Source organism: Aliiroseovarius sp. PTFE2010, from assembly GCF_049943335.1.
Lineage (GTDB): Bacteria > Pseudomonadota > Alphaproteobacteria > Rhodobacterales > Rhodobacteraceae > JBNFVY01.
The window spans coordinates 1-113,347 of record NZ_JBNFVY010000003.1 but is presented as its reverse complement, the minus strand read 5'-3'; the positions used below and the strand labels follow the sequence as shown (position 1 = coordinate 113,347).

The 113,347-nt window shown below is 62.0% G+C and carries 106 protein-coding genes and 4 tRNA genes (1 of these 110 cut by a window edge); 46 read left to right on the top strand and 64 right to left on the bottom strand.

From position 1 onward, the window contains the following. On the bottom strand, positions 1 to 700 hold the 5' portion of the coding sequence (locus ACP2AV_RS06550) for a DUF2059 domain-containing protein (RefSeq protein WP_426371894.1). 125 nt of this gene lie to the left of the window's left edge; the window shows 700 of its 825 coding nt (coding positions 1–700); the start codon lies at positions 698 to 700; the stop codon falls past the left edge of the window. A 217-nt stretch (positions 701 to 917) separates the two neighbouring features. Between ACP2AV_RS06550 and ACP2AV_RS06545 the strand changes: the two genes are divergently transcribed. The 3 genes from ACP2AV_RS06545 (at position 918) to ACP2AV_RS06535 (ending at position 4,358) form a co-directional block, all read left to right on the top strand. Beyond that, positions 918 to 1,007, top strand: a tRNA-Ser gene (locus ACP2AV_RS06545). A gap of 288 nt (positions 1,008 to 1,295) precedes the next feature. Beyond that, complete coding sequence (locus ACP2AV_RS06540) at positions 1,296 to 2,654, top strand: tyrosine-type recombinase/integrase (protein ID WP_426371893.1); 1,359 nt, start codon at positions 1,296 to 1,298, stop codon at positions 2,652 to 2,654. A gap of 171 nt (positions 2,655 to 2,825) precedes the next feature. Next, complete coding sequence (locus tag ACP2AV_RS06535; protein WP_426371892.1) at positions 2,826 to 4,358, top strand: hypothetical protein; 1,533 nt, start codon at positions 2,826 to 2,828, stop codon at positions 4,356 to 4,358. Positions 4,359 to 5,444: 1,086 nt separating this feature from the next. On the opposite strand, the gene ACP2AV_RS06530 is transcribed toward ACP2AV_RS06535, so the two are convergent. Further along, positions 5,445 to 5,765: a hypothetical protein gene (locus tag ACP2AV_RS06530; RefSeq protein ID WP_426371891.1), complete on the bottom strand. Its 321-nt coding sequence runs from the start codon at positions 5,763 to 5,765 to the stop codon at positions 5,445 to 5,447. 367 nt (positions 5,766 to 6,132) lie between these two features. Continuing rightward, on the bottom strand, positions 6,133 to 6,291 hold the full coding sequence (gene hemP / locus ACP2AV_RS06525; RefSeq protein ID WP_426371890.1) for a hemin uptake protein HemP: 159 nt from the start codon (positions 6,289 to 6,291) through the stop codon (positions 6,133 to 6,135). A gap of 822 nt (positions 6,292 to 7,113) precedes the next feature. Here hemP and ACP2AV_RS06520 point away from each other — a divergent pair. Then, complete coding sequence (locus tag ACP2AV_RS06520) at positions 7,114 to 9,174, top strand: putative bifunctional diguanylate cyclase/phosphodiesterase (RefSeq protein ID WP_426371889.1); 2,061 nt, start codon at positions 7,114 to 7,116, stop codon at positions 9,172 to 9,174. A gap of 68 nt (positions 9,175 to 9,242) precedes the next feature. Next, the gene (locus tag ACP2AV_RS06515) at positions 9,243 to 10,235 is read left to right on the top strand and encodes an NAD(P)H-dependent flavin oxidoreductase (RefSeq protein WP_426371888.1); all 993 of its coding nucleotides are present in this window, start codon (positions 9,243 to 9,245) and stop codon (positions 10,233 to 10,235) included. Positions 10,236 to 10,314: 79 nt separating this feature from the next. On the opposite strand, the gene ACP2AV_RS06510 is transcribed toward ACP2AV_RS06515, so the two are convergent. The 3 genes from ACP2AV_RS06510 to ACP2AV_RS06500 all read right to left on the bottom strand — a co-directional run bounded on the left by ACP2AV_RS06510 (position 10,315) and on the right by ACP2AV_RS06500 (position 14,128). Continuing rightward, positions 10,315 to 12,000 carry a class I adenylate-forming enzyme family protein gene (locus tag ACP2AV_RS06510; RefSeq protein ID WP_426371887.1) on the bottom strand — a complete coding sequence of 562 codons (1,686 nt, stop codon included), beginning with the start codon at positions 11,998 to 12,000 and terminating at the stop codon, positions 10,315 to 10,317. Positions 12,001 to 12,193: 193 nt separating this feature from the next. Next, positions 12,194 to 12,895, bottom strand: a complete 702-nt coding sequence (locus ACP2AV_RS06505) for an RlmE family RNA methyltransferase (RefSeq protein ID WP_426371886.1) — start codon at positions 12,893 to 12,895, stop codon at positions 12,194 to 12,196. Positions 12,896 to 13,012: 117 nt separating this feature from the next. Further along, positions 13,013 to 14,128 (bottom strand): Ppx/GppA phosphatase family protein, encoded by a 1,116-nt coding sequence (locus ACP2AV_RS06500; protein WP_426371885.1) that lies wholly within the window; start codon positions 14,126 to 14,128, stop codon positions 13,013 to 13,015. Positions 14,129 to 14,332: 204 nt separating this feature from the next. Between ACP2AV_RS06500 and ACP2AV_RS06495 the strand changes: the two genes are divergently transcribed. From ACP2AV_RS06495 to ACP2AV_RS06485, 3 genes are all read left to right on the top strand, one after another. Then, positions 14,333 to 14,890 (top strand): pseudouridine synthase, encoded by a 558-nt coding sequence (locus ACP2AV_RS06495; protein WP_426371884.1) that lies wholly within the window; start codon positions 14,333 to 14,335, stop codon positions 14,888 to 14,890. A gap of 191 nt (positions 14,891 to 15,081) precedes the next feature. Next, complete coding sequence (locus ACP2AV_RS06490; RefSeq protein ID WP_426371883.1) at positions 15,082 to 15,375, top strand: hypothetical protein; 294 nt, start codon at positions 15,082 to 15,084, stop codon at positions 15,373 to 15,375. A 106-nt stretch (positions 15,376 to 15,481) separates the two neighbouring features. Beyond that, positions 15,482 to 15,555: transfer RNA gene (locus ACP2AV_RS06485), tRNA-Gly, on the top strand. A 190-nt stretch (positions 15,556 to 15,745) separates the two neighbouring features. Here ACP2AV_RS06485 and pgi read toward each other — a convergent pair. Genes pgi through zwf form a run of 3 tightly spaced genes read right to left on the bottom strand, consistent with a single transcriptional unit; the run spans position 15,746 to position 19,495 of the window. Beyond that, positions 15,746 to 17,362, bottom strand: coding sequence for a glucose-6-phosphate isomerase (gene pgi, locus ACP2AV_RS06480; protein ID WP_426371882.1), 1,617 nt, complete (start codon positions 17,360 to 17,362; stop codon positions 15,746 to 15,748). A gap of 10 nt (positions 17,363 to 17,372) precedes the next feature. Continuing rightward, positions 17,373 to 18,044: a 6-phosphogluconolactonase gene (pgl, locus tag ACP2AV_RS06475; protein WP_426371881.1), complete on the bottom strand. Its 672-nt coding sequence runs from the start codon at positions 18,042 to 18,044 to the stop codon at positions 17,373 to 17,375. Then, positions 18,041 to 19,495 carry a glucose-6-phosphate dehydrogenase gene (gene zwf / locus ACP2AV_RS06470; RefSeq protein ID WP_426371880.1) on the bottom strand — a complete coding sequence of 485 codons (1,455 nt, stop codon included), beginning with the start codon at positions 19,493 to 19,495 and terminating at the stop codon, positions 18,041 to 18,043. The genes pgl and zwf overlap by 4 nt, the downstream gene beginning before the upstream one ends. Before the next feature lie 170 nt (positions 19,496 to 19,665). Between zwf and ACP2AV_RS06465 the strand changes: the two genes are divergently transcribed. Next, complete coding sequence (locus ACP2AV_RS06465; protein WP_426371879.1) at positions 19,666 to 20,610, top strand: radical SAM protein; 945 nt, start codon at positions 19,666 to 19,668, stop codon at positions 20,608 to 20,610. A 6-nt stretch (positions 20,611 to 20,616) separates the two neighbouring features. Here ACP2AV_RS06465 and ACP2AV_RS06460 read toward each other — a convergent pair whose 3' ends face one another. The 3 genes from ACP2AV_RS06460 to ACP2AV_RS06450 all read right to left on the bottom strand — a co-directional run bounded on the left by ACP2AV_RS06460 (position 20,617) and on the right by ACP2AV_RS06450 (position 23,036). Beyond that, positions 20,617 to 21,201, bottom strand: a complete 585-nt coding sequence (locus ACP2AV_RS06460; protein ID WP_426371878.1) for an HNH endonuclease — start codon at positions 21,199 to 21,201, stop codon at positions 20,617 to 20,619. 510 nt (positions 21,202 to 21,711) lie between these two features. Then, positions 21,712 to 22,389: an alpha/beta hydrolase gene (locus ACP2AV_RS06455; protein ID WP_426371877.1), complete on the bottom strand. Its 678-nt coding sequence runs from the start codon at positions 22,387 to 22,389 to the stop codon at positions 21,712 to 21,714. Further along, the gene (locus tag ACP2AV_RS06450) at positions 22,386 to 23,036 is read right to left on the bottom strand and encodes a DNA-3-methyladenine glycosylase family protein (RefSeq protein WP_426371876.1); all 651 of its coding nucleotides are present in this window, start codon (positions 23,034 to 23,036) and stop codon (positions 22,386 to 22,388) included. The genes ACP2AV_RS06455 and ACP2AV_RS06450 overlap by 4 nt, the downstream gene beginning before the upstream one ends. 176 nt (positions 23,037 to 23,212) lie before the next feature. Here ACP2AV_RS06450 and cobA point away from each other — a divergent pair, with 176 nt between their 5' ends. Next, positions 23,213 to 24,055: a uroporphyrinogen-III C-methyltransferase gene (gene cobA / locus ACP2AV_RS06445; RefSeq protein WP_426371875.1), complete on the top strand. Its 843-nt coding sequence runs from the start codon at positions 23,213 to 23,215 to the stop codon at positions 24,053 to 24,055. Between the two features lie 102 nt (positions 24,056 to 24,157). Next, positions 24,158 to 25,384, top strand: coding sequence for an MFS transporter (locus ACP2AV_RS06440; protein ID WP_426371874.1), 1,227 nt, complete (start codon positions 24,158 to 24,160; stop codon positions 25,382 to 25,384). On the opposite strand, the gene ACP2AV_RS06435 is transcribed toward ACP2AV_RS06440, so the two are convergent. From ACP2AV_RS06435 to ACP2AV_RS06425, 3 genes are all read right to left on the bottom strand, one after another. Next, complete coding sequence (locus ACP2AV_RS06435; RefSeq protein WP_426371873.1) at positions 25,385 to 26,731, bottom strand: cytochrome P450; 1,347 nt, start codon at positions 26,729 to 26,731, stop codon at positions 25,385 to 25,387. After that, positions 26,728 to 28,011 carry a hypothetical protein gene (locus tag ACP2AV_RS06430; RefSeq protein WP_426371872.1) on the bottom strand — a complete coding sequence of 428 codons (1,284 nt, stop codon included), beginning with the start codon at positions 28,009 to 28,011 and terminating at the stop codon, positions 26,728 to 26,730. The genes ACP2AV_RS06435 and ACP2AV_RS06430 overlap by 4 nt, the downstream gene beginning before the upstream one ends. A gap of 93 nt (positions 28,012 to 28,104) precedes the next feature. Then, positions 28,105 to 28,854, bottom strand: a complete 750-nt coding sequence (locus tag ACP2AV_RS06425) for a cytochrome c biogenesis CcdA family protein (protein WP_426371871.1) — start codon at positions 28,852 to 28,854, stop codon at positions 28,105 to 28,107. A gap of 172 nt (positions 28,855 to 29,026) precedes the next feature. On the opposite strand from ACP2AV_RS06425, the gene ACP2AV_RS06420 reads away from it, so the two are divergent. Continuing rightward, a complete protein-coding gene (locus ACP2AV_RS06420; protein ID WP_426371870.1) occupies positions 29,027 to 29,275 on the top strand; it encodes a sulfurtransferase TusA family protein in 249 nt (82 codons plus the stop codon). Positions 29,276 to 29,349: 74 nt separating this feature from the next. On the opposite strand, the gene ACP2AV_RS06415 is transcribed toward ACP2AV_RS06420, so the two are convergent. From ACP2AV_RS06415 to purC, 6 genes are all read right to left on the bottom strand, one after another. Next, the gene (locus tag ACP2AV_RS06415) at positions 29,350 to 32,418 is read right to left on the bottom strand and encodes an Rne/Rng family ribonuclease (protein ID WP_426371869.1); all 3,069 of its coding nucleotides are present in this window, start codon (positions 32,416 to 32,418) and stop codon (positions 29,350 to 29,352) included. 500 nt (positions 32,419 to 32,918) lie between these two features. After that, entirely contained in the window at positions 32,919 to 34,253 is a 1,335-nt protein-coding gene (locus tag ACP2AV_RS06410; RefSeq protein ID WP_426371868.1) for a sigma-54-dependent transcriptional regulator, read from the bottom strand. Between the two features lie 16 nt (positions 34,254 to 34,269). Further along, positions 34,270 to 36,018: an ATP-binding protein gene (locus ACP2AV_RS06405; RefSeq protein WP_426371867.1), complete on the bottom strand. Its 1,749-nt coding sequence runs from the start codon at positions 36,016 to 36,018 to the stop codon at positions 34,270 to 34,272. Positions 36,019 to 36,107: 89 nt separating this feature from the next. Next, entirely contained in the window at positions 36,108 to 36,776 is a 669-nt protein-coding gene (gene purQ / locus ACP2AV_RS06400) for a phosphoribosylformylglycinamidine synthase subunit PurQ (protein WP_426371866.1), read from the bottom strand. A 400-nt stretch (positions 36,777 to 37,176) separates the two neighbouring features. Beyond that, complete coding sequence (purS, locus tag ACP2AV_RS06395; protein WP_426371865.1) at positions 37,177 to 37,407, bottom strand: phosphoribosylformylglycinamidine synthase subunit PurS; 231 nt, start codon at positions 37,405 to 37,407, stop codon at positions 37,177 to 37,179. Positions 37,408 to 37,428: 21 nt separating this feature from the next. After that, positions 37,429 to 38,190 carry a phosphoribosylaminoimidazolesuccinocarboxamide synthase gene (gene purC, locus ACP2AV_RS06390; protein ID WP_426372171.1) on the bottom strand — a complete coding sequence of 254 codons (762 nt, stop codon included), beginning with the start codon at positions 38,188 to 38,190 and terminating at the stop codon, positions 37,429 to 37,431. A 226-nt stretch (positions 38,191 to 38,416) separates the two neighbouring features. Between purC and ACP2AV_RS06385 the strand changes: the two genes are divergently transcribed. Together ACP2AV_RS06385 and ACP2AV_RS06380 are read left to right on the top strand one after the other, a co-directional pair. After that, on the top strand, positions 38,417 to 38,731 hold the full coding sequence (locus ACP2AV_RS06385; protein WP_426371864.1) for a DUF1476 domain-containing protein: 315 nt from the start codon (positions 38,417 to 38,419) through the stop codon (positions 38,729 to 38,731). 141 nt (positions 38,732 to 38,872) lie between these two features. Next, entirely contained in the window at positions 38,873 to 40,930 is a 2,058-nt protein-coding gene (locus tag ACP2AV_RS06380) for a phosphatidylglycerol lysyltransferase domain-containing protein (RefSeq protein WP_426371863.1), read from the top strand. Here ACP2AV_RS06380 and ACP2AV_RS06375 read toward each other — a convergent pair. Next, positions 40,914 to 42,017, bottom strand: coding sequence for a PA0069 family radical SAM protein (locus ACP2AV_RS06375; protein ID WP_426371862.1), 1,104 nt, complete (start codon positions 42,015 to 42,017; stop codon positions 40,914 to 40,916). The genes ACP2AV_RS06380 and ACP2AV_RS06375 overlap by 17 nt on opposite strands. Positions 42,018 to 42,091: 74 nt before the next feature. Between ACP2AV_RS06375 and ACP2AV_RS06370 the strand changes: the two genes are divergently transcribed. After that, positions 42,092 to 42,391: a hypothetical protein gene (locus tag ACP2AV_RS06370; RefSeq protein ID WP_426371861.1), complete on the top strand. Its 300-nt coding sequence runs from the start codon at positions 42,092 to 42,094 to the stop codon at positions 42,389 to 42,391. Further along, complete coding sequence (locus ACP2AV_RS06365; protein ID WP_426371860.1) at positions 42,388 to 42,702, top strand: YbjQ family protein; 315 nt, start codon at positions 42,388 to 42,390, stop codon at positions 42,700 to 42,702. The genes ACP2AV_RS06370 and ACP2AV_RS06365 overlap by 4 nt, the downstream gene beginning before the upstream one ends. A gap of 9 nt (positions 42,703 to 42,711) precedes the next feature. Here ACP2AV_RS06365 and ACP2AV_RS06360 read toward each other — a convergent pair whose 3' ends face one another. Further along, positions 42,712 to 43,116: a SufE family protein gene (locus tag ACP2AV_RS06360; protein ID WP_426371859.1), complete on the bottom strand. Its 405-nt coding sequence runs from the start codon at positions 43,114 to 43,116 to the stop codon at positions 42,712 to 42,714. Between the two features lie 117 nt (positions 43,117 to 43,233). On the opposite strand from ACP2AV_RS06360, the gene ACP2AV_RS06355 reads away from it, so the two are divergent. After that, positions 43,234 to 43,701: a hypothetical protein gene (locus tag ACP2AV_RS06355; RefSeq protein ID WP_426371858.1), complete on the top strand. Its 468-nt coding sequence runs from the start codon at positions 43,234 to 43,236 to the stop codon at positions 43,699 to 43,701. Here the strand turns inward: ACP2AV_RS06355 and rnd are convergent. The 3 genes from rnd to purM form a co-directional block, all read right to left on the bottom strand. Further along, the gene (gene rnd, locus ACP2AV_RS06350; protein WP_426371857.1) at positions 43,698 to 44,855 is read right to left on the bottom strand and encodes a ribonuclease D; all 1,158 of its coding nucleotides are present in this window, start codon (positions 44,853 to 44,855) and stop codon (positions 43,698 to 43,700) included. The genes ACP2AV_RS06355 and rnd overlap by 4 nt on opposite strands. Positions 44,856 to 44,956: 101 nt before the next feature. Beyond that, a complete protein-coding gene (gene purN, locus ACP2AV_RS06345; protein ID WP_426371856.1) occupies positions 44,957 to 45,550 on the bottom strand; it encodes a phosphoribosylglycinamide formyltransferase in 594 nt (197 codons plus the stop codon). Then, on the bottom strand, positions 45,547 to 46,605 hold the full coding sequence (gene purM / locus ACP2AV_RS06340) for a phosphoribosylformylglycinamidine cyclo-ligase (protein WP_426371855.1): 1,059 nt from the start codon (positions 46,603 to 46,605) through the stop codon (positions 45,547 to 45,549). Before purM ends, purN begins: the two co-directional genes overlap by 4 nt. Positions 46,606 to 47,036: 431 nt before the next feature. Between purM and ACP2AV_RS06335 the strand changes: the two genes are divergently transcribed. Beyond that, positions 47,037 to 47,113: transfer RNA gene (locus ACP2AV_RS06335), tRNA-Ile, on the top strand. Positions 47,114 to 47,118: 5 nt separating this feature from the next. On the opposite strand, the gene ACP2AV_RS06330 is transcribed toward ACP2AV_RS06335, so the two are convergent. Further along, positions 47,119 to 48,426 carry an ATP-binding protein gene (locus ACP2AV_RS06330; protein WP_426371854.1) on the bottom strand — a complete coding sequence of 436 codons (1,308 nt, stop codon included), beginning with the start codon at positions 48,424 to 48,426 and terminating at the stop codon, positions 47,119 to 47,121. Positions 48,427 to 48,469: 43 nt separating this feature from the next. On the opposite strand from ACP2AV_RS06330, the gene ACP2AV_RS06325 reads away from it, so the two are divergent. After that, positions 48,470 to 49,375 carry an MBL fold metallo-hydrolase gene (locus ACP2AV_RS06325; protein ID WP_426371853.1) on the top strand — a complete coding sequence of 302 codons (906 nt, stop codon included), beginning with the start codon at positions 48,470 to 48,472 and terminating at the stop codon, positions 49,373 to 49,375. Between the two features lie 93 nt (positions 49,376 to 49,468). Continuing rightward, positions 49,469 to 49,543: transfer RNA gene (locus ACP2AV_RS06320), tRNA-Asn, on the top strand. Positions 49,544 to 50,067: 524 nt separating this feature from the next. Here ACP2AV_RS06320 and ACP2AV_RS06315 read toward each other — a convergent pair. After that, a complete protein-coding gene (locus tag ACP2AV_RS06315; RefSeq protein WP_426371852.1) occupies positions 50,068 to 52,236 on the bottom strand; it encodes a phage major capsid protein in 2,169 nt (722 codons plus the stop codon). A 42-nt stretch (positions 52,237 to 52,278) separates the two neighbouring features. Here ACP2AV_RS06315 and ACP2AV_RS06310 point away from each other — a divergent pair, with 42 nt between their 5' ends. Together ACP2AV_RS06310 and ACP2AV_RS06305 are read left to right on the top strand one after the other, a co-directional pair. Then, positions 52,279 to 52,503 carry a hypothetical protein gene (locus ACP2AV_RS06310; RefSeq protein ID WP_426371851.1) on the top strand — a complete coding sequence of 75 codons (225 nt, stop codon included), beginning with the start codon at positions 52,279 to 52,281 and terminating at the stop codon, positions 52,501 to 52,503. Between the two features lie 190 nt (positions 52,504 to 52,693). Next, a complete protein-coding gene (locus ACP2AV_RS06305; RefSeq protein WP_426371850.1) occupies positions 52,694 to 54,928 on the top strand; it encodes a helicase-related protein in 2,235 nt (744 codons plus the stop codon). A gap of 76 nt (positions 54,929 to 55,004) precedes the next feature. Here ACP2AV_RS06305 and ACP2AV_RS06300 read toward each other — a convergent pair whose 3' ends face one another. After that, positions 55,005 to 55,232, bottom strand: a complete 228-nt coding sequence (locus ACP2AV_RS06300; RefSeq protein WP_426371849.1) for a hypothetical protein — start codon at positions 55,230 to 55,232, stop codon at positions 55,005 to 55,007. 161 nt (positions 55,233 to 55,393) lie between these two features. On the opposite strand from ACP2AV_RS06300, the gene ACP2AV_RS06295 reads away from it, so the two are divergent. The 4 genes from ACP2AV_RS06295 (at position 55,394) to ACP2AV_RS06280 (ending at position 58,981) form a co-directional block, all read left to right on the top strand. Continuing rightward, on the top strand, positions 55,394 to 57,577 hold the full coding sequence (locus tag ACP2AV_RS06295) for an NADP-dependent isocitrate dehydrogenase (RefSeq protein WP_426371848.1): 2,184 nt from the start codon (positions 55,394 to 55,396) through the stop codon (positions 57,575 to 57,577). Positions 57,578 to 57,997: 420 nt separating this feature from the next. Further along, the gene (locus tag ACP2AV_RS06290; RefSeq protein WP_426371847.1) at positions 57,998 to 58,324 is read left to right on the top strand and encodes a TfoX/Sxy family protein; all 327 of its coding nucleotides are present in this window, start codon (positions 57,998 to 58,000) and stop codon (positions 58,322 to 58,324) included. A 64-nt stretch (positions 58,325 to 58,388) separates the two neighbouring features. After that, on the top strand, positions 58,389 to 58,568 hold the full coding sequence (locus tag ACP2AV_RS06285; RefSeq protein ID WP_426371846.1) for a YqaE/Pmp3 family membrane protein: 180 nt from the start codon (positions 58,389 to 58,391) through the stop codon (positions 58,566 to 58,568). After that, complete coding sequence (locus ACP2AV_RS06280; RefSeq protein WP_426371845.1) at positions 58,568 to 58,981, top strand: DUF4112 domain-containing protein; 414 nt, start codon at positions 58,568 to 58,570, stop codon at positions 58,979 to 58,981. Before ACP2AV_RS06285 ends, ACP2AV_RS06280 begins: the two co-directional genes overlap by 1 nt. A 62-nt stretch (positions 58,982 to 59,043) precedes the next feature. Here the strand turns inward: ACP2AV_RS06280 and ndk are convergent, their stop codons facing one another. Then, positions 59,044 to 59,466, bottom strand: a complete 423-nt coding sequence (gene ndk / locus ACP2AV_RS06275; RefSeq protein ID WP_426371844.1) for a nucleoside-diphosphate kinase — start codon at positions 59,464 to 59,466, stop codon at positions 59,044 to 59,046. A gap of 166 nt (positions 59,467 to 59,632) precedes the next feature. On the opposite strand from ndk, the gene ACP2AV_RS06270 reads away from it, so the two are divergent. The 4 genes from ACP2AV_RS06270 (at position 59,633) to ACP2AV_RS06255 (ending at position 63,369) form a co-directional block, all read left to right on the top strand. Then, positions 59,633 to 60,052 carry a DUF6157 family protein gene (locus tag ACP2AV_RS06270; RefSeq protein WP_426371843.1) on the top strand — a complete coding sequence of 140 codons (420 nt, stop codon included), beginning with the start codon at positions 59,633 to 59,635 and terminating at the stop codon, positions 60,050 to 60,052. A 42-nt stretch (positions 60,053 to 60,094) separates the two neighbouring features. After that, positions 60,095 to 61,930 carry an ABC-F family ATP-binding cassette domain-containing protein gene (locus ACP2AV_RS06265; RefSeq protein WP_426371842.1) on the top strand — a complete coding sequence of 612 codons (1,836 nt, stop codon included), beginning with the start codon at positions 60,095 to 60,097 and terminating at the stop codon, positions 61,928 to 61,930. Between the two features lie 98 nt (positions 61,931 to 62,028). Beyond that, entirely contained in the window at positions 62,029 to 62,724 is a 696-nt protein-coding gene (locus tag ACP2AV_RS06260; protein WP_426371841.1) for a MarC family protein, read from the top strand. A gap of 66 nt (positions 62,725 to 62,790) precedes the next feature. Continuing rightward, complete coding sequence (locus ACP2AV_RS06255; RefSeq protein WP_426371840.1) at positions 62,791 to 63,369, top strand: retropepsin-like aspartic protease family protein; 579 nt, start codon at positions 62,791 to 62,793, stop codon at positions 63,367 to 63,369. 25 nt (positions 63,370 to 63,394) lie between these two features. On the opposite strand, the gene ACP2AV_RS06250 is transcribed toward ACP2AV_RS06255, so the two are convergent. Continuing rightward, positions 63,395 to 63,847 carry a DNA polymerase III subunit chi gene (locus ACP2AV_RS06250; RefSeq protein ID WP_426371839.1) on the bottom strand — a complete coding sequence of 151 codons (453 nt, stop codon included), beginning with the start codon at positions 63,845 to 63,847 and terminating at the stop codon, positions 63,395 to 63,397. Positions 63,848 to 63,855: 8 nt separating this feature from the next. Continuing rightward, positions 63,856 to 65,316 (bottom strand): leucyl aminopeptidase, encoded by a 1,461-nt coding sequence (locus tag ACP2AV_RS06245; RefSeq protein WP_426371838.1) that lies wholly within the window; start codon positions 65,314 to 65,316, stop codon positions 63,856 to 63,858. 125 nt (positions 65,317 to 65,441) lie between these two features. Between ACP2AV_RS06245 and lptF the strand changes: the two genes are divergently transcribed. From lptF to rsmA, 6 genes are all read left to right on the top strand, one after another. After that, positions 65,442 to 66,560, top strand: coding sequence for an LPS export ABC transporter permease LptF (gene lptF, locus ACP2AV_RS06240; RefSeq protein WP_426371837.1), 1,119 nt, complete (start codon positions 65,442 to 65,444; stop codon positions 66,558 to 66,560). Then, the gene (lptG, locus tag ACP2AV_RS06235) at positions 66,557 to 67,651 is read left to right on the top strand and encodes an LPS export ABC transporter permease LptG (RefSeq protein WP_426371836.1); all 1,095 of its coding nucleotides are present in this window, start codon (positions 66,557 to 66,559) and stop codon (positions 67,649 to 67,651) included. The genes lptF and lptG overlap by 4 nt, the downstream gene beginning before the upstream one ends. Beyond that, the gene (locus ACP2AV_RS06230; protein WP_426371835.1) at positions 67,651 to 69,768 is read left to right on the top strand and encodes an LPS-assembly protein LptD; all 2,118 of its coding nucleotides are present in this window, start codon (positions 67,651 to 67,653) and stop codon (positions 69,766 to 69,768) included. The genes lptG and ACP2AV_RS06230 overlap by 1 nt, the downstream gene beginning before the upstream one ends. Positions 69,769 to 69,827: 59 nt before the next feature. Further along, positions 69,828 to 71,171, top strand: a complete 1,344-nt coding sequence (locus tag ACP2AV_RS06225) for a peptidylprolyl isomerase (protein ID WP_426371834.1) — start codon at positions 69,828 to 69,830, stop codon at positions 71,169 to 71,171. Further along, positions 71,168 to 72,130, top strand: a complete 963-nt coding sequence (gene pdxA / locus ACP2AV_RS06220) for a 4-hydroxythreonine-4-phosphate dehydrogenase PdxA (protein ID WP_426371833.1) — start codon at positions 71,168 to 71,170, stop codon at positions 72,128 to 72,130. The genes ACP2AV_RS06225 and pdxA overlap by 4 nt, the downstream gene beginning before the upstream one ends. A gap of 142 nt (positions 72,131 to 72,272) precedes the next feature. Further along, positions 72,273 to 73,109 carry a 16S rRNA (adenine(1518)-N(6)/adenine(1519)-N(6))-dimethyltransferase RsmA gene (gene rsmA / locus ACP2AV_RS06215; RefSeq protein WP_426371832.1) on the top strand — a complete coding sequence of 279 codons (837 nt, stop codon included), beginning with the start codon at positions 72,273 to 72,275 and terminating at the stop codon, positions 73,107 to 73,109. Here rsmA and ACP2AV_RS06210 read toward each other — a convergent pair. The 4 genes from ACP2AV_RS06210 to prfA form a co-directional block, all read right to left on the bottom strand. After that, positions 73,106 to 73,261: a hypothetical protein gene (locus ACP2AV_RS06210; RefSeq protein ID WP_426371831.1), complete on the bottom strand. Its 156-nt coding sequence runs from the start codon at positions 73,259 to 73,261 to the stop codon at positions 73,106 to 73,108. The genes rsmA and ACP2AV_RS06210 overlap by 4 nt on opposite strands. A 394-nt stretch (positions 73,262 to 73,655) precedes the next feature. Next, a complete protein-coding gene (locus ACP2AV_RS06205; RefSeq protein WP_426371830.1) occupies positions 73,656 to 74,384 on the bottom strand; it encodes a DUF4167 domain-containing protein in 729 nt (242 codons plus the stop codon). A gap of 212 nt (positions 74,385 to 74,596) precedes the next feature. Beyond that, the gene (prmC, locus tag ACP2AV_RS06200) at positions 74,597 to 75,481 is read right to left on the bottom strand and encodes a peptide chain release factor N(5)-glutamine methyltransferase (protein WP_426371829.1); all 885 of its coding nucleotides are present in this window, start codon (positions 75,479 to 75,481) and stop codon (positions 74,597 to 74,599) included. Continuing rightward, positions 75,478 to 76,527 carry a peptide chain release factor 1 gene (gene prfA, locus ACP2AV_RS06195; protein ID WP_426371828.1) on the bottom strand — a complete coding sequence of 350 codons (1,050 nt, stop codon included), beginning with the start codon at positions 76,525 to 76,527 and terminating at the stop codon, positions 75,478 to 75,480. Before prfA ends, prmC begins: the two co-directional genes overlap by 4 nt. A 92-nt stretch (positions 76,528 to 76,619) precedes the next feature. Here prfA and ACP2AV_RS06190 point away from each other — a divergent pair, with 92 nt between their 5' ends. Then, positions 76,620 to 76,760, top strand: coding sequence for a hypothetical protein (locus ACP2AV_RS06190; RefSeq protein ID WP_426371827.1), 141 nt, complete (start codon positions 76,620 to 76,622; stop codon positions 76,758 to 76,760). A 74-nt stretch (positions 76,761 to 76,834) separates the two neighbouring features. On the opposite strand, the gene ACP2AV_RS06185 is transcribed toward ACP2AV_RS06190, so the two are convergent. Then, entirely contained in the window at positions 76,835 to 77,275 is a 441-nt protein-coding gene (locus tag ACP2AV_RS06185; RefSeq protein ID WP_426371826.1) for a DUF1499 domain-containing protein, read from the bottom strand. A gap of 12 nt (positions 77,276 to 77,287) precedes the next feature. Then, on the bottom strand, positions 77,288 to 78,250 hold the full coding sequence (gene speB / locus ACP2AV_RS06180) for an agmatinase (RefSeq protein ID WP_426371825.1): 963 nt from the start codon (positions 78,248 to 78,250) through the stop codon (positions 77,288 to 77,290). Between the two features lie 512 nt (positions 78,251 to 78,762). On the opposite strand from speB, the gene ACP2AV_RS06175 reads away from it, so the two are divergent. The 3 genes from ACP2AV_RS06175 to ACP2AV_RS06165 all read left to right on the top strand — a co-directional run bounded on the left by ACP2AV_RS06175 (position 78,763) and on the right by ACP2AV_RS06165 (position 81,796). After that, positions 78,763 to 79,812 (top strand): TRAP transporter substrate-binding protein, encoded by a 1,050-nt coding sequence (locus ACP2AV_RS06175; protein WP_426371824.1) that lies wholly within the window; start codon positions 78,763 to 78,765, stop codon positions 79,810 to 79,812. Between the two features lie 155 nt (positions 79,813 to 79,967). Then, positions 79,968 to 80,477 (top strand): TRAP transporter small permease, encoded by a 510-nt coding sequence (locus ACP2AV_RS06170; RefSeq protein ID WP_426371823.1) that lies wholly within the window; start codon positions 79,968 to 79,970, stop codon positions 80,475 to 80,477. Beyond that, on the top strand, positions 80,474 to 81,796 hold the full coding sequence (locus tag ACP2AV_RS06165) for a TRAP transporter large permease (RefSeq protein ID WP_426371822.1): 1,323 nt from the start codon (positions 80,474 to 80,476) through the stop codon (positions 81,794 to 81,796). The genes ACP2AV_RS06170 and ACP2AV_RS06165 overlap by 4 nt, the downstream gene beginning before the upstream one ends. A 163-nt stretch (positions 81,797 to 81,959) precedes the next feature. On the opposite strand, the gene ACP2AV_RS06160 is transcribed toward ACP2AV_RS06165, so the two are convergent. From ACP2AV_RS06160 to ACP2AV_RS06120, 9 genes are all read right to left on the bottom strand, one after another. Beyond that, a complete protein-coding gene (locus ACP2AV_RS06160) occupies positions 81,960 to 82,727 on the bottom strand; it encodes an SDR family NAD(P)-dependent oxidoreductase (protein ID WP_426371821.1) in 768 nt (255 codons plus the stop codon). A 1-nt stretch (position 82,728) separates the two neighbouring features. Continuing rightward, positions 82,729 to 83,055 carry a hypothetical protein gene (locus ACP2AV_RS06155; RefSeq protein ID WP_426371820.1) on the bottom strand — a complete coding sequence of 109 codons (327 nt, stop codon included), beginning with the start codon at positions 83,053 to 83,055 and terminating at the stop codon, positions 82,729 to 82,731. A 459-nt stretch (positions 83,056 to 83,514) separates the two neighbouring features. Then, positions 83,515 to 85,335 carry a SulP family inorganic anion transporter gene (locus ACP2AV_RS06150; RefSeq protein WP_426371819.1) on the bottom strand — a complete coding sequence of 607 codons (1,821 nt, stop codon included), beginning with the start codon at positions 85,333 to 85,335 and terminating at the stop codon, positions 83,515 to 83,517. Between the two features lie 51 nt (positions 85,336 to 85,386). After that, positions 85,387 to 87,069: a TIGR01244 family sulfur transferase gene (locus ACP2AV_RS06145; protein ID WP_426371818.1), complete on the bottom strand. Its 1,683-nt coding sequence runs from the start codon at positions 87,067 to 87,069 to the stop codon at positions 85,387 to 85,389. Positions 87,070 to 87,125: 56 nt separating this feature from the next. Next, positions 87,126 to 88,016: an MBL fold metallo-hydrolase gene (locus ACP2AV_RS06140; protein ID WP_426371817.1), complete on the bottom strand. Its 891-nt coding sequence runs from the start codon at positions 88,014 to 88,016 to the stop codon at positions 87,126 to 87,128. A 21-nt stretch (positions 88,017 to 88,037) separates the two neighbouring features. Next, positions 88,038 to 88,475, bottom strand: coding sequence for a DUF6691 family protein (locus ACP2AV_RS06135; RefSeq protein ID WP_426371816.1), 438 nt, complete (start codon positions 88,473 to 88,475; stop codon positions 88,038 to 88,040). A 4-nt stretch (positions 88,476 to 88,479) separates the two neighbouring features. After that, on the bottom strand, positions 88,480 to 88,983 hold the full coding sequence (locus ACP2AV_RS06130) for a YeeE/YedE family protein (RefSeq protein ID WP_426371815.1): 504 nt from the start codon (positions 88,981 to 88,983) through the stop codon (positions 88,480 to 88,482). Between the two features lie 354 nt (positions 88,984 to 89,337). Next, positions 89,338 to 89,886, bottom strand: coding sequence for a peptidylprolyl isomerase (locus tag ACP2AV_RS06125; protein WP_426371814.1), 549 nt, complete (start codon positions 89,884 to 89,886; stop codon positions 89,338 to 89,340). Then, a complete protein-coding gene (locus tag ACP2AV_RS06120; protein WP_426371813.1) occupies positions 89,879 to 90,385 on the bottom strand; it encodes a peptidylprolyl isomerase in 507 nt (168 codons plus the stop codon). The genes ACP2AV_RS06125 and ACP2AV_RS06120 overlap by 8 nt, the downstream gene beginning before the upstream one ends. A gap of 127 nt (positions 90,386 to 90,512) precedes the next feature. Here ACP2AV_RS06120 and ACP2AV_RS06115 point away from each other — a divergent pair, with 127 nt between their 5' ends. The 6 genes from ACP2AV_RS06115 to ACP2AV_RS06090 all read left to right on the top strand — a co-directional run bounded on the left by ACP2AV_RS06115 (position 90,513) and on the right by ACP2AV_RS06090 (position 97,597). Beyond that, complete coding sequence (locus tag ACP2AV_RS06115) at positions 90,513 to 91,700, top strand: phosphoglycerate kinase (RefSeq protein ID WP_426371812.1); 1,188 nt, start codon at positions 90,513 to 90,515, stop codon at positions 91,698 to 91,700. 339 nt (positions 91,701 to 92,039) lie between these two features. Further along, positions 92,040 to 92,969, top strand: a complete 930-nt coding sequence (locus ACP2AV_RS06110; RefSeq protein WP_426371811.1) for a class I fructose-bisphosphate aldolase — start codon at positions 92,040 to 92,042, stop codon at positions 92,967 to 92,969. Between the two features lie 237 nt (positions 92,970 to 93,206). Beyond that, positions 93,207 to 93,524, top strand: coding sequence for a septum formation initiator family protein (locus tag ACP2AV_RS06105; RefSeq protein ID WP_426371810.1), 318 nt, complete (start codon positions 93,207 to 93,209; stop codon positions 93,522 to 93,524). A 217-nt stretch (positions 93,525 to 93,741) separates the two neighbouring features. Next, positions 93,742 to 94,752 carry a pyruvate dehydrogenase (acetyl-transferring) E1 component subunit alpha gene (gene pdhA, locus ACP2AV_RS06100; protein WP_426371809.1) on the top strand — a complete coding sequence of 337 codons (1,011 nt, stop codon included), beginning with the start codon at positions 93,742 to 93,744 and terminating at the stop codon, positions 94,750 to 94,752. A 16-nt stretch (positions 94,753 to 94,768) separates the two neighbouring features. Beyond that, a complete protein-coding gene (locus ACP2AV_RS06095) occupies positions 94,769 to 96,205 on the top strand; it encodes a pyruvate dehydrogenase complex E1 component subunit beta (protein ID WP_426371808.1) in 1,437 nt (478 codons plus the stop codon). A gap of 12 nt (positions 96,206 to 96,217) precedes the next feature. Then, a complete protein-coding gene (locus ACP2AV_RS06090; RefSeq protein WP_426371807.1) occupies positions 96,218 to 97,597 on the top strand; it encodes a pyruvate dehydrogenase complex dihydrolipoamide acetyltransferase in 1,380 nt (459 codons plus the stop codon). A 212-nt stretch (positions 97,598 to 97,809) separates the two neighbouring features. Here ACP2AV_RS06090 and cysE read toward each other — a convergent pair whose 3' ends face one another. The 17 genes from cysE to ACP2AV_RS06005 all read right to left on the bottom strand — a co-directional run. Continuing rightward, a complete protein-coding gene (gene cysE, locus ACP2AV_RS06085; RefSeq protein ID WP_426371806.1) occupies positions 97,810 to 98,622 on the bottom strand; it encodes a serine O-acetyltransferase in 813 nt (270 codons plus the stop codon). Positions 98,623 to 99,166: 544 nt separating this feature from the next. Further along, on the bottom strand, positions 99,167 to 99,874 hold the full coding sequence (locus ACP2AV_RS06080; RefSeq protein ID WP_426371805.1) for a DUF2793 domain-containing protein: 708 nt from the start codon (positions 99,872 to 99,874) through the stop codon (positions 99,167 to 99,169). Further along, positions 99,867 to 103,772, bottom strand: coding sequence for a baseplate multidomain protein megatron (locus ACP2AV_RS06075; protein WP_426371804.1), 3,906 nt, complete (start codon positions 103,770 to 103,772; stop codon positions 99,867 to 99,869). The genes ACP2AV_RS06080 and ACP2AV_RS06075 overlap by 8 nt, the downstream gene beginning before the upstream one ends. A 3-nt stretch (positions 103,773 to 103,775) precedes the next feature. Beyond that, complete coding sequence (locus tag ACP2AV_RS06070) at positions 103,776 to 104,210, bottom strand: NlpC/P60 family protein (RefSeq protein WP_426371803.1); 435 nt, start codon at positions 104,208 to 104,210, stop codon at positions 103,776 to 103,778. Further along, positions 104,207 to 105,094, bottom strand: a complete 888-nt coding sequence (locus tag ACP2AV_RS06065) for a DUF2163 domain-containing protein (RefSeq protein WP_426371802.1) — start codon at positions 105,092 to 105,094, stop codon at positions 104,207 to 104,209. The genes ACP2AV_RS06070 and ACP2AV_RS06065 overlap by 4 nt, the downstream gene beginning before the upstream one ends. Then, entirely contained in the window at positions 105,094 to 105,726 is a 633-nt protein-coding gene (locus tag ACP2AV_RS06060) for a phage distal tail protein, Rcc01695 family (RefSeq protein ID WP_426371801.1), read from the bottom strand. The genes ACP2AV_RS06065 and ACP2AV_RS06060 overlap by 1 nt, the downstream gene beginning before the upstream one ends. Positions 105,727 to 105,754: 28 nt before the next feature. Continuing rightward, positions 105,755 to 106,417: a phage tail tape measure protein gene (locus tag ACP2AV_RS06055; RefSeq protein ID WP_426371800.1), complete on the bottom strand. Its 663-nt coding sequence runs from the start codon at positions 106,415 to 106,417 to the stop codon at positions 105,755 to 105,757. After that, positions 106,405 to 106,629 carry a rcc01693 family protein gene (locus tag ACP2AV_RS06050; protein ID WP_426371799.1) on the bottom strand — a complete coding sequence of 75 codons (225 nt, stop codon included), beginning with the start codon at positions 106,627 to 106,629 and terminating at the stop codon, positions 106,405 to 106,407. The genes ACP2AV_RS06055 and ACP2AV_RS06050 overlap by 13 nt, the downstream gene beginning before the upstream one ends. Next, complete coding sequence (locus ACP2AV_RS06045) at positions 106,626 to 106,940, bottom strand: gene transfer agent family protein (RefSeq protein WP_426371798.1); 315 nt, start codon at positions 106,938 to 106,940, stop codon at positions 106,626 to 106,628. The genes ACP2AV_RS06050 and ACP2AV_RS06045 overlap by 4 nt, the downstream gene beginning before the upstream one ends. Before the next feature lie 3 nt (positions 106,941 to 106,943). Next, a complete protein-coding gene (locus tag ACP2AV_RS06040) occupies positions 106,944 to 107,357 on the bottom strand; it encodes a phage major tail protein, TP901-1 family (RefSeq protein WP_426371797.1) in 414 nt (137 codons plus the stop codon). 20 nt (positions 107,358 to 107,377) lie between these two features. Next, on the bottom strand, positions 107,378 to 107,788 hold the full coding sequence (locus ACP2AV_RS06035) for a DUF3168 domain-containing protein (protein WP_426371796.1): 411 nt from the start codon (positions 107,786 to 107,788) through the stop codon (positions 107,378 to 107,380). After that, a complete protein-coding gene (locus tag ACP2AV_RS06030) occupies positions 107,785 to 108,126 on the bottom strand; it encodes a head-tail adaptor protein (RefSeq protein ID WP_426371795.1) in 342 nt (113 codons plus the stop codon). Before ACP2AV_RS06030 ends, ACP2AV_RS06035 begins: the two co-directional genes overlap by 4 nt. After that, positions 108,126 to 108,722, bottom strand: a complete 597-nt coding sequence (locus ACP2AV_RS06025) for a head-tail connector protein (RefSeq protein ID WP_426371794.1) — start codon at positions 108,720 to 108,722, stop codon at positions 108,126 to 108,128. The genes ACP2AV_RS06030 and ACP2AV_RS06025 overlap by 1 nt, the downstream gene beginning before the upstream one ends. 176 nt (positions 108,723 to 108,898) lie before the next feature. Next, entirely contained in the window at positions 108,899 to 110,104 is a 1,206-nt protein-coding gene (locus tag ACP2AV_RS06020; RefSeq protein WP_426371793.1) for a phage major capsid protein, read from the bottom strand. Between the two features lie 35 nt (positions 110,105 to 110,139). Further along, positions 110,140 to 110,718, bottom strand: coding sequence for an HK97 family phage prohead protease (locus tag ACP2AV_RS06015; protein WP_426371792.1), 579 nt, complete (start codon positions 110,716 to 110,718; stop codon positions 110,140 to 110,142). A gap of 1 nt (position 110,719) precedes the next feature. Next, positions 110,720 to 111,916, bottom strand: a complete 1,197-nt coding sequence (locus ACP2AV_RS06010) for a phage portal protein (RefSeq protein ID WP_426371791.1) — start codon at positions 111,914 to 111,916, stop codon at positions 110,720 to 110,722. Positions 111,917 to 112,192: 276 nt separating this feature from the next. Further along, on the bottom strand, positions 112,193 to 113,347 hold a 1,155-nt coding region (locus ACP2AV_RS06005; protein ID WP_426371790.1), incomplete at its 5' end, for a DNA-packaging protein.

Below are 113,347 nucleotides of genomic sequence, written 5' to 3'. Positions count from 1 at the left end.
TCAGTTCGACATATTCGGCCAGCCCGCTGCGATCCATAGGGCCATAGGCCAGCGCCAGGTAGGTCAACAACCACTCCGTGGTTTCAGAGCGGATGTCGTCTTCTTGCGACCAGACATCTGTCAGGATCTGTTCCTGCGTCAACGTTCCTTCGAATGCGTCCCCTTCGGCGAGACCTGTATAAAAAGCATAGGAGGCGTTCAGCGCGCCCACCACATTCGCCTCGACCAGATCGTTCACGGCGATGAAATCATGCAGCAGCGAATCCAGTTCGGGATCGGTTTCGTTGAGCTTGCGCGCCGCTTCGGCAGCGGCTTGCTCGACCTCGGGTTGAAGCAGCGCCCGTCGGGCCACGATTTCAAGTTCGGTGATCTCCTGCCCCTCGGGGCTGGCAAAAAACGCGGTCAGGGGGGCAACGTCCACGTTGTCCAGTTCGATTGCCAATTGCGTGCGCACCGCCTGCTCCAAGGTGTCGGCCGCATAGATCCGATCGACAAGAATGGGCCACGCGCCCCCTGCCCGGTCCGGAAACATCTCGGCGGCGATATCGGACCCGTATTCAAGCCCCTCTGCCCGCATGACCTGCACCACCTCGCCGATTCTGAGCGCATCGACCAGCGCGTCAATCGCCTGGTCCGCGCGGGACATGGCAGGCCAGATCAGGGCAGCGACGGCGACAAGAACAAGTTGAATGGAACGCATGCGAATAGATCCTTTGGCTAGCCGTTACCTTAAGCGGTGCAACAGCCCAAAGAAAGACCCGGCAGACGGTTTGCGCGTGACCTTGCGCGCGGCCTCGCCAGGAGGCGCGCGACCATGGCCCACTGGACCCAATGCAACCGCTTTTGCACATTTCGACAAATGAGGGGTTGCGCCGCGCCGCTGCCTTGGCTAATCCACCGGCCACCAAGACCCCCGCGGAGAGGTGCCGGAGTGGTCGAACGGGGCGGTCTCGAAAACCGTTGTCCCTTCAAGGGGACCCAGGGTTCGAATCCCTGTCTCTCCGCCAAGTGGTCTAAAATCAATGACTTAAGACTTCGGGCAGCAAGTGCGACACAAAGTGGAGCACACGCCCATGAAGCTGTCAGCATACCTGTCCCCATCAAGACACGGCGTCTACTATTTCCGGTGGCCATTGCCCATAACTGAGGACCAACCTCGTAGGTCCGTCAGGGTTTCCCTAAGAACCAAATGTCCTGACAGGGCTGGCGATCTGGCCCGGTATCTTGCATCCTGCGGACGATTGGTGCGGGATAACAAGACGTTGGCAAGGCTCAGGCAAGATCAGATGCGGGAAATGGTGCGTAGCTACTTTGTGGCTTCGCTGGACCGTTATGTCGAGCGCCTGAACGATACGGGAATGTCAGATCATACGATTGACCTTCTGAAACAGGAACTAGAGGTGCATGAGGACGCCATAGGTGGCCATGACGACCTTTCCGACCTATTCCTTGATACTGGAACGGTTGCTGCGTTTCGCGGCTCAGCGGGCCTCACTGACGTGGATTGGGCCGAAAATGAGCCTAAGCTGCGAAGGGAAATGCGCAAGGCACGTCGCGATCAGATCAAAGCCCTTTTAAGCGCCGCTGAGAGCCTTGAGGGCTATTCTTTCGCCAAGGCGTCTGAAAGCTCTCAAACGCCGCCAGCAAGCCCCTCTGTGACCCTGAGCGCTGCTCTTGAGGATTTCATGCAAGAGCACAGCCCGCAATGGTCCGAAGAAATGCAGAAAAAGGCTAGATCTTACCTTGCGGTGCTCTTGGAATACTTCGGGCCAGATCGGCTCATGGCCGAGATCACGCGCCAAGATGCGGCTGATCTAAAGAAGATCTTGCTCGCCCTACCCGCCAATCGCAGCACGAGACCTGAAACTCGCGACCTGTCGCTCACAGAAGCCATAGCAGTAACGGGTGTTAAGAAGATCACGGGCAAGACTGTCAGCAACTATATCGACACATACCGCCGTTTCTGGCACTGGGCAGAAGTTCACGGCCACACACCAGTGAAACTGTTTGAAGACATGAAGGTTGCAAAGGCCAAACAAGCCGCACCTGCACGCCGAAGCTACACACAAGAAGAGACCAAAGCGCTCTATGCTGAGTTGACAGAAAACCGCCGGGGTCTCGTGAAGAAAGACGACTACAAGTGGGGGGCATTGCTTGCGCTCTACACTGGCGCAAGACTGCGGGAAGTCGCGCAACTCGACAAAGCCGACATACGGTGTGAGGGCGACATCTGGTATATCGCCATCAATGGCGATGGTGAGAAGAAAAGCCTGAAGACAGCCGCCGCCAAGCGCCGTGTTCCGATCCATTCGGAGTTGATCCGTCTCGGCTTTCTGGATTGGGTTGCCGACAAACGTGACGGACAACGCCTGTTCCTATCCTTCAGCCACAACGCCAAAGAAGGCTATGGCCGCAATCTGGGCCGCTGGTTTAATACCGTGCTCTTGACGGGCATGAGCCTCAAGGAAAGCGGCCTCGTGTTCCATAGCCTGCGCCACACGATGGTAACGCGCCTTGCTCAAGCAGGTGTCCCTGAGCCGCTGTATCAGGAGATCGTGGGCCATGAGCGCCAAGGCGTCTCGCAACAGGTCTATTTCAAAGAGGGCCATACGTTGGCCCAGAAGCAAGAGGCTATTGAGAGGTTTGTGGTTTGAAGAGTAGGTTCTCCTTAGCAATCCGCTTACGGCCCAGAGGTGACCTTCGTGCAAGATGTACCTAATGGCAGCTACCAGCCCGGAGCGGACATTGACTTTTCAATCAACATGCTTGTTCATAGCCCTACAAATCGGAGCGCCGAGTTTCCGAAGTCGACTTAGGAAACTATTGTGCCAACATTTGATGACAACTTTAAATTCGATGCTAGCCCATTTGAGCAGTACGTAGCAGAAAACGAGCCCGACATTCTCGATTATGCGGTGGTTCCTCCTTACTTTGCGGTCGCCAAGAAACGTGCGCTGACACCATCTACGCATTTGCTGTTCGGTGCGAGGGGCGGGGGTAAGTCAGCTACGCGCCTTGCTACAGAACGGGAGCTCTGGAGGTTGCACGCTAAGGGCGATTCTGTCCCTCTTGCCGTACCCTACATCGATTTCACCAGAATTCTGGATGGCGCTTCAATAAGCGACGTTTCGTCCGATAGCCTGCTAAAGGAGCTTTCCTTTCGAGTGGTTGAAACGCTTTTGCTATGGATTTCCGATCAAGAAGACGCCGAGGACATAGTAGAGCTCTTAGAACCCGATGAGCTCAATTTGATGGTTGTGCTGGTACAAGCCTTTTACCTGCGAGTTCCCGATGCAAATCGCCGGATTAGCCAGCATCAAGCCATGACGATACTAAGGCAGAACTGGCAGAGTCGAACACGAAACTGGACCATGAAGAAGTGGTCTGCAATTGTCGAAATTGTGGGCACGATATCCTCTGGCCTATCAGAAAAGTATGCCAACACCGACAGCGTTAAGTCCCAAGTCGACGATCTGTTCAATGAATCTGGTGCCATTGCTTCAGGAACTGCTTTGCTCGCGAAGTTGGTTGAGGTCGCGAGAGTCTTTGGCTTCTCGGGGATTTCTGTGTTTGTTGACAAGGTTGACGAGCACCCTTTGACGCAGAATTCGCCCGAAGCCTCAGCGCGCCTCATCTTTCCATTGCTGGCACATGTTCAGCTAATGGAGGTAGAGGGCTTAGGTTGGCAGTTCTTTTTGTGGGACAGGGTTAAGGCCCTTTTTGCTGATGGAGAGCTTTCAGTACGGCTGGACAAACTCGCTCACAGCGAGGTTTCTTGGACGGGAGAATTCCTCCGCCAAATGATTGACGCCCGGGTATCCTTTTTTAGCGCAAATCGAATAACTAAATTTTTGGAATTAGGAGCCGATAGAGAAGTGACTTACGATAAAATTGGGGAGGTTGTCGAATTGTCGGTGAATTCTCCGCGAGAAACCATTCGGCTTCTGGATACAGTGGTTCGAGAGTTCGATTCCGAGTATGCTTTAGAGAAAGAGCCCCGGTTTTTAGATGCTGAAGATTTGGAAAGAGGGATGGACAAATACGTATCTGATGTCATTTGGAACGTGTACGATAAGGAAGTTCTGAGTCAGATCTTGCGACTGAATAAATCCACCTTCATCAACAAAGAAGTACAAGCCGCCTTCAAAATTAGTGCTCCCGGTGCAACTAACCGTATCGTCAAATGGCAGGACGCGGGTGCGATAACTCAAAGCGGGAAGCGGGAAGCGGAAGGTGGAGTTGGTGGCAAGCCATCCAATGAGTATTCAATAGCTGACCCCCGTATCGTACGGCTCTCGGAAAGAAAGCTGTACGATGAAAAAGTTTTGACGGAAGCGCCCATTGAGGCCACTGACTAAACCATATCATACCGTCAGTTTTCTCAAGGCTGCGGCGAGGCTTGGCAAGGTCCGCTATCTGCGCATCTCGGACCTTCGTGTCTGACGCAGAGAATGTCCGCAACCCGCCCAACTTGATAACACTCTCAGCTTATCTGTCTTCAGAGCTAAAGTGCAAAAATATGATAAACTTTTCTGCGCGGCTATCCACATACATTTGGACTTGCGACTTCCCCCATGCCTCAGGTCACTCTCCCTGTAATGGTATGACATTTGTTCGGACTTGCATGTTTCAGTTGATCCGCACACTCAGCATCAAACTCGCATCTCGCCGCGAAAGCGCTCTGGCTATTCCCTCTTTCAATAAGCGGGGCATGAAATTCGCAACCTTCCTTGTGCGGTATTTATCTTGTGCGGTATCTATCTGTTTTCATTACCAAATCTGACCTCCTCACATATAGAGGATAGATGCACCAGTATCTGTCTTGACCATATATATTAAATAATTTCAAATACTTACATAATAAGGTATCTATATCTTGTGTTCAAAAATAAAATAAATCCCATATGTTGTATTCCTCTATAAAAATCATTTATAATCAAATACTTAATCCGGAATTTGATCCCCTTATATAATCCTTGATAATCCAAACGCTACGCGGTGACTGTATTTTACGAATACAAAACAATGGGTTATGTACCACTCAACACTCCAATGTATTCCTAAAAACATAAAAAAACGCGAAGAAACGTCTGGATTGTCTCACAGTTTCACTTTGACAGCAATGCAATATGCGGGCCATAAGTGATGCACTAAGTGAGACAATAGAGTAACCTTCGCTCTTGTATGTCCTGTCTAATCAAAGACTTAGACTTTCGGTGGAGTGTCCCTGTCTCTCCGCCACAATCCTCCAAGATCGGGATATAATTCTGGAGAGTTACGGGCCTCTTGCTCTGGGCGCTTGAAGCTCTACCCATCCTTGGCACCTATCCGTCCTTGTATTGTGATGGAAAAACACCCCATCCTTCGATCACGCAAGCACGAATGCAGCCTCATTTTGCTATGCGGAGATCACGTCGGATCGTGGCCTTAAGTTCATCCTCTGCCTACGAGCGTGCTATCTGATCGTCATTCGTCTCAACAATGCGTATGATTGCTTGCCTAACAGCTATCGGCGCGACCAACTCGCACCGAAACTGCCAGTATGCAAAGTTCTTCGCAGCTTCATTCGTAGCTTCAACCTTCGCAGCTTCATCTGTCCCCACGACTGCGGCGCGACGATACGCAACCAGCAAACCGATGTAAGCCTCTTGCTTTTCACGAAAACTTCGTTCGTCCTTTTGTGACCGTTGTGCGAGCCATGCTTGAACGAGCGCGGTCACAACAGACCCCATCCCAAATGCGGTAAGAAACGACAACCAATTCATGAACGATCTCCCTACGAACAGACGCTCAGATAAAACAGGATCTTTAGAAAAAAAGTCGCGCCTAAAGTGCGGCAGTTGCCCTTCGCACCGAGGGAGAGATTGCCAAGTTCAGATAGGGCATTTTTTCCTTTACCCACAAGGCGCAAGTCTTGGTCAACTGGCTACCCTATTGCTTGCTCGGCTTCATAAAGCCGCTCTTGGCGACGTTCATTGTGTCGAACAGGCCCATATCAAACCCGTCAAATTGACTGCTGGGAAGCAACAGGAATTTGCCCCCTCACCGCCCACGACCATTGGCGTTGCGTCCACTGCTGTCGCCGCGCCGCCCCTGGTAGCGACGTTTCACGCGGCTTGACGCGGTCACGGCTCACTTGGTCAGGATAAGTTTGCCCAGGCGCGTGATGCGCAGAAAATACGTTTGTCCGTCCAGCTCGATCTGGGCCAGGCCATTCTGTCCGACCAATGTACGGGCATCATAACTGGGGACTGTTTCCGTGGCGTTTTTCGGATTGGCGCTGAGCATCATTCTAGCGCCCCCCGTTCATTTTGCTGAAACAGGGATCCGATCCAGACACTGGGGACCGACAAGCCCACTGGAGGAACGATGTTTGTGGCGGGTCGCGCGTGTGCACGCCATCCGGATTTGCGTTTGCTGAACATACTGGACCTATCAATTTCGTTGGTCATTTTGATGTGCGGTCGGCTGTCCTGCGGTGCGCAAGGTGGCTTCCCCTTACCTGACAATTTTTGTAACCTATGTCAAGCGCGCACCACATACAGGTGTTTTATTGGCAAACTGCCCAAAAACCTCGCAAACTCAGGTTGATCTGTTATTCATCCAACACGTATGAGGAGAGCGCGCATTCACGGTTGCCCGGCCCGTTCCCAACCCTCGTATCATAGGGTGTCGGGATGTAACCGGGACGGTTTGTTAACGTATCTTTGGGTGTTTTTATCCATACTCTTTCCGAGAAGTGCGGAGTGGATGTCGGGCATGACGAAAATCACGAGTTGGCTTGGGGAATGGTCTGACGGTCTGATCATCCGGTTTTTGCGCCGTCATGGTGCGGGACTGCCGCGACTCGAAGTGACAGAGACTCTTATGGGCCGAATCCGCCGGGCCCAGGTTGACTCGCTCGCCGGCATCGCGAGACCCGTGAGCATTGTTAACTTTGTCAATACGTTGGCGGTTTTTGCCATCATGTCGTCCGAAAATTCACCCAGCATCGGGTTGGTCGTATGGGCCACACTCAGTTGTTTGTTGTCAGCGTACGGGATGATCAGGGGAAGACATCGCCGCTCTTCCGAAAAGCGTTGGGCCAGCGCCAGGGCACCCGGCGCCGTTGTTTTGCAGTCCGTCCTGCTGGCCAGTGTCTGGATTTATCCGATCGCCGTTGAGTATGGCACGGCTGACCCGATACAAAAGGGATTCATCGCGGCTGTGACGGCTGTCATGATGGCCGGCGGGGCGCTGGTTCTGTATCCGGTGCCGCTTGCGGCCTTCTTTTATAGCGCGATGATCATTGTTGGCGCCGTTTCGTCTCTGGCCATTCACGGCAGTGCATTTTCGGTCCATTATCTTGTGATCTGTCTTACCTTTGGCAGCATTGTGGCCATTGCTATCACGAAACATACGGTCATGTTCCTGGGTGAGCTGATGCGCACCGAAGAAGCAGAAGCACAGCGCGATGTGATCGGCATGTTGATCGGCGACTACGAACACGCCAATTCGGCCTGGCTCTGGCGCTGCGACGCAGGCCTTTTGATGCACGAAGTCGCGCCCGGCCTTCTCAGCCACTTGGGCCTCGAAGACATCGAATACCGGCGCATGCCATTGCGCGGATTGCTCGGCCGCGCCGGCGCACAGGCCGTCGACGAAGAGGACGCGGCCCTGTTAAGACGTCTGTCCGGTCCCCCCTCCGAGCTTCCGGCGCAGTTCGACATGCGCTTGCGGATCAAGGCGCACACCACGCATGAATCGGTGTTGTCGATCTATCTGCGCAAAACCATATCGAAATCCGGCACGATCATCGGTTTCGAAGGGTTCGCGCGCGACATCACCGAAGAGCATCACGCCAAGGAAGCCGTCGAATACCTGGCTTCGCACGATATCATGACCGGCTTGCTGAACCCGGCGGCATTTCAGGCCGGCGCGGCCGAACGCATTTACAAGGCGAACGAGGGCAATCCCAATTCCGAAGTGGTGTTTGTTTTCATAGATGCAGACAACCTCAAGAGCATCAATGACACGCATGGCCACTCGGCCGGCGATGTCCTGATCAAGACCGTTGCAGAACGCCTTTCCGCAATCATCGGTGAAACCGGCCTGATTTCCCGCAAGGGCGGCGATGAATTCCTGGCCTGTATTTTCGACGTCAACCCGCGGGACACTGAAGATCTTTGTGCCGCGATACTGGCTTCGCTGTGCCGCGATTTCGAACATGACGGAACCCAACTTGAGCTGTCCTGTTCGATGGGCGTGTCACGCGCCCCCGCACGCGAGGCGAACCTGCAGGTTCTTGAAGTGGAAGCTGACCGCGCCCTTTATTTTGCGAAGAACAAAGGGCGCAGCAGGCTGGAACATTACAACGTCGAACTGGGCAACCGATTGATCGCTGAACGCCGTGTGGCGAACGATCTGCCGGCCGCAATCCGCAACCAGGAAATCCGCTGCGACTTCCAGCCAGTGGTCGATGTGAACCAGAACCGCATCATCGGCTGCGAAGCGCTTGTTCGCTGGGATCACCCGGAACTGGGCACCGTCTTGCCAGAAGACGTGGTTAACGCCGCGCGCTACACGCAATGCACCGCACAGCTGGGCGCACTGATCCTGAAGCGCGCGCTGATTGCGGTGCGCCAGTGGCCCAGCGACACGTATGTTGCGGTCAACACGATGGCCCACGAACTGACAGAGCGCAACTATCACCAACGTGTGCTTGCCGCGCTGGATCAGGCCGGTGTTGCGCCGAACAGGCTGAGCATTGAAATCACGGAATCCGAACTTCTGGAAAACTCTACCCAAGTGATCGCGAACCTGACGAAATTGCGCAAAGAGGGTGTCAAAATCGCCGTGGACGACTTCGGCGCCGGGTATTCCTCGCTGAATTATCTGCCGCAGTATCCCAATGACGTCATCAAAATCGACCGATCTCTGATCAACAACTCGTCGCAAAGTGAATCCGGCCCACTTATCTTGAATGCTGTGGCGACCATGACGAAAGCGCTGAATGTCCTTGCGATTGCTGAGGGCGTCGAAAATGAAAAGGATCTTCAGATCGTGCGCGACGCAGGGTTCAATCTTGTCCAAGGGTATTATTTCTATAAACCGATGAGACAGGAGGAACTGTTGGAGGTTTTCGCGCGCAGTAGCGAACACGGCCGTGATCGCCCCGACGCAGTCAACGCCTGACCGCAGGCTCCTCTGTAGTGACGCGACTTGCAGCATTTGCGGCTGCACATGACCTGAGGAGGACACCGTTGGCCCTGCCCCCATTACTCCAGAACTTGCGCATTCCACTTATCGGAAGCCCGCTTTTCATTATTTCAAACCCCGATCTTGTGATTGCCCAATGCAAGGCCGGCATCGTTGGCTCGTTTCCGGCGCTCAACGCCCGCGAAAACGATGGCGATGCGATCCTGCTGGATGCCTGGCTGACCCGCATCACCGAAGAGCTCGACCGCCACAATCAGGCCAACCCCGATACCCCCGCCGCGCCCTTCGCAGTAAACCAGATCGTGCATCGTTCGAACACGCGGCTCGAGCGTGACATCGAGATTTGCGTCAAGCACAAGGTGCCGGTCTGGATCACGTCGCTGGGCGCACGAGAAGAAGTGAACCAAGCGGCCCATTCGGTCGGCGGGATCGCATTGCACGACGTGATCAACAACCAGTTCGCCAAAAAGGCGATCGAAAAAGGCGCCGACGGGCTGATCGCTGTGGCGGCCGGGGCTGGTGGTCACGCCGGGGCGCAATCGCCCATGGCCCTGATCCAGGAAATCCGCGCGTGGTTCGACGGGCCGCTATTCCTGTCCGGTGCCATCGCCAAGGGCGACAGCATTCTGGCCGCATTGGCCATGGGGGCGGATGGCGGCTATGCCGGATCGGCCTTCATCGCCACCGAAGAGGCCAATGCGCAGGACGCCTACAAGCAGATGATCGTCCAGTCTAACGCCATGGACATCGTCTATTCCAACCTGTTCACGGGCGTCTGGGGCAACTATCTCAAACCTTCGATCGCCAACGCGGGCATGGACCCTGACGCATTGGAAATGTCGGACCCGTCCAAGATGAACTTTGGCAGCGAGCGCACCAAGCCCAAAAGCTGGAAAGACATCTGGGGATCGGGCCAGGGGATCGGCGCGGTCGACAAGGTCGTGCCCGCCGCTGAACTGGTCGCCCGGTTTGAGCGTGAATACCTCGCCGCGCAGGATCGGCTGGCAAAAAAGTTGGGCTGGACCCGCGCGACCTGACCCGCGCTATTTGATCTGTCGTCCCGGCATCAAGAAAGGGCGCCCATTGTGGCGCCCTTTTCCTGTCACACTCGGCCGGTCAGACCGTGACGCGCAACGCCTTTTCTTCGGCTTTCAGCGCCTTTCGGTCGGGCTTTCCGACGGACGTGCGCGGCAATTCGGTCCGGAATTCCAAATGACGCGGCACCTCGTGGCGGCCCAGTTTGTCGCCCAGAAAATCCTGCAACGCCTCAAGCGTGAAGCGCGGCGCGCCCGCATTCAGCACCACAAAGACCTTGGCGCTTTCCCCGCGATACGCATCAGGCACCCCGATCACCAGCGCCTCGGCCACATCCGGGTGCGTGTGCACCGCGTTCTCGATCACCAGCGGAAAGACGTTGAAGCCGCCCGACAGGATCATGTCCTTCTTGCGATCCACGATATAAAACCACCCGTCGTCATCCATAAAGCCGATGTCCCCGGTCAGGAACCAACCGTCCACGAAGGCCGCGGCGGTGTCGTCAGGCCGGTTCCAGTAGCGCGACGTGACGTTCGGCCCACGGATCGCCATTTCGCCCGGCGTACCCGGTGGCTGCTCGCGGTGCGGATCGTCGACATCCACGATCCGAATGTCCAGCCCCGGCAAGGGCAAGCCGATGGTGCCCAGCTTTTCGTCCGGCATGTCGCGCGGCACCGTGGTGCCCGCGGGCGACGTTTCGGTCATCCCCCATCCGCCCCGGATTTTCAGCCCCGTCAGCCCCTTGACGCGATTATAAACTTCGACCGGCAGCGGGGCCCCGCCCGAGCCGACATATTCCAGACTGGACAGGTCAGCCGTATCAATCCCCTTGGTCGCCAGCAGCGCAATCCATGTCGTGGGCACCCCGCCGAGCGCGGCTATCTTCAAGCTCTGAATCTCGCGCAACGTCACCTCGGGATCGAAACGCAGGCGCAGGCACAAGGTGCCCCCTTCGGCCACCCGCTTGAGCATGCTCGAACTCAGCCCCATGATGTGAAACAGCGGCGAATAAAGCAGCCATGGTTTGCCGGGCTTGGACACGCTGTCGGCCTTGCCCATTTCGGAATACATCTGCGATGCCGCCGCAAGGTTGTCATGGGTCAGAACGGCTGCCTTGGGCACGCCCGTTGTCCCACCGGTGAACTGCAGCAACGCCACATCCGACGGCTGGGCATGAACAGGCTGATACGGCGCGCCGTCATGATCAGCCCAAAACGTTTCAAGCGACATGGCCCCGTCGATCACGGGGCATTCGCGCCCCATGGCCGAAACCGGATCGTCGCACATCACCAGCGGTGGGCAATCGTCTTCGGCCAACAGCATTTCGAACCGCGAAGAAAACTCAGGCGTGGTCAAAGACACCACCAGTTTGGCCCCGCTGTCGTGCAACTTGTGCTGGATTTCTCGTTCTGCATCCAGCGGCGACACCTGTGTGACCACCGCGCCGATCGACAAGGTTGCGAAGAAAAAGATCGGATGCCAGGGACAGTTTGGCAAGTGCAGCGCAACCCGGTCACCCGGCCTGATCCCCTGCGCCCTTAGCGCCGCCCCGGCCCGGCCTACCAACGCGCGCATCTGCGCATAGCTATATTCCTTGCCATAATATTCGATCATGCAAAGGTCGCCATAGCGGTCAAAGGATCGTGTCAGGCGGTCCAGGATGGTACTGGGCTGGGGCACAAAATACGGATCGACCCCCTTGGGATACCATTTGAACCAGGGCCGCGTTTCCTTGCGGGGCACGGTTGGCGCCAGCCTGTCGGTCATGTCGATCCTCCCAAACCGCGCCGCAAACGCCAGAGCATGCAGCCGGTTCGCCGTCCTCCACGGCCCGGCCAGCTCTTGCTGTGACACAGGTTTTGTCAGTATGAGGTATCGTAGGAAGCCAGCCGAGCTGCGTCAATTGGTTTGCAGAACCCACTGGCCTGTCGGCAATTGACCACTCAGCCGACAGGTGGGATCAGCCGCGGAACCCCGTGGCCACCACGAATTTTTCCGAACTGTCCGACCGGCTGGCTGGCGGCTTCATGTTCGCCACCTTGGTGAACTTTTGCTTCAACAGTTTTTGCAAATCGCCCTCGGCGCCCCCTGCCAGCACCTTGGCCACAAAGGTTCCGCCCTCTTCGAGCACGTCAAAGGCGAAATAGGCTGCCGCCTCGCACAGGGCGATAATGCGCAAATGGTCCGTCTGTTTGTGCCCGGACGATGACGCGGCCATATCCGACATCACGACATCGGCCTTGCCACCCAACCATGCCTTGACCTGTGCATCCGCGCCATCGGCCATGAAATCCAGTTGATGCACCTCGGCCCCGGCGATCGGATCGACCTCTTGCAAATCGACCCCCAGCACCGTTCCGACCTTTTTGTCTGATCTTTCCCCAAGCGCATTGACCCGCTTGACCGCAACCTGGCACCAGCCGCCCGGTGCACAGCCCAGATCGACCACCCGCGCCCCGGGCACCAGAAACCGGAACTTTTCGTCCAGTTCCAAAATCTTGAACGCCGCGCGCCCGCGATACCCTTCGGCCTTGGCACGGCGCACATAGGGATCGTTCAATTGCCGCTCAAGCCACAGAGTCGACGACAGTTTGCGCCCACGTGCACTCTTGACCTTTACCCGCAAATCGCGCTGCCCGCGCCCGCTCGTTTTCTTTGTCATGACCAGACCTCCAGCCGCGCCTTAACCCAGCCCAATGGCGCAAGGCAATGCTGCGCCCTTCTTGTTTTTAAAATTGTGCCGGGGGATCGCCCGTCAGGGCCTGGGGCCAGCGCCCCGTCAGTATGGCCCATCCTCAAGCACCCCGTCGCCCGACATCTGCGCATAAAGCAGACCTTCGCGCAGCCCACGGTCCGCCACGGACAAGCGGTCCGTTGGCCAAATCCGCAAGAGCGCCTGCAAAATCGCTGCCCCCGACATGATCAGCGCCTGACGATCCCGCCCGATCCGCGGATCGGCGCGGCGCCCCGCCGGGCCCAGCGTCAGGTAACTACGGATCACCTTGTCAATCTGATCCGAAGTCATGCGCAGACCGTCGACCTTGTTCCTTTCGTAGCGGCGCAACCCCAGATGGCTGGCCGCAACCGTTGTCACCGTGCCCGACGTGCCGATAATCTGGAACCCCTCGCGCGTTTGTTCGCCCTCGTAGGGGGCAAAGGATGACATCTGTTCTTCGAAATACCAGCTCATCAACGCAAAACGCGCCCCGTCGTCGTCCACGTCGGAAAACTGATCGCGCAGGGTCGCCACCCCAAGGGGGATGGAAATCCAGTCCACCACCTTGGCGTGGGGAAACGGGCTGTCGCCCTGGGGCTTGAACCCCGAATGCAACCGCATGATCGCCCGCGGCCGATCATGGCGCGGCACGTTCGACAGGTCGATCCACACCAGTTCGGTCGACCCGCCGCCAATATCGACCACCAGCAGTTGTTCAGTCTTGACCGACACCAGCGGGGCACAGGAAATCACCGCCAGGCGCGCTTCTTCCTCGGGCTGGATGATTTCCAGCTCCAGCCCCGTTTCGCGTTTCACATAACGTATGAAATCGCGCGCGTTCTTGGCACGCCGGCACGCTTCGGTCGCGACCAGGCGCATCCGCTTGACTTCGCGCTTTTCCAGCTTTTGGCGGCACACGCGCATCGCTTGCACCGTACGCGCCATCGACGCGCGCGACAGGCGACCGGATGCTTCAAGCCCGGCCCCGAGTTGGACGGATTTAGAAAAGGAATCCACCACATGAAACTGGTTGCCCTTGGGTTGGGCAATCAGCATGCGGCACGAATTTGTACCCAGATCTAGCGCGCCGTATAGCGCTTCGGGATCGGGCTGGTACGGGGCGTCGCGCTCAACCGGAAATGGGAACGCGCCCCCCCGCTTGGGACGCTTGGGCGCCATATTTCACGCCCTCCAATATCTTGGCTTGTCCAAAGGTTACGCGTGAGCGCCCGATTTGGCAACGCTTGTCACAACGCCGCGCCCTTGCCTGGCCTGTAAACTGCCGCGCAATCCAAAATCTGACGCTGCAGCCTTCCCCGCCCCCGCACAATGGCTTAGCCATGTCTCATCGCCTGCCATAGGCCCCAAGACACGGTACGACTGATGACCAAGGTGATCCTGCTCAATAAACCGTTCGATGTGCTGTCTCAGTTCACGGACAAGGGCACCGATGGCAGCCCGCGCCAAACACTGTCGAACTTCATCGATGTACCCGGTGTGTACCCGGCTGGGCGATTGGACCGCGACAGCGAAGGGCTGATGGTGCTGACCGATGACGGGAAACTGCAAGCAAGGATTTCAAGCCCGCGGTTCAAAAAACCCAAGACCTACCTGGCCCAGATCGAAGGCGACATTTCCCCGGACGCACTGGCGGCGCTGGCGCGCGGCGTTGACTTGAAGGACGGACGCACGAAACCCGCCCGCGCGCGGCGGGTGCAAACGCCGGAATGGCTTTGGCCCCGCACCCCGCCGGTACGATATCGCAAGACGGTTCCCGATTGCTGGATCGAACTGACACTGACCGAAGGGCGCAACCGGCAGGTGCGCCGGATGACGGCCCATGTCGGGCATCCGTGCCTGCGATTGGTGCGCACCCGGATCGGCGATTGGACGCTGGATGGCCTTGCCCCGGGGGCCTGGCGAGAGGTCACGTTGACCTGAAAATACTCTGTCGCTGCGGTAACAAAAATGTGTCGAGTATTCAGGCGCAACGCGGTGTGCACAAGCGCGCAGAACTTCGCGCCCGGACCTGTTGAGCGATAAATTTCCATACCTATTTCCTATTGGACAACGGAGCGACGCTCCACCTGCGGCTCATCCCGAGACGTAGGCCAATCTGGAAGGAAAATAATATGAAACGGACCACCATTCTGGCTGTGGCACTGACAGCAGTAACCGCCCCCGCTTTTGCCGGCGATCGTAGCCTCACCATGTTGCCCGATGTGGATCTGACCCCGTCGGCCACGATGTCGCAAGCCGCCGCAGAATATTTCAGCGAAACGCAATACAGCGATGGCAAAACGATGGGGATCAGCGGCTCGAAATTCTATGAAGAAGATGTCGTGACCCGCGGCGGTTTTTCCGCTGACAGCGTTAAAACCCTTCCCAGCAGCAACCGCGACGACACGCTTGGCGTCACGTACTAAGGGCGTCTGATGCAGACAGGGTTGGCTCCCGCCACCTCCCCGCGGGGGCCGACCGAACCATTTTACACTTGAAGCGATCTTCGCCCTGAAGTACCCCGTGCGCCGTGCGGGTGTAGCTCAATGGTAGAGCAGGAGCTTCCCAAGCTTAAGACGAGGGTTCGATTCCCTTCACCCGCTCCATTTCCCCGGTATTTTTTCACATGTGACGCGACTGTGCCCGTTCAATGCCCTTCAAGGGGCAAGAGCCCGGACATTCCGCGGAAAATGCCGTTTCGCTCGATAACAGTATCACGCATCCGCTGGCCAGGCCGTCATCCTGCGCGCCTGAGACCTTGCCAATATCCGCGATAGGGATTGGCCGACTGTTTGCCTAGCTGCTGTTCTCATTGCGCAGGTAGTCGATCAACATCCGGGTCGATCCGTCCTTGTCCTGGGCGCTGGCCTCGCCCGCCAGGATAGGTTGCAGGGCGAGCGCCAGTTCCTTGCCCAGTTCAACCCCCCATTGATCGAAACTGTTGATTCCCAACAGCGCGCCTTCGACGAACACCCGGTGTTCGTGCAGCGCCACGATCTGCCCCAGCACATGGGGTGTCAACTTGGGATAGACCAACGTGGTCGACGGGCGGTTGCCCGGAAAGACACGGTGGCGCGCTTGGCGGTCCAGCTCGTCTCCCGTCAGCCCCTTGGCCGCCATGATGGCGCGCGCTTCCTGCAGGGATCGGCCGCGCATCAGCGCTTCTGATTGGGCCAGGCAGTTTGCCACCAACAGCTGATGCTGATGGGCCAAGTTCGGTTCATGGCCTTCGCGGGCGATCATGAATTCGCACGGCACGATGCGGGTTCCCTGATGGATCAGTTGGTAGAACGCATGCTGGCCATTGGTGCCAGGTTCGCCCCAGACGATCGGGCCACTGTCAACGGGCAGGTCCGCCCCATCCATCGACACGCGCTTGCCGTTGCTCTCCATCTCAAGCTGCTGAAGATAGGCCGGAAGACGCGCCAGCCGCTGATCATAGGGAAGAACCGCGCGGGTGGCATAGCCACAGCCCTGATTGTGCCACACACCGACCAGCGCCAGAAGCGCGGGCAGGTTTTCCCGCCATGGCGCGCTGCGGAAATGGTTGTCCATGGCCTCGGCGCCGCGCAGGAATTCGGCGAAACGTTTCGGCCCGATCGCGATCATCACCGACAGACCAATCGGCCCCCACATGGAATAGCGCCCGCCGACCCAGTCTTCGAATCCGAACACCAGATCAGGATCCACGCCAAATTCACTTGTCTTGTCGCGCGCGGTCGAAACGGCGGCGAAATGCTTGATCAGGTTGTCCGGCCCCACCGACGTCAACAACCAGTCCTTGGCCGTTTGCGCATTGGTCATGGTTTCGATGGTGGTGAATGTCTTGGACGCGACGATCACCAGCGTCGTCAGCGGGTTCAGCCCCGACAGCACGTCATGAATATGCGCCCCGTCCACGTTGGAAACAAAATGGCACGTCGGCCCATCGGCATAGGGCGCCAGCGCCAGCGTCGCCATCGCCGGCCCCAGGTCCGAGCCGCCAATCCCGATGTTGACCACATCGGTAAAGGCCGTCCCCGCCTCGCCCGCGATGTTGCCCCGGCGCACGCCGTTGGCAAAAGCCTCCATGCGCCGCAGGGTGGCGATCACGCCCGAGATCACGTTCTTGCCGTCGACCATTACCTGAGCATCGTCAATCCCGCGCAAAGCCGTGTGCAAGACGGCCCGATCTTCGGTTTCATTGATCCTGGCCCCGGTGAACATCGCTTCGCGCTTTTCCGCCACGCCCGCGACGTCCAGCATCGCGATCAGATGATCCAGCACCGCCTCGTCGATATTCGTTTTGGAATAGTCGAACAACATATCGCCCAGACGCGCCGAAAATCGCGCGGCGCGATCATCATCGAACAGGTCTTCGATCCGACGACCTTTGGCGTCTTGTGCGAGTGATTTCAGTGCGTTCCAGTCCATAATCCTGTCCTTATGCAGCCCAGTGCACCTGTGCGTTCGGCAACACCGCCGCCACCGGCGCTTCGGTCGGGGGCAGTCGGGCCGCGCGTTCGATGACGGCGCGTTTGTCATCGCCGGTGATCACGATATGGGTCGACATGGCGCCCTGCAACACGCGCGCCGCCAAGGTGATACGCGCTTCGGGTGCGCCTGGCGCGCGCATTGGCAACAGCACCGGCGCATCGGGCGCAAGCGCCTGTTCCAGACGATCCGCACCGGGAAACAGCGATGCGGTGTGCATATCCGCCCCCATGCCCAACAACAGCACCGACAACGGCAGCACCGCCTGCACGCCTGCGGCCAGATCGTCCAGCGCGTCTTCGGGTTCGGGCACATCGGCATAGAGCGGGACAAGCCGCGCCTCGGACGCCGTTCCGGTGATCAGGCGGCGCCGCAACAGCGCGGTATTTGACCGATCCGAGGTTTCAGGTACCCAGCGTTCGTCGTTCAGCAGCACATCGACCCGGTCCCATTCCAGATGCACCGCACTGAGTGTGTCAAAGATCGGGCCAGGTGTCGTGCCGCCCGGCACGCAAAAACTGGCCCGCTCTTGCCGGTCGAGCGCATTGCGCAGTTCGCTGACCAGGATGTCGGCCAGGTCCAGCATCAGTGCGTCGCGGTCGGGATATTCGATCAGCTTCATACTTTGATCTCGCGCCAGCGCCGGCCGTCACGATGCATCATGACGGCGGCATCTTCGGGGCCAGTCGACCCCTGTTCATAGGGTTTGGGCACGTCGTGGCGCCGCTCCCAGCTTTCGATGACCGGATCGGTCCAGGCCCAAGCGGCCTCGACTTCGTCGCCGCGCATGAACAAGGTCTGGTTTCCCCGGATCACGTCCATGATCAGCCGCTCGTAGGCGTCCGGGATATCTTCTGCCTCGTCACCCAAAGCATCGGCAAAGCTCATATCGAGCGGCACATCGATCAGGCGCATCCCGCCCGGCCCCGGTTCCTTGATCGTAACCTTCAAGGTGATGCCTTCGTTCGGTTGCAAGCGGATCGACAGCACGTTGGCATGCCGCCCCGCATCGGCACCAAAGATCGAATGGGGCGCGTCCTTGAACACCACGGCGATTTCCGATGTGCGCGCCCGCATCCGCTTGCCGGTGCGCAGATAGAATGGCGTGCCCGCCCACCGCCAGTTCGATATGTGACAACGCATGGCGATGAAACTTTCGGTGCGCGAGCGCGGATCGCCCGCCTCTTCGCGGTAGCTCGGGCTGTCGCCGTCGGCCTCGTATTGACCGCGCACCAAATGGTGCAGATCGACCGGTTCAAGCGCCCGGATCACCTTGAGCTTTTCGTCGCGCACCGCGTCAGGATCGAACCGGCTGGGCGGCTCCATCGCGATCAGGCACAAAAGCTGCATCAGATGGTTTTGCACCATGTCGCGCATGGCGCCAGACTTGTCATAATATTCGCCGCGCCCGCCAACCCCCACTGTTTCGGCCACGGTGATCTGGATATGATCGACGAACTGCGCGTTCCAAAGCGGCTCGAACAGGATGTTGCCGAACCGCACCGCCATCAGGTTCTGCACCGTTTCCTTGCCCAGATAATGATCGATCCGGTAAATCTGACTCTCGTCGAAATGTGCCGCCAGAACCGCATTGAGCTGCCGGGCCGAAGCCAGATCGCGCCCGAATGGCTTTTCCACCACGATCCGGCTGTCGTCGTCCGTGATATCATAGGCGTGAAGACGTTCGGCAATATCGCCGAACAGGCTGGGCCCGACTGAAAAGTAAAATGCGTTGATCACGTTGCGGCGCACTTTTTGTGCCAGCACCGGCCAGCCGCCGGTGCCTTTGGCGTCAATCGCCACATAGTCAAGACGATGCAGAAAAGCGTCGATCCGCTCGGGGCCGCAATCGTTCTTTTCGCTGAATTCCTCGATCGCCTCGCGGATGAACTGGCGATAGCCGTCCGTATCGTAATCCGTGCGCGCCGCCCCGATGATCCGCGCCCCGTCCGGCATCTGACCCGCGCAAAAGCGGCGGTAGAGGCCCGGAAGGATCTTGCGCCGGGCCAGGTCACCCGTACCGCCGAAAATCACCAGATCGAAATCATCAACCGGAATGACTCGAGAAACCATGCGGATGCTCCTTGGTCGTGGGCTGTTAGCGCTAACGCCTACCGTCTACCGATCACGCAGGGATAAGTCTAGCATCAAGTGCGCCCTTCACAACCGCGTCAGGAAAAAAGCTGCCCTCTTTTCGGGGCGGCGATCGATCGCTAGCGTGTCGTGAAACGGGAAGGACCGACATGAAAGACATCTGTGCGAACCACGGCAAGTTTATCGATCCAGAGGTGACGGCCGACGGATCTCAGCGGGCCACGGTTGCGCTGTCGGGGGCCACGACCTTGTGGTTCAACACCGGCACACTGTGCAATATCACCTGTGCGAATTGCTACATCGACAGCTCGCCAACCAACGACGCGCTGGTCTATCTGACCGGGGCAGACGTCAAATCTTTCCTCGACCAGATCCCCCAGCGTGACTGGCCGGTACGGGAAATCGGTCTGACCGGCGGCGAGCCGTTCATGAACCCGCAGATCATCGACATTATCGGCCTGTCGCTTGGCGCCGGATATCAGGTGTTGGTTTTGACCAATGCCATGCGCCCGATGATGCGCCCGCGCATTCAGGACGGGCTGCGAAAGCTGAACCGCCAGTACCCGGGTCAGATGACGCTGCGCGTGTCGCTTGACCACTACGACGCGCGCAACCACGACGCCGAACGCGGCAGCGGCAGTTTCGCCCGCACGATTGAGGGCATGGACTGGCTGCGCGACGAAGGCATCGCGATGGCTCTTGCGGGTCGGTCAATGTGGGGCGAAACCGATGCGGCCGCGCGCGCGGGGTATGCGGCGCTGTTCGCGGACCGGGGCTATCGAATCGATCCGCAGGACCCTGCCGTTACGGTGATATTTCCGGAAATGGACGCGTCGGTCGATGTGCCGGAAATCACGACGGACTGTTGGGGCATCCTGAACAAGGATCCCGCCGATGTCATGTGCGCCTCATCGCGCATGGTCGTGAAACGCAAAGGCGCGGACCGTCCGACCGTGATGGCCTGCACGCTGCTGGCCTATGATCGACAGTTCGAACTGGGCGAAACCCTGGCCGAGGCGGAGCGCGACGTATCCCTGAACCACCCCCATTGCGCGAAATTCTGTGTTCTTGGCGGGGCCAGCTGTTCGGCCTGACGCGCCCTACGCTTCTAGTTCGGCATCCCAGTACAGGAAATCCATCCAGCTTTCATGCAGGTGGTTGGGCGGGAATTTCCGGCCCATGTTGCGCAGTTCTTCGGCCGCGGGCTGGCGCGGCGGTTTGCGCAGGTTCAGGCCCGAGCGGCGCAGGCTGCGCGAGCCTTTGCGCAAGTTGCACGGCGCACAGGCGGCCACCACGTTTTCCCAGCTGGTTATGCCGCCGCTTGCCCGCGGGATCACGTGATCAAAGGTCAGATCACCCTTGGCACCGCAATACTGGCATTGGAATTCATCCCGTAAAAACAAATTAAAGCGCGTGAAGGCCACGCGCTTTTGGGGTCGAACATAATCTTTGAGGACAACGACAGAGGGGATGCGTATCTCGGTCGATGGACTTCGAACGATCGTATCGTATTCGGCCACGATATCGACCCGGTCCAGAACCGCGGCCTTGACCGCATCCTGCCATGGCCAAAGCGACAGTGGATAATAGGACAAGGGCCTGTAATCCGCGTTCAGCACCAAGGCCGGGTGGTGCCTGAGCGCTGATGGCTCTCGCACGAATTCTGACCTGAAATCTCCGTCCATCGGCAAATGACTCCCGTTCCGCCCGATTCCCAAGTTCTCTTGGTCCAGGGCGGAGCGCCCGCCCCTTCTTATCGCCACTATATCTCGGGGCAAAATGGTGACAAGCCCCTTGATGTGGGCCCATCTGTAACGGGGAAAAACGACAGGGAAATGACGGTCACTACGCGCGCAGAAACTGAATCCTCAACGCGTTATTGAAGGACAGAGACGGCTGCCCTTTGGCCAGCGCCTATTTGCGCGACTGATCTACCTTGACCGGGATACGTTTGGGCTGAGGGGCGAGAGCCACGCCTGCCCACAGCGACATTGCACCAAATGCAAAAGCGGTGATCAACAGATCCATGGGGTATCTCCTCAGCTCCAACTACATCTTAAGGTAGGTTGCGGCCCGGGGGCGGTCAACACCTTGTGGGTGAACTTGGCGTGAAAAATGTAAAAAACCATTAAACCGCCCCGTTTGTTTTGCCTCGCCCTGCCTGTGCTCCGTCTGTGCCCCGCCTGACGCGCCACCTATTTGTCTTTGTCGCCGTACCCAAGCTTGTCGTGCAGCATGCTCAGCGCCACCGACAGCCCATCGGGCGCGATTCCGTGGCCGGTGCCCTTCATGACATGGGCGAAAACGTCAAACCCGGCTTCGGTCAGGGCATTGCCGGCTTCGGGCAGCGATTGCGGCGGCACGACGTCGTCCGCGTCGCCATGGATCAGCAGGATCGGCGGGCGTGAAACGGTCTCGGCGGCCAAAGATTCGGGGTCAAGCAACCGCCCGGAAAATCCAACCACGCAGGCGAATGGCTCGGCCCGGCGCGGCGCCACATGCAATGCCATCATCGTGCCCTGGCTAAAGCCGACCAATGCGGTCTGTGCGGCGGTGACCCCCTCGGCGGCCATGACATCGTCGATATAGGCATTGAGATCCTCGATCGCCTGCAGTCGGCCGGCATTGGCCGCGTCTTCTGACGATCCGTCCATCCACGGGATCGCAAACCACTGGTAGCCCATCGGGTTGGCCGCGCTACGTTCGGGTGCATTTGGCGCGTGAAACACGGTGTCCGGCAAATGCTGCGACAACGGATCAGCCAGCCCCAGCAGATCCGGCCCGTCAGCGCCGTAGCCGTGCAGAAAGATCACCAGCGATTTGGTGGTGCCACTGGCCGCCGGGCGGCTCTGGTCTTGCAATTGACGTGTCATCGGATCCCTTCCCTGTTCTTTTCCACATGGTAGTAGGCCCAGAGCAGCCGGGCTGCAACCGATCGCCAGGGGCTCCAGGCTTCGGCCATTTGCCGCAGTTGCTTTTCAGTCGGCCTTGCGTCCAGGTCAAACAACAGGCGCGCGCTTTCCTGCAAAGCCAGGTCGCCCGGCGCAAAGACATCCGCCCGTCCCAGCGAAAACATCGCATAGATCTCGGCCGTCCAGACACCGATGCCAGGCACCGCGACCAGCGATTGCACCACCTCGTCCACCGGCGCATCGCGCAAGGTATCAAACCGGATCCCCGCGCCGGCCAGGGCCTTGGCATAGCGGATTTTCTGGCGGCTGAGGCCACAGGCGCGAAAATCGTCTTCGCTTGCCCAAGTGACCTTGCGCGGCCCGGTCAAACGTGCCGCTTTCAACCGGCCCCAGATGGCGTTGGCGGCTGCCACGCTGACCTGTTGGCTGACGATGGCGCTGAACAGGGCCTCGAACCCATCCTTGCGCCGGCGCAGGGGCAAGGGGCCGGTTTGCGACAGGGCGAAGGCGAAGCGCGGCTCGCAGGCGGACAGGTGCGCCGCGCCCTCGGCCACGCAATCAGGGGTCTGGATGATCCGCCCGACGTTGCGATGCCATGTGTCCGTCATTTCAGTGCAGCCAGCGAATTTTGGAGCTTTGGAAGATCATGGGCCGACTATACGGGGGCGTATGGCCAGGGAAAGAAAAATCCCCCACCCTACGCTGGCGTAGGGCACGCCCGCGTTCGCCGGGCCCGGGTCGCCAGGTCCTTCCCCCGGCGCTTAACCCGATGCATAAGGATGCCATGACCGACTCGCCCCCGCTTCCCAATGGTAACTGGCCCGAATTGAAACCGGGCTGGGTCTGGCTCTGCGGGGCTGGGCCTGGCGACCCGGGGCTGCTGACGCTCCATGCGCTCAACGGGTTGCGGCAGGCAGATGTGATTGTTTACGACGCGTTGGTCGATGCGGCCATTCTGGATTGGGCGCTACCGCGCGCTGAACGGATCTATGCGGGCAAACGCGGTGGAAAACCGTCAGCGAAACAGGCGGATATTTCGCTGCGGCTGTGTGAACTGGCCAAGGCTGGCAAGCGGGTCTTGCGCCTCAAAGGCGGCGATCCGTTCGTGTTCGGGCGGGGCGGCGAAGAGGCGCAAACGCTGGTGCAACAAGGCATACCCATCCGCATCATTCCCGGAATTTCCGCCGGGATCGGTGGGCTCGCCTATGCAGGCATCCCGGTTACGCATCGCGACGTGAACCAGGCCGTTACCTTTGTGACAGGCCACGATCAGACCGGACAAACGCCCGCATCGCTGGACTGGAAGGCCCTGGCCAAGGGCAGCCAGGTTCTGGTGATCTACATGGGGATGAAACACGCCCCCGAGATCGCTGGCGCTCTGCTGGATGCCGGCCGGCCCAAAGACGAACCCGTGGCGGTTGTCGCGCAGGCAACAACGCCCGATCAGAAGGTGCTTGAGACCACACTGGGGCGTATGGTGGATGACATCGCTGCGGCGGCGTTCAACCCACCTGCGATCATCTGTATCGGGCGATCGGTTCTGATGCGGCAGGTGCTGGACTGGCAATCCTGGGCCGCAGGGCAAGTGCCGCGTGACCTCGATCCGCTGAAACGCGCCCCCGGCTGACCTGGGCCGCCCCCATACGCCGGCGTATGGATCATGGTTTATTCCTGGCCCGATCACGAAATGGCGCTTTTCAAACCCCACGCCGCCCGCTAACCATTCACCATGACGAATGTGACCGACGCCGCAACGACCGGCCCCAGCCGAACCACTATGCGCAACGTCGTGATCCTTGTGATCGCGCAGGCCTTTCTTGGCGCGCAAATGCCAATGATCTTTACGCTGGGCGGATTGGCGGGCCAGTCACTGGCCAGCAACCCTTGCTTCGCCACCCTGCCGATTTCCTTGATCGTTCTGGGGTCCATGCTGTCGGCGACCCCCCTGTCGGCCATCATGCAACGCTTTGGCCGGCCAACAGGATTTGCCATCGGCGCGATGATGGGCGCGATCGGTGCGGCGATCGGGGCGTGGGGGCTCTATACCCAGAGCTTCGCCTTGTTCCTGATCGGATCGTTGTGCACGGGGGTCTATATGTCGGCGCAAGGGTTTTATCGGTTTGCCGCGGCCGACACGGCGTCTGAAGACTTTCGGCCCAAGGCGATTTCCTATGTCATGGCCGGGGGGCTTGCGTCGGCGATCATCGGCCCGCAGCTGGTCAAGGTGACGGCGCAGGCCTTTGTCGTGCCGTTCCTTGGGGCATACCTTGCCGTAATCGCAATCAACGTGATCGGATCGCTGCTTTTCCTGGGCCTGCGCATTCCCAAGCCGCCCGTCCCCGAAGAGGGCGCGCCCACCGGACGCACCCGTATGGAGCTGTTGCGGACCCCCCGTGTCGCCGTCGCAATCATCTGCGCCATGGTGAGCTATGCGTTGATGAACCTGGTCATGACATCGACCCCGCTGGCAGTCGTGGGGTGCGGGTTCGAACAAAACGATGCCGCCAACGTGGTCAGCGCCCACGTTCTGGCGATGTTTGTGCCGTCCTTTTTCACCGGCCACCTGATAGCGCGGTTCGGCGTGGAAAAGATCATTGCGCTTGGGCTTGCGATTTTGGCTGCCGCAGGGGTCGTCGGTCTGTCCGGCGTCGATCTGGAGCAGTTCTTTCTGGCGCTGGTGCTGCTGGGCGTTGGCTGGAACTTTGGCTTTATCGGCGCGACCACGATGCTGGCCGGCGCCCATACCGCCGAAGAACGCGGTCGCGTGCAGGGCATGAACGACATGATCGTCTTTGGATGCGTCACGATCGCATCGCTGGCTTCGGGCGGGCTTATGAACTGCTCAGGAGGAAGCGCGCAAGAAGGCTGGACTGCCGTGAACATGGCCATGACACCCTTTTTGATGCTGGCGGGCGGGGCGTTGATCTGGTTGGTGATGCAGCCGAAAGAGAAATGATCAACCGCGCGGCGTCAGGCGCAGCTGAATGCCATCCCGGGCGCGCACGGTCAGGTGCGCCACAGGAACGGGGGGCGGGCCATCGGGGCTTATGTCGAACGCGCCGGTGATCATCGCCAGCAACAACGGCCCTTCGACCATGGCGAATCCGGCCCCTGTACATACGCGCGGCCCGGCTGAAAACGGGATGTAAGCGGTCCGCAGGCAGGCTTTGCCGTTTTCGGTGCCGTAGCGATCCGGATCGAAATCGTCCGGCGCGTCCCAGATATCCGTATGACGATGCAGGTGCCATGGGCTCAGCACGATTTGCGCGCCCGTCGGCACATCGCGATTGCGGAAACGCTCGGGGCGGGATGCTTCGCGCACCATCATTGGCACCGGCGGATAGAGGCGCAGGGCTTCGCGAAAGACGTCACGGGTAAAGCGCAGTCTGGACAGGTCCGAAAACGACGGATCCGGCCCGAGTGCGGCAGCCTCGGCGGCGACGCGCGCCTGTGCCTCGGGGTGGGTTGCCAGCAGGTACAGCGCCCAGGCCAATGCCGAAGCTGACGTTTCATGCCCGGCCAGGAAAAAGATCGCCACCTGATCGACCATTTCAGCGGCATCGAAGGTCTGGCCGGTTTCGGGATCCGGGGTGGTCATGATCTTGGTCGCCAGGTCGTCGGGTGCGGAGCCGCGTGCGATCTGGTCGGCGCGTGTGGTCGTCAGTTGCGTGATCAGGGCGCGGATCTGACGGGCCGTCGCGCGCGTGCGGCGCGAATGGCCGCGCGGAAACCAGCGCGGCAACGGCAGGAACGCGGCAAGGTTCAAGATCGGTTGCTCGCGCTGATAGGCACGAAACTGGTCGAACACCTGGGTGGCCAGCGCATGATCGATCGGGATCGAAAAGAGCGTGCGAAAGATCACATCTGCGGCGGCGTGGCTGGTCTCGGCCTCGATCTCGACCGCGCCGCCCTGGCCCAGACGTGCCACTGCTGCCTGACCCGCCGCCACCATCGCCGGAAAGGTGTCACGCAGCCGCCCGCCTTCAAAGGCCGGATCGATAATGCGGCGCTGGCGTCGCCACTGCGCGCCATTGGTCAGGAACACCGAATTGCCCAGCAACGGGCGCAACCCTTCGGAAATCCGGCCCGACTTCGGAAAATCGCTGGGCCGTTGCCTGAGAACGACGTCGATCAGATCGGGTTGATTGATAAGGTAGCTGCGGAAAAATGGCGTTCGAAATTCGGCCATCTTCGCCTGGTAGAGCTTGGCAGGCTGCGCCGACAGGATGTCCCGGCGAAAGAGCCGCACATACCGCCAGAGCGACACTTTGTCGGGGCGCGCAGGGGGTTTGGGCGGCGTCATGCGCCCATGTCCGTGTACTTGCTGGCCAGCACGTCAATGCGCTGGCGCGAAGGCGCCCGCCCGGCGTAGCGTTCGGCCAGGGTCAGCGGGCCGGCGGTGATCTGGAAATAGTCGTAGTCACCGGGCCGATCAAAGGCGCAAAGATACTGGAAGTGCAGGCGAAAAAAGCGCCAACGCAACTGGGCCCACGTGTCGGGCGCAAGGGTTTGGGTAAAGGCCGCCGACACCACCAAAGGCCCGTGTTTGGTATCGGGATCGACACCACTGACCGCGACCGGATCGCACAGTGCAAAGGCACAGCCATCGCCCGGCGCCGAAACATCGACCCACATCAGTTGATCGCTGGCCGCCACGTCATGCAGGTCACGGCGCAAACGCTGCGCCTTGGGCAAAAACGACGCCATCGGAATGACCTGGCCCAGGGTCAGCAGCGCCAAATCCGGGCCCACAGCAGGGACGCGGCCCTGCCGGATCAGGTCCGCCAGGATAGAAACCGCCAGATAGGCCCCCGACGAATGCCCCACCACCAACACCTCATCCACGTCTGACGCCAGCGCCTCGGCGACCCGGTCGGCGAACTGGGCAAGGCGGGTCTCAAGCTCGGGCGGGTAAGCCCCGCCGTTTTGGGCGGTGAAGGCATAGTCGTGCATCAGATAATGGGCGAAAACCTTGCCATCGTGGGATTTGAACCAACGCAGGGCATACATCGCTGCCACCGCCCCCAAGACCCAGCCGACACCGCTGAGAAACTGGAAAAGATGTCCGGTTCTTGCTGGCAAGACCGACGCGGCGGCCACGGCCCAAAGAGCGTGCACAAGGAATAGAAGGGCGATCGCTACTGCAAGCTGCGCGATCAGTACGCCCAGCGGATAGAGCGCCGCGATTACCGGCCCCTTGCGCAGCCACATCACGCGGCGCAGCGTCCCGCTTACTGTATAGGTCCAGGCCGTGCGCACCATCTGCCAATAGGTCGCTGCGATGGATCGCCCCATAGATGCGCCGACAATGTCGGACCAGACCAGCACGTCAATCTCGGCCGTGACCGGGCCCCCGATATCGCCCTGCACGCGCCATCCGAACCCGTCCGCGTCGGGGTTGGGCGACTGGGCGATCAGATAGCCAGAGATATCCGCCTGCTTGGCCGATTCCTTGCGATAAAGCTCGCGGTAGCGGCGCGGCGGAAATGGATCAAAGCCCGGCACATAGAAAACCCGTCGGCGTGCCACGCTCTGGTCGGGCATGGCTTTGCTGTCGTCCTCAGGTGTCGGCTGTCGCTTCATGAGCGCAGGTTAGCCCGGGTTGTTGGCGAAATTAAGCCACCATAGCGCACCCGGATGAAAACCGTGGTCAACATAGGCGCAGTGGTCACGCTGTCATCCGAAAGCGGCCAGCGCGGGGAAGGTTTCGAGAAGCCAGTAGGAAAACCGCGAAAACCCGCCCGTAAGCATCATCAGACCGATGGTCCACAGCAGCAGCCCCATCACCCGTTCGATCTGTTCCATATGGCGTCTCATCCAGCCCATCAGCCCGCCCATGCGCGGAAAAAACGCCGCGACCAGCAAAAACGGCAAGCCCAACCCAAAAGCATAGAGCGCCAGCAACAGAGTCCCGCGTGCGACAGACCCTTCGGCCGCCGCCAGCGACAGCACGGCCCCCAGAACCGGACCCAAACAAGGTGTCCAGCCGAACGCAAAAGCCAGCCCCAGGATGTAAGCGCCAAAGGCCGATCCGCCGCGGTCGCCAGCGTCCAGACGTGCCTCGCGGTTCAAAAAGCCGATCCGCAGAATGCCCAGGAAATGCAGCCCGAACACCATGACGATGACCCCGGCTGCCGCCGAGAACAGTTGCTGGTTCGACAGGAACAATCGCCCGATGGCACTGGCCGTGAAACCCAACAGCAAAAACACCGTCGACAGGCCCATCACGAAGAACATCGCGGCAATCACCGGTTTGCGCCGGTTCTGGCCTTCGCCCAGATCGCTGACCGTGACCCCGGACATATAGGCAAGGTACGGCGGAACGATGGGCAGCACGCAAGGGCTGAGGAATGATATGAACCCGCCTGCCAGCGCGATCATCATGGCCGGCAGCAAGGCGGCATCAAAGAGATCAATTCCGAACATGGGTTTCCTGTCTGTCGTTTGCACCGTCATAGCGCGCGCGCGTAGCCGCGTCACCCGCACAATCCGTCACATCTGGGTGGGCGTCATCACATCCCGGTGGGTGCCAAATCCGGGCCGGGGTCATGCGCGCGGGCGTTTCACATCCCGGTGGACCTGCAGACCCGCGGCGGCTATGTCCAGCGCCATGTCCAAGCACGCCAAAGCTGCCAATCATGTCGATGCCCTGGGGTTGCTATGCCCCCTGCCCGTGCTGCGTGCGCGCAAGCTGCTGCAATCCATGGCGCCAGGCGAAGTGTTGCACGTGTCTGCCGACGACCCGATGGCCGCGATTGATCTGCCGAACTTTTGCCGTGAACAGGGCCACATATTGCTGGATGCCGACGGGACGGAATTCTTGATCCGCAAGGGCCCGACCACCTGAGCGAAAAGGCCCCGACGAACGCAAAAGGGGCAAAGCCATGCCCTGCCCCTTTCGAAAGATCTGCGCAGGCGGCGTCAGCGCCCGATCGACCACCAGCCCTTGCGTTTCGGCTTGGCATCCGCGGTGTCTTCAACCGGGCGGGCCGGCGCATCTGACGTAGCAGGTTCAGGCGCAGCGGGTTCTGCCAGAGCAGGCTCTGCTGCGGCGGGTTCTGGCGTTGCGGGTGCTGGCTCAGAAGGCTCAGGCGCAGCATTGGCGGTTTCGAAATTCACGGTTTCGACCTGGGCCTGTTCCTCGACCGTTGCAGCAACCGGCTCGGGCTTTTTGCGCGTTCGGCGCCGCTTGGGCTTTTCTTCGGCGGCCGGTTGGTCGGCCGGGGCCTCGGGCGCTGTTTCACCTGTCGGGGCGTCGGCCGCCTTTGCAGGTGTTTCCACAGGCGTTTCGGACACGTCGTCCGCCTTCGGCTCGGGTTTCTTGCGGGTCCGGCGCCGTTTGGGTTTTTCCTCGGCCGTGGGCGCATCTACCTCGTCGCCAGCCGCATCCGCCGCGTCCGCCTTGGGTTCGGCTTTTTTGCGGGTACGCCGGCGCTTGGGTTTTTCTTCTGCGTCCGGCTGGGCATCGGCATCCGTGCCTGACGCGTCAGACATAGGCTCGGCCGGTGTCACGTCACCGCTGGTGCCATCCTCAGCGACCTCAACCTTTTCGGTCGACGCGTCCTCGGTGGGTTTCTTGCGCGTGCGGCGACGGCGTTTGGGTTTGTCCTCGGCCTGCTCAGGCGCCTCTTCGCTGTCTGGTTTGGCCTCGACCGCGGTGGTCTCGGCGGCGTCTTCGGGGGCGGGCTGCTCACCCTTGTTGGCTTGTTCGTCACCGGAGCTGGCGTCCTGGCCATCCCCGGTTTCACCCTGCGCATTTTCATCTTGCGCGTTTTCACCCTGCCCGTCTTCGGCGCGGCCACGGCCCCGGCGACGGCGGCGACGGCGGCGTTTTTTCGGCGCCTGTTCGTCATCGCCCGCCGCATCGGTGGTTTCGGTACTTTCGGTGCTTTCGCCAGTTTCGGTATCGTCGTCTTCGGTCACTTCTTCGTCGATCTCATCCATCAACGAACTGTCGACCGACACCACAGGCGCGACCACTTCGGCCACCACACGCGTCGCTGTCTTGAATTTTTCGACCGTGAAATCGGGCGAGATCAGCGTCGGATCAGCTTCAATTCGCACCGCCATGCCGTAGCGCGTTTCGATCTGGGCGATATGTTCACGCTTGTTGTTGATCAGGTAATTGGCGATGGAAACCGGCGCCTTGACCAGAACTTCGCGCGACTTGCCGCGGGTGCCTTCCTCTTCCAGTTGGCGCAGGATGGCCAGTGCCAAGCTGTCGTCAGACCGGATCAGCCCGGTGCCATGACAGTGATGGCACGGCTGGGTCGTCGCTTCGAGCATGCCGGGGCGCAGGCGCTGGCGCGACATTTCCAAAAGTCCGAACCCCGAAATGCGCCCCACCTGAATGCGCGCGCGATCAGTCTTGAGCTTGTCCTTGAGACGCTTTTCCACGGCGTTGTTGTTGCGCCGTTCGTCCATGTCGATGAAATCGATGACGATCAGCCCGGCCAGATCGCGCAGGCGGGCCTGACGTGCGACCTCTTCGGCGGCTTCAATATTGGTCTTGAGCGCGGTTTCCTCGATCGACCCTTCCTTGGTGGCCCGACCCGAGTTCACATCGACCGCCACAAGCGCCTCGGTGATCCCGATCACGATATAGCCGCCCGATTTCAACTGGACGACCGGGTTGAACATGCCGTTCAGAAAGCTTTCCACCTGGTAGCGCGCGAACAGCGGCAACTGGTCGGAATAAAGCTGCACGTTCTTGGCGTGGGACGGCATGATCATCTTCATGAAGTCCTTGGCGATGCGATATCCACCTTCGCCTTCGACGAGAACCTCGTCGATGTCCTTGTTATAGAGATCGCGGATCGACCGTTTGATCAGGTCGCCCTCTTCATAGATCTTGGCCGGCGCGGTGGATTTCAGCGTCAGGTCGCGGATCTGCTCCCACATCCGCTGAAGATATTCATAGTCGCGCTTGATTTCGGCTTTGGTCCGCTTGGCCCCCGCGGTGCGCACGATCAGGCCAGCGCCCTTGGGCACGTCGATTTCCGACGCGATTTCCTTGAGCTTCTTGCGATCGACGGCATTGGTGATCTTGCGGCTGATACCGCCACCGCGCGCGGTGTTCGGCATCAACACGCAATAGCGTCCGGCCAGCGACAGGTAGGTGGTCAGCGCTGCACCCTTGTTGCCACGCTCTTCCTTGACGACCTGCACCAGCATGATCTGGCGAACCTTGACCACTTCCTGGATCTTGTAGCGGCGCGGACGCGGTTTGCGGGGCTGGCGGATTTCCTCCTGCACATCCTCGTCCGCGATGGATTCGATATCGCCGTCTTTTTCGGCTGCATCGTCGTCGGCGTCGTCTTCGCCAACTTCATCGTCGCCAGCTTCGTCGCTTGTTACGTCGTCGCCAATTTCGTCGCCAGCTTCGTCGTCACTGGCCTGTTCAACGTCGCCGGGCGCGTCTGCGGTCTGGACTGCGGCGTCGCTGTCGTCGACAGCGGCCGCGTCGTCCGCGGCGCTGTCAGTTCCGTCCTGGGGTTCTTCCACGGGGGTTTCGGCCACGCGGAACGCAGGCGACGTGCCTTCTTCGCTGTCGGCGTCAATATCAACGACATCCATGCCGGGGATCGACGCATCGGTGCTTTCCACCGCATCGTCCGACTTGACCTCTTCGGCCTTGCTACGCGACCGGCGACGCCGGCGCGACCGTTTGGGCTTTTCCTCTTCCTCGGCCATCGCCTCGGCATAGGCCAATTCCTCGGCCAGCAGAGCTTCGCGATCGGCCACGGGGATCTGGTAATAGTCGGGATGGATTTCCGAGAACGCAAGGAACCCGTGGCGATTTCCGCCGTAATCGACAAAGGCCGCCTGAAGCGACGGTTCGACACGTGTTACTTTTGCGAGATAGATGTTGCCAGCGAGCTGGCGCTTGTTTTCGGATTCAAAGTCGAATTCCTCGACCTTGTTTCCGTCCACCACCACAACGCGGGTTTCTTCCGCGTGGGTGGCGTCGATGAGCATTTTCTTAGCCATTGAGTCTCTCGGCACCGCAACGCAGGCGGACGCCCCGGGGGGCGGCTGTCGGATTTGCGGTGTTCTGTAAGGGCGAGATCACGCGCGGCGCAGAAACGGAAGGGCTGTGTGCCCCTTGCCCGTTCTACCAGTGCCTCAGCGCGTTTCATCGCGTTTCTTCTCCGACGCATGCCAGTATGGGCTGCGTCCATTAGGTATCCGGTGACCGGAAGTTTCCGGGTCGGACATTCGGTTTGCCTTTCGGCACTATCGGTCTGACGATGCACGGCGGCGGTGATTAGGCCTGCCAAGCCCGCAAACGTCAGCGAATCTTTTAGGAATTGCGCAACATGCGCATGTGTCCCGTGTCCGCTAACATAGGGGCTGGGGCATATGTAACGCAATGACGAATTGTCCAATTGGCAAAATAGCTTGCGTGCGATCCAGCCCGTCACCTGGCCCGAACCCATGTTTTACAGGACCACAAGGGTGCAACCAGAGATTGTGCGCCAAACCGCCGTTCAGACGTAATCGGCCCGTTGAAGCGAATATTTCGCCATTTTTTCGTTCAGGGTCCGGCGCGGCAGGCACAATTCGTCCATGACCTTGACGATAGACCCCTTGTGCCGCCGCATGGTGTTGTCGATCAACATCCGCTCAAATGCTTCCACATGTTCCTTGAGCGGCTTGCCTTCGGTCGTCATCACCGGCTCGCTCTCTTCGTTGTCGGCCATCAGCAGCGACGCGATCGATCCCGACCCCCGCCGGTTCTGCAACACGGCCCGTTCGGCGACGTTGATCAATTGGCGGATGTTGCCGGGCCATGGGGCCTGCAACAGCTGCGCCGCCTCTTGGGCGCTGATTTCGGGCGTGTCGCAACCGTATTCTTCGGAAAACTGCTCGGACAGGCGCGTGAACAGCGTCAGAATATCTTCGCCCCGCGCGCGCAGCGGCGGCAAGGTGATCTTGAGAGCGGCAAGTCGATAATAGAGATCGGGGCGGAGCGCGTTTTCGCAGGTCCGGCCTTGTTCCTGCAGGTTGCAAATGGCGATCATGCGCGTTTCGGGCGGCGTACCCTGGTCATTGATCCAGGTCAGCAGGCGGGCCTGCAAGGATTGGCTCAGCGCCTCGATATCCTCGAGCACCAGTGTGCCGCCGCGGGCCACTTCGACCAAGGGCAACCGGGACGATCCATCTTCGATGGGACCGAACAGCGTGCGCGTCAGGACATCTTCCTCTTGGCCCGCGCAGGAATACACGACAAAGCTCTTGCCCGCGCGACTGCCCACCGCATGCAAGGCGTGGGCGGCCAGGGTTTTGCCGGTGCCGGTTTCCCCGTCAATCAGAACATGCCCATCGGCCTGGCCCAGATCCAGGATGTCTTCGCGCAGCCGCTCCATGACCGGGGACGAACCGATCAGCTTTCGCATCATTCCGCTGCCATCCGACAATTCGCGGCGCAAGGCGCGGCTGTCCAGGGTCAGACGCCGTTTCTGCGTAGCCTTTTTGGCCAGCTTGGTCATGCTGTCCGGGTTGAACGGTTTTTCGAGAAAATCAAACGCGCCAACGCGCATCGCCTCGACCGCCATGGGCACATCGCCATGGCCCGTGATCATGATCACGGGCAGCGAGCTGTCGACGCTCATCAGTTTTTTGAGAAACTGCATCCCGTCCATGCCCGGCATCTTGATGTCACTGACCACCACGCCCGGGTAATCGGGCCCAAGCTCTTTAAGCGCGTGTTCAGCACTGGGAAAAGTTTCGGTGTCAAAGCCCGACAGGGCCAACCACTGGCTGATCGACTGTCGCATGTCTTGTTCGTCGTCAATGATCGCAATCTTCATAGCCTGTGCCATGATCATCCTCGGTGGTTCAGGCGGCCAGCTCGGCCGCGTCGTTCAAAATTGGCAGTGACACTTCGAATACCGCCCCGCCAGCGCGCCCGTTGCGCGCGGTCAGGCGGCCCCCGAAGTCGGTAACGATTCCCGACGAAATGGCCAGCCCCAGACCGACCCCGTCGCCCGGGCTCTTGGTAGTATAAAACGGTTCGAACAGGTTATCGAGATCGGCAATCCCTGCCCCGTTGTCACGCACCGACACGGTCGCGTGATCACCGCCGGCAACCAGCACTTCGATCTTGGGGTCCTTGACGGATTTCGTGGCATCCAGTGCATTGCGCAACAGATTGATCAGCACCTGTTCCAGCCGGACACTATCGACTTCGGCCATGACCGGCTGGGTCGGCATGTTCACCTCGATGTGGATTTCGCGCAGGTTCAACTGGGGCTCCATCATCGACAGGGCCGCGTTGACCGAGCGGCGCAGATCCACCGGTTGCCATACTTCGTCGCTTTTGCGCGCATAACTCTTGAGCTGGCGGGTGATCGCGCCCATCCGGTCGATCAGGTCGTCGATACGCTGGAACGATGACAGTGCCTCTTCCGCGCGTTTGCGGCTGAGCAACAGCCGCGCGCCCGCCAGATAGGTTTTCATCGCGGCCAAGGGCTGGTTCAATTCGTGGCTGACCGCCGCGGACATTTCACCGAGCGCCGCCAGTTTCGAACTCTGCGCGATGGTCTGCTCGGCCACCTCCAGACTGGCTTCGGCCTTGCGCCGTTCGGTGATCTCGCGCTCAAGCGCGGCGTTCAGCGCGCGCAGATCCGCCGATTCCTTTTTGAACAGGCCCGCCTGCGACGTGGCCCGGCGCGAGACGACATAGAACGAAAAGGCCAGAAGGATCGCAAAGGCCATGATTTCCAAGGCCAACACACCGTTCACCCGTTCACGGACCGACGAATAGGTGGTGAAGGTTGAAATGCGCCAGCCGCGAAATGGCACGCGCCCTTCCATCTTGATCACCGCTTCGCCCTGAACATAGGTGTCGGGGGGCAAGGCGGCCCAATCGGTGGTGAATTGCACCGCCCGTTCGATCGCTGTTGCCGGGGACCGCGCCGCCAGTGCTTCGGCCTCGGTCTTGCCGCGCCAGCGCGGCTCGGTTGCCAGAATGACAACACCTTCAGAATTCAGAACCACCACCGCGTCATTCGTGCCGGCCCAGGTCGTTTCGAATTTGCGCAGATCGACTTCAACCAGAATGATCCCGACCGGAATGCCGCCCACTTCGATCTTGCGCGAATAGATGAAATCAATCGCCCCGCTATCGCGTTCGACCGTCGTAAAGATCGTGTCGGGTGCACGGCGCGCTTCTACGTAATAAGGTTCGTTCTGGTGGTTCGACCCGATCAGATTGCGGTCGGTCGACGCCACGGCGCGCCCTTCCGCATCGAGCAGCAGGATCGCGGCCGACCCGATTTCTTCAACATATGAGATCAGGCGCTGCGAGGTTTGCGAATAGTCCTTGGAATTCAACGCGCCGATCAGCGAAGGATCGCGCGACAGCAGCAACGGAACGATTGAATTCTTGCGCAATTCGGACAGCAGGTTGCCCGAATAGATCTGCTGGCGGACCTCGGCGCGGTTGCGCGTCGACTCGATAAAGCGCTCAGTCAGGGCCTTGTTGGAATACCATACGATCGCCACCGCCACCCCGATGGCGACAATCAGCGCGCCGCGCCCAACCCAGTTCAGGTTGGAAGAGTTGTTGGCCGGTCCCGTAGTCATGCCCCGCAGGTTATGCGCGCGCGGCCATGGCCACAAGAACAGCGCCCCGGCAATGGGCGGAATTCAGCCTTTGGCACGGGCGCCTTGCGTCAGGCGGTGACAAGCGCATCGGCCAGCCCGGCAAAGAAGGCCGCGCCATCGGTATTGCCGTGGGCCGGTTCGGCAGCACGTTCAGGGTGGGGCATCATGCCCAGAACGCGGCGGTTGTCGCTGAGCACGCCCGCGATATCGGCCGTGGAACCGTTGGGATTGTCCAGATAACGGAACGCGATGCGGCCCTCGGCCTCCAGCATCGCGATCGTATCTTCGTCGGCGGTGTAATTGCCGTCGTGGTGCGCGATCGGGATGCCGATTTCCTGCCCCTTGGTGTAGCGGCTGGTAAAGGCGCTGTCGGTGGTTTCGACGCGCAAGGCCACGGTGCGGCAGATATACTTGATCCCGGCATTGCGCAGCAGCGCGCCCGGCAACAGGTGCGATTCCGTCAGCACCTGAAACCCATTGCAGATGCCCAATGCATAGCCGCCCCGTTCGACGTGGGCCTTGAGCGCTTTGGTGATCGGCGAATTGGCTGCGATAGCCCCGCAGCGCAGGTAGTCACCATAGGAAAACCCGCCCGGCACGCCCACGATGTCCAGCCCGCTGGGCAGATCGTGATCCTTGTGCCAGACCATCTGTACATCGAAGCCCGCGCGCTTCAGGGCGACGGCCATGTCGCGGTCACAGTTCGATCCGGGAAAGACGAGAACGGCAGCTTTCATTCGGTGCGCTCCTTGGGCCGCGCCCCAGCGGGCGCTATTGGGACTGGACGTCGGTGATCACCGCGCCGCTGCAGCGCGCGGGGCCGTGGATGGTGGCCCGGTTCCGCACCCGACTGCGACAGCGGGGTGACCCGCATGATCAAGGGTGACATATCGACAGCCCCTCTTGTGATCAAGCGCAGATGCGACGGGCAACGCCAAGCGGGCAAGGAACGCGCGCGCTCGGGCACTGGCGCACCGGATCACCCGGCGGAACCCGCCGCCGGAGCGGGCCGGCCCGGCAAGCGCAAAACCACGGCGATCAACAAAACGAAAGCTGCGGACAAAGAAAACCCCGCCACGCATAGGCGCAGCGGGGCTTTTTCAATCACGGCACGTTCAATCACGGCAGCGGGAAATCTCAGCCCATTTCAATCGAATAGCTTTCGATCACCGTGTTGGCCAAGAGCTTTTCGCACATTTCCTTGACCTCTGCCTCGGTGGTTCCGTCCGCCAGCTCAAGGTCAATCACCTTGCCCTGCCGCACCCCTTCAACCCTGTCGAACCCGAGCGCGCCAAGCGCGTGACGCACGGCCTCGCCCTGCGGGTCGAGAACGCCATTCTTCAACATGACATGGACACGGGCTTTCATGAATGAGGCTCCTTTGGGCAGTTAATTGACGAGAGTCGGCTTGCTGGGCGTCGGCCCATTGGTGGGCAGAACGCCCAAGCGGCGCGCAACTTCGGTGTAGGCATCGGCCAGGTTGCCCAGATCGCGGCGGAACACGTCCTTGTCCAGCTTCTGGCCGGTTTCGATATCCCACAGGCGGCAGCTGTCAGGGCTGATTTCGTCAGCCACGATCAGGCGCATGAAATCGCCATCCCAGATGCGCCCGATTTCAATCTTGAAGTCGACCAGCTTGATCCCGACGCCGTACATCACGCCCGACAGATAGTCGTTCACGCGCAGCGCAAGGGCCACGATATCGTCCAGATCCTGCTGCGAGGCCCAGCCGAACGCGATGATGTATTCTTCGGGCACCAGCGGATCGCCAAGCGCGTCGTCCTTGTAAGAAAATTCGACAATGGGGCGCGGCAGCGGCGTGCCTTCTTCCATTCCCAGACGTTTGGCCATGGACCCGGCGGCATAGTTGCGCACGATCACTTCCAGCGGCACGATTTCCACCTGGCGGATCAACTGTTCGCGCATGTTCAGGCGTTTGAGAAAGTGGTTCGGAACGCCGACTGCGGACAGCCCGGTCATGAAAAATTCGCTCAGACGGTTGTTCAAGACGCCCTTGCCGTCGATCGTGGCCTTTTTCTCGGCATTAAAGGCGGTGGCATCGTCCTTGAAATACTGCACAAGGGTTCCTGGCTCGGGGCCTTCATAAAGAACCTTTGCCTTGCCTTCGTAGATTTTCTTGCGGCGTGCCATACGCTCTCCGATCATGCAGGGGGACCGTCACTTTTTCGCCGTATAGGCCAAGCCCTGCCCCCCCGCAAGCCATTGCCCCGTTTCGCCCCCACTTCTGCCACCCCGCGCGGGACTTCTGGGCGCCCGTGCGGGTTCGACGCGTAATATGCACGCAATCCCCTTGCAGGCGCGGCCCCCAAACGGCATATGGAGGCCAAGCGCTGTCTGACGAGGAGCTTGAAGAGACATGACCACTTTCGATGATCGCGAAAACGCGTTCGAAAACAAGTACGCCCACGATGCCGAAATGAAGTTCAAGGCTGAAGCCCGCGGCAACAAACTGTTGGGCCTGTGGGCCGCCGAGCTTCTGGGTAAAACCGGCGCCGAAGCGGAAGCCTATGCGGCCGAAGTGGTCAAGTCGGATTTCGAGGAAGCCGGCCACGAGGATGTGTTCCGCAAGGTTTCGGGCGATCTTGGCAACAAGGCCGACGAAGCTACGGTGCGTGCCAAGATGGCTGAATGCCTGGCCGAAGCCAAAGCCCAACTGATGAAAGACGTCTGAGCCCAGACTCTTTCGCTTGTTTTTTTGACATTTGCGGCGCGGGGAAACCTGCGCCGTTTAAGTATGTTCGTGCTCTGCGCTGTGGGCGAAAATACACGCGTGTTAAGCGGTTGGTAGGACCCGGCGGCTAAACCACCGAACATGAACAAGATTTCTCCGGGCTTTGCTGATCGGCAGGTCCAGTCTCAATCGGAATCGGTGCGCGAAAGCGGGGCGCGAACGCAGTTGCGCAGCCTTCTTTGGCGCCAATTGGTGCTGGTTGGGCTGGTGATCGTCATGGGCGCGGTGATGTGGGACCACGCCAAGGATCTGGACTTTGCGTCGATCCGACAAAGCCTTGGGACGATCCCGCCCCGACAATGGGCCTTGGCGCTGATCGCGTCTGCTTGCAGTTTCTGGATCATTGGGCGCTATGACGCGGTCTTGCACCGTCAGATGGGCACTGGCGTCGCGCGCGCACCGGCGCAGCGGGCCGGCATCGTGTCGATCGCCATTGCGCAAGCGGTCGGTATGGGCGCTGTGACGGGCACGCTGGTGCGCTGGCGGATGTTGCCCGACATGACGCTGTGGCAGGTGGTCCGTCTGTCGATGGCTGTGTCGCTGTCGTTTCTGGCCGGTTGGGCAGTGGTTGCCGCAGCCATGGCGGCCGTGGTCCATCCCGAATTGTCCTGGGTCAGGATACCGATGCTGATTGCCGGCGGTATTGTCGTTGTCATGGTGGCCCTGTCGATCTGGCCGCCCAAGCAGCTGGCCCGCCTGCCCCTGCCGTCCTGGCGCGCGATGGGCGAAATCGCGGGGCTGGTTCTTCTCGATTGCACTTTGGCGGGCCTGGCGCTCTATGCGCTGCTGCCGCCCGATCTGCATGTTCCTCTGCCCTTGCTGCTCTCCACCTTCTTTTTTGCCATGGGCGCGGGCCTGCTCGGTGCTACCCCGGGGGGCATCGGCCCGTTTGAAGTGACGCTGATCGCCTTGATGCCGAATGTGCCGACTGAACCGCTCTTGGCCGCCGCCCTGGGGTTTCGGATCGTCTACCATATCATTCCGGCCGTTATCGCCGCCGGTGTCGCCATTCGCGGGCCGCGTGGAAACATGACCTGCGACAAGCCCGGTTTGACGCGCGTCGGCTGCTCGGCGTTCTTGCCGCCACGCCTCGAAGCGTTGCTGTTCGCCTCGCCCCGCGCCGAAGTGAATTTGCTTCGGCAGGGTGAATTTTCGCTGCTGACCACGCCCGATGGCAAGCACTTGGCGCTGGCCGCGCCAATCGGGCAGTCCCTGGTGATGCTGTGCGACCCGATGACCAAGCGCGGATGCCCCCATGCCGCGCGTGACGCGCTCAGGCTTGCCGCGCGCAACCGGTATTTGCTTCCGGCGGTCTATAAGTGCGGGGCACGCATGGCCGTCGCGGCGCGCCAGGCGGGTTGGGCCGTTCTACCCGTCGCACGCGAAGCCTGGCTGAAACCGGATGAATTCACGCTCGACGGTTCAAAACGGCGCCAACTGCGGCGCATGTTGCGTAAAGCTCAAGAGGCTGGCCTGACCACATCCGAAGCCGGGCGCGACCTTCCGCTGGCCGATATGAAACGCCTGGCCGACGAATGGCGTAAGGCGCGCGGCGGCGAACGCGGGTTTTCGATGGGGGCCTATGACGCAGACTACGTCACTTGCCAGCGCGTGTTCGTGGGCCATGTGGAGGGAAAACTGGTGGCCTTTGCGACCTTCCACGAAACGCGCAATGAAATCACGCTGGATCTGATGCGAAACACCTCAGATGCGCCGGAAGGAACCATGCATGCCCTTGTCGTCGCGGCGATCGAAAACGCAGGCGCCTATGGGTGTCCGCGCGTGTCGCTGGCGTCGACGCAGTGGGACGGGGATGACGCAAATGCGCTTGTCGGCCGTCTGCGCGCCCGCCTTCAGGGCAAATCCGGCGCCGCGGGTTTGATGCGGTTCAAACGGGCCTTTGCGCCGAATTGGGAAACGCTCTACGCGGCTGCGCCGACGCGGATCGGGCTGATCGTGGCCGGCCTGGGGATCTTGCGCCGTATCACCGCGCCGCCGCGCCGAGCGGGCAATGCGATGCGGGTCCTTCCCGCCCGTGCCCGGTCGCGCACCCGCGCAGGCGACAGCGCCGCGGTGAGTTCATCGCGCGATACAGGCCGCCGTGTCATGGCAGCCCTACGCTTCAGTCAAAAAGACTGAGCTGCGCGCCGCCGGGGCCGGGAACGCGAAACAGATCGCAACGCAGTCGCGGCAGATTTTCCGCCACCCCGGCGCGCCGCAGCGCCAGTCGAAATCGTTGCCCGGCAAGCGTGGCAAACGACCCCTGCCCGGTCATTCGCTGGCCCCAAGCCGCGTCATAATCGCGCCCCCCGTGCAGATCACGCACACGACCGATGACGCGGGCGGCCCGGTCTGGGACGTTGCGGTGCAACCAATCATGAAACAGCGGCGCAACCTCTTGTGGCAAGCGCAGCATGATGAAAGCCGCGGCTTGGGCCCCGGCGTCGGCCACACGGGCCACAATCGCTTCCAGTTCATGGTCGGTCAGGGCTGGAATGACCGGCGCGATCATCGCGCGCACGGGAATGCCGGCTGCGCTGAGCCGCTCAATCATCTGAAGACGGCGCGCGGGCGCGGCGGCCCGCGCCTCAAGCGCCCGCGACAGGCGCGCATCCAATGTCGTGACCGAAACACCCACGTGGGCCAACCCGTCTGCAGCAAGGTCCGTCAATATGTCGATATCGCGTTCGACCAAGGTGCCTTTCGTGGTGATCGTCACCGGGTGCCCATGATCGGCCAGCACTGTCAGGATATCGCGGACGATCCGATATCTGCCTTCAATCGGCTGATAGGGATCGGTGTTCGTTCCCATGGCGATGGGTGCAACGCGATACCGGGGCGCTGCCAGTTCACGCAGCAAGACTTTGGCGGCCTGGGGCCGCGCGATCAGCCGCGTTTCGAAATCCAGACCGGCAGACAGACCCAGATAGGCATGGGTGGGGCGCGCAAAACAATAACTGCACCCATGTTCGCATCCACGATAAGGGTTGAGGGATCGATCAAACCCCAGATCGGGCGAGTTGTTGCGCGTGATGATCCGCCGCGGCCGCTCTTCGGTCACGATGGTTCGCATGACTTGCGCGTCCTCTTCGATGTCCCAACCATCGTGACAGGGCGCGCTCACCAAGCTGTCGTAGCGGCTGGGATCGTTCGACATGACGCCACGCCCCTTGGCCTTTTGGTTCGGGGCGACAGGTGTCGTTGTGGATCGTGGGCGGATCGTCATGCCCCAAGATATAGAACATTTGAAGAACATTTCCAACAGGGGGCCATCAGGCAAAGGTTTCAGGACATGACGTCGTGGCCGAATTGGCCTATGGTCTTGACGGCGCGTCCTTGTTGCCCGCGCACGAAATGCCCACATGGGTGTCAGGAGAATTGCACATGCCGTTAGACAAGTTCGTTTTGATGCTGATTGTCGTGATCGCCGCGGCCGGAGTGACCGTTTGGATCGGCTGGCTGGTGCTTGCGTCGATCGCGGTGCCATTCGGGTGGGTTGCAGTCATACCGGTGTCCCTTATCGGCTTTGTCTTGTACCGCGTCCTGGTCGACCGCTTGTCCAATGCCGAAGACGACCATTACGACAAGGTCGAAAAATGATCATCGTGACCACAGACAGCCTTGCGGGGCGCGAAATCGTCCAGACCTTGGGGTTGGTACGCGGATCGACGGTGCGGGCCAAGCATATCGGATCGGATATCGTGGCGGGGCTACGCAACCTGGTCGGCGGCGAAGTCAAGGAATACGCGTCGTTGCTGGCCGGCGCGCGCGAACAGGCAATTGATCGGATGACAGCCGAGGCCGAAGCGCTTGGCGCCGACGCCATTGTCGGGGTGCGGATGGAAACATCGACCATTGCGCAATCGGCCTCGGAAATCGTGGCCTACGGCACGGCCGTCAAACTGGCCTAGGCGACAGGGTCAGGCCTTGGCGACTGCCGACAAACGGTCGATCATCGCGCGCAGACCGTTCGAGCGCTGTGATGACAGATGTTCGTCCAGCCCAAGCCTTGCCATCTGGGCGCGCGCGTCCACTTTGGCCGCCTCATCGACCGGCAGGCCAGCATAGAGCGCGTGCAGGATCGCGATCAGCCCCTGCACGATCATGGCGTCCGACTCGCCCTCGAAATCAAAGGTGTCTCCGATGATCTTGGGGTGCAGCCAGACCTGGCTGGCGCAGCCGCTCACCTTGGTCGCATCGACCTTGAGCGCAGGATCCATCGGCTCCATCGCCTTGCCCAGTTCGATCACGTGGCGATAGCGGTCTTCCCAGTCGTCCAGAAATTCGAACGTTTCGACAATGTCTTCAAAGGCGGCAGTGGTCATGGGCGGTCCTTTCCTTGTGCACGACATAGTCAGGTGCCTAGCGAAGGTCCAGTGCGGGCGCTCTTTTCAAAAGAGCTGGATTGCGCTAGGCCATATCCAAGAAACGAGGGGGTGCCAATGACATCGCGGATTATCTTTGTGCTGTGCCTTGCCGGAATGCTGGCCGCTTGCGGTCGGGTGTCCGAGTCGCGCATCAACCCGCTCAACTGGTTCGGCAATGCGCGCAACGAAACCGCCGCAGCGGGGCTCTTGCCCGCCGACTACAACGCCGAAGATCCAAGGCCCTACATTGCGCAGGTCACCGATCTTCGAATCGAACGGACGGCGTCGGGTGCGATTGTGCATGCCACTGGCATCACCCCCCTACTGGGGTATTGGGACGCAGAGCTTGTCAGCGTTCCCAGCGACGACCCGAGCGTGCTGACCTATCAGTTCCGCATGGCCCCGCCGAGCGACAACGCGATGAACGGGACGCCGCAACAGCGGACGGTGCATGTTGGCGCCGCGCTGTCGAATCGAGCGTTGGACGACATCCGCACAGTGCGCGTTCAGGCCGCCGCAAACGCGCTGAGCGTGCGGCGTTAAAGTTCGAAGACTTCGATTTTCTGGCCGCGCGCCACAAGCCCCAATTCGCCTTGGCACATGCGCAACGCATCGTTGCCGAACGCTTCTGCGCGCCAGCCTTTCAAGGCGTTCACGTCACGTCTGCCAGCAGCGATCATATCCAGATCGGCGGTGGTGGCGATCAGCTTTTGCGCCACGCCGAGGCTGTCGGACTTGGCCTTGAGCAGCACCCGCAGCATGTCAGCCAAGGCCGGGTTCACCTGCAGTTTGTCGCGGCTGGTGTCCGGTTTTGGCATATCTTCGGGGGCATAATCGCCGGCAATTTCAATGGCTTTCAGGATTCCTTCGGCGATTTCCCCGCGCCGCGCCTCGCGCAGCAGCAAGCGCGACCGGCTCAGGTCTTTTTCGGTCCTGGGTTTGGTCGATGCCAGTTCCGACAGCGCGTCATCCTTGAACACCCGGTTGCGCGGAATGTTGCGCGATTGGGCATATCCTTCGCGAAACCGCGCCAGTTCCTTGACCGCGGCCAAGAATTTGCCAGAGGTCGTGCGCGTCTTGATCCGCATCCATGCGTTTTCGGGTTCGATCACGTAGGTTGAGGGGGAGGTAAGGATTTTCATCTCTTCCTCGACCCACGGTTTGCGGCCGGATTTGGCCAGCTCGTCGCGCAAATATTCGTAGATCACCCGCAAGTGCGTGACATCTGCCAACGCGTATTTTTCCTGCGCCGGGGTCAGTGGACGCCGCGACCAGTCCGTAAAGCGCGAGGTTTTGTCGAGGCTTTCGTGCGCGATCTTGCGCACCAGCGTTTCATAGCCGACCTGCTCGCCAAACCCGCAGACCATCGCGGCAACCTGCGTGTCGAACAGAGGATGCGGGATCACGCCGCCTTCGATGTAGAAAATCTCAAGATCCTGCCGCGCGGCGTGGAATACCTTGACCACACTTTCGTCCTTGAACAGCGCATAGAGCGGCGCAAGGTCGATCCCCTTGGCCAACGGATCGACCAGAACCGCGTCTTCCTCGGCGTCTCCCGGGACGGCCAGTTGCACAAGGCAAAGCTGCGAATAATACGTCCGCTCGCGCAGGAATTCGGTGTCGACAGTGACGTATGGGTGCCGGGTGGCCCGCTCGCAAAATGCGGCCAGGGCTTCTGTGGTTTTGATCGTGATCATCTGATGCTCTTGGATACCTGCGAACTGCGGTGTTACGCAGTTTTTCGATGAATGTGAAGCTGATCCCTATACAAAGACCGTTTGGCGCCAGTAAACAGCGTCTATCCATCCAAATCGATGCGCGTTTTGTCGCCGCTTGCAAAGGCGCGCAGGACGACCGGGTACAGGCGATGTTCCATCGGCAGCACCCGCGCGGCCAGCGTATCGGCATCGTCGCCGGGCAGGATCGGCACCCGGGCCTGGCCCAGGATCGGCCCGCCGTCCAGTTCGGACGTCACCTCATGCACCGAACAGCCGGCCTGGCTGTCGCCCGCGTCGATCGCGCGTTGATGCGTGTTCAGGCCTTTGTACTTGGGCAAAAGCGACGGGTGGATGTTCAGCATCCGCCCCGCGTAGTGATTGATGAACAGCGGGGTCAGGATACGCATGAAGCCGGCCATGGCGATCAGATCGGGGTTGTGGGCGTCGATCGTCTCGATCAGCTTGGCTTCGAAGCCCTCGCGATCGCCCTTGTAATCGCGGTGGTCGGCCACTGCGGTCGGGATCCCCATGGCCTCGGCCTTGGCCAGCCCCCCTGCCCCCGGCACGTTCGACAGCACCAGACAAGGGCGCGCCGGATGATCGCCGGTCATGCTTTCGGCCAGCGCAACCATGTTCGACCCGCCGCCCGAGATCAGAATGGCGCACCGTTTCACTTCAGATCGCCTGAATACTGGACGCCGTCCCCCGCCGTCACCGCGCCGATCCGGTGGACGCGTTCGCCCCGGGCCATCAGTTTAGCGCTCAGCGTATCGGCCTGCGCGGGATCAACCACCAGCACCATGCCAATCCCGGCGTTGAAGGTTTTCAGCATCTCGGCTTGCGCGATCTTGCCCCGTTCACCCAACCACGCAAAGACTGGCGGCAATGACCAAGTGGTCAGATCGATGTCTGCACCCAGCCCGTCGGGCAGAACCCGCGGCAAGTTTTCGCTCAGCCCGCCCCCGGTGATGTGGGCCAGCGCGTGGACGCCGCCCGCGCGGATCGCTTCCAAAACTGGTTTCACGTAAAGCCGCGTTGGCGCCAGCAATTCTTCGCCCAGCGTTCCGTCGGCAAAGGGGGCCTGATCGCCCCAGTCCATGTTTGATGCGGCCACGATGCGGCGCACCAGCGAATAGCCGTTCGAATGCACCCCGTCGCTTTCCAGCCCCAAAAGGATGTCGCCCTCGGTGACACCGGCGGGCAGGTCCGCGCCGCGCTCCATCGCGCCAACGGCGAAACCGGCCAGGTCAAAGTCGCCCTCGTGGTACATGCCGGGCATTTCGGCGGTTTCCCCGCCGATCAGTGCACAGCCCGAATTTTCGCAGCCCTGGGCGATGCCGTTGATGATCGCGGTCGCTTCATCCAAGTGCAGTTTACCGGTGGCAAAATAGTCCAGGAAAAACAGCGGCTCGGCGCCCTGACACACCAGATCATTGACGCACATGGCCACCAGGTCGATCCCGATCGTGCTGACATTGCCGGTGTCGATCGCTATCCGCAGCTTGGTGCCGACACCGTCGGTCGCGGCCACCAGGATCGGATCGGAATATCCCGCGCCCTTAAGGTCAAAGAGCGCGCCAAACCCGCCCAACCCGGCCATCGTGCCAGTGCGCTGCGTGCGTTTGGCTGCGGGTTTGATCCGGTCGATCAGCGCGTTGCCCGCGTCGATATTCACACCCGCATCGGCATAGGTCATGCCCGTCGTCACACCAATGTCCTTGTTGCTCATGTCCGTCCCCCGGAGGCTGGCCTGCGTTTGGCCACGCGGATAAACCATCGCTCGGGCGGTGTAAATCACGCAGCCCCGCGAAAACGGCGGAGCGAAAGGGCGTCTGTCACAGAATGATCGGTCGCGAAACCCGGCGGGTACAGATGCCTGCCTGTACAGCGCGACGAATAATCACGTTCACATCGCCATCGACCAGACAACCGCGACCAAGTGCATGCCTGCGCGCGCTGACTGGGCGTCGGCTTGGCGGGTATCGTGGCCGATCATGCCCGTGCCAGACCGATCCCGCCGCGCAAAGCCGCTGCGCCATTAAAAAACACCAAAAGAAATGGGTGCCACGATCACCCGCTGGTGGATCAGACGGGAAACGTCAGAACCGGCGCGCGAAATCTTGACGCGACCTGGGCCTGCGACTAATCAGACGTTCAGGCGGGCCTGTAGCTCAATTGGTTAGAGCAGAGCGCTCATAACGCTTTGGTTGCGGGTTCAAGTCCTGCCGGGCCTACCACCGTCTCATTTTGGCAAGACCAAATCGGCCTGCAGCCCGCCCAGGTCGTCGCTTTCGCCCAACCGCAGACTACCACCGCAACGCCGGGCGATATCCTGCGTGATGGCCAGCCCCAGCCCGACGCCGCCGCCCTGATCCTGATTCCGGGCCGCGTCCAGCCGGACAAATGGCTTCAACGCGTCGTCGCGCGCGCTGTCAGGAATGCCCGGCCCATCGTCTTCTACACGAAACCGCAATGACCGCTCACCCACCATGAGCGACACACGCGCGCGCGTTGCGTATCGCAGCGCATTGCCGATCAGGTTGGCCAGGGCGCGTTCGATCAATAGCGCCCGCAGTTCAACCGGCGCCTGCACCGCGCCCTCAAGCGTTCCGACCTCGGCCCCCATGCGCTCTGCCACCCCGCGCAGCAGGTCCCCCGGCACCGTCGGTATCGGATCATCCATCTGGTCAGAGCGCGCGAATTCCAAAAACGCATCCAACATCCGCTCCATGTCTGACACGTCCTGGCGCAAAGGCGCGGCCTCATCCTCGTCCAGCATGGACAGGCCCAGCTTGAAGCGCGTCAGCGGGGTGCGCAAATCATGACTGACGCCCGACAACATTAACGTGCGCTGCTCAAGCATACGGTCAATCCGGTCACGCATTTGCAAAAAGGCGGTTCCGGCGGCACGGACCTCGTTCGCGCCGGCCACACGAAAGGGCACCACCTGCCCCTTGCCAAAGGCTTCGGCGGCGCGGGCAAGCCGTTTGATTGGGCGCATCTGGTTGCGCAGAAACATGATCGCCACGACGGACATGATCACCCCCGCGCCCACCATCAGCACCAACAATTGATGCGGGTTCGATGCCGACACCCGTTTGCGCGAAAAGCTCAGCGCCAGCGGCCCGTGGCGCGTTTCGACGCCGGTGATCACGCGCCTGGGTTCGCTGCTCAGATCGACAGGACCCAAGGCCGGAACACGGGCGCGCAGCACTTCGACCACGCCAATCCCGGACAAATCGTAAATCGGGCGCTGGTTCGAATCTGGCAACGCCCCGCCCAGTGCGGCGTCGATTTCAAGCGCTGCACCCAACCCCGCAACGCGTTGCCGGGCCTGGCCCGCTGTGGCAGCATCATTCACGGTATCGACGATCAGCGCGATCTCAAGCGCCATGCCATCTGTCATCTGCCGCGTCACCCCGTCGAAGTGGCGCTGGATAAACACGATCGACACCACCAATTGCACGCCGATCACCGGCAAGAGCAGGATCAGGGCAGCGCGCCCGTATAGTGAACGGGGCATGTAACGTTTGAGCCAACCGAAAAACATATTATATGGTTAAGGCACAACGGCTTGCTGGGAAAGGCTCAAGATGATGCAACCACCTGAAACGATCACCGAACTGGCCGACGGCCTGACGCGCATCATTGCGCCGAATCCTTCAGCTTTTACCTATTGGGGGACCAACACCTATTTGTTCGGTCATAAAGACGTGGCTGTGATCGATCCGGGGCCCAATGACCCCGGTCACATCGACACGATCCTGTCGGCGTTGGCGCCCGGTCAGCGCATCACCCACATCCTCACGACCCACGCCCACGAAGACCACACGCCCGGCGCCGCGCCGCTGGCCGCACGCACCGGGGCGCCAGTTTATGCGTTCGGCGATGCCCTGGCCGGGCGCAGCGTGGTGATGCAAGCGCTGGCCTCGCAGGGGCTGACCGGTGGCGGAGACGGGGTTGATGATGTCTTCACGCCCGACGAAATTCTGAGCGACGGTCAGACGGTCACCGCCGATAGCTGGTCGCTGAGCGCGATCTGGACGCCGGGGCATTTCGGAAACCATCTGAGCTTTGAATTCGACGGGCCCGAGGGAAAATCCGCCTTTTGCGGCGATCTGGTCATGGGCTGGTCCACGTCAATCGTGTCGCCGCCGGACGGCGATCTGACCGATTTCATGGCCTCGTGCGATCGGTTGCGGCAGCGCGGTCATGTGCGGCTTTACCCCGGCCACGGCGATCCGATCACCGATCCCGGTGCAAGGCTTGAATGGCTGATCAATCACCGACGCGCGCGCGAAACGGCCATTCTTGAGGCAATCGGTGCCGGGCCGGCCAATATTTCCGATCTGGCTGCGCAGGTGTACACCGATGTCGCCCCGTCGCTTCTGCCGGCCGCCGAGCGCAACATCCTGGCCCACCTTGTCGATCTGGTCGGCCGCGAAAAGGTGAAAGCGGCACCAAAGCTCGGTCAAAATGCTTTGTTTTCATTGGCATGACAGAGGTGCAGCGCCAAGTGCTGCGAAAAATGCATTTTCGTGACAAATGCCACTGGACGTACCTGCGAACCATTGCTACATAGCGCCCGGTGTTCCGGCGTAGCTCAGCGGTAGAGCAGTTGACTGTTAATCAATTGGTCGTAGGTTCGATCCCTACCGCCGGAGCCAAAATCACCAATAATATCAGGTGAATAGGAAAGGCCGCCCTCGGGGCGGCCTTCTTGCTTCGGGGCTGGGGTAACATCTGGGGTAACATTTTTCCACGTGCTCAGTGGTAAGATGCCTCGGCGTGTTTCCTGTAGGCTTGCTCAAAGCGGTCGCTCAGGTCGCGACGTTTCGCCTTTCGCAAGATCACACCGATCCTGCGAGCATATGCTGGAGCCATGAGTTCACCATAATCCCTTTGATCGTCTAGAAGGTCCGAGACAATTTTTACCTGAGCGCCCAAATCGTTCGCGATGCTTTTCCGAAACTCCTTGTGGTCTTGTCGCGCAAAAAAGCTCAGTGCTTTGGGCTTTGGGCCTTGAACGATTGCTTGGATCTCCGCACGCGACATAGTCTTGTGGTCAATCCGCCGCTTTAGTCGCGCCGCAACCACATCGGCCCTTGCTTCTTTCTTGAAATCTCTTGTTCCATAAAAAAGCTACGTCAAATCTTGTCCCCAATCCACCAGCCGCAGCGCCTCGGACGGATCAACGCCCGCCTCTTTCGCCAGGGCCAAGGTCTGCACCACCGCGCCAAGCGCCCGCGCCCGTCCGCCCGCGTCGAAGGCTTGCAGGGGCCGCATCACGTCCAGTTTTACGGCCAGCCCGAATTTCTCGGATGCCTCCTCCGCGATCATGGCCGCAATCGGTTGCAGCACCCATTGGGCAAGGTGGCGTTGCGCTTCCCTGACCATCGGCCCCGTGGTCGCGCCGTAGGCCAGCCCCGGCAAGATGCCGAACGCCATGTTGATGCCGTCCCGCGCCGCTGCCAGCGTCTCGCGCGTCATGCTCTTGGACAGGTCGGGAGACAGGTCGTGCACCGCCCGCCGTAGTCGTCAGAACCGCGCTTGTCGCCGCCGGGGTGCCGGTCGGGTCGGCAAGGGCATTGTGCGTCATGACCACCGCGCCCAGCGCCTCGGTGAGACGGTCATACTCGAATTTGAAACCGCCATCGCCCACCATGAGGCCATCCATGAAGTCCCAGACCTCGGGGCGGATCAGCGCCCGCACATCGCCGGGGCCGGTCGCGGCGTTGCCGGTGATGAAGCTGACCACCTCGGACCGGAACGCCGCCCAGCTTGCAGCCGCGTCCACCGCCGTTTCGGTAATGCCCCATGCCGACGCGCCCGCGAAAAGGCCGGTCGGCTCGCCTGCCGATCCGCTGCCCAGGAACACCGCGCGGTCAAGGGCTTCCTCGATAGCGCCGTTCATGTCGCGCCGCACCGCTTGCTCAAGACCGCTGCCAGATTGCTTGAGCGTCTTGCGCGTGATGCGCATCTGGACGCCCAAATTGTGATCCGGCTTCAAGGGCCGATCAACGGTCGTGTAGGCACTCGGGCCGGTCACGTTGCCGGTTTCCGAAGTCGCCCACCCCGCCGTCACGCTGGACGTGGCAACGGGATATTCGACCTCGCCCACGCCCACGTTGACCATCTGGCCACCCATGCGGGCCGCGACCGAGCCCGCGAAAAGCCGCTCGATGATCGGGGCCGTGCGGATCGGGTCGGGGGTGCCGCTCGCCACGGTTTCACCGGCCCGGATTTCCAGGGCTTCCCACGGGACCGGAACGCCACGATAGCCGCCGCGCGACCGCAGTTCGGTGACGATCTCGCCCGTCTTGCCGTCCAGGGCGCGGCCCTCGTCCAGAGCAAGGGCCACTTGGCGCATTTCAAAGCCCGCCATGACCTCGGCCCATTCCCGGCTGGACCGGGTTTCCAGATCGGCCCCGGCTTCCCGGCGTTCGGTATCCTCGGCCACCTGACCTTGCCGGGGTGGCAGGTCCGCCGTCTCGCAGGACAGCCATTCATCGACCGTCAACAGCACGTCGCGGTTTTCGCCGCTCACACGCTCATTCCGGTTGTAGAGCCGGAACGCCGTCAGGGTCGATCCGCGCCGCGCAATCGCCCGCCGCGCCTGACCTTGCAGCCAGTCCAGACTTGAGCCGATGCCATAGGCCGCGCCGGGGTTGGCCAGCTTGAGGCTTTCCAGATCGTCCGCAGGAAGGCCGGGGGCGGGTCGGTGTTCTTGCCGATAGACGCCCTCTTGTTCCTCATCCAGCCAGACGGAAAACGGATGCGCATCATCCGCCGCGCTCGTGCTGATAATCAGCGCCCGCCCGCCACGCTTGCCCAGACCGGACAACAGGGCGTGTTCCAGAGCGTCCCCCTGATCCGCCTGCCAATGCCCCCGCTCATCCATGAGCACCAGCGTTGGGGCTGATCCCAGAGCCGTCTTGCCGTCCGCCGCAATAGCCCGGACGAAGTGTCCGCCGCCGTCGCCGTCATACTCGATTTCAAGCCGGGGGCTGCGCCGGATCGTAAAGGCCGCTTGCTCATCCTCGGGAAGCGACCGGATGAATCCCACCACGAAGTCAAACGCGATGCGCGCCTGATCCCGCGTCCGGGCCGCTATCAGGATTTCCCGCCGGGGCTGACGATCCCATTCCCCCTTGACCGCACCCAGGGCGATGCCCGCCGACAGGGCCGTTTTCGCGTTGCCGCGCCCGATGCTCAGACAGGCCACGTTCACCCCGTCCGCCAGAGCACCCTTGACGAATTGCTTTTGGAACGGGGCCAGCTTCACCGCCTGACCGGCTTTCGGCCCCTCGGGGATGCTCAGGCTTTCGAGAAAGCGGATTGCCTTGGTGGATGCCTTCATGAATGTTGCGCCCCCAGAAACCTTGCCAAAATGGAGAGAAGGATGCTTTTGAGGTTGATCGCGGTATTTGCCCTGCTTGGTTCGCTAGGTGGCGTTTTCATGGCCTTCAATTCAGGCCAACCACAGGCATTTGGACCGGCGATTATCCAAGGGATTGTCGCCTTTGCCGTACTTTGGGCATTGGCAAATATCGTGGATTTCTTAGAGGTGATCGCAGAAAACTCAGAGAAAACGGCGGATAGCAGTTCGCACAGCGCGAATACGTAAGTCAGCCCCCCGGTTTCATATCCACTCGGAAAAGGGGGCATTGGGTCCAGATGGTTGCTCCACCCCACGCCAAACAGGTGTGGCACCTGTTTACAAGGGTGTTTGCCCCACCCTGCCACACCATGCTTTCAGGGGTGGGTGTGGCACTCATTGGGTTGCCCATTCGCCTACCTCCAAACAGGGGCGTTCCATGCGCTTTGCGTCCGGTATCTTGACCTTTTTCAAAGCCCCGGATTTCAGCCACGCCTCGATCATTTTCTTGATGCGCTTGCGGTCCGCCGTGGCGTCCAGCCCCAGCGTCTCGGCGACGGTGATCGAAGGAACGTTGCGCCAAGTTATCGCCCGAACCGAACGTGTTTCGGAAACCGAACAACGTGACGCCATGATACGCGACGTCGACGTACCGATATCCGTAGAACCCGCCGATCTGATCGAGGCCCGCGCCGTTGCCCATATAGCGGCCGCGGCGGATGCCCCGGGCACTGTAGAATACTGGAAATCCGCGCCGTATCTGCTCAGCTTTTTGCGCGACTACAAGCTGGGGCAGCGACTGGATCACCTGAAAGACGCGCCATCAGAGGCTTTGACAAATGCCATCCGGGCAGCCAAATCGGCGCAAATCAACATTGAAGACGTCGAAAATTATCGCCCGGTTCCCGAAAACAATGGCCGGATGCGTGCGTTGAAAACAATCGCCTTTCAAGACGACATGGCGAAACGCCTTTGGATGCCGCCCAGCTTGCCGTATTTCGGGCCACGCGTTTCGGCCAGCAAACTGTTGGTTTTTTCGCAATGGGCCATGGTGCCCGATGCCATCGCGGCCTTGCTGTCCTATGACAGCGAGCGCGCAATGGGGATGAACGGATTGAACCATCGCTATTCGGATGCGTTTCGCAAACAAAGCCAGCCGTTAAGCTTCCGGCGCACCAAAAGCCGCCTGACGGGGTTACGGGCGCTTCCTCTGGTGATCCCTTCACCGACGCTCGCTGCGGCGGCCGACCCGCTGGAGATTTTCCGAAGCCGCGCGCCCCTGCCCGACGCGGCAGCCATGCGCGCACAGGTTCGCGCACGGGTCAAGGATCACGCCCACAGCATTCTTGGCAGACTACGGGCTGTTCAGCGCGGCGGAGTCACCGGGCGACATTTCACCGGCACGCGTGAAAATGAAGTCAAAGATCCTGACGCCGACCGTATCACAAACTGGGATTGGGCCTGTGCCGCATCACTTGACGTGGCACATGCGCCCTATCAGTCCTGGTTGGCGCGCGGGCGCCTTCTGTCCGATATCATCCGCGACGATGGACAGGAAAGCTGGCACGACCATGTGTCTGCCCTGCGTGACGCCGCGAACGCAGATCATCTTATTGGGCAACCTGACAACGACAGCCTTTTGGACCATCTGACCGATCTGGCCTTGGGCAGTCCGGCGACATGTGCGCTACGTGCCCTTCACCGCATTGCCCCCGATCTCGGATACGACGACCCTGCCATATTGAACGCGGCTGCAAGGATCGGCATGGCATTTCGAGGGCTGTTCAATCAGCCCGAAAGCCAGGCTTTGCTTCGCAGTGCCAGCGATGAGGTTTACTGGCAGTCGGTACTGGATCATTGCGCCAGCCATGACCTGCAATCCGTGATGGACGAGTATGTTCATATCCTCGTCGAGGCCGAAGGGCTTTTGGACGCAGCTCCGACCCAAGCAGTGGGATCGATTGCCGCAGTCATCGACGATGCGCTCTCGCTCAAACCTGCACAGATCGAGATCAAACAATATCGCATCAAACGCGGGCAGATCGATATTCAGCCAGCGATTCGCATGCGGGGCCGTTTCGCAACACGCTTGCTGCAAGGCGGCCAGGAAGATGGTGTTGTGCAACGCACCGAGACTGTCCGTACCGCCTTTAATTCCCCTTTCAGGCCCTTTGTCCTGGCTTCGACATCAGTCGGGCAGGAAGGGCTGGATTTCCACCCCTATTGCCACCGCATTGTACATTGGAACCTGCCGTCAAATCCCGTTGATCTGGAGCAACGCGAAGGCCGCGTTCACCGCTACAAAAACCATGCCGTCCGGCTCAACCTCGCATCCAGATACGCCCACACCTTGCACCGCCCCGGCCCTATAGCCGACCCGTGGCAAAACTTGTTCCAAACCGCGCACCGTCAGGCGGAACGCCCTGGCGATTTGGAACCTTTCTGGTTGCTCGACGGGGATGTCTGCATCGAACGTTACGCGCTATCCCTGCCCTACAGCCGCGAAGCTACGCTGCTTGGGTGGCTGAAACGATCTGTTGCGCTTTACCGGCTGGCGTTTGGCCAACCGCGGCAAGACGATCTTCTATCCTTTCTCGATGGTATAGACACCGCGGACGATGCCATCGATTTGCGCGACCTTCAGATCAGCTTACGACCTGAAGCAAAGGGATGAAGACCTGATTGTCGTCCCACTTTCATCGATCGGATTATTCGGCGTATCGGTCCGTCCGCGGAAAGGACAAGTCCGCTCACACCCCGATTTGCGCAACAAAACCGATCGGGGCAAGGGTTGCGGGGCCAAACTGCCCGCGCGGGTAATCGTCGGTCTCACGCGCCCGCTTGAACACATCGACATGCGATTGCCCCACTGCCAGCAAATCAGCAAGACAGGCTTTCACGATCCAGTCTGGCAGCGCAACCCAGTCGCGCCGCGGAACTTTGCCGGTTTCTTCGACAGACGCGCTCTGCCCGGGCATGTGGGGCGGTGTTGGCACCTTTTTCGCAGTTTTCCTCGGCGGCATCCACCATTGTATACCGTCGCACACATTGACTTGCGGCCCGTGCCAAAGTAAGCGGGGGCAACCCCGCGTCGAACGATCCGCGCGGCCCCCGTAACACGGACAAAAAGGCGACCACCATGGCCAAGACCCCCGACATCATCTACACCACCGTCGACGAAGCCCCCGAACTTGCCAGCGCCTCGCTGCTGCCGATCATCCGTTCCTTTTCCGCGCCAGCTGGCATCGATGTCGAAACGCGCAACATCTCGGTCGCGGCGCGCATCCTTGCCGCATTCAACGACCTGCTTCCCGAAGATCAGAAACAGTCGGACGATCTGGCCGAACTGGGCGCTCTTGTGAAAACGCCCGACGCCAACGTGATCAAACTGCCGAACATCTCGGCGTCTGTTCCCCAACTGGAGGCGGCGATCAAGGAACTGCAGGCGCAGGGCTACGCCATTCCCGATTATCCCACCGACCCGCAGACAGACGAAGAAAAAGACATCCGCGCCCGGTATGACACGATCAAGGGTTCGGCCGTAAACCCGGTGCTGCGCGAAGGCAATTCGGACCGGCGCGCGGCCAAGGCCGTCAAGGAATATGCCAAGGCCAACCCCCATTCGATGGGGGACTGGGATTCGGACAGCAAGACCACTGTCGCTTCGATGCCGGGAAACGATTTCTTCGCCAATGAAAAATCGGCGACGATCACCGCAGCCCAGGCTGGCGCGGCCAAGATCACCTTTACCGATACCTCGGGCAACGAAACCGTGCTCAAAGACGACCTGAGCTATGACGAAGGCACCATTGTCGACGCCACATTCCTGTCGGTTGCCACCTTGCGCGATTTCATCAAGGCCGAGATCGCCAGCATGGAACCGGGTGTGCTGTTTTCGGTCCATCTGAAAGCCACGATGATGAAAGTATCGGACCCGATCATTTTCGGGCATTTCGTGTCGGTCTGGCTGGAGGATTTCATTGCCAAATACGGCGACAAGCTGGACTGGAACCCGAATTCAGGCATCGCCGCACTGGAAGCGGCCATTGCGGGCAACGCGGAAATGGAGGCCGACCTGAAAGCGGCCATGGCATCCAGACCGCCGCTTTACATGGTGAATTCGGACAAGGGGATCACCAACCTGCACGTGCCCTCGGACGTGATCATCGACGCCTCGATGCCCGCAGTGATTCGCGCGGGCGGCATCGGCTGGGGCCCGGACGGCGAACCTGCGCCGAGCAAGTGCTGTATCCCCGACAACAGCTATGCGCCCGTCTATGATGAAACGATCGAGTTCTTCAAACAGAACGGCAAGCTGGACGTGACCACGGCGGGTGCGGTGTCGAACGTGGGCCTGATGGCCCAGAAGGCCGAAGAATACGGCAGCCACCCCACGACGTTCGAACTTGCGTCCAAGGGCACCGTGCGCATCGTTCTGGCCAACGGTGAGGTGCTGCACGAACATGCTGTGGAACCCGGCGATATCTGGCGCTCGGCCACGGCCCGGAAAGCCCCGATCGACGACTGGATTCAGTTGGGCATTCGCCGCGTCAAGGCCACCGGTCTGGGCGCGTTCTGGCTGGACGCAAACCGCGCCCATGACGCCGAGTTGATCAAATATATCGAACCCGCGCTGAAAGAGGCCGGGATGGACATCCCGATCATGGCGCCGCGCGAAGCCACGCGGTTCACGCTGGAACACATGGTCGCCGGCGAGGATGTCGTCACCATCACCGGGAACGTGCTGCGCGACTATCTGACAGACCTGTTCCCGATCCTGGAACTGGGCACCTCGGCCAAGATGCTGTCGATCGTGTCACTGATGCAGGGCGGCGGGCTCTTTGAAACCGGTGCAGGCGGCTCGGCCCCCAAGCACGTGCAGCAACTGTTGGATGAAAACCACCTGCGGTGGGACAGCCTGGGGGAATTCTGTGCGCTTGGCGAAAGCTACAAGTTCCTTGAAGCGAAAGGCGACAAGAAGGCCGGCGTGCTGGGCGCCGCCGTTGAGCAAGCCACGCAAAAGGTCCTGCTGAATGGCAACAGCCCCGAACGCAAGGTCGGCCAGAATGACAACCGGACCTCGCACTACTGGTTCGCGCGCTACTGGGCCGAGGCCTTGGCGGCGCAAACGGACGACGCCGAGCTGGCAGCCCATTTCGCCCCGATCGCCGAACAGCTGGGCGCCAAGGAAAGCCAGATCCTGTCCGAACTGCACGCGGGCGAAGGCAAACCGGTCGATCTGGGCGGGTATTACAAACCCGACCCGGCCAAGACTGCCGCTGTCATGCGCCCCTCGGCAACGCTGAACGCCATCATCGGCTGATCACGCCACACCCCAACGCACTGGAACGCCCGCAGGTCTTTCTGCGGGCGTTTTTCTTTGTGTGCGCATCGCACGCGGCCTTGCCAACTGGTTAACAGTCCTGCGGTAATCTCGGGTTATTGTTTCCAATTTGCGGTTTTTGGCACGGGATTGTCACACTCCAGACCCGCCTTCCGACAAAACCACCAAGTTAACTTGACCAAGCGCCCCCCGCATAGACAGGCTTGTCGTGTAAAGGGGCCAAGTAGAGTTCCGAGTGGGGCATGTTTCAAAAAGGAGACGGCAGATGCGAGCCATTCCAAACCCGAAACCCATCGCGCAAGGCAAACCGCCAGCGCCCAAACCACCGCCCAAGCCGATCACCGACTGGGCATCGATCTGAGTTGATTGCGCGGTCGCGCCCGTGTCAATATGCGCACCATGACGGCACCGATCTCTAGCATTCGCAACCTTGGCCCGGCCATGGAACGCGATTTCAGCCGCGCGGGTGTCACCAGCGCCGAGCAACTCTTTGCGCTCGGCCCAGATGAGGCCTATCGCAAGTTGATTGCAGTTGGTGTGCGGCCCCATTTCATCGGGTATTACGCCTTGGCAATGGGTCTTCAGGGGCGCCCTTGGGACGATTGCACAGGTGACGAAAAGGCCGCGTTGCGTCGCCGGTTCGACGCGCTCAAGGCCGATGCCCCGCCAGACTCAAACAGGATTGAGCGCATTCTGGACCAGATCGGCGTGCGCCCAAGCGAATAAAGTTGGAACCATTTCGTCTGCCAACCCGTTACATCCATGAACAAACATAACGTGGAGACGACCAATGGACATTATTCGCATTATCGCCGCCATCATCCTGCCCCCGCTGGGCGTTTTCCTGCAGGTGGGCATCGGCAAACATTTCTGGCTGAACATCCTGCTGACCATTCTGGGCTATATCCCGGGGATCGTTCACGCCATCTATATCATCGCGTCCCGCCCGCAACAAAGTCAGCCGGTGTAATGGCGACGGCCCAAGACACCCTGCACGGCGACCATGAAGTCGAACGGCTGGAACGTCTGGCCGTTCGCATGGACAGCGCGTTGCGCCTGCCCGGCACCAATATCCGCTTTGGTTGGGATTCGCTGCTGGGGCTGCTTCCCGGGGTTGGCGATGCGGCCACACTGGCGCCGACCGGGTACATCATTTACCGTGCCCACAAGCTGGGAGCGCCCCTGCACATCAAAGCCCGCATGGGGCTGAACGCAGGGATTGACTGGGTGATCGGCACGGTTCCCCTGATCGGTGACATTTTCGACGTCGGGTTCAAGGCGAACCGCCGCAACGTGGCCTTGCTGAAGACCCATGTCGAGCGGACGCGCCTGCACCGCGACACACATGTCCCCTCGCCGCCGCGCCAGGGCGAAATAGCATAGAGACCGCATAGAAAAAGGGCCGCCCACAGGGAGCGGCCCTTTTTTAGGTTTGGATCATTCGATCAGCCGACCAGTTCAAGACCCGAAAAGAAATACGCGATTTCTTCCTTGGCGGTTTCCGGGGCATCAGATCCGTGCACCGAATTTTCGCCGACGCTTTCAGCGAATTCAGCGCGGATGGTACCGGGGGCTGCATCGGCCGGGTTGGTCGCGCCCATGACTTCGCGGTTCTTGGCAATCGCGCCTTCCCCTTCCAGCACCTGCACCACAACCGGCTCGGACGCCATGAATTCGCACAGCTCGTCAAAGAACGGACGTTCCTTGTGTACAGCATAGAACTGGCCAGCCTGGGCTTTGGTCAGGTGAATACGCTTTTGCGCCACGATGCGCAGGCCCGCGTCTTCGAATTTGGTGTTGATCTTGCCGGTCAGGTTGCGGCGGGTGGCATCGGGTTTGATGATCGAAAGGGTGCGTTCGGTGGCCATGCTCGTTCTCGCTTTGCTCAAGAAAGGCGCAACACCATGCCGCGCCGGTCAAAAATCTGGCGCCGCCCTAGCATGACTGGATTTCTTTGAAAACCCGTGTTCCGGCGTTCTTTTCCCGCCAGTGCATCGACGTAATCTGAAGACGCAATCTGAAACTGCGCGTAACATGTTTGACAATGGTGGTCCGATGTACTGCACAGACTGCCCCGACACGTTGATCCTGCCGCCGGGCGACCACGGCCCATTCGCACGCATCCCCAAGCGGCCGGGCAGCACTGCGGCGCTTCAGTTCCTGCTCTTGTCCGAACACCCCTATCGTCACACCTCGGAAGACATCGTCGCCCGTGTCGCTGGCTGGCGCGAGGCGGTCAGCGAAGCCGAATTCCCGGATTTCTATTGGAACATGCGGGCGCGTCCCCATTTTGGATTGGAAGCATCGCCCCTGGTCACCCTGTACGGTTGGGCGATTCACACAGACGAACAATGCCGCGCGGCGCTGGTCGATCCGGCGTCGGCCGATTTTGCAGCGCTGTTGCGCGTGACCCCCATGCACATCACCACGGTGCACGCCCCGCACCACGCATGATCCGCACTGGACCGCCCGCGCCTACGCTGTTAAGCGGCGCCCATGCTACGAATTTCCGACATTTCCTATTCGGTTGAAGGACGCCCCTTGTTCGAAGGGGCCAGTGCCACCATTCCCACCGGCCACAAGGTGGGTCTTATTGGTCGCAACGGCGCGGGCAAGACCACATTGTTTCGCCTGATCAGGGGGGAATTGACCCTTGAAGGCGGCGCCATATCGCTGCCCCAGCGTGCCCGCATCGGCGGCGTGGCCCAGGAAGTGCCCGGAAATGACGTGTCGCTTGTGGACACCGTTCTGGCGGCCGACACCGAACGCGCGGCCCTCATGGCCGAAGAAGCCGACGATCCCGGCCGCATCGCCGAAATCCAGACCCGCCTGGCCGATATCGATGCCTGGAGCGCCGAGGCGCGCGCCTCGTCGATCCTGCGCGGGCTGGGGTTTACCGCCGAAGAGCAGTTGATGCCGTGCAGCGCCTTTTCGGGCGGCTGGCGGATGCGGGTGGCCTTGGCGGCGGCGCTGTTCGCGGCGCCCGATCTGCTCTTGCTGGATGAACCGACGAACTATCTCGATCTGGAAGGCGCGCTGTGGCTTGAAACCTATTTGGCGCGCTATCCGCACACGGTGATTGTGATCAGCCACGACCGGGGTCTTTTGAACCGCGCCGTGGGGCATATCCTGCACCTGGAAAACCGGGGGCTCACGCTCTATGCCGGCGGTTATGACCAGTTCGCCCGGCAACGCGCCGCGCAGCGCGCGGTTCAGGCTGCCCAGGCCAAAAAGCAAGAGACGCGGCGCGAGCACCTGCAAAGTTTCGTCGACCGCTTTCGCGCCAAGGCCACCAAGGCACGTCAGGCCCAGTCGCGGTTGAAAATGCTGGAAAAGATGGAGCCGATCACCGCCCCCGAAGAGGCCGCGCGCACCGTCTTTACCTTTCCCAAGCCCGAAGAACTGTCGCCGCCGATCATCAACATAGAAGGTGGATCGACGGGGTATGGGGATACGATCGTGCTGCAGAATCTGAACCTGCGCATCGATCAGGACGACCGGATCGCTTTGCTGGGGCGCAATGGCGAAGGCAAGTCGACGCTGTCCAAACTGCTGTCGGACCGCCTGCCCGCAATGGGCGGAAAATTCACGCGGCATTCCAAATTGCGCGTGGGTTTCTTTGCGCAACACCAGGTCGACGAATTGCACCTGGACGAAACGCCGCTGGACCATTTGCGCCGCGCCCTGCCCGACCGCGAACCCACCAAGCTGCGCGCCCGCCTTGCCGGATTTGGCCTAGGGGCGGACCAGGCTGACACCGAAGTGGGGCGCCTGTCGGGCGGTCAAAAGGCGCGATTGTCACTGCTGCTGGCCACGCTGGATGCGCCGCACCTGTTGATCCTGGACGAACCGACCAACCACCTGGACATCGAAAGCCGCGAGGCACTGGTCGAGGCGCTGAATGACTATTCCGGCGCGGTGGTCCTGGTCAGCCACGACATGCACCTGTTGTCGCTGGTGGCAGATCGGCTCTGGCTGGTCGGCAAGGGCACCGTCACGCCCTACACCGACGATCTGGAAGCGTATCGCAAGCTTTTGCTTCAGGGCGACAAGCCTGCCAAGCTGACCAAGGCCAAACCCAAGCCGGCCAAACCCAGCCGCGATGCCGTGCTGGCCCTGCGCGCCGAGGTGCGCAAATGTGAAGAGCGCGTAACCAAGCTGACCGAGATGAGCGACAAGCTGGCCAAGAAACTGGCCAATCCAAAGATATACCAGAACACCGACGAAGCGCAGGTCTGGCAAAAGAAATACGCCGAGGTTTCCGACGCGATGGAACGGGCCGAGACGCTGTGGATGAAGGCGTTAGAGAAACTGGAAGCAGCGGACGCATAGGCGCAGCAGCGCGCTTGCAGCATCGGGCACATCGGGTATGCTGGGCGCACGCCGGCACGTCACGACCTGCGCATCTTACTGAAAACAAGGGGTTACAGGTGGATATCCAAGCGCTCGTCACCGCGTTCTTTACGATGTTCGTCATCATCGACCCCATCGGTCTGACACCGCTTTTCGTGGCGCTGACCCAAGGCGCCGATACCGCGCATCGCCGGGCGATTGCCGTCCGCGCCACGGCCATCGGGTTTGGCATCTTGCTGCTCTTTGCTTTTTTCGGCGAAGCGGTGTTGGGTTTTGCCGGGATTTCCATGCCCGCTTTTCGTATCGCAGGGGGGTTGCTGCTGTTCCTGACCGCGCTGGAAATGCTCTTTGAACGGCGCACCCAGCGGCGCGAAGGCCAGGCCGAAGCCAACGAAAACGATCCGTCCGTCTTTCCCATCGGCACGCCCCTGATTGCCGGGCCCGGCGCAATCGCTTCGGTCATCTTGCTGATGGGCAGCGCCGAAACGGTTCTGGATACCATCGCGGTGCTTGGCGTGGTGGCGCTGGTCTTGTTGCTGGTGCTGGCGTTTTTCCTGACCGGCGGGTTTCTGGAACGGCTGCTGGGCCGGGTCGGGATCAATGTGGTCACACGGATCTTTGGCATGCTGCTGGCGGCCCTTTCGGTCCAGTTCGTTCTGGACGGGTTGCGCGGTGTGGGCATGGTCACGGCCACTGCGCCCGCAACGCCCGCAGTGCACAGTGCGCCGATGGACCCGCCCGCTGGCGGCACCGGGCTTGACGCGTTGCGCTGAAACCTGCGTGAGACGGGGTGACACGCACCGCCCCCGCCCCCATATCAATCAGGAAAGGAGCCGCCCTTGGACAGCTATGACATCGGACGTGTCGTCTATCTGGTGCTGCTCGGCGCGGTGGTCGCCGGGTATTTCTTTGCTGCCCATCGCCGCAATCTTGGCCAATCGCTGCGCCAGTTGCTGCTGTGGGGGCTGATTTTCGTGGGCGTGATCGCGGGTTTCGGGCTGTGGTCGGATATCAGCCGCGACATCGCCCCGCGCCAATTGTCATTGGGCGAAAACGTGATCGAAGCGCCGCGCCGGGCCGACGGGCATTTCCATCTGACCTTGCGGGTCAATGACATGCCGGTGAATTTCGTGGTCGATACCGGCGCGTCGAATATCGTTCTGGGCAGTGATGTGGCGCGCAAGCTGGATATCTCGGCCCCCGACAGTGCCTATGGCGGGACGGCGCAAACGGCCAACGGCATGGTGCGCACCGCGCGTGTGACACTGAACACCGTTCAACTGGGCGACATCGTGGATGAAAACGTGCGCGCTTTCGTGACCGATGGCGACATGACCGGCGCGCTTTTGGGGATGGACTATCTGAACCGCTTTTCAAAGATCGAAATTGCGGGCGACCGGATGGTGCTGACGCGCTAACGGCGCGCCGATAACCTGCCGACGTTCAGGCCTTTTTGCGCCAGCGCCCATCCTCTTGGGCCCAGTATTGCGCGCCGCATCCCGCGCGGGTTATCGCCTTCCACTGTCCGCGCGCGCGCTCCAGCGCCATGTTGTCGTGCCCGTCGAACACTATGCAGACCCGCGCCAGCGCGGTGACCTCGTCGGGTTCGACCGGCGCGCCTTCGATCGAAATCACGCATTGGGCCGCATTCGGCAGGTCGGGCTGCGTGGTCAGCAGCACCGGCTGGTCGCTATCATGCGGCCCCCCTGCCAGCCCATGGGGCAAAAACCCGTCAGGCGGGTGCGTCCACAGGCGTTGATCAAGGCGTTCCAGCGTGTCGTCGCGCGTGCCGCGCACTGCGACGCGCCACCCCGTCCCAAGGCATTTGCCCAAGAGCATGGTCAGCGTGTCCTCAACAGGACTGGCTGTCAGGTGGTAAAAGAACGCCTCGCCCATGGGTCGGATCAGTCCTTGGGCCAGCCATCCACCAAACGGCTCAGCGCCAGCACACCCCACCCCGTGGCCCCCTTCGGCGCCAAGGGCGTGTCGGTCTTGAGACTGGCGACCCCGGCGATGTCCAGATGGATCCACGGCGTGTCGTCCTTGACGAAACGCTGCAGGAACTGCGCCGCGGTGATGGAACCGGCATCGCGTCCCCCCACGTTCTTCATATCCGCAATCCGGCTTTTGAGCTGCTTGTCATAAGCGTCCCCAAGCGGCATTCGCCAGGCGCCTTCGCCTTCGTCGCCGGCGGCGCGCAGGAAGGTGTTGCAAAAGGCATCGTCGTTGGAAAAGACGCCCGCATTTGCATGGCCCAGCCCGATGATGATCGCCCCCGTCAGCGTGGCCAGATCGACCATCCCGCACGGCTTGTAGCGATCCTGCGCGTACCAGAGCACATCGGCCAGAACCAGGCGGCCTTCGGCATCGGTATTGATGATTTCAACCGTGTCGCCTTTCATGGATTTCACCACGTCGCCGGGCCGCGTGGCATTGCCCGACGGCATGTTTTCGACCAACCCGACCAGCCCGACGACATTCGCCTTGGCCTTGCGCAGCGCGATCGCTTTCATCGCCCCGGCCACGGTGCCCGCTCCGCCCATGTCCATGGTCATGTCTTCCATGCCCGCAGCCGGTTTCAGCGAAATCCCGCCGGTGTCGAACACCACGCCCTTGCCGACCAGCGCCAGCGGCGCATCGCCCTTGGCGCCGCCATTCCATTCCATCACGACAACTTTCGAAGGGCTGTCGCTGCCCTGCCCGACACAGAGCAAGGTGCGCATGCCCAGCTTTTCCAGCGCGTCCTCGTCCAACACTTCGACCTTGATGCCAAGCTCCGTGAGGCCGACCAGCCGGTCCGCAAATTCGGTGGTGGTCAGCACATTGGCCGGTTCGTTGACCAGATCGCGCGTAAAGAACACGCCCTGCGCCAAGGCCTGCACCGCAGCGGCATCGCAACCTTCCAGGTTATTGACCACAACAGTGAACGCGGTCGGCTCGGGCGCGTCTGCCGTCTTGTGATCGGTGAACTCATAAGCGCGCAAAACGGCCCCGAGCGCGAAATCCTGCGCATGGCGCAGCCCGCCCGCCAGAATGGTCATCGCGCCCTTGGCCCGTGCGCCGACGGCCGCGCCCGCCGCGCGCGCGGCGTTGACATCGGCCCGCTTGGCCAGCTTGACCACGAACAGGCTGTCGGCGGCCATGTTTTGCGGGCTGGGCAATTCGATCACGCCGCCCTCGTCCAACTTGTCAAAGCGCGCGCCTTCGGTCAGGCGGATCAGGCCACCGCGCAGCAGACGGTTCACGCGCCGCGCGGCCTTGTCCAGCTTGCCGTCGCTGTCGATGACCAGCGCCACCGCGCCTTCGGCCGTGGCAATCGCGTCAAGATCAAGTTCGGCAAAATCGAGCGTGGCAGGTGTGGTCATCGGGCATTCTCCGGTTGCTGTTTCCCCATACCTAGCCCCGCACCCCGCAGATGGCCAGATAGCAGTTTTCCCCCGGCACGCGCCCTGATACTGTCACGCGCAACCAAGGACGAACCGAGGGGCAATTGGGCAAGTTCGACAAATACCTGCTGTCGCAGCTGATGATCCTGTTCGGGTTCTTTTCTCTGGTGCTGGTGCTGGTCTACTGGATCAACCGGGCCGTGATCCTGTTCGACCAGTTGATCGCCAGCGGCCAGTCCGCATCCACATTCCTGGAGATCACGGCGCTAACCCTGCCCAACGTGATCCGCATCGTGCTGCCGATCTCGGCCTTTGTGGCATCGGTCTTTGTGGCCAACCGGCTGAATTCGGAAAGCGAACTGGTCGTGGTGCAGGCGACGGGCTATTCGCCATGGCGCTTGATCCGGCCGGTGGCGGTGTTTGGCGTCATCGTGGGGCTGCTGCTGGCGGTTCTGACCCACTTTCTGGTGCCTGCCTCGATCCGGCAACTGGATCTGCGCCAGACCGAAATCACGCGCAATATCACGGCGCGCCTGCTGACCGAGGGCACCTTTGTGCATCCAGTTGACGGCATCACCTTTTATGTCCGCGAAATCTCGCCCGAGGGCGAGCTGCATGACATTTTCCTCTCCGACAGCCGATCCGAACGCGCGCAGACCACCTATAGTGCCCGGCGGGCGCTGCTGATCGCCGAAGACACAGGCCCGAAACTGATCATGATCAACGGTTTGGCCCAAACCCTGACCCGGCCCGATCAGCGGCTGGCCGTGACCTCGTTCAGCGATTTCGCCTTTGACATTGGCGCCCTGCTGCCGACCAGTCTGGCCACCAATCGCCGGGTCGTGTCGCTGCCCACGCGGGATTTGTTGTCGCCGTCCGTGGCCGTGCTGAACGAAACCGGCAGCACCCGCGCGAACCTGATCAAGACCGGGCACGAGCGGATTTCACAATCGCTCCTGGCAGCGGTCGCGGCGGTCATCGGCTTTGCCACCCTGTTGCTGGGCGGGTTTTCGCGCTTTGGCCTGTGGCGGCAGATCGCCGCGGCGGTGGTCATCATCATGGTCACCAAATCGCTGGATAATGCGTTGATTGACGCCGCGCGCCGGTCGGTCGATGGCTGGCCGCTGGTCTATGGCGCGACCGTGCTGGGGGTGGTGGCGGCCGTCGTGATCCTGTCTTTGGCGGGGCGTCCGCTGCGCATGACCCGAAGGTCGGCCGCATGAAACTGGACATCTATTTCGCCACCCGTTTCGGGCGCGCATTCGCCATGGTCGCCGGGGTGTTCATCCTGCTGTTCATTCTGGTGGATTCGGTCGAACAACTGCGCAAGTTCGATGCCGATATGGTGGGGTTCAGCGGAATCGCGACGCTGACCCTACTGAACGCGCCGCAGGGCGTTTACGAAATCCTGCCGCTGATTGTCGTTCTTTCGACCCTTGTGCTCTATGTGGGGCTGGCCCGCTCGTCCGAGTTGGTCGTGACACGGGCCGCAGGCCGCTCGGCGTTGCGGTCGCTGATTTCGCCAGTGCTGATGGCGGCGCTGATCGGCGCGCTTGGCGTCGCCTTGCTCAACCCCATCGTCGCGGCGACGTCGCGCCAGTACGAGGCACTGACCGATCGCATCACCGGCGCCAGCCAGGTTCTGTCAGTCAGCCGCGAAGGCCTGTGGCTGCGCCAGGGCGCCGGCACGGGCCAGACCGTGATCCGCGCCGCGCGCTCGAACCTGGACGGCACCGAACTCTATGATGTGACCTTTATGGGCTTTCGCCCTGACGGCACCCCCGACTACCGGATCGAAGCTGAAGAAGCCGAACTGATCGACGGCGCATGGGACCTGACAGGGGCCAAGAAATGGCGCCTTGCCGATGTCGACAACCCCGAACTGACCGCCACCACCGAAGCCGAAATGCAATTGCCGTCGAACCTGACCCGCGATCAGATTCGCGACAGTTTCGGCACGCCGTCGGCAATCCCGATCTGGGAACTGCCGGGCTTTATCAACCGGCTGGAAGCCGCAGGCTTTTCGGCCCGCGCGCACCGGGTGTGGTTCCAGATGGAACTATCGCTGCCGCTGATGCTGGTGGCCATGGTCATGATCGGTGCGGGCTTTACCATGCGCCACACCCGGATGTCGCGCACCGGGCTGAAGGTGCTCTATGCGGTGCTGTTTGCCTTTTCGATCTATTTCCTGCGCAACTTCGCCCGCATCATGTCCGAAGGCGGGCAGATCCCCGTCGGACTGGCGGTCTGGGGCCCGCCAACGGCGGCGATCCTGTTGACCATGGGGCTGCTGTTACACCTGGAGGAAGGCTGATGATGCGCCGTCTCTTCGCACTCTTTCTGGCACTGCTGCCGCACGGTGCGATAGCCCAACAGGCCGCGTCCCTGCTGGCCGACAGCGTGCGCGTGATCGGCAATTCGGCGATCGAAGCGCGCGGCAACGTGCAGGTGTTTTATGACGGTGCCACGCTGTCGGCCGCCGGGCTGCGATATGACCAGACGGAAGACCGGCTCTACCTTGATGGCCCCATTCGCCTGACCGAACCCGATGGCGCCGTGATGATCGCCGACACCGCCCAGCTGGATCCGGACTTGCGCAACGGCCTGATGCTATCGGCGCGCCTGGTGCTGAACCAACAGCTGCAACTGGCCGCGGCCGAAATCGCGCGGGTCGACGGGCGCTATACCCAGCTTTACAAGACGGTCGCCTCGTCCTGTCAGGTCTGTGCATCGCGCCCGGTGCCGCTGTGGCAAATTCGCGCCGAAAAGGTCATTCATGACCAACAAGAGCGCCGGCTGCATTTTGAAAACGCCAGTTTTGAGCTGGCCGGACAGCCCATCATCGCACTGCCGCGCCTGTCTCTGCCGGACCCCACGGTTGACCGGGCGACCGGGGTGCTGGTTCCATCGATCCGCGCGTCCACCAACCTGTCGACGGGGCTGAAACTGCCCTACTTCATCGCCATCGGAGATCACGCGGATGTAACGCTCACCCCGTATGTGTCGGCCCGGACCACCACACTTGAGGCGCGCTATCGTCAGGCATTCCGGTATGGCGACATCACGTTCGAAGGCGCGGCCAGCCGCGACGATCTGCGCCCCGGCGTCACGCGCGCCTATCTGTTCGGCGAAGGAAACTTCGACCTGGGCCGGGACTATGTGCTGAGTTTTGCGGTCAAGCTGACATCGGATCCGGCCTATTTGCTGGATTACGACTATTCCGACGAAGACCGGCTGGCCAGCGAGATCGCGATCACGCGGTTTCAGCGCGACAGCCAGGTGCAAGCGCGCCTGATCAACATTCGCACCCTGCGCGCGTCGGAAATTCCAACCGAAGACCAATTGCCGTTTCTGATGGGCGAAGTGATCTATGAGCAGCGGTTCCAGCCGTCAATCGGCGGCGAAGCGCGCTACCGGTTCGATCTGCTGGGCTATGGGCGGGCGTCATCCACGGATGTGCTTGGCCGTGACGGATTGCGCATCGGGGCCGAACTGGACTGGACGCGCGAATGGCAACTGACCCGTGGTGCGCTCTTTCGCCTGACGGGAAACCTGCGGGCCGATACATGGAGCATCTATCAGGATTCCACCTATGACCAGGTTCAAGGCGCCGTCACCCCAAGTGTGGCCGCCGAACTGCGTTGGCCCCTGATCCGGACCGAAGCGGATCACGGCGCCGTGCAGATGCTGGAACCGCTGGCCCAGCTGGCCTGGACCGGAACGGCCGGCACCAGCGTGCCAAATGAGGACAGCACCTTGGTGGAATTCGATCACGGCAACCTTCTGTCCCTGACACGTTTTCCCGGCAATGATCGCGCCGAAGACGGGCTGCGCGGTGCGCTCGGCCTTGGGTGGTCGCGGTTTACGCCCGATCCCGGCTGGAACCTGTCGCTGGGGGCGGCGCGCGTGATTTACGCTGAAAACACCTCGGGCTTTTCGCCTGCGTCCGGTCTGGACGGGCTGCGCTCGGACTGGTTGCTGGCCGCGCACCTGTCCATGGGGCAAGACACGCACCTGACCAGCCGCAATCTTGTGGCGGATGATTTCGACATCACCAAATCCGAAACCCGTCTGGCGTGGGATGGCGAGCGTTTTGCGATCGGCGCGGTTTACACCTATGTGACCGAAGACGCCGCCGAAGACCGCCCCGACACCATTTCCGAGATGTCCTTCGACACCTCATACCGCATCGACCGGCACTGGACGGGCACGGCCCAGGGGCGCTATGACGTGTCCACGGATCAGGCGGCAAGCGCCGGGCTGGGGCTGCAATACCGCAATGAATGCATCGCGGTGGAACTTTTGGTCTCGCGCCGGTTTACGTCGTCGTCTAGTCTGACGCCGGAAACCAGCGGATCGCTGCGCGTGTCGCTGGCTGGATTTGGGACCGGGCCCGATACGGAAGGGTACCGCAGGACATGCGGGCCTTGACGGGCAAGGCACCGCGCGCAAAGCCCCAGGGGCGCAAGAACGAGCAAGTGAGTTACGCCATGAACGACGTACGCAGGATTATCCCCCACACAGCCCGGAACCTGGGCGCCGGACTGGTGTTGTCGATAGGGCTGCTTGGCGGGGCGGCGGCGCCGGTACAGGCGCAAAATGCTTTTGCGCCCGTGCTTTATGTGAATGATACACCGATCACGGCCTATGAATTGGACCAACGCAAGCGCTTCGTGCAATTCTTGGGGGGCGCCGGTGATCTGGAAGACATGGCGCTGAGCGCGTTGACCGAAGACCGGCTGTATGCCGATGCCGCCGAACGGCGCGGACTGACACTGACCCCCGAAGAAATCGAAGCTGGCATGGCCGAGTTCGCCGCGCGCGGTGATCTTGAGACCGAAGCATTTGTGGAATTGCTGAACGGGATCGGCGTGTCCGCGCAGACCTTCCGCGACTTCGTGTCAGCGGGTCTGTTGTGGCGCAAAGTGGTCCGGCAGGAATTTGGCGGCGCGAACACCGTCGTCACCGAACGCGATATCGACCTGGCGCTGTCGCCGACGTCTGAACGCGCCGGGCTGCGGGTTCTCTTTTCGGAAATCTACCTGCCCGCACGCAACGCCGGCGAACAGGCCAAGTCTCAGGCGCTGGCCGAGCAGCTCAAGCGGAATATCACCTCGCTGGGCGGGTTCGCCTCGGCCGCGCGGCAGTATTCCGTCGCCCCCACGCGCGGCGCGGGCGGGCGGGTCAACTGGACCAACCTTGCCGATCTGCCCCCGCCCCTGGCACAGGGTTTGCGACCACTGGCACCGGGCCAGATCGCCGGCCCGATCAGCGCGGGCAACGTGGTGGCCCTGTTCCAATTGCGCGCCGTGGAAGAGGCCGACAAACCCACACCGGCCCGCGTGACGGTGGATTACGCAACCTACGCCGCACCTGCGGACCTGGACGCGACAGCCCTGCGCGGCACGGTGGACACCTGCGACGACCTTTACGGTCTGGCCAAAGACCAACCGCCCGAAGTGCTGACCCGTATCAGCCAAACCATGGCGCAGGTTCCCGGCGACATTGCGCTGGAACTGGGCAAACTGGACGAAAACGAAATCTCCACCGCGCTGACACGGGCCGGTGGCACACAGCGGCTGGTCGTAATGCTCTGCGAGCGCCGCCATGAAAGCCAGGCCGAGCTCGACGCGGCGGCAGCGGCAGTGCCCCCAGTGCCCCAGGACCCGCAGGCCACCGCCGAAGAAGGCGATGATGCGCAAGGCCCGCCCCCCGACCCCGAGGCGTTGCGCATTTCGGCCACACGGAGTCAGATTATCAACAGCCGTATTCAGGCGCAGGCCGACATTCTGCTGGCCGAGCTCAAGGCTGAAGCAATTCTGCGCACGCCATGAGCGCGCCGATCGCCCTGACCTGCGGCGAGCCCGCCGGGATCGGCCCCGAAATCGCGGTCGAGGCATGGAAGCGGCGCGAACATAGCCGGCCGTTTTTCTGGATTGGCGATCCCGATCACCTGCCGGCGCATACACAGATCACGCTGCTGTCCGACCCGGCCGAGGCCGCCGATGCGGCGCATTTTCCCGTGCTCAAGCACCCTTTTCCGGGCGCAGCAACGCCTGGCCTGCCCGATCCACGCAACGCGCCCGCGGTGATCGACGTGATTGCGCGGGCGGTCGAATTGGTCCAGTCCGGTCAGGCTTCGGCCATTTGCACCGCGCCGATCCACAAGAAGGCGTTGCAGGATGGCGCGGATTTTGCCTATCCCGGACATACCGAATACCTCGCCGCGTTGGCCGGCACGCAGCGGGTCGTAATGATGCTGGCCGCGCCCGAATTGCGCGTGGTGCCCGCCACCATCCATATCCCGCTGGCCGATGTCCCGTCGGCTTTGACGGCCGATCTGCTAGAGCAGACCATTCGCATCACGCATGCGGCGATGATCCGCGATTTCGGATTGGCCAAACCACGCCTGGCCGTGGCCGGGCTGAACCCCCACGGCGGCGAAGGCGGCGCCATGGGGCGCGAAGAAATCACCATGATCACCCCGCTCTTGGACCGCCTGCGCGCTGAAGGCTTGGCGTTGACGGGGCCACTATCGGCTGACACGATGTTCCATCCGTCCGCGCGGGCCGGCTATGACGCGGCGATCTGTATGTACCACGATCAGGCGCTGATCCCGATCAAGACGATCGATTTCGCGGGCGGCGTGAACGTGACGCTGGGGCTGCCTTTCGTGCGCACCTCGCCCGATCACGGAACCGCGTTTGACATCGCCGGACAGGGGCGGGCCGATCCGACCTCGCTGGTGGCTGCGCTGGATATGGCGGCCGAAATGGCCGACGCACGCGGCTAGTGGCGGCGGCCAATTTGGCCATGTCCCAGCCCCCGCGCCTGTATTTTGCACAAGGGACACCGCTTCGTGCCCCCGGGGATATTTCCGACCCCAAGAAAGAGACGCTTGCCCGTCTAGGCCATGCGTGTCAAAGACCCGGGCTATGAGCCAGATCGACACGCTTCCCCCGTTGCGCCAGGTAATCGTCACCCACGGGTTGGCACCCAAGAAATCTCTGGGCCAGAACTTTCTTCTGGATTTGAACCTGACGTCGAAGATCGCCCGCCTGGCAGGGGATCTGACGGCCTGCGACGTATTGGAAATCGGCCCGGGCCCTGGGGGTCTGACACGCGGATTGCTGGCCGAAGGCGCGCGACGGGTGCTGGCCATCGAAAAAGACGACCGCTGCATCCCGGCGCTTGCGCAGGTCGCCGATGCCTATCCGGGCCGCTTGCAGGTCCTGAACGCCGATGCGCTGGATGTCGATCCGTTGGCCCATCTGACGCCCCCGATCCGGGTCGCCGCGAACCTGCCATATAACGTGGGAACCGAACTGCTGGTGCGTTGGCTGACCCCGAAAGACTGGCCGCCATTCTGGACATCCCTGACGCTGATGTTCCAGCGCGAGGTCGCCAACCGCATCGTCGCGAAACCGGGGAGCAAGACCTACGGGCGCCTTGCGATCCTGTCGCAATGGCGCGCCGACCCGCACATCGTCATGGAATTGCCGCCCGAGGCATTTTCACCAGCGCCCAAGGTTCATTCTGCCGTGGTGCACCTGACCGCCCTGCCCGCGCCCCGGTTCCCTGCCGATCCGGCAATTCTGGAACGGGTCGTTGCCAAGGCGTTCAACCAGCGCCGCAAGATGCTGCGCGCGGCGCTAAAGGGGCTGACCCCGGATATCGAAGATCGGTTGATCGCCGCGGGGATCAAACCCACCGACCGCGCCGAACAGGTTCCCCTGGAAGGGTTCTGTGCCCTGGCGCGCCAACTGGCCTAGCTGTCGGGCTGCCGCATCGCAAGACCGAGCGCCACCGCGCTTGCAAGACCCACGACCAGCCCGCCTGAAAGCGTGCCCATGGCGATGCCAAATACAGTGCCCAAGGCCACACCAATCATGGCGCCGACGAAAACCGATTTTTTACTGCTCATGGGAAATCGTTAGGCCAGTGGCGAATGACACGCCACGATTCGCGCAAGGGTTGATGGGGATCGGCGGTTTACCACCCAGTTCTGCCATGGTCAGACACAGGCGGGACGGCGCAGGCTGGCCGGCCAACCTTGACGATGCGCGACAAGCCGGGGCGCGCACGAAGACCTGGCGCTAGAGCAGCTAAGCTTATTGGCATCGCGGCTGCATCACCTCCGTCTTGCGCAAGGTGACGGCGTCTGTGCGATCCGTGTCGCGCAGCCCACCATTGGCGGGGGCGCCGTGGCTATTGCCCTGCCACCGCTACCACCGGCCGCGTTGGACCGGCGGCAAAGCGCAGGATAAAAAGACAGCTAAGAGACGTGGAGCACTTCAGAGGGTGCCAAACGAATACGCTTACTCGGCTGCTTCGGGTGCATCGCCCGACGCGGGGCTATCCGTTTTTGCTTCATCGGTCTTCTTGCGACGCGGGCGGCGCGGTTTTTTCGGCGCGTCTTCAGGCGTTTCAACAAGGGCCGAGCCTTCTTTTTCGGCGCCAAGATCAATCACATCGGGCTGCTCGCCGGTACCGGCCGCGGCAGGTTGGGTGTCAGGCGTGCCGCTGTCAGCATTGCTGTCTGTGCCCTTCCCAGACCCTTTGCCTGTGCGCTTTTCTGTGCCCGTGTCAGCGCCGCTGTCGCTATTGCTGTCTGTGCCCCTATCAGTGCCCTTGTCAGAGCCTCTGTCAGCGTCGGCGCGATTGCGGCCTTCGGACTGCGCGGTATCGCTGTCTTTCTTTGCGTCGTCAGATTGACGATCGTCGCTGCGCTGATGCTTTTCCTGCTTTTCGCGGCGCTGTTGTTGCTGGGCCTCTTGCTGTTCGCGGCGCGCATCTTGTTCGCGCTGCGCTTCGGCCAACAGGCGCGTGTAGTGCTCGGCGTGTTGCTGGAAATTCTCGGTGGCAACACGATCCCCGGACAGTTGTGCGTCACGGGCCAATTGATTGTATTTTTCAATGATCTGTTGTGGCGTTCCGCGCACTTTGCCTTCCGGGCCGGAACTGTCGAAGACCCGGTTAACGATGTTTCCGACGGACCGGTTGCGGTTGTTCGACTTGTTGCGCGAACGTGATTTCGAAGATCTCATTAGGTTTCTGTCCAGCCTTATTCATGGCTTATCTGCTTGACCGACTTTAGCGCCAATGTGCGCGACGAAATATTGGGTCAGGCATGTGTGATTGACAAACGCGGGAGTGGCGAAAGCGCCCCATCCGACGGCGTAAAACTGTCAAAGCATGTGCGCGGCGTAAAAACAAGCCTCTGCCGTCACATTTCGTTGAAAATTGTGCGTTTATCCGCCTAATCCTTGGGGAATGGGCGATGAATCGGGCGCATGCGGCCTGTCACGACCCGGTCGCGCCCATCCATGTCGCGCAGGATACGGGTGCCGCGAAACCCGGCATCGGTGAACAGTTGCGCGACCGCGTGACCCTGCGCGGCGCCGATTTCGACCATCAGCCGCCCGCCCTCTTCCAGATGCGCCGGAGCGCCTGAAACGACCTCGCGGTAGGCACTCAACCCATCCGCTTCGTCAGTCAGAGCGATGCGCGGCTCGTGGGCAAGTTCGGGGGCCAGGCCGGCCATTTCTTCGGCTGCGATATAGGGGGGGTTCGACACGATCAGGTCAAAGCGTTCTTCGATCCCGTCGAACCAGTGTGTGGTGCGAAACCGGGCCCGGGCGCCGACGTCCAAGGCGTCGGCGTTGCGCTGCGCAACCGCGATCGCGGCGCCCGACACGTCGGTGCCCAACCCCTTGGCCAGCGCGTTTTCGATCAGAAGGGTCAGCAGGATCGCGCCCGATCCCACGCCAAGATCGAGCACTTTGCGATAGGGCACGCTCAGCGCCGCTTCGATCAGGGTTTCCGTTTCCGGGCGCGGGTCGAGCACATCCGGCGTCACGGCGAAATTGCGCCCCCAGAACATGCGCCGCCCCAGAATATGCGACATCGGCGCGCGTGCGGCGCGGCGGGCCAGCAAGGCGCTGTAACGGTCCATCAGGTCCGGCGTGAAATCGTCAAGGGCCAGATCGTGCAGACGATCATGGGGAAGATCGGCGGCATGGGCCAGAAGCAGACGCGCTTCGCGCGCGTGATCGATGCCGGGAATATCCGAAAGCCGCTGCGCCCCCTGGGACAGCGCAATGGCCAACGCCTGGCCCGCGGTCTTGGCGCCAGCGACGTTCACGCGTCTAGTTCGGCCAGCATTGCCGCCTGATGGTCGGCAACAAGCGCGTCGATCACCTCGGACAGGTCGCCCTGCATGATCTGGTCCAGCTTGTAGAGCGTCAGGTTGATGCGGTGATCGGACATGCGCCCTTGGGGGAAATTGTAGGTGCGGATGCGCTCAGAGCGATCCCCGCTGCCGACCTGCGCCTTGCGATCGGCCGAGCGTTCGTCATGCACCTTTTGGCGTTCGGCATCATAGAGCCGCGCACGCAGCACGTTCATCGCGATCTCGCGGTTGCGATGCTGGGACTTTTCGCTGCTGGTCACCACGATGCCGGTGGGAATATGGGTGATGCGCACGGCGGAATCGGTGGTGTTCACGTGCTGCCCCCCCGCGCCCGAGCTTCGCATCGTGTCGATCCGCAGATCGCCGGGATTGATATCGATATCCACGTCCTGCGCTTCGGGCAGCACCGCCACCGTCGCGGCCGAGGTATGGATCCGTCCGCCGCTTTCCGTTTCGGGAACGCGCTGGACGCGATGAACGCCGCTTTCGTATTTCAGCTTGGCAAAGACGCCCTCGCCCTTGACGTGGACCACGGCTTCCTTGACCCCGCCCAGTTCGCTTTCGTTCAGTTCGACAATGTCAAAGGTCCAGCCCTGTGCTTCGGCATAGCGCTGGTACATGCGCAACAGATCGCCCGCGAACAACGCCGCCTCGTCGCCGCCGGTCCCGGGGCGGATTTCGATGATCGCAGAGCGTTCATCGGCCGCGTCCCGGGGCAAAAGCGCCAGTTGCATCGCCTTGTCCAATTCGGGCAGGCGGGCGCGCAGGGCGGGCAGTTCGTCTTCGGCCAGCGCTTTCATTTCGGGGTCGTCCAGCATCGCTTCGGCTTCTGCGATGTCGGACAGGACCTGCTTGTATTGCGCGATCTGTTCGACCACGGGCCGCAATTGGGCGTATTCGCGCCCCTGCGCGGCAATGTCCCCGCCTCCTTCGGCCATGGCGGCCTCAAGGTATTCGAATCTGCGGGTGATCTGATCGAGTTTGTCTAATGGCACCATGGGCGATGGCTTGCCGCGCGCGGACGATCAGGTCAAGGGTCAAGCGTGCGCGATACGACGCGCGTCGTCCGTGTGATGGCCCTGGAATCCTGGTGCTGGCCCCTGCGCTGGAGGATGGCCTGCGCGCGGTGGCGTGCAGGATGGTGGCGGTGATGGTGACCGGGTTGCGCCGCCGCGACACGGGCAAAACCCCGACCCAATCGGGCGAAGTGATCTGCGCGCAGATTGCCTGACATGGATGGCCCGGTGTTAGCGCGCCGTCACGGTCACACCATGGCGCAATGCGCAAAAGGGCCGCCGTGCCGCGTCAGCCGTCGCCCTTGTTGATCGGGGTGTCGATCGCCATCAAAATGCGCGCGACGCGCTTGGCGTTCACCCCCATGTCCCCCTTTCCGAAGCGCAGACGGGATAGGATCACCAGCCGCGCGCCGCCGCCGCTGGGCGTCACTTTGGCGGTGACATAGTCGGGAAAGCCCCACACGGTGCTGCGCACTTCCCATGTCGCCATGCCGCTGCCCGGCCCGCCCGCGATCAGGCGGCTGCGCGGTTCGCCCTCGATCGCTTTGGTCAGACGGGACCAGACCGTGTAGGTCTGCATGTCCAGTTCGACCGATGTACGTTTGCCCCCCTGACCCGGATCGGGCGCGCTATCCGGATCGACGTGCCAACGGGCAGCATCGGTCGGCGCCAAACGGACATAAGCCTGCAGCGCCGCCACCAACACAATGAGAAAAACGAGCAATTTCATAGGGCAGTCCTGCTATTTTCGACGCGTCCAGCAATAGAGCGCCAGGATTTCCATCGCCACATGGGCCCCGGCCACCGCTGTCGCGCCGGTCGTGTCATAGGGGGGCGATACCTCGACCACGTCGCCGCCAACCAGATTTACGCCCGCCAGATCGCGCAGGATCGCCGCGGCTTGCCAATTGGCCAGACCACCCCAGACTGGCGTGCCGGTGCCAGGGGCGAATGCGGGATCCAGACAATCTATGTCGAATGTCAGATAGGCCGGGTGCGTGCCCACCACATCGTGCACCTGTTGGGCGACCCAGCCTGGCCCGCGTTCATGGCAGGTGCGTGCGTCGATGATGTGAAACCCCAATGTATCGGGGTTTTCAGTCCGGATCCCGATCTGTACCGAGCGCGCAGGATCGACCAGCCCCTGTCTGACGGCCTTGTACAAGAACGTGCCGTGGTCAATCCGGCCCATGTCATCGTCAATCCAGGTGTCGGAATGCGCATCAAAATGGATCAGAGACAGCGGCCCGTGCTTTGCCGCCATGGCGCGCAGGATCGGCAGGGTGATGAAATGATCCCCGCCCAGCGTTATCGCCCCGGCCCCGCCCGCGATGATCCCGGCAATATGCGCCTCAAGCGCGGCGGGAAAATCCGCTACCTGTGCATAATCGAACGCCATATCGCCATAATCGATCACGGTAAATTCGCTGAGCGGATCGAACCCCCATCCGTAGGGCGGATCATAGGGCTGCAGAGTCGAGGCGTCGCGGATCGCGCGTGGGCCAAACCGCGCGCCGGGCCGGTTGGTCACGGCCTGATCGAAGGGCACGCCCGTCACGGCGACGTCGACGGCGTCAAGATCCTTGGTATAGCGACGCCTGAGAAACGATGTCGCCCCGCCAAACGTGTTCTCATGGGCCGGTCCGCGTGGTTCGCCCCGGGTAAAGGCCAGATCCACCTGCCGTTTCGCGTCTTCCAGTGCCATCGCCGGCCTCCTGTCTGTGGCACGCAGGAAACCCGGCCCTGGTCCCAAGCGCAAGAGCAGAGTGGCCAATGTCGCCGCCGGCCCCGCCCAAGGGGCGCAGATCGCGGGCAGCGCAGCGACGCCGCGCCCCGTGCCCAACTATTGCGTCTGAAACGCGGTCCTGAACAGGCGTGGATTCGCCGGCTGGCCATAATCGGCGCCACCAGGCGATTCGATGACATGTGGGGCCACCACGGGCCGGTCACCGAATGCCTGACCGCCACCTTTGCACCCCCGATATCGGACGCCGCAGCCGCGGTTGCGCGCCGATTTGTCAAAGCGTTCAACACGGTTTCGGCAAAAAGTGCCGGTTTTGCGTGACAGACGCGCAAACCTGGAAAAAGGTTTAACTTCGCCTCACGACTTCCTAAAGGTTGGCCTGACAAACAAAACGCGACTGTGTAAATAGCTGCGTAAATAGCTGTGCAAATACATGCGCACCCCTGAACGGGGCCACCACGGAGGAGACCCAAATGAGACGCCGTACATTCTTCAACATGGTCACATCGGGCGCCATCGCCGCATCCATGCTGGCCCTGAGCGCGCCCGCCGCCTTGTCTCAGGACGTGACCCTGAAACTGCACCAGTTCCTGCCGCCGCCCGCACCGGTGCCGGCCAAGATCCTCAAACCGTGGGGGCAACGGATCGAGGACACCTCGGGGGGCAAAATCAAGATCGAACATTTCGACGCGATGGCTCTGGGGGGCCGTCCGTCCGAACTGATGCAACAGGTGCAGGATGGCGCGGTCGACATCGTGATGACGCTGGTCGGCTACACCCCCGGTCGTTTCCCGCGCACCGAGGTGTTCGAGCTGCCGTTCATGATGCAGAACCCGGTCAGTACCGCGTTGGCCTTTCAACAGATGATCGAAGAAGACTTCGCCAACAACGAATACAAAGACGTCAAGATCCTTGCGGCATGGGTCCACGGGCCGGGCGTGATCCACACCGCCGATGGCATCACCAAGCTTGAGGACATGCAGGGCAAGAAACTGCGCGGCCCGACCCGCGTGATCAACGACATGCTGAGCGAACTGGGCGCGACCCCGGTTGGCATGCCGCTGCCTGCCATCCCCGAGGCCCTGTCCAAGGGCGTAATCGATGGCACCGTGATCCCGTGGGAAGTGACCAGCGCGATCAAACTGACCGAAATGGTGGGCAACCATACCGAATTTGCGGGCGACGAGGCGCTGTATACCGCCACATTCGTACTGGCCATGAACAAGGCCAAATACGACAGCCTGCCTGACGATCTGCGTGCCGCCCTGGACGCCGAATCCGGCGCCAAACTGGCCGGGTTGGCCGCACAGGTGATGTGGGACAGTGACGCCCCGGCCAGGAAAATCGCCCAGGACGCTGGCAACACCATCGTTGTTCTGGACGAGTCCGAGGTGGCCCGCTGGAAAGCCGCCGCCCAGCCCGTGATTGAGCGTTGGAAAGCCGATATGGAAGAAAAGGGCATCGATGGTCAGGCCCTGATCGACCGCGCCAACGCGCTGATCGAAGAAAAGAGCAACATGTGATCACGCGCAGTTCACGTTGATCACGTACCAGGTTGGCGGGCCCGATGGCTGACGCCTGTGGCCCGCAGCGCGGGCCCGCCTTCGGGGGTTATGGCCGGTCAAACGATTTCAGATCGGATTGCGCGCCAATCGGGTCATGGGATGAGGATGAGAGCGTGTATCGACAACTTTGCGGGGCAGTCACATGGCTGGCCAAGTGGACCGCACTTCTGGGTGGAACAGTTCTGATCGGCGTGGTGGTGATGACCTGCGTGTCGATCATCGGCCGGGCGCTGACCGGATTTGGCCTGAAGCCGATCCCGGGCGATTTCGAACTGGTTGAAATGGGGGTCGGCTTTGCGGTGTTTTCTGCCCTGCCCTGGTGCCACCTGAACCGGGCCCACGCGCGGGTCGATCTATTTGAAACGGCGCTCGGAAAACCTGCCAACCGCGTGATCAACGTGATTGCCGATCTGCTGATGCTGATCGCGGCCGGGCTGATCGCGTACCGGCTGTGGTTCGGCATGATCGACAAGAAAAACTATTCTGAAACGACCTTTATCCTGCAATTGCCCGTCTGGTACGCCTATGCAGCGGCCATGTTGGGCGCGGTGGTCTTTGTCATCGTTGCGGCGTTTTCATTGCTGCGCACGGCGCGCGAAGTGGCCGGGGAAAGCACGCAATGAGCAATTTTGAAATCGGGCTTTGGTCGTTTCCCCTACTGCTGGTCCTGATCTTTTTGCGCATCCCGATTGGCCTTGCCATGCTGGGCGTCGGGTTCCTGGGCACCTACCTGGTGAACGGCACCACCGTCATGATGATGAGCCAGCTCAAGCACCTGGTTTACGGAACCTTTTCGAACTATTCGTTTTCGATCATCCCGCTGTTTTTGCTGATGGGTCAGTTCGCCACGCTGGGTGGCATGTCGGCGGCGCTGTTCAAGGCGGCGGAAAACTGGCTGGGCCACCGCAAGGGCGGCGTGGCAATGTCTGCCGTGGGTGCGTGCGCGGGGTTCGGCGCGATCTGCGGCTCGTCGCTGGCCACCGCGGCCACCATGGGCCAGGTCGCCCTGCCCGAGCTGCGCCGCTATGGCTATTCGGGCCGGCTGGCCACTGGCGCACTTGCGGCAGGCGGCACCTTGGGCATTCTGATCCCGCCGTCGGTGATCCTTGTGCTCTATGCGATCCTGACCGAACAGAACATCGCCAAGCTCTTTGTCGCCGCCTTTATCCCCGGCATCCTTGCGGCGATTGGATACATGATCTGCATTTCGATCTATGTGCGCCTCTACCCCGAAAGCAGCGGCGCGCGCGAACGCATGCCCTATCGCGAACGGCTGCGCGCGCTTGGGCCCGTGATCCCTGTGCTGGGCATTTTCCTGCTGGTCGTGGGGGGGATCTATGGCGGCATCTTCACACCGACCGAAGCGGCGGCTGTGGGCGCGGCCTGCACCGGCCTTCTGGCGGTCGCCACCGGTGGGCTGACCCTGAAGACAACGGGCGATGCAATCCTGGCCACGGCCAGTTCGACCGGCATGATTTTCCTGATCGTGCTGGGCGCGGCCTTTTTCAATTCGTTCCTTGCGTTGACACAGGTGCCCCAACACAGCGCCGAATGGGTCGGGGCGCAGGGGTTCAGCCCGTGGCTGGTGCTGACGGCGGTGCTGCTGCTGTACCTTGTTTTTGGCTGCGTAATGGACAGCCTGTCGATGGTGCTGCTGACGGTGCCGATCTTTTACCCGATCATGTCCGCGCTCGACTTCGGGATGAGCCCGGCCGATTTCGGCCTGTGGTTCGGCATCCTGGTGCTGATGGTGGTCGAGGTGGGGCTGATCACACCGCCAGTGGGCATGAACCTGTTTGTCATCAATTCAATGGCCAAAGACATCCCGATCGCTGACACATTCCGTGGCACCCTGCCCTTTGTGATCACCGACATCATCCGGATCACGATCCTGGCACTGTTCCCGTCGATCACGCTGGTCGCGGTCTGGGCCATCTACTGATCCTGCCATCTACTGATCCTGCAAGGCGCGCGCCAACCCAAAAAAAGGGCCACGCAACGATTGCGTGGCCCTTGGCGTTAGGTGTTCGCCCCACCAGCCGAGGCATTGCCCCGCCCCAAAATTAGCCCGGCCGCGACAATGCGATGGGCCGGGCCCGGTGGATTTACCGGGGGGCCATGCGGATGGCCCCGTCAAGACGGATCACTTCACCATTCAGCATGTCGTTTTCGGCAATATGCTTGGAAAGCGCGGCATATTCGGCCGGCTGGCCAAGACGCGAGGGGAACGGAACCTGCTGGCCCAGGCTGTCCTGAACGTCCTGCGGAAGACCTTGCAGAAGCGGCGTCAGGAAAAGACCCGGCGCGATGGTGCAAACCCGGATCCCCAACTGCGACAGGTCACGCGCCATGGGCAGGGTCATGCCGACCACACCGCCCTTGGACGCTGCATAGGCCACCTGCCCGATCTGCCCTTCGTAGGCTGCCACAGACGCGGTCGAAATGATCACGCCGCGCGCGCCGTCGTCGTTCACCGGGTCGGCCTTGGCCATCAGCGCCGCGCCATAGCTGGAACAGTTGAAACTGCCGATCAGGTTGACCCCGATCACCTTGGCGAACAGGGCCGGATCATGCGGTTCGCCGCGCGATACGGTCTTGGCCGCCGGGCCGATCCCGGCGCAGTTCTGCACCACGCGCAGCGCTTTGCCCCGCGCTTCGACGGCGGCAAAGCCTTCGGCGACGGCTGCCGGATCAGAGACGTCTATCTGCTGAAAATGCCCGCCGACCGCTTTCGCCTTGGCGGTGCCGGCCTCGGCGTTCATGTCAAAAATCGTTACCTCGACACCGGCCTCGGCCAGTGCCTCGACCACCGCGGCGCCCAGCCCGGATGCGCCGCCGGTCACGACGGCAGCCATATCATTGTTCAGTTTCATGTCAGTTTCTCCCTTCGCCGACCTGGTGAAAGCGCGACCGAAGGTCCCGCAGGGTCTGGCGTTCCGTGTCATTCAGGCCCGAACGGACCCGCTCTTGATGCGCTTGGGCGCGATAGTCCGCCCAGCCATTGACCGCGTTCCCGATCGGTGCGGCAAACACCGCACAAGCGCGCCGATCAAATTCCACCGCCATACAATCGTGTCTGAGGGTGGCGTGTCTGAGGGTGGCGTGTCTGAGGGTGGACCCGACGACGCCCGGCAAATCGCCCTGGGCCATCGGTGCCACATCGGCGTCACCGCTCACCAGTTTGGTCTGTGACGTCGGCACGGCACGCACTCCCCAGCCTACCCCTGACCAATTTCGCGGCGCGCAACGGTCATGCAGCAAAACGATTAGGCCAGCGTCCGGAACTTGGCAAGACCAAAAGCCCATATCGAATTGCGCGCGCACGGGCCGTCAAAATCGCCGCGCGGCAAGCGCGCCAAGCCATGGATATGACGGGCGATCCTGCCCCGGTGCGCGATATCAAATGCGGTGGTGTTAATCCTGTACATCGGTGCGCCAGGCCATCGAACCGCGCCGAAGGCACGGCAACACCCGACCCGCGCGCCTATGCCTGCGTCCGGTCCTGTGCCTGTGGTCCGTTGCCATTGTTCGGCCAGGCCCCGCACACGTTGTGACGGTGCCAACAGTGTGCTTTCCTGGGGCCTTCCGCGCGCTTTTGCAGGCCAGGGCCGCGCGGTTCACCGGCCCGATCCTGATGGCGCGTTGCGGGTGGCCGAATGGCTATTCAGCCGCCTTGTTGTGTGGATCGGCGTCCTGCGGATCGGCGTCATGCGGCTCGGCATCATGCGGATGGGCGTCGAGCGAGCCCGCCTCGCCGCTGACATCGCCCAGGGCACGCATGGCGGCATATTGCGACAGAAACACCTGCCCCGTCAGATGGTCGATCAGATGCGATTTGCGTAACCGGTCCATGACGGGGCCTTTCACCTCGGACAGGTGCAGCTTGATACCCATCCCCTTGAGACGCGCGTTGATCTCTTCAAGGCTTTCCAGTGCCGATGTATCGATCTCATTCACCGCCGCGCACATCAGCACCACGTGCTTGATGCCGCAATCTTCGGTCACGCGCTCGTAGACGTAATCTTCAAGAAAACGCGCATTGGCGAAATACAAGCTTTCGTCCACGCGGAACGTCACCATCTGCGGGTGGGTCAGCACACGGTGGCGTTTGATATTGCGGAAATGCTCGGTTCCCGGCACCAGCCCCACTTCGGCCACGTGGGGACGCGAGGTCTTGTACAGATGCAGAAAGATCGAAATGCCCACGCCCACTGACACCCCTACTTCCACGCCAAAGATCAGCGTCAGCAGGATCGTGGCGGCCACGGCGGCGAAATCGGCGCGGCTGTAGTTCCATGTCTTTTTCAGAATCGAAAAATCCACAAGGCTTAGGACGGCCACGATGATCGTGGCGGCCAGCGTGGCCTTGGGCAGGAAATAGAGCAGCGGCGTCAGAAACATCGCGGCCAGCAGGATGCCGACGGCGGTAAAGGCCCCGGCGGCGGGTGTTTCAGCGCCCGCGTCAAAGTTCACCACAGATCGTGCAAAGCCCCCTGTCACGGGATAGCCGCCGGTCAGCGCCGCGCCCACGTTGGACGCGCCCAGACCGATCAGTTCCTGATCCGGGTCGATGCGCTGGCGCTTCTTGGCGGCCAGCGTCTGCGCGACGGAAACCGATTCCACGAAACCAATGATCGAAATCAGCACTGCCGCGCCAAAAAGCTGCCCCCAAAGGTCCAGCGACAGGCTGGGCGCGGTCAGTGGTGGCAGGCCCATGGGCACTTCGCCCACGATCGCAACGCCGCGCGTATCCAGCGCAAAGACCCAGCTCACAAGCGCGGTGACGGCCACTGCGGCCACCGGGCCGGCCTTGGCCAGAATGTCGGCCATGCGCGGCTTCAACCCCTGGGCCAGCAGCAGCGGTTTCAGGCCCTTGCGGACCCAGAACAAGAACGCGGTGGCAGCCACTCCGATCACCAGCGTGATGACATTGGTGTCGCCCAGGTGGGCCAGCAGCGACTCGACGATGTGAATCAGCGAATGCCCCCCGGCCTCAATCCCCAAGATGTGTTTCAACTGCGATGTCGCGATAAGGATGCCAGACGCGGTGATGAACCCGGCAATCACGGGATGGCTGAGGAAATTGGCCAGGAACCCCAGCTTGAACACCCCCATCACCAACAAAAACACGCCCGAAATAAAGGCCAGCGTCCCCGCGGCCAACGCGATCTGTGCCGGTTCGGTCAGGTTCAAGTCGCCGATCGCAGCCGCCGTCATCAGCGACACGACGGCCACCGGCCCCACGGCCAGCGCGCGCGAGGTGCCGAAAATCGCATAGGCGATCAGCGGCAGGATCGAAGCATACAGCCCCATTTCCGCCGGCAGCCCCGCCAGCAGCGCATAGGCCAGCGATTGGGGGATCAGCATGATGGTCACGATCACCGCCGCGACAAGGTCACTGACAAATGTGTCGTGGTCGTATTTGCTGCCCCAATCCAGAATCGGCAGGTAGCGGCGCACATTCTGCGGTATCTTGTCCATCATGCGTTTCCTTGGTTGGCCTTTTCGGCTCTGTTGACCTGTCAGCTTGCGTTATTCAGCGGCCTCGGCGGTGACATTTTCCGGCCTGGCCATCCATTCGCGCCCCTTGAGCATGGCCTTCCAGTAAACCGGCGGCAGGATCTGTTCCTTGAGCAGCCAGGCCGCACGGCTGGGCTTGGTGCCATCGATCACCCACTTGGGAAAACTGGGCATCAGCGCACCGTCATAGCCAAACTCGGCCAGCACGATCTTGCCGCGTTCCACTGTCAGAGGGCACGACCCATAGCCGTTATAGCGCAACGCGGGACCCTTGCCGTCGATATCCGCCACCACGTTGGCGGCCACCACCGGCGCCTGCATCCGGGCCGCCGCCGCGGTCTTGGCGTTTGGCGCATTCATCACATCGCCGAGCGACCAGATATTGTCGAATTCCCTGTGGCGCAGGGTGTACTGATCGACATCGACCCATCCGGCCTGGTCCGCCAAGGGCGAGACGCGAATGAAATCCGGCGCGGTCTGGGGCGGAACGACATGGATCATGTCGAAACTTGTGGTCACCTCGCGCGGCGGGGCATCGGGGTTCGAAACCTTGAACGTCGCCGTTTTGCCTGGCCCATCGATGGCCACGAGGGTGTGGAAATAATTCGTCGTCACGCGGTATTTGCGGATGTAGCTTTCCAGGGCCGGCACGTAATCTGGAACGCCGAACAATACCCCGCCGGCATTGTTGAACTGCACGTCGATATTGTCCAACACGCCGCTGCGCAGCCAGTGATCAGACGAAAGATACATCGCCTTTTGCGGCGCACCGGCACATTTGATCGGCATGGGTGGCTGGGTAAAGATCGCCCGGCCCGACGTCAGGCCCTGCACCAGTTTCCACGTGTAAGGCGCCAGATCGTAACGATAATTCGACGTCACGCCATTCGCGCCAAGTGTTTCGGTCAGCCCCGGGATCGCATCCCAATCCAGCTTGAGCCCGGGCGCCACGATCAGACGTTTGTACTTCACCACGCGGCAGCCATCCAGGATGACCACGTTGTTGGCCGGCTCAAAGGCGGCAACGGCCGATTTCAGCCAATGCACCCCGGCGGGGATCAGGCTGGCCATCGTGCGCGCGGTGGTCTTGGCGTCAAACACGCCGCCGCCCACCATCGTCCAGCCGGGCTGATAATAGTGCACGTCGGCCGGATCGATAATCGCGATGTCGACGCTGCTTCTGCGTGCCTTGATCGAACTGGCCGCGGCGATACCGCCCGCGCCCGCGCCCACGATCACCACATCGTATTCGGCGTCGGCCACATCGGTGGGCGTCTTGCCGCCATTGGCAATGCGCCGGGCCACGCCCGACATGTCATACCCTGCCGCGCGGGTGGTCTGAAGGATATCGACCACGGGCATCGATTTGGCCATCGCCAGAGACCACAGCGTTGTGGTGCGCGTGCCGCTCCGGCAATAGCCCGCCACCGGGCCGGGCAAGTCGATCAGGGCCTTGCGAAAGTCTTCTGCCGTCTCTTCGGTCACGATGCCGGGGGTGACGGGAATGTAGCGAAATTGCAGCCCGGCCTTGCTGGCCGCGGCCGCCATTTCCGCGTGGCCCGGTTGATCGGACGCTTCGCCATCGGGGCGGTTGCACACCACCGAGCGAAAGCCGTTGTCGGCCAGCACCGCCATGTCGCCCAGCTGCAGCTGCGCCCCGACACTCAGCCCGTCTGTCAGTTTCTTGAGGTTCATTGTTCGCAATCTCGGTGTTTGTGCTTGCGCGCGCCCGTCAAGGGTTCAGCGCCATATCAGAGCGTGTTGACCGGCACCTTGAGGAAGGTCCTGCCATCCTTGTCCGCCGGGGGCAGTTCGCCCGCGCGCATGTTCACCTGCAGCGACGGAATGATCAGCTTGGGCATGTCCAACTGCGCGTCGCGTTCGGTGCGGAATTTGACGAAGTCTTCCTTGGTCGCGCCCTTGCCGACGTGGATATTGTGCTCGATCTCGTCACCGACGGTGGTTTCCCATGCGATGTCGCGCCCGTTGGGACCATAGTCGTGACACATGAACAGACGCATGTCGTCGGGCAGCGCCAGAACTTTCTGGATACTGTCGAAAAGAGTCGCCGCATCGCCGCCCGGAAAGTCTGCGCGGGCCGAACCGCCATCGGGCATGAACAGCGTGTCGCCGACAAAGGTGGCGTCACCGATGGTATGCGTCATGCAGGCGGGCGTGTGGCCCGGCGTGTGCATGGCAAAGCAGGTCATCGCGCCAATCTGGTACGTGTCGCCATCGCGAAACAGGCGGTCGAACTGCGATCCGTCGCGCTGAAATTCGGTGCCTTCGTTGAACACCTTGCCGAACGTGTCCTGCACGATCGTGATATTTTCGCCGATGCCGATCTTGCCGCCCAGCTTGCCCTGGATATAGGGCGCGCCGGACAGGTGGTCGGCGTGGACATGGGTTTCGATCAGCCATTCGACCTCTAGCCCCTGATCCTCGACATACGCGATGATCTCATCGGCGCTGTCATAGGTGATCCGACCCGCGGCGTAATCGATGTCCATCACGCTGTCGACGATGGCACATTTGTTGCTGGACGGGTCCTTGACCACGTAGCTGATGGTGTTGGTCGCGTCATCGAAGAAGGCTTTGACTTCGGGTTTGACGGACATGTCGACGGGGTAATTCGAAGGCATCTGTATTCTCCTGTTTCGTTGTCAGGCGGCGCGCGCCCTGGCGTTTGTGGTGGCCTGCATCAAGAAGCGGGCCAGAAAGATTCCCGCGACAAGCGCGGCGAAATAGATCAGCACGTCCGGGTCCAGCGTTCCCAAAGCGGGCAGAGCGCCGCCCGGGCAGAATCCTGCAATGGCCCAGCCGATGCCAAAGACAGCCGATCCGCCGATCAGCCGGGCGTCGATGGTGCGGCTGGTGGGCACGTTGAAACTGGGCTCGAACACGGGTTTGGGGCGGCGAAACACCACGCGGTAACCAATGAGCGCCGTCAGAAAGGCGCTGCCCATGACAAACATCAATGATGGATCCCAGGCGCCGGCCACGTCGAAGAAATTCAGCACCTTGGCCGGGTTGGACATGCCGGAAATCGAAATCCCAAGCCCGAAGATCAGGCCGATGACATATGTTGCGATCAATTTCATGGCGTTATCCCCCAATCACGTGGCGCATCACGTAAACCGTGATGAAAGTGAACAGCATGAAGGTCATCGTGGCGGCGATCGAACGCGGGCTCAGCCGCGCCATGCCGCAGACCCCATGCCCCGAGGTGCAGCCCGATCCATAGGTCACGCCGACCCCCACGATCACGCCGCCGACGATCATCTGCAGCGTCGACATCGGCACCTGGATCACGGGCCAGTCACCGGTCAGGGCCATCAACGCAACCGGTCCGGTCACCATGCCGGCCAGCAAAAAGGCGCGCCATGTCCATTCCGACGATGAGGCCGGTGAAAGAAAGCCGGCCAAAATGCCGGTGGCGCCAAAAATGCGCCCGTTCATCGCCATCAGCAGGACAGAGGCCAGCCCGATCAGCGTGCCGCCGATCACCGCGGCATAGGGTGTGAATTGCGTTTCGATCATTTTGCAAAGCGCTCCGCGGCGCCGGTTGTGCGATTGCTCATTTCCATTTTCCCAAGAGTGGCGGATCATGTGTCCGCGATTTCATACTCAAATTTATGAATATGTTCTTACGGCCAGCTATTCAAGCCCTGATATGCACCGAATATGCCGCAGTGCGTCACACGCGTTCAGTTTGACCGGAAATCGCCGGGTGCCAATTGCTGTGATGCCCACGGCCATGACGAAAATCGAAATGGTCGAAACAGACAAGGCGGCAATTGATTGGTGATTGGCGCCGCCCGCCCTGCCCCGCGATTAAAGGCATTGGCTGGAACAACGTGTGTTTTGTCGGGCGTGCGCGCCCCGGACGGCACCTGGGCCACTGGCGCGGCTGTGCGGTCCGTAATGGGTTGCCCCGGCGGGTTTGCCCGCCGGGGCGTGACGTTATTGGGTGACGCGAACGGCGGTCATCCGGTCGGGCTGACCCACCACCGCGCCGTTGCGCCCGGTGCCGCGTTTGATCGCATCGACCACATCGTGCCCAGCGGTCACCTTGCCCACAACGGTGTATTGCCCGTTCAGATGCGGCGCCGGGGCGAACATGATGAAGAACTGCGAATTGGCACTGTCCGGGTTTTGCGAGCGGGCCATGCCAACCACGCCCACGTCGAACGGCTGGTCCGAAAATTCGGCCGGCAGGTCTGGCATATCCGATCCGCCCATGCCCGCGCGGCGCATGTCGCCGCCCTGCTTGCCGAATTCCACATCGCCCGTCTGGGCCATGAACCCGTCAATCACGCGGTGGAACACAACATCATCATATGCGCCCTGTTCGGCCAACGTGGTGATGCGTTCGACATGGCGGGGGGCCACATCTTCGAACAGGTCGATCGCGATGGTGCCATTGGCGCCCTCGCCCGCCACGTCGATTTCAATCCCCGTTGCCATCGCCGGGCCGGCCAGCAAAGCAAAGGCAAACGCCAGCTTACGCATCGGCGGCCACCTTGACGCTGATCATCCGGTCAGGGTTCATCGGCGGCTCGCCGCGCGCGATCTTGTCCACATGCTCCATCCCGCTGATCACACGGCCATAAACGGTGTACTGCCCGTTCAGGAAATGGTTGTCCGAAAAGTTGATGAAGAACTGCGAATTGGCTGAATCCGGGTTGGACGAGCGCGCCGCGCCCAGCGTGCCGCGATCATGCGGCAGCTTGGAAAATTCCGCCGCCAGATCGGGCAGGTCTGACGCCCCGGTTCCGGCCATGCGGATGTTGAAGTTGTTTTCCATGTTGCCGTTGGCCACATCGCCCGTTTGCGCCATGAATCCGTCGATCACCCGGTGAAAGGCGACGTTGTCATACGCCCCCGAGCGCGCCAGTTCCTTCATCCGCTCGGCGTGCTTTGGGGCCACGTCGGCCAGCAGCTCGATCACGACGGGGCCGTCCTTGAGCTCGATGATAACGGTGTTCTCGGGATCTTTGATATCGGCCATCTGGCGCCTCCTATGCTCATCTCGCGCGCACACTAAGCGCATGGGCGGGCAAGCGAAAGGGCGGAGTTGACGCGGGCCCGCAGATCGGGCCTATACAGGGGGACACTGCCGAAAAAGGGATAGACACATGGCCTGGAAAACGCTCGACGACATGGACCTGGACGGCAAGACTGTGCTGACGCGGGTCGATATCAACGTGCCCGTAGAAAACGGCAAGGTCACCGACGCCACCCGCATCGAGCGGATCGTACCCACCATCAAGGATATCCTGGACAAGGGCGGAAAACCCGTGCTGGCGGCGCATTTCGGCCGCCCCAAGGGGCAGGTCGTCCCTGACCTGAGCCTGCGCGTGACGCTTGATGCGCTGCGCAAGGCGCTGGACGTGCCGGTGATCTTTGCCGATCCGAACGAAAAGCCCAACAAGGCCTGGGTGTCCGCGCTGGAACCGGGTCAGGTGCTGTTGCTGGAAAACCTGCGTTTCAACCCCGGCGAAGAGAAAAACGACCCTGCCTTTGCCGCCGAACTGGCTGCCTTGGCCAGCGTCTATTGTAACGATGCGTTTTCGGCCGCGCACCGCGCCCATGCCTCGACCGAAGGCGTGGCCAAGCTGCTGCCGTCATGCGCGGGCCGCTTGATGCAGGCCGAACTGACCGCCCTGGAATCTGCCCTGGGCCAACCCGACCGCCCCGTGGTCGCCGTGGTTGGCGGCGCCAAGGTGTCGACCAAGCTGGACCTTCTGTCGAATCTGGTGCGCAAGGTCGACTACCTTGTGATCGGCGGCGGTATGGCCAACACTTTCCTGGCCGCCGAAGGGGTCGATGTGTGCAAATCACTGTGCGAACATGATCTCGGCGCCACCGCGCTCGATATCCTCAAGGCGGCGGGCGAAGTGGGATGCGAGATCATCCTGCCCGGCGACGTGGTCGTGGCGCGCGAGTTCAAGGCCGGGGCCGAAAGCGAAGTGGTCGGCGTCGATGCCTGCCCGGCGGACGCGATGATCCTGGACGCAGGCCCGAAGTCGGTCGAACGGATCACCGAGATTTTCGGTCAGTGCAAGACGCTGATCTGGAACGGCCCGCTGGGCGCGTTTGAAATCGAACCCTTCGACACGGCCACCAACGCCGCCGCCGCCAAGGCCGCGCAATTGACCCGCGACGGGCGGCTGGTGTCGGTCGCGGGGGGCGGAGACACGGTGGCGGCGCTGAACAAGTCCGGCGCGGCTGACGATTTCACCTATATCTCGACCGCTGGCGGCGCATTTCTGGAATGGATGGAGGGCAAGACCCTGCCCGGCGTCGCCGCACTGGAGCACTGATCGGCTGAACGCAGGTTTCCGGCGCATCGAAAAATGGCGCGATGGCCCGCATGTCCGGGGCACCACAACCGCCGTCCGACGCGCGCGAGCCCGGCGCAAAATCGGGGCCGCGCAGACGGTATGCAGGCGGTATTGCGGGCCCTGTGAGCACGCACTTTGCGGTTTTCCGCCGTTTCCTGGCCTGCGGTCTTTTTGTCCAAAATCCACCATTGTTTCCTGCGAACCCGGATCGTTAGCGCAAACTCCACCATTGTTAGCGTAACCACCGTTGCACAGCCCCACGCGGCTGGTATGTCCACCGACAGGTATTTCGTAACGACAGCTGCAAGGGCATAATCCATGAAAACCACCCGCATCGTCCAGAAGATCCTCGCCAATTACGAGAGCGACAACCCCGGCACCAAGGCCAACCTGGCCCGCATGCTGATGGAAGGAAAACTGGGCGGCACGGGCAAGATGATCATCCTGCCCGTCGATCAGGGGTTCGAACACGGCCCCGCCCGCAGCTTCGCCCCGAACGCACCGGGCTATGACCCGCATTACCACTACCAACTGGCGATCGACGCCGGGCTGAATGCCTATGCTGCGCCGCTGGGCATGCTCGAAGCGGGCGCCGACACCTACGCGGGGCAGATCCCGACGATCCTGAAAATGAACTCGGCCAATTCGCTGATGTCCGACACCGCCGGCAAGAACCAGGCCGTGACCGCATCCGTATCGGACGCCCAGCGTCTGGGCTGCGCGGCCATCGGCTTTACCATCTACCCCGGATCGGACTGCGCGCTGGACATGTTCGAAGAGATCGTCGAGCTGCGCAAGCAAGCCGCCGCCGTGGGCATTCCCACCGTGATCTGGTCTTACCCGCGCGGCGAAGCCATCACCAAAGACGGTGAAACCGCCATCGACGTGGCCGCCTATGCCGCCCAGATCGCCGCCCTGATCGGCGCCCATATCATCAAGATCAAACTTTCGACCGACCACCTGATGCTGCCCGAGGCCAAGAAGGTCTATGAAGAACAGGGCATCGACATCTCGACCCAGGCCAAGCGCGTCGCCCATTGCATGGACAGCGCCTTTGGTGGGCGCCGGATCATGGTATTTTCGGGCGGGGCCAAGAAAGGCGCCGACAGCGTTTATGACGATGCCCGCGCCATCCGTGACGGCGGCGGCAACGGGTCGATCATTGGGCGCAACAGCTTTCAGCGCGACCGCGCCGATGCGCTTTCCATGCTCAGCCAACTGGTCGACATCTACAAGGGCAAGGCCTGACCCAAAGCGGCCGGCTTGCGATCAAAGCACCCATTGGGGGACTGGCCGCAGGCCAAAGGGGGCAATCGGCCCCCTTTTTTTCGGGGACCTTTTTGCCCGGAAACTTTTTGCCCGAGAACTAATTGCCGGGAAACGCTGCCTCCCCCGATTTAGGGGATTCACTTGGCGAATCGCCTGTGTCATAGTCCTGACATAGCGTCCGCAGAGGCGCGTGGCAGTTAGAAGCAGGCGGTTTTCATGGCGTTCTTTCACGCAGCGCATCCCCGCAAGCGGCCCGGTCTGGGCGTGGTTGTGTATTTCGTGGTGGTGTTTTCCCTCGGCACCTATTTCGCCTTTGCCTCGGTGCAGGGTGATTTCGGCCTTTTCCGCCGGGTTCAGATCGAGGCCGAAGCCGCCGAACTGGAAGCGGAAGTCCAGCGCCTGGATCTGGAAATTGCCGAGATGCGCAACAAGACCCGGCGCCTGTCGGATGACTTTCTCGATCTTGACCTGCTCGACGAGCAAGCCCGTGACGTGCTGGGCATGATCCGCTCAGATGAAATCGTCATTCGCTGACGGCACGCCCCCATAGCCTGCCCACAGCCAGTCCACAGCCAGCCCCTCTTTTGCCCACGGCCAGCCCACAGTCAGCCCACAGCCAGATTTTGCCTGCATAGCCGCCATCCCAGTGGCAACCCAGCGGCTACAGAAAATTCATGTGCAATCTTTGCGCGCCTGCGGTATTAAATAGTTTAACATTAAACCATACCAGCAGCCACAGGGAGGTGCCCGCATGGCAGCGCGCAAAACCTCAGCAAAAGCAAACACTTCCAAGGAAGAATTGCTCGCCTATTACCGCGACATGCTTCTGATCCGTCGATTCGAAGAAAAGGCCGGGCAACTTTATGGCATGGGCCTGATTGGCGGGTTCTGCCATCTTTATATCGGTCAGGAAGCGGTTGTCGTGGGGCTGGAAGCGGCCGCCGATGACGGTGACAAGCGCATCACGTCCTACCGCGATCATGGGCACATGCTGGCCTGCGGCATGGACCCCAAAGGCGTCATGGCCGAACTGACCGGGCGCGACGGCGGCTATTCCAAGGGCAAGGGCGGTTCGATGCATATGTTCAGCCGCGAAAAGCACTTCTACGGCGGGCATGGGATCGTGGGCGCGCAGGTGCCGCTGGGCGCGGGGCTGGCCTTTGCCGACCAGTACAAAGGCAACGGGCGCGTCACGTTCACCTATTTCGGCGACGGCGCTGCAAACCAGGGCCAGGTCTATGAGACCTTCAACATGGCCGCCCTGTGGAAGCTGCCGGTGGTCTTCGTGATCGAAAACAACCAGTATGCCATGGGCACGGCGCAGGCGCGATCAACCTCGTCCCAGGAAATCTACAAACGGGGCGAAGCCTTTGGAATCCCGGGCGAAATCGTCGACGGGATGAACGTGCTGGCCGTCAAGGATGCCGGTGAAAAAGCCGTCGCGCACTGCCGCGCTGGAAAAGGCCCCTATATCCTGGAAGTTAAAACCTATCGCTATCGCGGCCATTCGATGTCGGACCCGGCCAAGTACCGCACCCGCGAAGAGGTGCAGAAAATGCGCGAGGAACGCGACCCGATCGAGGCCGTTCGCGCCATGCTGCTGTCGGGCAAACATGCCTCGGAAGACGATCTCAAGGCGATCGACAAAGAGATCAAGGGCGTCGTGAATGCCGCCGCCGAGTTTTCGAAAGACAGCCCCGAGCCCGCCCTTGAAGAGCTCTGGACCGACATCTACGCCGACGACATACCGCAAAACGCCTGAGGGAGAAGACACGATCATGCCCACAGAACTGCTCATGCCCGCCCTCTCGCCCACGATGGAAGAAGGCACCCTTGCCAAATGGCTGGTCAAGGAAGGCGACACCGTAACTTCGGGCGATATCATCGCCGAAATTGAAACCGACAAGGCGACGATGGAATTCGAAGCCGTGGACGAAGGTGTGATCGGCAAGATCCTGGTTGCTGAAGGCAGCGAAGGGGTCAAGGTGAACACGCCTATTGCCGTATTGCTGGAAGAAGGTGAAAGCGCGGATGATATCGACGCCGCGGCCAGTGCGCCGTCCGCCAAGGCGGGCGATCAGGCCGGCGACGACACAGGCGATCAGGCAGACGATCAAGTGGCTTCCGAAGGCGGATCTGCGGGGCACGCCCACGCGCAGCAACCTGCGTCATCCGCGCCGGCCGCGCCCGTCAAACCGGCCCGGATCGAACCCGACTGGCCCGAAGACACCAAGGTCAAGCAGACGACCGTCCGCGAAGCCATCCGTGACGCCATGGCCGAAGAAATGCGCCGCGACGACACCGTATTCCTGATGGGCGAAGAAGTGGCCGAATACCAGGGCGCCTACAAGATCAGCCAGGGACTGCTGGACGAATTTGGCGCCAAGCGCGTAATTGACACGCCGATCACCGAACACGGCTTTGCCGGCGTCGGCGTCGGCGCGGCCTTTGGCGGCCTGCGCCCCATCGTCGAATTCATGACCTTCAATTTTGCCATGCAGGCGATCGACCAGATCATCAACTCGGCCGCCAAGACGCTCTATATGTCTGGCGGGCAGATGGGCGCGCCGATGGTCTTTCGTGGCCCCAATGGCGCGGCCGCCCGCGTCGGCGCCCAGCACAGCCAGGACTATGCCGCGTGGTACGCGCAGATCCCCGGTCTCAAGGTTGCGATGCCCTATTCGGCGTCGGACGCAAAAGGCCTGATGAAAACCGCGATCCGCGACCCCAACCCGGTGATTTTCCTGGAAAACGAAATCCTGTATGGCAAGTCGTTCGACGTGCCCGTGATGGATGATTTCACCGTGCCCTTCGGCAAAGCCCGCATCTGGCGCGAAGGCGAAGATGTGACCATCGTCAGCTTTGGCATCGGCATGACCTATGCGCTAGAAGCGGCCGAGGCGCTGGCCAAGGACGGCATCAGCGCCGAGGTGATCGACCTGCGCACCCTGCGCCCGCTCGACTATGACACGATCATCGCCAGTATCCAGAAAACCAACCGCTGCGTCACCGTGGAAGAAGGCTGGCCCGTCGCCAGTATCGGCAATCACCTGTCCGCCTACATCATGCAGAACGCCTTTGACTGGCTGGACGCACCGGTCATCAACCTGACCGGCAAGGACGTGCCCATGCCCTATGCGGCCAACCTTGAAAAACACGCGCTGGTGACCACCGCCGAGGTGATCGACGCTGTGAAACAAGTCACATATCGCTGAGGGGGGACCACCATGCCAACAGAAATCCTGATGCCCGCCCTGTCCCCCACGATGGAGGAAGGAACGCTGGCCAAATGGCTGGTCAAGGAAGGTGACACCGTATCCGCGGGCGATCTTCTGGCCGAAATCGAAACCGACAAGGCAACGATGGAATTTGAAGCTGTCGACGAAGGTGTGATCGGCAAGATCCTGATCCCCGAAGGCAGCGAAGGGGTCAAGGTGAATACCGCCATCGCCGTCCTGCTGGGCGAAGGCGAAAGCGTCGATGACATTGACGCAGGCAGCGGCAAGGCCGACGCGCAGGCGACCCCGGCCGAACCTTCTGCCCCTGCTTCCACCCCGGCCCCGAAAGAGGCGCAGGCATTCCCCGCCCAGGCCCAGGCCCAGGCCGACACCCCTGCCCCGGCCGCGCCGGTCAAGGACGGCCAGCGCATCTTTGCCTCGCCCCTGGCACGCCGCATCGCCGAACAAAAGGGTCTGGACCTGACCACAATCACCGGCTCGGGGCCGAAGGGGCGCATCGTCAAGGCCGACGTGGAAAGCGCCACGGCCACCGACACCGCTAAAACCACAGAAACCACCGGCGCCGCCAAGGCCGTCGACGCCACATCACCCGCTGCATCCGCGCCATCAGCCGGCGCCAAACCCGCGATGCCCGCAGGTATGGACGCAAACACCGTCATCAAGATGTACGAAGGGCGCGATTACGAAGAGATCAAGCTGGACGGCATGCGCAAGATCATCGCCGCCCGCCTGACCGAAGCCAAACAGACCATCCCGCATTTCTATCTGCGCCGCGACATCAAGCTGGACGCGCTGCTGAAATTCCGCGCCGACTTGAATGCGACGCTGGCGGACCGGGGCGTCAAGCTGTCGGTCAACGATTTTATCATCAAGGCCTGCGCGCTGGCGCTGCAACAGGTGCCCGATGCCAATGCGGTATGGGCCGGCGACCGGGTGCTCAAGCTGACCGCCTCGGACGTGGCGGTGGCCGTGGCCATCGAAGGGGGGCTTTTCACCCCCGTCATTCAAGATGCCGAAATGAAATCGCTGTCGGCGCTGTCGGCCCAGATGAAAGACCTGGCCGCCCGTGCCCGCGATCGCAAGCTGGCCCCGCATGAATATCAGGGCGGCAGTTTCGCGGTATCGAACCTTGGCATGTTCGGCATCGACAACTTCGACGCGGTGATCAACCCGCCGCACGGGGCGATCCTGGCCGTGGGCGCCGGGATCAAGAAACCCATCGTCGGCAAGGATGGGGAACTGACCACCGCGACGGTCATGTCCGTCACCCTGTCGGTCGATCACCGGGTGATCGACGGGGCGCTCGGGGCCAAATTGCTGGCCGCGATCACCGAAAATCTGGAAAACCCGATGGCGATGCTGGCCTAATACGCCCGCGCGCCCACGGCACGACACCTCAGCCAAGCCGTCCCGATTTCGGGGCGGCTTTGGGGTTTGTGATCTGCTGCAAAACCCGGGCCTGCGGGCGCTGTCTACCCCTGTTTACAGGGAAAAACCAGCGATGGACTGGATCGCGGACCTGGTTGTACGGCGGTAAAACCCAAGGCGCTTGCGATCAGTTGGCCAAGGCGTGGCAGGCGCTATTTATCGCCCTGAACGCCAAGCAGCTGGTTCATGCTGACAGAAGGCTGGCTGCACCCGGCCTCGCCCACCACCTTGGCAGGCACACCGGCGACGGTGGTGTTTGGCGGCACGTCATGCAGCACGACCGACCCGGCCGCAATCCGCGAACAGCAGCCGATTCTGATATTGCCCAGCACCTTGGCGCCGGCCCCGATCAGCACACCATCGCCGATCTTGGGGTGGCGATCTTCGTCTTCCTTGCCGGTCCCGCCCAGCGTGACCGAATGCAGGATCGACACGTTATCACCCACCACGGCCGTCTCGCCAAAAACGATCGAATGGGCGTGATCCAGAAAGATGCCTTTGCCCACACGGGCGGCGGGGTGGATATCGACGCCGAACTGTTCGGACACGCGCATCTGGATGAAATAGGCCAGATCCTCGCGCCCTTGGCTCCACAGCCAATGGCCGATCCGGTACGATTGGATCGCCTGGAACCCCTTGAAATAGAGCAGCGGGTGGATGAAGCGATGGCAGGCCGGGTCACGCTCGTAGACGGCGGCGATGTCGGATCGCGCCGCCTCAAGCAGCGTGGGATCGGCGGCATAGGCGTCGTCCGCGATTTCGCGGATCAGCTGTTCGCCCATTTCGTTGCTGGCCAGTTTTTGCGACACACGATAGGCCAGCGCCCCTTCAAGTGAACTGTGATGCAACACGCAGGCATGGACCATGCCGCCAAGAAGCGGTTCGTTCCGCACGGCGGCGTGCGCCTCGTCTGTGATGCGTTCCCAGACCGGGTCCAGTTCGGCGAGTCGTTGCGTTTTGGCCATGTCTCAATCCCTTTGCTGACCCAGCTCATACACCAGATAGCATTATGGCTCAAAGTTCAAAGGCGTGAAATGGAAAAGGAAAGACCGTGATACGTGGCTTGGGACACAGGCGGATTGGTTGAACTTTGACCTACAAGCATTTGACTAGACTTGGGTTTTACATCGTCATTGGCAATTCATAGGACGCTGGATCAACAGTCTGTGGGACGCATGGCGCGCCGGGATGCACTTCTGCCGCAATCCATGGTCGACGCCACACAGGCCCGGCGCGATGCACAGCGGTGGCGGACCGCGCCGGACAAGCAATCAGTCCCTTTGACGATGCGTGTATATTGCGCGAAGTTTGGGTCGCAATGCATTATTTTATTTTGCAATTTTTCGGTTACGGCCCTCGCCCGCTGACAGGCGGCCCACCATCAACTCAACCATCCGCTTCATTCAGGCCGCCCCGGTCCCCTTCGCAAGTTGGGGCCAGAGACTCAGGCACGCACAGAAAAACGCCCGCAACCGGTGGCGCGGGCGTTTTCGGCAGAGATCGCGTGGATCAGTTCGGGATGGTCAACCGGGCCAGATGCACCGCGACGCGCACCGCGCCGGCAGTGAAACCACCGCCTTCGCCCGTGAACACCAGGTCTTCGTCCGCGTAATAGGTGATCGGCGTGCCGGTCAGCCCGCGCAACCACGACCCCGCCGCCAGGCCCAATCCCGAACCATATCGGTTGTCCGACCCGGCCACGCCGACCCGAAAGCTGGTGGCGGCGCCGGTGATTTGCGTGATTACCCGGCCCGTGACGCCGTAAACGATGGATTGCGCAGGCAACGCCAGCGACAGCGACGACGTGGCCCCAGCCGTCAGGGTATGGTCATATTCGATCACCTCGTGCACGAAGGCCGCCCCATTGGGCGAACTTGCCGCCACACCGCTGACCCAGGCACTGCCGTCGTAGTCGGCGTGGCGGCCTTCATCGGCGATATAGGCGCGAAAGCCAGCCTGGGCCGGCACAAAGGCCCACCCGCCGCTGATGAACAGCGCGATCTGGCCGTCTTGCCCGGCCCAATCGTTCACCGCGCCGACGGGCACGAACCAACAGTCGCCCTCGGCGGCGCTGAGCGGCGGCACGCTTGTGCTGACCGATTGCAACACCAGTTGCACCAGCCCGTCCAGACGCGCGAACGCCTCGTTTACGGTGACATGTTTCTGGGCCTGAGCTGGGGCAACCAGCGGCAGGGAAAGGCGGGATGTATCAGCCATCAAGATCAATCCTTCTGAACAGGCCCGGCCCGAAGCTTTCGGAAATCTGGGCAATTTCAATCGTGTAGGCGCCGCTTATGCCATCGCTGGCTTTCATTGCGGCGTCATAGGTCCATGTGGGTGCGGTGCTGGTGTCTTCGCGCAGCACTGCGTTCGACTGGATCACGCGGATCAGGTAAGCCTCGCTTGCCTCGCCCAGGGGCGCGTCCAGCGCCGCCCAGTTGTCCGCATCAATGCGTGAACGGCGCACCCAGGTCAGGACGGTGTCCGCGCCACTGGAGCGCGCGCGCAGGTGCACGGGCGCCAGTGGGCGCAACCCGATACCGTCAAAGGCCAGGGTGCGATGTTCATAGCTGGGGTCCGAATAGGGCCGCTGCGCCGGACCGATCCGGTAGTTGCGCGCCAGCCCCCGCGCCGAAGACGCCAGATCAAGCTGTTGCAGCGCGCCGTTGATCAGCACCACATAGCTGCCCGCAGGCCAGTCGCCCGTCAGCGCGTCGGTGCCGCCCTGCCCGCGCAGCCGTGTGCGCAGCTCATAGGTTTGATCGCCGACCAGCGCGGCTTCGGCAAATTGCAGCAATTCCCAGTTGTCCGGCGTGCCGTCGCCAATGGCGATCAGGTTTTCGCCGTTAAGCACCGCATCACGCGTGGCCGAAGAAAGCGTGCCACTGATCAGCTTGACCCGCAGCGCAGGCCCGCGGTCCCACAGGCCCGCCGGCGCGGCGTTCAGCGCATTGTCAGTGACCCCGACGGTGGCGGCAACCGACAACAGCCGGTTCAATTCGTACCCCGCGTCCGTCGCCGATCCATAGACCGCGACCGAGCCTGGCCAGGGCCGCGATGTCGCCAGCACATGCGGCGCATGGGGCACTTCGTCGCCGCTGATCAGCGGCAGGTCCAGGAACAGCGGCAGCACCGGGATCGGCGCGGCAAAAGGCCGGATCGTCGGCAGGTCTTCGGTGGCATCGGAGGGCGCGTAGATGCCCGGCTCGACGCGCACTGCCTCGCACAACAGGGCGCCGGCGTTCGTGACATGGTCGATCCGCCAGAGCGACGCACCCGCCCCCGCGTCCAGTTCCACCACGTCCCCCGCGCCCACCGTCAGGCGGGACGGCGGCAGGGCAAATCGGGCCGTGTCGCGGGCGACGCGCGCCTCGTTCAGCCAGCGTTCGGTGATCTGCCGCCCTTCGGCCCGGGTCAGGGCCAGCGGCAATTCCGATTGGGCCACGGTGCGGCTGTCATCGCCGGGGAACACTGCTTCTTCGGCGCGCACGCCATAGTCGGCGTCGGCCTCGACAAAGCTCAGCTGCACGCGGCCCGCCACTTCGGGCGCGGCGGCGCGGCCCAGTTCGACGGCGCTGGCCAATTCGTCACTGACGGCCAGGTTGTCCAGCGTGATCTGCGCGCTGGCCTTGCCGGTCCGGGTGCGAAAGATCATCTTGCCGTCGCGTTCAATCGCCTCGATCCCGTGGGCCAGCATCAGCGGCTGCAAGGCGGCGCGCGCGCTGTCGACATCGCCCACGCTATAGCCGCGCACCAGCCCGTAAAGCTGGGTGGTGTCGATGGCGTCGCCAGGCAGCCCGGACCGGCGGCAGATTTCGCCCACCACGTCCGACAGGGCCCGCGCGTTGGAGCGCCCATTCAGCCAGTGCCCACGCGCATAGTTTTCGCCATCCGACCAGACATCGCCGGCAGCAGGGAACTGCGGATAGGGCCGCCCGTCCCAGGCCCAGACATGGGCGCGGCTCATGTCCAGCATCGGCCCGCCGTATTCATCGGACACCGGATTGTTCGCCGGATCACGCCAGTATTCATGCATCGCACGGATGTACTGCATCTGGATGAAATCATCGCGCCGTCCGGACGAATAGCGCGGCAGCGCGCTTTCGGACGACTTGGGATCGAGGAACTTGTTCGGCTCGTTCGTGCCCTTGTCGATGGCAGCGCAGCCCAGTTCGGTGAACCAGATCGGTTTCGATCCCGGCACCCAATCGGTGGGCGTTTCCATGCGCGCGCCCGCAATGCGTTCGTGATGGTCGTTGGCCCACCAGTTGCGGATGTCCTTGTAGCGCCAGACCCACGGTTCGCCTTCGCCATCGGTGATGGGGGTGCGGATCTGCGCCTCGCGGTGTTCGGGCGCGCCGTAGTACCAATCATACCCCTCGCCGCCTTCGATATTGGCCTTGAGATAGTCCAGGTTATAGATCGACCCATAGTGCGCGTCGGCCTGGTCGTCATCGTCGCGCCAGTCCGACAGGGGCATGTAATTGTCGATGCCGATGAAGTCGATGTTGGCATCGGCCCAGAGCGCATCAAGGTGATAGAGCATCCCGCCTTCGGGCGGTTGATAGCCGAAATATTCCGTCCAGTCCGCAGCATAGCTGATTTTCGCATCCGGCAGGATGGCGCGCACGTCGCTGGCCAGCTGGATGAGTTGAGCCACCGCCGGAAAGCCCGATGCACCGCGGATCTGGGTCAGGCTGCGCATTTCACTGCCGATGCAGAACGCCTCGACCCCGCCTGCGGCGGCGCACAGGTGGGCATAGTGCAAGATCATCCGGCGCAGCGACCATTCGGCGGGGCCGGCATAGTTGACCACCCCGTCCGAAACGGTGAAATCTCCCGGTTGCGCGGTGCCAAAGAAGGCCGCCACTTCAGCGTCGGCGGTGGCACTTTGGTCGGGCGATCCGGGCAGGCCCGGCGCCAGCGATGTGGTGATGCGCCCGCGCCACGGCAAGGGCGGCTGATCAGAGGCGCCTGACCACGGGTCGGTCAGCCCGTTGCCCGCCATCTGGTCCATCAGGATGAACGGATAGAACATCACCGCCTGGCCCGCGTCTTGCAGCGCTTTGATTGCCTGGATAACGGACGCATCGGCGGGCGTGCCGCCATAGATCGAATTGCCTTCGCTGTCGCGCGCGATCAGCGGCGCGGTGGTACGGGTTTCGCCCGACACGCGCCATGGCATCGTATCGCCGTCTTCGCCGGCCTGTTCGACCTTGGGGCGCACACTGCAGGATCCGCAGCGCAGATCGTCGCCGAACCACGACACCACAAGCGAAGTCGAGCCGCACGCGGGCAGCTCTTCGCTGAGCGCCGTGAGCGAGGTGGAAAAATCCGTCATTCCAGACGGCGAATTGAGGTTCGCGGGGCGCTTGACGCCCGGTCCCCCGTCATAGTTCACCGGTTCTGTCGCCAGCGCGTATTCGCCGGTGCCGGGGATCATCGCCACGGCCTGGACCGTGCGCGCGATGTCGCTGGTTTCGGTGCCCGGCTGCGCGGGGCGGAACACCTCAAAGGTGAAATTGGGCACCCGGTTGCCATAGGGCGACAGGTCCAGATCTTCGAACACCACATAGGCGGTGCCGCGATAAGCCGGGGCCATGCCCGCGCCTTCGACGGCTTCGATCTTGGGATCGGGCATCTGCGCGGCGCTGCCTTTATAGACACGGATCGGCAGGTCGGCGGTGGCGATTTCCACCCCGTCCGCCCAGATCCGGCCCACGCGGGTAATCTCGCCCTCGCACAGGGCGATCGCCATCGATACCGAATAGGAATATTCGGTGACGCGTAGACCGGACGGCATGCCTTTGCCACCGCCACCCGAGGTGGAGGTGTGTTCCTGAAAGCGGCTGGCCCAGATCACCTGGCCTGCCATGCGCATCCGGCCATAGACCTGCCCCAGCGGCGCGCCTTCGGACGCCCCGGTCAGGCGCAGACGGTCCAGCCGGCCATGGTCAACGGCTTGCGCGCCGCTGCCCAGAATGCGTTGATCGATCGCGCGGCCCACCATGGCGCCGACAGCCCGGCCCATCACGACCGACGACAGGCCCAGAACGCCCCCGCCGACAGATGCGCCCGCTGCCGCACCGACAGCCGAAAGTACGATGGTCGCCATGGCTCAGACCTCCTGGGTGGGGAATGCGAAACAGGCCGCAATGCGGCGCGCCCAAGGGGCCGACAGGGGGCTTTCGACCACCCCGTGCCCGCTATAGGCATGAATGAAAGTGGGCTGCGGGGCGATTTGCCCCACCACGCCCAGATGTTTGGCCACTGCGCCGCGCGTCATGCGAAACAGGATCACATCGCCCGGCGCGCGCTGCGCCACTGGCTTTTCGCGCAGATGGGTGGCCGCGGCGCGCCAGAGCGCCTCGTCGCCCTGCGGCTCGGACCAGTCGGGGGTATAGGCGGGCACCGCCGTGGGTTCGGCGCCGTGAATCTGGCGCCAGATGCCGCGGATCAGGCCCAGGCAATCACAGCCCGCGCCCTTGCAGCTCATCTGGTGGATATAGGGCGTGCCGATCCAGCCGCGCGCCGCTGTGACAATGACGCTCATTGATCAAGGCTCCCGCCGTCGTTGACGCCGTCGCGGCGCGGAACGGCCATCAGCCAGTCTTCGCCGGGGATATGAGGGAACCCCTGAAAGTTCTCGAAGTTGTTGAATTTCAGCCGGCATGTTTCGGCGCGCTTGTCGCAGCCCGCCACCAGTTTTACGCGATCACCGGGCGCCAGGGTGGCGCGCAGGCTTTCCCATAGCTCGACCTGGCGCGTTGTGCCTTGCGCACGGTCATTCTTGATCGCGCCGCGCAGCCCGGCCGCCGCGCCGGTCTGGACGATCAGCGCGCCGCGCTCGAACCAGCGATCATCGAACCCGTCCAACGCCGAAAATGTCAAAATGCGATCCTCTTGCATCGCATCCACGGCGATTTCAGCAAAATAGCCGATCTGATCGGTGTCAAACCCGCAACGTGCATCGCCCAGAACGGCGGCGCAGGGCTTTTGATAGATCCGCCCCTGCGGCGTGTTCAGCACTTCGGCCAGACCGCGCAATTCGGCCTGAAATGCCGGGCCCTTGCGCACGATTTCGCCAATCGTGCCGCGAAACTGTTCGATGCGCTGGCCCAGATCGGCCCAGTTCACCAGCCAGGCGCGCACTTCGGCCCCGTCGTAACGGCCGGCGCGAATGTCCGCTTCGCTGATCGACACGGATGACAACGCGCCGATCGCTTCGGTGTTGTCCACCGACAGGCCGGTCGATTGTTCCAGCGCCTGCGCCGTCAGCCCGGTGTCGGCCCGGAAGGTCACGCCATCAAAGCTGAGATCCATGTCGTGGTCGGTGAACCCGTGCACCACCCCGTCGCTGCGTGTCACGGCCCAGCACCGGCATGTCGTTGCCAGCCCCGAGGCCATATGTGCCTGAAGAGTATCGATCATAGCCATCAGACCCGCACCTCGACCACGGGCACGCTGGGCACTTCGCCGGCCTGGAACGACGCGACAGACGTGGCGATCCGGTCGGTGTCAAAGCGCACCGGCACGTCGAATTCGAACCCGGCGGTGATCTGCGCGCCGTCGCCGGGCGGGTTGAAAAAGGTGATCACGCCTGCGCTCAGGTCAACCGACCAGTCGACCGCCTCGAACACCTGCGCCCCATCGACGGCCACCAGCACGGTGCCGCTGACGGGTTTCTTGATGGGGCGCTCATAGCGCGCCTCGCCCGAGGCATAGGTCTTGACCAGCTGGAACTGCGTCGCTTCGCCGTTGCCCACGCCGATGATCTGATCGTCATGGGACACCGCCGCGCCGGCACGGCAGCTTTTGTAATCCGACCAGTCCTTCCAGCGGAATCCGTTAACCTGGCCCTGGCGGGCTTCGAAAAACGCGATCAGCGCCTCGATATCTTCGAGCGAGCGCATGCCCAGCCCCGCGTCATAGCGGCGCCGCGAATGGGCCCAGGGCGTGTTGCGCTCTTCGAACCCGTTGGCCAGCGTCACGATTTCAGTGCGCCGTTCGGGGCCGCCGACCGAGCCGAAGCTGAGGTTTGCGGGAAATCTGATGTCGTGGAATGTCATGTCGGGCCCTCCGTGCGTGGTCGTTATGTCAGCGGTTGCGCTGGCCGCGGCCCATCACACGGGCCATTTGCGCTGCGATCTGCGATTGGCTGCGGCGGAAGCCTTCGACATCGGGGGTCGAAACGTTGAACGTCACGTTGACCGCCCCGCCGCCGCCGTCTGCGCGCACGCCAAGCTTGCCGTTCGCGCCGCGGGTCAGTGGCATGATCGCTTCTGGTCCGGCTTCGCCCATCAGGCCCGTGCCGCCGCGCATGGGAAAATGGGTGGGACTGTTGACGATCCCGCCATTGGCAAAGGGCATGACGCGCCCTTGCGTAAAGGCGCCGCCGTTCGCAAAGGGCAGCGCGCCCTGGATGATGCCTTCGACCCCGCCGGCCAGGATCTTGCCGAACTGGCCCGCGACCGGTTTGACGGCCGCGTTATAGGCGGCATCCAGCATCGATTGGCCCACCCCGCGCAGCGCCCCGGCCAGCGTGTCGCCATCCAGCACCAGCCCGTCGATCGCGCGTTTGAGCCCGTTTGAAATGCCGCGATCCAGGACGGCGACTTCGCGCCCTGTGTCGGCAATAGTCGACTGCATGCGCCGCAATTCCTGGTCAAAGGCCGCGGTCATGGCCTGCGCGCCGCCCATGGCGTTTTCAAGCGCTTCGACCTTGTCGTCAAAACTGTCCAGACCGTTCAGGCTGTCCATTTGTCGCTTCCTTTCGTCTCGCTCGCGTCGGGAAAGGCCGCCGCAAGCTCTTCAAGCCGGGTTCGGCCCATCGGGGCGCTGGTCGCGCCCTGGCCGAGCATCATCAACAGTTCTGCCGGGGTGAGCCGCCAGAATTCGTCGGGGCGCAGGCCCAGCCCGCGAAACCCGGCCCGCATCAGAGCGGGCCAGTCGAACCCCTGCGCGCCGCTCATGCGGGCACCGTGAAGGCGCTGGCCAGAAGCGCGCCCGCAACGCGCGCCGCTTCCAGCGGGCCACCTTCAATGTCGGCGGCCAACAGGTCGGCCGCGTCGCCGTCCCATCCCCCCCCGCGCAAGCCCGCCACGATCAGCGCCAGCATGTCGCGGGTGGAATAGGCGCCGCTTTCGTAGCGTTCGACCAGCGCCACCAGAGTGTCGGCGCGCAAGGTCGCTTCCAGCTCGGCCAGCGCGCCCAGGGTCAGCTTGAGCACATGGCGTTTGCCATCCAGCACCAGCGCCACTTCACCTGCGTAGGGGTTCGCCATGGATCACAACGCCGTAAAGGTCAGCGCACCGGCCGACGCCATCGACAGATCATACGTCGCCTCGCCGCTGTGCGATCCGGCATATTCGACCGCCGTGATCATGAACGGGCCTTCGACCACGCCGAAATCGGGGATGATCACCTGGAAATTGGGCACTTCGCCATCAAAGAAGATCTGGCGCGCGCGTTCATCTGTCGTCGCGTCCTTGAACACGCCAGAGCCCGAGATATTCGCGCTTTTCACGCCCGCGCCGCCCAGCAACTCGCGCCAGCCGCCCTGGCTTTCCAGAGAGGTCACATCAACGCTTTCCGCGTTGAAGGAAATCCGCGTGGCGCGCAGCCCTGCGATGGTGTCGAACGATCCCGCGCCGGTCATGTCCAGCTTGATCAGAAGGTCTTTGCCGTTTTGAGCAGCCATGTGCTTGGTCCTTTGGTTAATCAGTTGTCGGTCACATAGGCGCGAAAGCGCAGGTCGATCCGGCGCGATGCGCCATCCTTGACCCGCCGCGCCTTGGCATTCATGAACCAGATCCCCACGCAGGTGCCGCGCGTCAGCGTCAGCGCCGCGCCGGTCAGCACGTCGGACACAGCCGCGGCGACCTCTTTGGCGGTCTGGAAACCGGCCGCGTCGGTTACGACGGACACGGTGAAATCGTGGTTGGCCCCGCTGCCGTCCTTGTCGGAACGGTCTGTCACGTCCTCGGGGCCGAGGCTGACATAGAGCGCTGGCACCGTGCCCGTGGGCGCGGCATCAAAGATGTTTGTCCCGACCAAGGCGGCCAGGGCGCTGTCAGCCGACAGCGCAGAATAGACGCCCGATTGCAGGGCGGCGGCGACACCGTAACTCATCCTGAAACCTCCTCTTCGATGGCGCGGCACACCAAATAACGCCCGCCCGTATCGTGTTCGGCGACCGACACGATGCGCATGACACGCGCGCCGTCGCGAAAGCGCTGTTCGGGCTTGGGCCGCGAGGGCGCGCCATGGGGCGCGGCGCGCACGATCACGCGGAATGGCACCCGCGACACCATCAGGAAATCCTGCGCCGCCTCACTGCCCGATCCGGCCCGCACATCCGCCCACAGCGTGCCAAGCTGGGTCCATGCCTCGGAATATCCGCCCGCGCCATCGGGTGCGCGGCTGGCCTCTTCCAGCGTCAGCTTGCGGGTCAGGTGCACGCCCCCCATCAGCCCCGCCCCCCGAACAGACGCACCTGGCGATAGCGTTCCAGCAGCGCATTCACCCCAAAGGGGACCGCCTGCGCGTCGATGCCGGTTTCGCTGCGATGATCGTAATAATGCGCGCTGAGCAAAAAGGCCGCCTGCCCCAGATCGGCAGGAATGTCCGACCACGCAGGGCCGTACCCGGCGGTAAAGTCGATCTCGGCGCTGCCCGCCACGGGGATCGTCGGCAACACCAGCGACGTGGCGACCAGGCGCGGGCGGTGGGTGTCAGGTTCCAGCCGATAGCGGGCGGTATCAATCGTGGTTTCAACGCCCAGCCGGTCAGTGATTTTCAGCGCCGTGATCGCGCTGACCGGGGCCACGGGCAGCACCTGTGCGCCCAGATCGCGCCAGGCGGTCAGGGACCAGGCAAAGTCGCGCTCTAGCAGGATCTTGCCCGTGCGCGCCTCGATGGCGGACAGAGCCGCGCGCAGGTATGTCTCGAGCACCGCATCCTGTACGCCGTCATCGGCAAACCCTGTCCCCAGGCGCAGGTGATCTTTGAATTGGGCGACCGGTAGCGCCGTGCTGGGCACTGTGGTCTGCTCGATCAACATCATCAGTCTTCTCCAAGCTCCAGCTCCCTCCGTCGGGAAGATGGGTGCACACCTCCCGCGCACTCAGACGGAGGGGGAGCAGCTAGAAACGCGAGGACGGACCAAAGCCCGAGCGGCGCGCACCCATCCCCGCCCTTCCCGGTCCGCAGACACGGGTCGGGCGGGTTATCTCGGTGCGCTTAGGCGACCGAGAATTTCAGCAGCTTGATCGCTGCAAAGTCGCTGACGTCGCCGCCCACGCGCTTGGTGGCGTAGAACAGGACGTGCGGCTTGGCGCTGAAGGGATCGCGCAGGATGCGCAGGTCGGGGCGCTCGGCCACGGTGTAGCCGGCAGCGAAATCACCAAAAGCGATCGCGGCAGCGTCCGAGGCGATGTCGGGCATGTCTTCGGCAACCAGCACCGGATAGCCCATCAGGCGCGCAGGTTCACCCGCGGCCAGACCGTCGGACCACAAGAAACGGCCGTCGGCATCTTTCAGCTTGCGCACGGCGCCGGCAGTTTTCGAATTCATCACGAACGTGCCGTTGGCGCGGTACTGGGCGCCCAGGGCATAGACCAGTTCGACGATCGCGTCGGCAGGCGATGCACCGTCAAACCCGCCATCGGTGCCCGTGGCAACATAGCCCAGCGATCCCCAGGACCAGTTGTCATTGGCGACCTGTGCGTGGAACAGGATGCCCTTGGGCTTGTCGACGCCGTCACCGTTGATAAAGGCCGAGGCTTCGGACCGCGAGAATTTGTCCGCGATGCGCCCCGCAAGCCAGCTTTCGATGTCGAACGCGCTGTCGTCCAGCAGGCGCTGGCTGGCCTTGGGCAGGGCCGACAGTTCGTAGAGCGGGATCGAAATGCGTTCGATCGTCGGGGTGTCGGTTTCGGCCAGCGCGCCGGATTCGTTCACCCAGCCCGCGCCCACGTCGGTGCTGTCGATCAGCACGTCATACGAGGTCGCTTCGACATTCACCACATTGGCGATCTGGCGGATCGACGCGGTGGATTTCAGGACCGACTTGACCGTTTCGGCGGTCTGCTGGTCGACCAGATAGCCGCCATCGCCGTTCACGGATGTCGCCATCGACTTGCCGTCTAGGTCAAGGCCGCGCAGGCCGTCATCGTCGCCGCTGCGCACATAAGCTTCGAACGCTTTCTGATGCGGCGCCTCAACGTCGGCGCTGGTGGCAAGGGCCGGACGGCCGGGGGTGTAAGACTTACGATCAAGCATGGTCAGTCGCTCTTCCTGGTTTTGGATTTCTGATTTCACTTCGGCCTTGAAGGCCCTGAGGTCGTTGACGAATCCGGCAAGCGCGCCTTTCAGATCGGCTGCCGGACCCTGGGCCGCATCGGACATGCCCGTGGCGACCCGAGCCTTTGTCTCGGTATTGCTCATTGATTGATCCTGCTGTTTGAGGTCAGGTCGCCAGCTCAGGTGTCGTCCTGGGCCAGCTGGTCAGAGGCGCCCCGCAAGGCCGCCGCCAGATCACGCATCCATTCGCCCGCAAACTCGGGCGTGTCGCCCTTTTGCTGCTGGCCAAGGCGCGCATCAGGAAGCATCGGAAAAGTCACCAGCGACACTTCCCAAAGCTCCAGCTCGGACAAGAGCCGCCGGCCCTTGCCATCCTTTTCGGCGCGCTTGGTGCGATAGCCGATCGACAGCCCGTCAATCGCCCCCGCCGCAATCAGCGCCGCCGCTTCGCGGCCCTTCTCGACTTCGGTCAGAAGGCGCCCTTTGACATAGAGACCGCGCGCGTCCTCGCGCACCTCGTCCCAGATCCCGATCGGCTGGGCCGGGTCATGCTGCCAGAGCATCTTGACCTGCCGCCCCCCCGTCGCCAGCCGTTTCAGCGACGCGCCATACGCCCCCGCTTTGACGATGTCACCGCCCTGATCGACGCGGCCGAACAGACTGGCATAGCCGTCGATCAGCACCCCGTCGGTCACGGTCAGCTCGTCGCCCAGACGGGCGAACTTATGCTCAAGCCCGGTGTCTAAAATATCAGGCATATCAGTCCCTTTCATCCGCATCTTCATCCTCTTGCAGCGGCGGTAGGCCCAGCATGGCCCGCTTTTCACCGACGCTCAGGAAATCGGCGCCCGCCACCCGCGCCCAATGCGCGTCGCGTTCGGCTGCCAGCGCCGGCACCTGGTCCAGATCGGGTTTCAGCGTCATTTCTTCGCCGATGTGTTCGGACAGCCAGTGGCCCATCGCCCCGCTCAGCTTGGACACCAGCGGCAAAACGGTCAGCCGGTAAAAGGCGCGGTTGGCCTCTTGGTAGTTGGCGTAGGTCGCATCACCCTGGATCCCCAGCAGCATCGGCGGCACGCCGAAGGCCAGCGCGATTTCGCGGGCGGCGGCATCCTTGGTTTTCTGGAATTCCATGTCCGACGGGCTGAACCCCATCGGTTTCCAATCCAACCCGCCCTCCAGCAGCATCGGGCGGCCTGCATTGCGCGCGCCCATGTGCGACGTTTCCATTTCCGCCAGCAGCCGGTCGTATTGGTCGGGGGTCAGCGTCCCTGTCCCGTCAGAGCCCTGATAGACGATCGCGCCCGAGGGCCGTGCGGCATTGTCCAGCAGCGCCTTGGACCAGCGGCTGGCGCTGTTGTGCACGTCAATCGCACTGGCTGCGGCCTGCATCGGCGACAGACCATAGTGATCGTCCTGCGGGTGGAACGCCTTGAGGTGACAGATTGGCGAGGGCATCCCTTCGACCAGGGCAAAACGGTGTTTGCGATTGCCGACCGAATAGTCGTAGGCGACGGGCCAACCATCAGCGCCGGGCACCACCGCCATGCGGTCCGAGCGCAGCACATGCAACTCGCGCAGGGCGCCGGCGTCATCGGCCACGGCTTCGACATATCCATTGCCCGACAGCAGAATCTGGCCGTAAAGCGATTCCATCAGCTCGGCGCGGCCCTGCATCGGGTTCGGACGGGCGATCAGGCTGACCAGCGGGTGCACGTCGAAGCGGGTTTCGGCGTTCTGCAACACCAGCGGCAGGGCGGCAGCGGCTTCGGCGATCAACTTGACCGAGCGAAAGCCAACCGGGTTGCCGGCAAAACCGGTGCGGGTCAGGCTGACGGTGTCGCGCGGGCTCCAGGCGACGCGGCCCGAATTGGCATAGGCGATCACGGGGCCGGTCGCCGACGCCTTGGTCTCGGCCGGGGCACTGTCACCGCGTCGCAGGAAGTCGAATACCATTGTTCAAGAGCTCCTTCGTGCCATCGTTCAAACCCGGGATCCGCCCGGGCGGGCCGCTCCGCCGAACGCAAAGCTGCGGGCAGAGGGCAAAATTCTGTCTCGGTCTCATGGGTGTGCCGCGGAAAGCCGGTGGCCTGCGTGGCGTGAAAACAGGTATAGCCGCAAAGGCTTAAAGCCGCTTTAGGCCACCGCGCGTTGCGTGGGCACAAACCCATGCGAACAAAGCAAAAAGCCCCGCCTGTTCGGACGGGGCTTTTGGTGGTGTGATGGGCCGCCTCAGGCGGTGCGGATGCGCGGGCCGTTGCCCTGCGCCCGATTGAGAAGCAAATCAGTGATCGCCCAGACCAACGCATCGACCCGGTCCGGGCTGCCCTTGCCCTCAAAACCCGCGCGGGTCATCTGGCACATCTGTTCTTCCAGTTTCTCAAGCGAGCGCAGATGGCGCACCTTGCCCTGTTCATAGAGCCCGGCCACCGGTTCGGCCCGCGCGGCCTTGCCCTTGTGCGCGCGCACAGCGGTATAGCTGGCCAGCGGGTCGATCTGGCGGATCATCTGTTCGACCAGCGCGCCGCCCTGGTTCACCTCGGCCACGATACGGTCGGCGTTGTGGCGCCGGGCGGCGTCCACCGCGGCCTGCGCCCAGCTCAGCGGGCTGGCCGATTCCACCGTGGCATCTTCAAGCACCACCGCGCGCCAGTCGCCCCTGTCGTCGGGCAGCTGCGCCCCGACCACGACGATCCCGCAGGCGTCCGAACGCTCATGCCCGGTGACCGGCGGATCGACCGCAACCACGATCCGATCCAGCGCGGGGGCGGCATCGATGCGGATCGCGTCCAGGTCGGCCGGGGCCCAGAAAGCGCCTTCGATCTCGTCGGTCAACATGCCCTCCAGTTCCTGCTTGCCCAACTGGGTGCCCGCATAGCGCGCTTCGACCTCGGCCAGAAAACTGGGGGCCAGATTGGCCGCGTTGGCATGGGTGGGCGCGTGAGTCATCACCGTGCTTGGCAGGTTCAGCACCCGCTTGAGCAGCGGCTGAGGGCGCGGCGTCGTGGTGATGACCTGCTGCGGCGCATCGCCCAGACGCAGAGCGAATTGCAGCATGTCCCAGGTGTCATCGGCCTTTTTCCATTTGGCCAGTTCGTCCACCCAGGCCGCGTCGAACTGCGGGCCGCGCAGAGCTTCGGGATCGCTGGCGGAAAAAATCCGCGCCTCGGCCCCGTTGGGCCAGACCAGCCGTTTGCGCGTGGCCTGCCATTCGGGGCGACGGTCGGGGGGCGAACAGGCCAGGATGCCACTTTCGCCAAAAATCATGACGTCGCGCGCCTGATCCAGCGTTTCGTTGACCAGCGCCACGCGGCGGGCACGCCCCTTGGCCAGCGGCGTCGACCCTTCGACCATTGTGCGCACCCATTCGGCCCCGGCGCGGGTCTT

Bases quoted from the DNA above. Each gene is read 5' to 3' on its own strand.
- ACP2AV_RS06540 (WP_426371893.1), top strand. From the start codon at position 1,296: ATGGTGCGTAGCTACTTTGTGGCTTCGCTGGACCGTTATGTCGAGCGC.
- ACP2AV_RS06530 (WP_426371891.1), bottom strand. From the start codon at position 5,765: ATGAATTGGTTGTCGTTTCTTACCGCATTTGGGATGGGGTCTGTTGTG.
- hemP (WP_426371890.1), bottom strand. From the start codon at position 6,291: ATGATGCTCAGCGCCAATCCGAAAAACGCCACGGAAACAGTCCCCAGT.
- ACP2AV_RS06510 (WP_426371887.1), bottom strand. From the start codon at position 12,000: ATGACCGACAGGCTGGCGCCAACCGTGCCCCGCAAGGAAACGCGGCCC.
- ACP2AV_RS06505 (WP_426371886.1), bottom strand. From the start codon at position 12,895: ATGACAAAGAAAACGAGCGGGCGCGGGCAGCGCGATTTGCGGGTAAAG.
- ACP2AV_RS06500 (WP_426371885.1), bottom strand. From the start codon at position 14,128: ATGGCGCCCAAGCGTCCCAAGCGGGGGGGCGCGTTCCCATTTCCGGTT.
- ACP2AV_RS06495 (WP_426371884.1), top strand. From the start codon at position 14,333: ATGACCAAGGTGATCCTGCTCAATAAACCGTTCGATGTGCTGTCTCAG.
- ACP2AV_RS06490 (WP_426371883.1), top strand. From the start codon at position 15,082: ATGAAACGGACCACCATTCTGGCTGTGGCACTGACAGCAGTAACCGCC.
- pgi (WP_426371882.1), bottom strand. From the start codon at position 17,362: ATGGACTGGAACGCACTGAAATCACTCGCACAAGACGCCAAAGGTCGT.
- pgl (WP_426371881.1), bottom strand. From the start codon at position 18,044: ATGAAGCTGATCGAATATCCCGACCGCGACGCACTGATGCTGGACCTG.
- zwf (WP_426371880.1), bottom strand. From the start codon at position 19,495: ATGGTTTCTCGAGTCATTCCGGTTGATGATTTCGATCTGGTGATTTTC.
- ACP2AV_RS06465 (WP_426371879.1), top strand. From the start codon at position 19,666: ATGAAAGACATCTGTGCGAACCACGGCAAGTTTATCGATCCAGAGGTG.
- ACP2AV_RS06460 (WP_426371878.1), bottom strand. From the start codon at position 21,201: ATGGACGGAGATTTCAGGTCAGAATTCGTGCGAGAGCCATCAGCGCTC.
- ACP2AV_RS06455 (WP_426371877.1), bottom strand. From the start codon at position 22,389: ATGACACGTCAATTGCAAGACCAGAGCCGCCCGGCGGCCAGTGGCACC.
- ACP2AV_RS06450 (WP_426371876.1), bottom strand. From the start codon at position 23,036: ATGACGGACACATGGCATCGCAACGTCGGGCGGATCATCCAGACCCCT.
- cobA (WP_426371875.1), top strand. From the start codon at position 23,213: ATGACCGACTCGCCCCCGCTTCCCAATGGTAACTGGCCCGAATTGAAA.
- ACP2AV_RS06440 (WP_426371874.1), top strand. From the start codon at position 24,158: ATGACGAATGTGACCGACGCCGCAACGACCGGCCCCAGCCGAACCACT.
- ACP2AV_RS06435 (WP_426371873.1), bottom strand. From the start codon at position 26,731: ATGACGCCGCCCAAACCCCCTGCGCGCCCCGACAAAGTGTCGCTCTGG.
- ACP2AV_RS06430 (WP_426371872.1), bottom strand. From the start codon at position 28,011: ATGAAGCGACAGCCGACACCTGAGGACGACAGCAAAGCCATGCCCGAC.
- ACP2AV_RS06425 (WP_426371871.1), bottom strand. From the start codon at position 28,854: ATGTTCGGAATTGATCTCTTTGATGCCGCCTTGCTGCCGGCCATGATG.
- ACP2AV_RS06420 (WP_426371870.1), top strand. From the start codon at position 29,027: ATGTCCAGCGCCATGTCCAAGCACGCCAAAGCTGCCAATCATGTCGAT.
- ACP2AV_RS06415 (WP_426371869.1), bottom strand. From the start codon at position 32,418: ATGGCTAAGAAAATGCTCATCGACGCCACCCACGCGGAAGAAACCCGC.
- ACP2AV_RS06410 (WP_426371868.1), bottom strand. From the start codon at position 34,253: ATGGCACAGGCTATGAAGATTGCGATCATTGACGACGAACAAGACATG.
- ACP2AV_RS06405 (WP_426371867.1), bottom strand. From the start codon at position 36,018: ATGACTACGGGACCGGCCAACAACTCTTCCAACCTGAACTGGGTTGGG.
- purQ (WP_426371866.1), bottom strand. From the start codon at position 36,776: ATGAAAGCTGCCGTTCTCGTCTTTCCCGGATCGAACTGTGACCGCGAC.
- purS (WP_426371865.1), bottom strand. From the start codon at position 37,407: ATGAAAGCCCGTGTCCATGTCATGTTGAAGAATGGCGTTCTCGACCCG.
- purC (WP_426372171.1), bottom strand. From the start codon at position 38,190: ATGGCACGCCGCAAGAAAATCTACGAAGGCAAGGCAAAGGTTCTTTAT.
- ACP2AV_RS06385 (WP_426371864.1), top strand. From the start codon at position 38,417: ATGACCACTTTCGATGATCGCGAAAACGCGTTCGAAAACAAGTACGCC.
- ACP2AV_RS06380 (WP_426371863.1), top strand. From the start codon at position 38,873: ATGAACAAGATTTCTCCGGGCTTTGCTGATCGGCAGGTCCAGTCTCAA.
- ACP2AV_RS06375 (WP_426371862.1), bottom strand. From the start codon at position 42,017: ATGACGATCCGCCCACGATCCACAACGACACCTGTCGCCCCGAACCAA.
- ACP2AV_RS06365 (WP_426371860.1), top strand. From the start codon at position 42,388: ATGATCATCGTGACCACAGACAGCCTTGCGGGGCGCGAAATCGTCCAG.
- ACP2AV_RS06360 (WP_426371859.1), bottom strand. From the start codon at position 43,116: ATGACCACTGCCGCCTTTGAAGACATTGTCGAAACGTTCGAATTTCTG.
- ACP2AV_RS06355 (WP_426371858.1), top strand. From the start codon at position 43,234: ATGACATCGCGGATTATCTTTGTGCTGTGCCTTGCCGGAATGCTGGCC.
- rnd (WP_426371857.1), bottom strand. From the start codon at position 44,855: ATGATCACGATCAAAACCACAGAAGCCCTGGCCGCATTTTGCGAGCGG.
- purM (WP_426371855.1), bottom strand. From the start codon at position 46,605: ATGAGCAACAAGGACATTGGTGTGACGACGGGCATGACCTATGCCGAT.
- ACP2AV_RS06330 (WP_426371854.1), bottom strand. From the start codon at position 48,426: ATGTTTTTCGGTTGGCTCAAACGTTACATGCCCCGTTCACTATACGGG.
- ACP2AV_RS06325 (WP_426371853.1), top strand. From the start codon at position 48,470: ATGATGCAACCACCTGAAACGATCACCGAACTGGCCGACGGCCTGACG.
- ACP2AV_RS06315 (WP_426371852.1), bottom strand. From the start codon at position 52,236: ATGAAGGCATCCACCAAGGCAATCCGCTTTCTCGAAAGCCTGAGCATC.
- ACP2AV_RS06310 (WP_426371851.1), top strand. From the start codon at position 52,279: ATGCTTTTGAGGTTGATCGCGGTATTTGCCCTGCTTGGTTCGCTAGGT.
- ACP2AV_RS06305 (WP_426371850.1), top strand. From the start codon at position 52,694: ATGCGCTTTGCGTCCGGTATCTTGACCTTTTTCAAAGCCCCGGATTTC.
- ACP2AV_RS06300 (WP_426371849.1), bottom strand. From the start codon at position 55,232: ATGCCCGGGCAGAGCGCGTCTGTCGAAGAAACCGGCAAAGTTCCGCGG.
- ACP2AV_RS06295 (WP_426371848.1), top strand. From the start codon at position 55,394: ATGGCCAAGACCCCCGACATCATCTACACCACCGTCGACGAAGCCCCC.
- ACP2AV_RS06290 (WP_426371847.1), top strand. From the start codon at position 57,998: ATGACGGCACCGATCTCTAGCATTCGCAACCTTGGCCCGGCCATGGAA.
- ACP2AV_RS06285 (WP_426371846.1), top strand. From the start codon at position 58,389: ATGGACATTATTCGCATTATCGCCGCCATCATCCTGCCCCCGCTGGGC.
- ACP2AV_RS06280 (WP_426371845.1), top strand. From the start codon at position 58,568: ATGGCGACGGCCCAAGACACCCTGCACGGCGACCATGAAGTCGAACGG.
- ndk (WP_426371844.1), bottom strand. From the start codon at position 59,466: ATGGCCACCGAACGCACCCTTTCGATCATCAAACCCGATGCCACCCGC.
- ACP2AV_RS06270 (WP_426371843.1), top strand. From the start codon at position 59,633: ATGTTTGACAATGGTGGTCCGATGTACTGCACAGACTGCCCCGACACG.
- ACP2AV_RS06265 (WP_426371842.1), top strand. From the start codon at position 60,095: ATGCTACGAATTTCCGACATTTCCTATTCGGTTGAAGGACGCCCCTTG.
- ACP2AV_RS06250 (WP_426371839.1), bottom strand. From the start codon at position 63,847: ATGGGCGAGGCGTTCTTTTACCACCTGACAGCCAGTCCTGTTGAGGAC.
- ACP2AV_RS06245 (WP_426371838.1), bottom strand. From the start codon at position 65,316: ATGACCACACCTGCCACGCTCGATTTTGCCGAACTTGATCTTGACGCG.
- lptG (WP_426371836.1), top strand. From the start codon at position 66,557: ATGAAACTGGACATCTATTTCGCCACCCGTTTCGGGCGCGCATTCGCC.
- ACP2AV_RS06230 (WP_426371835.1), top strand. From the start codon at position 67,651: ATGATGCGCCGTCTCTTCGCACTCTTTCTGGCACTGCTGCCGCACGGT.
- ACP2AV_RS06225 (WP_426371834.1), top strand. From the start codon at position 69,828: ATGAACGACGTACGCAGGATTATCCCCCACACAGCCCGGAACCTGGGC.
- pdxA (WP_426371833.1), top strand. From the start codon at position 71,168: ATGAGCGCGCCGATCGCCCTGACCTGCGGCGAGCCCGCCGGGATCGGC.
- rsmA (WP_426371832.1), top strand. From the start codon at position 72,273: ATGAGCCAGATCGACACGCTTCCCCCGTTGCGCCAGGTAATCGTCACC.
- ACP2AV_RS06210 (WP_426371831.1), bottom strand. From the start codon at position 73,261: ATGAGCAGTAAAAAATCGGTTTTCGTCGGCGCCATGATTGGTGTGGCC.
- ACP2AV_RS06205 (WP_426371830.1), bottom strand. From the start codon at position 74,384: ATGAGATCTTCGAAATCACGTTCGCGCAACAAGTCGAACAACCGCAAC.
- prfA (WP_426371828.1), bottom strand. From the start codon at position 76,527: ATGGTGCCATTAGACAAACTCGATCAGATCACCCGCAGATTCGAATAC.
- ACP2AV_RS06185 (WP_426371826.1), bottom strand. From the start codon at position 77,275: ATGAAATTGCTCGTTTTTCTCATTGTGTTGGTGGCGGCGCTGCAGGCT.
- speB (WP_426371825.1), bottom strand. From the start codon at position 78,250: ATGGCACTGGAAGACGCGAAACGGCAGGTGGATCTGGCCTTTACCCGG.
- ACP2AV_RS06175 (WP_426371824.1), top strand. From the start codon at position 78,763: ATGAGACGCCGTACATTCTTCAACATGGTCACATCGGGCGCCATCGCC.
- ACP2AV_RS06165 (WP_426371822.1), top strand. From the start codon at position 80,474: ATGAGCAATTTTGAAATCGGGCTTTGGTCGTTTCCCCTACTGCTGGTC.
- ACP2AV_RS06160 (WP_426371821.1), bottom strand. From the start codon at position 82,727: ATGAAACTGAACAATGATATGGCTGCCGTCGTGACCGGCGGCGCATCC.
- ACP2AV_RS06150 (WP_426371819.1), bottom strand. From the start codon at position 85,335: ATGGACAAGATACCGCAGAATGTGCGCCGCTACCTGCCGATTCTGGAT.
- ACP2AV_RS06145 (WP_426371818.1), bottom strand. From the start codon at position 87,069: ATGAACCTCAAGAAACTGACAGACGGGCTGAGTGTCGGGGCGCAGCTG.
- ACP2AV_RS06140 (WP_426371817.1), bottom strand. From the start codon at position 88,016: ATGCCTTCGAATTACCCCGTCGACATGTCCGTCAAACCCGAAGTCAAA.
- ACP2AV_RS06135 (WP_426371816.1), bottom strand. From the start codon at position 88,475: ATGAAATTGATCGCAACATATGTCATCGGCCTGATCTTCGGGCTTGGG.
- ACP2AV_RS06130 (WP_426371815.1), bottom strand. From the start codon at position 88,983: ATGATCCGCCACTCTTGGGAAAATGGAAATGAGCAATCGCACAACCGG.
- ACP2AV_RS06125 (WP_426371814.1), bottom strand. From the start codon at position 89,886: ATGCGTAAGCTGGCGTTTGCCTTTGCTTTGCTGGCCGGCCCGGCGATG.
- ACP2AV_RS06120 (WP_426371813.1), bottom strand. From the start codon at position 90,385: ATGGCCGATATCAAAGATCCCGAGAACACCGTTATCATCGAGCTCAAG.
- ACP2AV_RS06115 (WP_426371812.1), top strand. From the start codon at position 90,513: ATGGCCTGGAAAACGCTCGACGACATGGACCTGGACGGCAAGACTGTG.
- ACP2AV_RS06110 (WP_426371811.1), top strand. From the start codon at position 92,040: ATGAAAACCACCCGCATCGTCCAGAAGATCCTCGCCAATTACGAGAGC.
- ACP2AV_RS06105 (WP_426371810.1), top strand. From the start codon at position 93,207: ATGGCGTTCTTTCACGCAGCGCATCCCCGCAAGCGGCCCGGTCTGGGC.
- pdhA (WP_426371809.1), top strand. From the start codon at position 93,742: ATGGCAGCGCGCAAAACCTCAGCAAAAGCAAACACTTCCAAGGAAGAA.
- ACP2AV_RS06095 (WP_426371808.1), top strand. From the start codon at position 94,769: ATGCCCACAGAACTGCTCATGCCCGCCCTCTCGCCCACGATGGAAGAA.
- ACP2AV_RS06090 (WP_426371807.1), top strand. From the start codon at position 96,218: ATGCCAACAGAAATCCTGATGCCCGCCCTGTCCCCCACGATGGAGGAA.
- cysE (WP_426371806.1), bottom strand. From the start codon at position 98,622: ATGGCCAAAACGCAACGACTCGCCGAACTGGACCCGGTCTGGGAACGC.
- ACP2AV_RS06080 (WP_426371805.1), bottom strand. From the start codon at position 99,874: ATGGCTGATACATCCCGCCTTTCCCTGCCGCTGGTTGCCCCAGCTCAG.
- ACP2AV_RS06075 (WP_426371804.1), bottom strand. From the start codon at position 103,772: ATGGCGACCATCGTACTTTCGGCTGTCGGTGCGGCAGCGGGCGCATCT.
- ACP2AV_RS06070 (WP_426371803.1), bottom strand. From the start codon at position 104,210: ATGAGCGTCATTGTCACAGCGGCGCGCGGCTGGATCGGCACGCCCTAT.
- ACP2AV_RS06065 (WP_426371802.1), bottom strand. From the start codon at position 105,094: ATGGCTATGATCGATACTCTTCAGGCACATATGGCCTCGGGGCTGGCA.
- ACP2AV_RS06060 (WP_426371801.1), bottom strand. From the start codon at position 105,726: ATGACATTCCACGACATCAGATTTCCCGCAAACCTCAGCTTCGGCTCG.
- ACP2AV_RS06055 (WP_426371800.1), bottom strand. From the start codon at position 106,417: ATGGACAGCCTGAACGGTCTGGACAGTTTTGACGACAAGGTCGAAGCG.
- ACP2AV_RS06050 (WP_426371799.1), bottom strand. From the start codon at position 106,629: ATGAGCGGCGCGCAGGGGTTCGACTGGCCCGCTCTGATGCGGGCCGGG.
- ACP2AV_RS06045 (WP_426371798.1), bottom strand. From the start codon at position 106,940: ATGGCGAACCCCTACGCAGGTGAAGTGGCGCTGGTGCTGGATGGCAAA.
- ACP2AV_RS06040 (WP_426371797.1), bottom strand. From the start codon at position 107,357: ATGGCTGCTCAAAACGGCAAAGACCTTCTGATCAAGCTGGACATGACC.
- ACP2AV_RS06035 (WP_426371796.1), bottom strand. From the start codon at position 107,788: ATGAGTTACGGTGTCGCCGCCGCCCTGCAATCGGGCGTCTATTCTGCG.
- ACP2AV_RS06030 (WP_426371795.1), bottom strand. From the start codon at position 108,126: ATGGGGGGCGTGCACCTGACCCGCAAGCTGACGCTGGAAGAGGCCAGC.
- ACP2AV_RS06025 (WP_426371794.1), bottom strand. From the start codon at position 108,722: ATGATGTTGATCGAGCAGACCACAGTGCCCAGCACGGCGCTACCGGTC.
- ACP2AV_RS06020 (WP_426371793.1), bottom strand. From the start codon at position 110,104: ATGAGCAATACCGAGACAAAGGCTCGGGTCGCCACGGGCATGTCCGAT.
- ACP2AV_RS06015 (WP_426371792.1), bottom strand. From the start codon at position 110,718: ATGCCTGATATTTTAGACACCGGGCTTGAGCATAAGTTCGCCCGTCTG.
- ACP2AV_RS06010 (WP_426371791.1), bottom strand. From the start codon at position 111,916: ATGGTATTCGACTTCCTGCGACGCGGTGACAGTGCCCCGGCCGAGACC.